This window comes from Mesorhizobium sp. M0522 (genome assembly GCF_040321085.1).
Taxonomy (GTDB): domain Bacteria; phylum Pseudomonadota; class Alphaproteobacteria; order Rhizobiales; family Rhizobiaceae; genus Mesorhizobium.
In genome coordinates this window covers 1-85,068 of the sequence record NZ_JAMYQW010000032.1, presented here as the reverse complement: position 1 = coordinate 85,068, position 85,068 = coordinate 1, and the positions used below count along the sequence as shown (strand labels likewise).

Genomic DNA, 85,068 nt, shown 5'->3' with positions numbered 1-85,068 from the left:
ACTTCATGCTCGGAGGCCGATGGCCGTCCGTCACCCCTGATCGATTAAAGCCTCACCGACGCTGCCAACGAAGCTCACGCCTCAACCCCGCGCCCCTCCCGCGAGCGGGTTCGTTCACTGGCGCAACGTGCTCGTCTGGCAGATGAGACGAACGGCAACTTCCCGCCCATCTCGGCCATTGGCGGCAGCCTGCTGATTGAGTTTTGACCCTAAGGCGCTTTTTGGGACGTGGCCGGTCTCGAAGCAGGTCAGGTACCGAGTTCTTCGACTTCCTCGACGAGTTGCGGACGCTGGTGCAGATAACGCGTCGCCTTGCGCTTGGCGATGATATCGGCCCAGACGCGTTCCACTTGTGAGGCGGCCAACCCCGCCGCCTGCCCCACCACTTCGGCCGCCATGCCGTTGTTGAGACCGTAAAGGCAAATATCCATACGGTCATATGGAAGCGAGAAATAGAACTCCTCCTGTGTCTGCGCCAGCGAGTAGGTATCGGTGGTCGGCGGCCGGTTCCGGATTTCCTCCGGAACACCGAGATGGGGCGCCAGCGCATAGACCTGCGTTTTATAGAGGTGGGCGATCGGCTTCACGTCCGCGGCGCCGTCACCGTTCTTCACGAAGAATCCCTGATCATATTCCAGCCGGTTCGGTGTTCCAAGAACGGCGAAGTTCAGACGATCAGCATGATAGTATTCGATCTGCTTGCGGGTGCGCTGCTTCATATTGGTAGCGGCGACGACGCCGAGATAGACAGGCAACGGCATTCTCAGTTTCGTCTGCTTGCCTTCGGGATCCTGCACCACCAGCGACGAGATATTATAGCCTTGGCCCTCGAGCGCGTTCGCGATCACGATCTTCGAGGCCCAGCCTTCGCCGTATTCCGGGACCAATTCGCGGATGAAGGCGTCGCGGCGCTGGTAGCAGCCCATCGCGCGCAAGGCCGGCCCGATATCCTCCGTCACAGCCTCGACACCAAAAGTTTCGGCGACGAGGCGGCCGAGCCGCAGGCTTTCGGGATCAGAATCGCTTTCCGGCATGAACAGGCAAAGCACATTCCGCGGACCGACGGCACGTGCGGCCAACGCGACCGACACGCTCGAATCGATCCCGCCCGAAAGACCGAGCACAAGGCCCCGCTTGCGGAGCTCGCGCAACTGCTGGCGCAAGGCCGTTACGATACGGTCCGTTTCAGCGGCTGGGTCGATCGCCAGAGCCTTCGCCACAAAGGTCCGCGCATCCTCGGTCGGGCGAACATTCATTGCGCGGCCTCCATCATCTCTGCCGCAAGCCGACGGCTGACCTTGCCGGTATCGGTCTTCGGCAGCTCGCGGCGAAACTCGACGATCTTGGGCACCATGAAGTCCTCAAGATGACGTGCACAGTGACGAACGACATCTTTTTCGCCAAGCGCTGGGTCGGACCGTACGACACATGCGCCGATCGCATGCCCAAGCACAGGATCCGGCACGCCGAAGACAACCGCTTCCGCGATGCCCGGATGAGCGTGAAGCACGGCTTCCACTTCCTTGGGCGCCACCTTCTCTCCCCGTGTCTTTATGATGTCGTCCTTGCGGCCGACGAAATAGAGAAAGCCGTCCTCATCGGCCCTGAACAGATCGCCGGTGTAGAGAACCTTCTCCCAAGGGTTCGGGCCTGGGCGCAGGGTTTGTTCCGTCGCAGCTTCGTTTCGCCAATAACCCTGCATGACGTGCGGCCCGCGAATGACCAATTCACCTGCTATGCCCGGCGGCACTCGTTGCCCGTGGTCGTCGACGATAAAGGCTTCGGTGTTTGGAATGGCTATTCCGACCGACCCCGGCCGGCGGTCGAGCTCCTCGGGCGGCAGATAGGTGCAGCGCTTGCATTCCGTCAGGCCATACATCGAATAGAGCCTGACTCCGGGAAAAAGGAACCGCAAGCGTTCTATGTGAGCCGTCGGCAAGGCAGCCGCCGTGTTGGAAATATAGCGAAGGCTGGGCAGGAAGCCCGGCGCCAGATCACGCATCTGCAGGATCATCGCTGCCATCGTGGGCACGAGCGGAAGCCCGGTGACGCCTTCCTGGCGGATGCGTTCAAAGACCGCCTGGGGAAAAGCGAAGGACTTCTCGAGCACGAGCGTGGCGCCGAGCCTGACAGCCATCAGCAACTGATAGAGGCCGTAGTCGAAAGCGAGGGGCAGAACATTCAAGATGATGTCGTCGGGCGAGTTGCGCAGATAAGTGATGATGGAGCCCGCCGCCGCGTCGCAATTGCGGTGCGTCATCATCACGCCCTTGGGCCGGCCGGTCGAGCCCGAGGTGTAGATCAACATCGCAAGATCGACGTCAACGCCGCGGTGGTCAATCTCCCTGGCTTGGAGCGTCAAGCAATCCGCCAGGGATGTGGCCCCTGCCGGGCATTGGTTATCGGCAGCAACGGTGGAGGCCACGAAGATGCCGGTCTTGCCGGAGGACGTCTTGCCGGACGATCCGCACGCCTCGGCGACCACGGGCATCAGTTTTGCTTGCGTGAGGATCGCAGCTGCGTCGCAATCGGCGATGATGTAGGCCAGCTTTTCGGCCTTGGTGGATGCATTGATCGGACTGAAAGTCGCGCCTGCTTTAAGAACTGCGAAAATCGAAACCGCAGCCTCCCAGCAATTGTCCATGAAGATCAGGACCCGGTCGTCGCGACTGACGCCATTCATGAAAAGGGCGGCGGCCAGACGGCTCGAAAGATCGTCCAGCTCTTCATAGCACAGCCTTTTGTGCTCGGTGATCAATGCCGTTTTGGCTGGATGGGCAGCGGCCTTCGCCGTCAGAAAATGTTCGATCCGCACGGACCCTCCTCGCCGATGGCGCCTACGCTGCCAGCGCTTCTGCCTTTGCCTTGATGAAGGCTGAGATGCGGTCAATCGAATCCAGATTGGCCGGTACGATGTCGGCATCGACCATCGCTATGCCGAAATCATCCTCTATGAATGCCACGAGCTCCAACACGGCCGTCGAGTCGATGATGCCGTTCTCGATCAGTGATACGGAGTCTGCAAGCTCGTAGGACGTGTCCCCGAACAGGAAGTTGTCGACGATAAAGGTTTTGACCTTGTCCTTGATTGCTACCATGATTTTTCATTCCCTCGATTTCTCAGGCCGCTCGTGCTGCACCGACCTTTTCGCCAGTGAAAATCTTCTGCCACAGTTGCGTCGACAAAATGCCGACGAAAGCCGCATTGTCGCGGAATCCGGACGCTGGCTGCAAGCGGCATTTCTCGTGCAGGTTCGCCACCGCCTTGGCGTTGAATAGTCCTCCGGCGGCGATGCTCGCCTCGCTCAGTGAGTCGCGTACGTAGTCCAGTTCTCCCGCTCCAACGAAGGAGCGGGCTTCCGGTGCCCGGTAAGGCTGTTTGGTGCGCTCGCGGATGGCCGTCGGAAGCAGGTGCTTGGCAGCTTGGCGCAATATGTGTTTTTCCCCCAGTCCCTTCAGCTTCATCTCCGGCGGAAGTCTGGCCGCAAACTCTACCAAGCGATGGTCAAGGAAGGGGAAACGCCCTTCGATACCGTGCGCCATGGCCATGCGATCGCCCTGGCTGGAGAGGATGTAGCCTGGCAGGAGAAAGCGGGTTTCGAGATATTGCGCCTGATGCAGCGGATGCCACCGGGAAAATGCCTCAGGCAACCGGCTGGCCAGGTCCTCGGCTGCGTCATACCCCTTCAATGTCGCGCGCAGGTCACCGGAAAAGAACATCTTCGCGGCTGATGTGGTCTTGAAACGCGGCCGATGCGAGAACAGCGGATCGTCCAGGGCAGCGCTGCCGGTTCCGAAGAACGCAGCCAGGTACTCCACGGACTGCTGTTGCAGGCCCGGCAGATAGGGATAAAGCTTGCGGAACAGTTGTGGCCTTATGCGCGATGCCGGCTGTCGCGCGCAGAAACGGCGAACCCGCGCTTCCTTGAAGACATCATAACCGGCAAAGACCTCGTCGGCGCCTTCGCCTGTCAGCACCACTTTCAAACCGGCCTGGCGAACGAGGCCAGACAATTGATAGAGGGGGGCCGGGGCGGTGCGGATGATCGGCCGCTCGGTAAAGCGGATCACTTCGGGAAACACACCGGCGATATCGCCGGCACGGCAGGCGATGGTTCGATGCTGCGTGCTAATTGCCGACGCCATTTCGGTCTGGAAGGCGCTTTCGTCATGCTCGGTGCTGTCGAACGTCACGGAAAATGTCTGCAGCTTAAGAGGAGTCATGCCGGCCGCGAGTGCCGAAACGAGGGATGAATCGAGCCCGCCCGAAAGGTAAGAACCGACCGGCACGTCGGCGCGCATGCGAAGCCTCACCGCGTCGGTCAACAGGGCCTGCAGTTCCTCGGCCGCGTCGTCCTCATTGGTGATCTTCGATGGCGTATCCGGATACGGGTAGTCTAGGTGCCAATATGGTTTGACCGTGACTTGCCCCTGTGTCGCGATCATCACGCTTGCCGGCTCCAGCTCGTGGATGTTGCGGAAAGCCGTGCGTGGAGCGATCGGCGCCCACAGCGTAAAGATCTGGTCGAGTGCAATCGGATCGATTTCGGCCGAGACGCCGGGTACCTTCAGCAGGGCCTTTATCTCCGACGCAAAGTAGAGCACCCCGTCCTTGCTGGTGTAGAACAGCGGCCGAACACCCATGCGGTCTCTTGCAAGCACCATCCGCCGCCGCCGGTTATCCCAAATCGCGAAGGCGAAATCACCGTTCAGGAGCGACAGGCAGTCTTCGCCCATCTCGTCATACAGCTGCAGGAGAACTTCGGTATCGCTCGACGTGCGAAAGCGTCGGCCCTTGGCCAGCAGCCCTTCGCGCAATTCCACGTAGTTGAAGATCTCGCCGTTGAACGCAATCGTCAAATTGCCGGTTTCGTCGGACATCGGCTGCTGGCCATCACCAATTCCAATCACCGACAGCCGCGCATGCCCAAGTCCAGCCTCGGGCGCTACGAATTTCCCTTGTTCATCCGGCCCGCGATGGGCGATCGCAGACGTCATGCGCGCAAGCAAAGCTTCCGCATCCCGGACTGAACCGAAATAGCCCCCGAATCCGCACATCCACACAGCTCATACTGAACAGCAAGCCACGAAACATAGCGGTCATAAGCGCCTCAAAGGTTAATCGGATACTTTTCAGCGAGCATGTGGTTAACAGGATGTTAGGACAAAATGATGTTTTTGCGGACCGACTTGCGCCCCACTCCAGGTGTCACGCTTGAGGGCGTCACGGCGAGCGATGCAAATCACTGCTTCGAGTACGGCCGGTACCAGTCAACAAACTTCTTCAGCCCGTCCTCTATCGAAACGCTAGGCCTGAAGCCGAAATTCCGCTCCAGCGCGGTCATGTCGGCGTAAGTCTTCTCGACGTCGCTCGCCTGCATCGGCTCGTTGTGGCGGATTGCCTTGACCTCGAGCAGCCTTTCCAGAATGTCGATGAAGTCGCCCAGACGCACCGGCCGGTTGTTGCCGACATTGTAGAGCCTGTTCGGCGGAACGTCAGCCGCCGGCGGCTTGTCGAGCACGGCGACAACCGCCTTCACAACGTCGTCTATGTAGGTGAAATCGCGCCACATTTCGCCATTGTTGAAGACCCGGATCGGCTTGCCCTCGAGCATCGCCTGGGTGAACATCCAATAGGCCATGTCGGGACGGCCCCAGGGACCGTAGACCGTGAAAAACCGCAGGCCGGTCTGCGGTATGCCGAACAGATGGGCGTAGGTGTGGCTCATCAACTCATCGGTTTTCTTGGTGGCAGCGTAAAGCGAAACGGGCTTGTCGACCTGATCGGCTTCGCTGAACGGCACGCTGCGGTTGCCGCCATACACCGAACTCGACGAGGCATAGACCAGATGCTCGAATGCCGGTTCGGCGCGACAGAATTCGAGCACTTCGAGGTGGCCCATGACATTGGAGCGGATATAGAGCCGCGGATTGTCGAGTGAGTGGCGCACGCCCGCCTGCGCGGCAAGGTGCACGATCCTAACGATCCCTTGCCCGGCCAAAGCGGCTGCAAGCGCGCCCTGTTCGGCAATATCGATCTGGTGGAACGAAAAATCCTTATGGGGCAGAAGGCGGGCAAGCCGCCCCTTTTTGAGCGCCAGGTCGTAATAGTCGTTCATGTTGTCGACGCCGACGACCGCTTCTCCCCGGTCGAGCAGATGGTGGCAAACGTGGCTGCCAATGAACCCCGCGGCTCCGGTGACAAGTATAGGCAACAAGCTTCTCCACGCGCATAGCCGGGCCGGTATCTGGAGCGGCAGATCCGGCCCATTTTGTCGTGCTATAGTCGAAAGCCGAGGTGGAGACTACCATTAAGCTGATGCGTCAGCTTGCCTCGCGCATGGCTTCGGCCGCCTGCAGGTCAACCGACACCAGTTGGCTGACGCCTTGCTCGGCCATGGTCACCCCAAACAGCCGGTCCATGCGCGCCATGGTGATCGGGTTGTGTGTGATGATGACGAAGCGCGTTTCGGTGGTTGCGGCCATTTCGTCCATCAGATTGCAGAAACGCTCGACATTGTGGTCGTCGAGCGGCGCGTCGACTTCGTCGAGCACGCAGATCGGCGCCGGGTTGGTCAGGAACACGGCGAAGATCAGCGACATCGCGGTCAATGCCTGCTCGCCGCCGGACAGCAGCGTCATCGTCTGCGGCTTCTTACCGGGCGGTCGCGCCAGGATCTCAAGCCCTGCTTCGAGCGGATCGTCGGACTCGATCAATTGCAGCTCGGCGGTGCCGCCGCCGAACAGGTGCGAAAACAGCCGTTGAAAATGGCCGTTGACCACCTCGAAGGCGGCGAGCAGCCGCTCGCGGCCTTCACGGTTCAGGCTATGGATCGCCTGCCGCAGCTTCCGGATCGCCTCGATGATGTCGTCGCGCTCGGAGACGATGGTCTCCAGCCGGTCCGACAGTTCCTTCTGCTCTTCCTCGGCGCGCAGATTGACGGCACCGAGCCGTTCGCGTTCGACCTTCAGCCGGTCGAGCTGACGCTCGATCTCGGCCATTTCGGGCATCGGGCTGTCGGGTTCGAGGCCGGTGTGGCGGATCACCAGATGCGGCGGCGTGTTCAGCGTTTCCTGGATGCGCGCCTCGACTTCTAGCCGACGCTCGTCGGCGGCGGTCAGCCGCTCTTCGGCGCGAACGCGGGATTCGCGCGCCTCGGCCAGCGACTGGATGGCAGCAGTCGCAGCCTTGTCCAGCTCGGACTGCCGGTTCTCCGCTTCCTGCAAGCGGTCGCCCGCTGCCTTGCGCAGGCTTTCGGCCTCCGCGAGCTGCGACAGCAAGGCACGCCGCTTGGCGTCGATCTCGTGGGGGGCGTCGGCCAGTTGCTCGCGCTCGGCCTCGGCCTCTGCTTTGCGTTCGCTGAGCGCCGCGATCTGCGTCGAGGCGTTTTCGGCGCGCTCGACCCAGTTGCGCCGTTCAACGCCGATGGCGTCGAGCCGGCGCGCACGTGCCTCGGCTTCCCGCCTCAGGCCCTCGTGAACGGCACGCGCATCGGCAAGGGCGGCGCGGTCGCGGGCGACGTTGGCGGCCGACTGCTCGAGCTGCAATTGCAGATCGCCGAGATCGGGCGCGTCCTGCAGCAGCATTTCCGCCTCGACGAATGCCGCCGCCGTTTCCTCATGGCTGTCGACAATGCGTGCGCGCGCCTCGTCAAGTGCTGCACGCCGGCTCGACAGCTCGCCGCCGGCTTTTTCGGCCTCGGCCAGCGTATTGCGGGCAGCGTCGAGCCCGTGCTGGGCGTCGCGCCCGGCCTGTCGGGCGTTGCGTTCGGCCTCGCTCGCCTGGGCAAGCGCCTGTTCGGCCTGGGCAAGGGCTTGTTCAGCTTCGCGCAGGGTGCGCGTGGCATGGACTGCTTCGGCATCGAGCTCGGCCAGCCGGTTTTTCTGCGCCAGCCGCTGCGCGGCGGCGGTCGGGGCATCGGCGCTGGCGGTGAAGCCGTCCCAACGCCAGAGCGCGCCTTCGCGGCTGACCAGCCGTTGACCGGGAGCAAGCAGCGTCTGCAGCCGTCTTCCGTCGGCGGCTTCGACAATGCCGATCTGGGCCAGCCTGCGGGCCAGCTGTGCCGGCGCACGCACAACGCTGGCGAGGCTCCTTATGCCTTCGGGCAATGCGGCGTCGGCAGGCTGGATTTCGCTCTGGCCCCAATGCACCGGCGCACTGCGGTCGAGCGGCACGTCGAGATCTTCGCCAAGCGCGGCACCCAGCGCCGTCTCGTAGCCGCGCTCGACGCTGATCTGCTCCAGCACCGAGGGAAATAGATCGCCGCTGGCGGCGTTGAGGATCTTGGCCAGCGTGCGGGCCTCGGTTTCGATCCGCGCCAGCTCGGCCTTTGCGTCCTGAACCGGTGGGCGGGCAGCATTTTCGCCTGCACGCGCCTCGGCGACCGCCTGTTCGGCGGCAATGGCGGCTGCCTCAGCCTCTTCGAGCAGCGTCAGCGCCTGATCGACCAGCAGCCGCTTCTCGGCGGGATCGGGCAGGCCGGCGACCCTGGAGACGATCTCCGACAGTTCGCGGTCGACATCGGCAAGCTGGCGGGCAAAGCGGTCGCGGCGCTCAGCGGTGTCGCGCAGCGTCCGTTCGATCTGGTTGCGCGAGGCGGCAGCCTCCGCCCGTTCGGCGGTCAGCGCGGCGAGCCTGGCCTCGCTCGAGGCAAGCGTCGATGCCGCCTGCTCGAAAGCCGCGCGGGTGCTGGCCTCGCGCTCGGCGGCGCCGGCGTTTTCGGCGTTGAGCGCGGCTTCTTCGGCGGCGAGGCGTTCGAGGATATCCGCATTGTCGCGGACCATGCGCTCCTCGCGGGCAAGGTCGCCATCGAGCTGTTGCAGTCGGCGGTCGAGCTCAGCCTGGCGGGCGCGGATGCGGCCTGCCTCTTCCTCGATCTGCGCCTTGGCGATCGATAGACGCTGGAAGGCGGCGGCGGCAGCGGCTTCCGCATCGCGCAGGTCCGGCAGCCGGTGGGCGTTGATGCCTTGTTCCCTGGCGGCAGCCATCTGGGCGGCGGCACGGTCGCCGACCAGCGCGGTGGCAATCGCCAGCGCCGAACGCGCTTCGCCTTCCTGCGTCTTGGCCAGCGTCCAGCGCAGATGCAGCAGCGTCGCTTCGGCCTTGCGGATGTCGGCCGACAGGTTCTTGAAGCGCGAGGCCTGGCGGGCCTGGCGTTTCAGGCTTTCGATCTGACCCTCCAGCTCGCCGACGACGTCGTCCAGCCTTTCGAGGTTCTGTTCCGCCGCCTTCAGCCGCAGCTCGGCTTCGTGGCGCCGTGTGTGCAAGCCGGAAATGCCGGCCGCCTCCTCCAGCAGCGCGCGGCGCGCCTGCGGCTTTGCCTGGATCAGCTCGCCGATGCGGCCCTGGCCGACCATCGAGGGCGAGCGGGCGCCGGTCGACTGGTCAGCGAACAGCAGCTGAACGTCCTTGGCGCGAGCCTCCTTGCCGTTGATGCGGTAGAGCGAGCCGGCCTCGCGCTCGATGCGGCGCGAGACCTGCAATTCGTCGGCGTCGTTGAAGGCGGACGGCGCGGTGCGGTCGCTATTGTCGAGGAACAGCGTGACTTCGGCGGTGTTGCGGGCCGGACGCGTTCCCGAGCCGGAAAAGATGACGTCGTCCATGCCGGACGCACGCATATTCTTGTAGGAGCTTTCGCCCATGACCCAGCGCAGCGCCTCGACCAGGTTCGACTTGCCGCAGCCGTTCGGCCCGACGATGCCGGTCAGACCGCGTTCGATGACGAACTCGCCGGGTTCGACGAAGGATTTGAAGCCGAGGAGGCGAAGGCGCGAGAACTTCATTCGCGCCGGCCCATAGCCAAGTTTCGCAAAACTGTGCCGCGGTTTTGCAAGGAGAACCCGCGGCAAGACAAAGAAGTGCGCACGCCGAAGCTACGCCGCTTCGGCGCTGCCGAAACGTCAGAGCAGAGGGTCGATGATGGCCGACATTTCCGCAATCGACATCGCCCCTTTGTAGGTCTTTCCGTTGATGAAAAAGGTCGGTGTGGAATCGACCTTGAATTCGTCGGCGCCGCGCTTCTGGACGGATCTCACATCGTCCAGAAGTTTCTGGTCCGTCAAGCAGGCCTCGAAGGACTCCTGTGTAAAACCGGCAAGCTTGGCGATTTGCAGCAGTGCGTCCTTGGTATTGTTCACACCAACCCAGTTCGCCTGCTGCCTGAACAGCACGTCGACCATCGGGAAATAATTGTCCTTGGAGCAGCGCGCCAGCATGAAACCGGCCTCGGCGCTGGGATCGAACGGAAACTCGCGCAGTATGTAACGGGCCTTGCCGGTGTCGATATATTTCGTCTTCAGCTCCGGAAAAGTGGTCTCGGCGAAATGCGCGCAATGCGGGCAGGTCATCGATGCATATTCGACGATAGTGACCTTTGCATCGTCCTTGCCGAGCTGCATGTCGGGCAATGCGCCGGGCTTCAGCAGTGCCGCCATGTCGACCGTGCCCTGAGCCTCCGGCGCCGCCGCGGCGGCCGGAGCGGCCGGCTTCGCAGGTTCCGGAGCCGCAGGCTTCACATCCTGCGCCTCGGCTTTCTCGCCCGAGTCGCTGCAGGCGGCAAGCAGCGCCACCGCTGGTATTGCGGCCAGCGAAGTCAAAAGGTTTCTGCGGGACAAGGAACGGATCATACGAATCACCTGGCAATAGTTGGATTTTGCAATGCAAAGTCTACAAAAAGCGAGAGTTGGCGCGAATTAAGGCATTACCGCCCCTATTCCAATCGCCAAATCCGGGCATACCATCACGATAGCGCGAGATCACGGTTTCTTTTGACCGAGAATGGTGGCGCCAAGCCGCTCCAGCGAGGCGCGCAGCCCGCCGTCCTCGATCAAACCAACGGTGCCCGACAGCTTCGCTTTCTCGGCCGCAGTCAGCGGCCGCAAACTGGGTTTCGGCTTGTCCTTGCCCGCCATTACCGGCTTCTGCACGATCCTGATCCGACCGATCGCATTGAAACCGAGGAAGGCATTGACCCGGTTGATGATCTCGCCGGTCTCGTGCTGCAGATGCAGCGCCGCCACACCCTCGCAGGCAATCACCAGCACCGCCGGTTCGAAAGGATCGTCCTCGTGCATGCGGCGCGGCCACTGGATCTTTTCCGGGCGCGAGCGGCCGGCAAGTCGCGGCCCGGCAATTTCTTCCCATGACTGGACCAGTCCGACCGACATACCGGCCCGCTTGCGCAGCACTGGGTCGAGGATCTCGGTTGCGAGATCGCTCACCGGAACGGGATTGCCGAAGGGCCTTTTCCCTGCCATGTGCGTTCTCCAGCTTCAGCACCAATGGATTAGGGCCGACCCACGATCAATGGCACTGCACGACCAGACCCGCAAGGCCGTATCCGGAGACAATGTCGAGATCGCCTCCCGGCTGCTTGGCTGGTACGACGCGCATCACCGCGACCTGCCCTGGCGCGTTTCGCCGCGCGCGCTGGCGGGCGGGGCGCGACCCGATCCCTATCTGGTCTGGCTTTCCGAGGTGATGCTGCAGCAAACCACGGTCGAGGCGGTAAAATCCTATTTCCGGGCGTTCGCAGAGAAATGGCCAACGGTCCAGGCGCTGGCGGCGGCACCGACCGAAGACGTCATGAAGGCCTGGGCCGGGCTCGGCTATTATTCCCGCGCCCGTAACCTCAAAGCCTGTGCCGATCTCGTCGCGCGGCAAGGCGGCCGCTTTCCGGACAGCGAGTCCGGCTTGAAGGAACTGCCCGGCATCGGCGCCTATACGGCGGCGGCGATCGCAGCGATCGCCTTCGACCGACCAGCCGCGGTCGTCGACGGCAATGTCGAACGGGTCGTCTCACGGCTGTTTTCGATCGCCACGCCGCTGGGCGAAGCCAAGGGCGAGATACGCGGCCAGGTCGAACGCATGGTTCCCCCGACAAGGCCCGGCGACTTCGCGCAGGCGATGATGGACCTGGGCGCGACGATCTGCACGCCGCGCCGGCCCCGCTGCATGCTGTGCCCCGTTCGCGAGGACTGCAGCGCCACGATCTCGGGCGACCCCGAACGCTTTCCGGTCCGCCTGCCCAAGGCCGAAAGACCCTTACGCCGCGGTGCCGCCTTCGTTGCCGTCAGGGGCGACGGCGCCATCCTTCTGCGCAAGCGCGCGGACAAAGGCCTGCTCGGCGGCATGACTGAGGTGCCGACGACCGGCTGGACGGCGCGCATCGACGGCGCCACCACGGAAGCGGCGGCCCCGCTCCCCGGCAACTGGCGGCAGGCCGGACGCATCGGCCATATCTTCACCCATTTTGCGCTTGAACTCGACGTGTTCAAGGCGGAGACCGACAGTGCCGCCCCGGTCGGGCATTTCTGGTCGCTGGCCCATGAAATTTCCGGGGAAGCGCTGCCGAGCGTCATGAAAAAGGTAATCGAAGCGGCGATACCGGGCGCGACGAAAAAGCAGCGGCCGCGTTGAAAGAGAGAAGAATGACTGAAATCCGCCACATCGTTTTCGACATCGGCAAAGTGCTGATCCACTATGATCCGGACCTGCCCTTCAGTCGCTTGATCCCCGATCCCGACGAACGGAAATGGTTCTTCGACAATGTCTGCACGCATGATTGGAACATCGAGCAGGATCGCGGCCGCAGTTGGGAAGAGGCCGAAGCGCTGGCGATCGCGCAATATCCCGAGCACGCCGAAAATATCCGCAATTTCCGCCGGCACTGGCACGAGATGGTGCCTCACGCCTATGAGGACAGCGTCGCCATCATGATCGGCCTGATCGACAGCGGCCATGACGTGACGATGCTCACCAATTTCGCTGCGGATACGCTCGCCGAGGCCCGCGAGCGCTTCGATTTCCTCAATCGGCCGCGCGGCGTCACCGTTTCCGGCGACATCCGCCAGATCAAGCCGGATCGCGCCATCTATGACCACCACGTCGCCGCGTTCAGCCTCGAACCGTCAGCGACGCTGTTCATCGACGACAGCCAGAAGAACGTCGACGGCGCCAAGGCGGCCGGCTGGCAATCGGTGCTGTTCACCGACGCCCAGACGCTTAAGGCAGACCTTGAGCGGCTTGGGATCAAGGTGTGATTTGAATTCACTTCGGAAGACTGATTGAGACGTCGCTTTAACGCGATTTGCCGAAAGTTCAGGGGCTTCAGGCCCCTGCCCGTTCCATGCCCAGGCGCGCGATGCGGCGAAGCTCGTCGATCGGGGTCAGGCCGCCGCTGCGCTCATAATGCCAGAAGGTCCATCCGTTGCAGGCGTCCAGCCCCTGCACCTCGGCGCCGATCTTGTGGATCGACCCGGCACTGTCGCCGATCGCCAGCGTGCCGTCGGCGCGCACTTTTGCCGCCCAGCGCTTCTTGGCGTCGTAGAGCGTGGCGCCTGGCGCCACCAAGCCATTGTCGAGAAGCGTGACGAATGCGACGCGCGGCTCAGCCCGCTTGCCGGTCAGTACCGTCAAATTGGCGCCTTCCAGCGGCCGGACCGCATCGATACGTTCCATGGCGGCATCGATATAGGTTTGTTCGCGCTCGATGCCGACGAAGTGGCGGCCAAGCCGCTTGGCCACAGCCCCGGTGGTTCCTGAACCGAAGAACGGGTCGAGCACGATGTCGCCCGGCCTGGTCGATGCCGTCATGACGCGGGCAAGCAACGCTTCCGGCTTCTGCGTCGGATGCAATTTGTCACCATTGTCGTTCTTCAGGCGCTCGCCGCCGGTGCAGATCGGAAACAGCCAGTCCGAGCGCATCTGGACGTCGTCGTTCGATGCCTTCAGCGCCTCGTAATTGAAAGTGTAGCCCTTGCCCTTCTGGTCGCGCGATGCCCAGATCATCGTCTCATGCGCGTTCTGGAAACGGCGGCCACGGAAATTGGGCATTGGATTGGTCTTGCGCCAGACGACGTCGTTGAGGATCCAGAAGCCCAGGTCCTGCATCTTTGCCCCGACCCTGAAAATATTGTGGTAGGAGCCGATAACCCAGATCGTGCCGTTGGGCTTCAACACACGGCGCGCCGCCAGCAGCCAGGCCCGGGTGAAGGCGTCGTAGGCCTCAAAACTGTCGAACTGGTCCCAATGGTCGTCGACGGCATCGACCTTGGATTGGTCGGGCCGGTGCAGATCGCCATCGAGCTGCAAATTATAGGGCGGATCGGCGAAGATCACGTCGATCGACTTTTCCGGCAGCCGTTCGAGCGCGGCGACGCAGTCGCCCTTCAGGATCGTATCCAGCCACTCGGATTGCTGGGGAGCATCGGAAAGCTCGTCGAGAAGACGCACGGCAGACATTGTGACACCCAAGGCACGCGTTACTGTTTACTGTCCGTTATGGTTACCGATCAGCGTAAATATTCAGTGAAGCAGCCCGCCGAATTTGCGAAGCCCGGCCTGTTGGTGTATGCCGCGCCGCCTGAGCCGTTTGGACCAAAGGGCCCCTCGGCATTCCCCTCATCCCGCTTTCCGGATCACCATGCCCCAGCCAGACCTTGTCATCTTCGATTGCGACGGCGTGCTCGTCGATTCCGAAATCATCGCCGCGCGGATCGATGCCGAGCTGTTGACCTCGGCCGGCTACGAGATATCGGCCGAGGAGATTTCCGAGGTCTATGCCGGGTTGACTTTCAAGGACATCATGATGCGGGTCGAGGAAAAGTCCCGGATCCCGTTCCAGGCCTCGCTGATCGACAAGGAGGAACAGCTGGTCGATCGTCGGCTGCGCAGCGACGTGCGTGCCATCGACGGGGCGCACGAGGCTGTCGCCGCGGTAGCAGTGCCGCGCTGCGTCTGTTCGAATTCGCGTTCGGAGCGAATCGAATTCATGCTGGAGAAGGTGCAGCTTTTGCCGTTCTTTGCCGGCCGTATCTTTTCCTCGCTGGAAACCCCGACCGGGAAATCCAAGCCGGCTCCGGACGTGTTTCGGTTCGCCGCGGAAAAGCTCAAGGCCGATCCTGCGAACACCTTTGTCATCGAGGATTCGGTGCATGGCGTCACCGGCGCCAAGACGGCGGGAATGCGCGTCATCGGCTTCACCGGCGCGGCGCACAGCTATCCAGGCCACGCCGATGCGCTGACCGAGGCCGGCGCGGAAACGGTCATCCGCCGCTGGGCGGAACTGAAAAGCGTGATCGCCGCGCTGTCGGAATGGTCGGCGGACGCCTGAGAGGCCGCCTCCAACCGCCGTGGCGCGAATGCAGCGGCTTAGTTGGTCGCGGCGGCTTTCTTCTTCCTCGGCTTGTCTGTCGCTACTTTCGGAGCGCCCTCGTCATACCCGGCATATGCCTGGTAGTCCTTCGCCGTCGGCTCCGGAACGACGACGTTGGAATCGGTGAAGACGAACTGCGTGGCACTCGAAGGATCGGTAACCTGGACCTGATAGGAGTGAAGCTGCGAATAGAGAACTTCGGTGCCGTGCATCACCGCGATGCGGATCGGCATGGTGATGGTGCCGGGGGTGAACATCGGGCCAGGCACGACCTTGCCGGCGACGGCTATCTTCATCGACAAGGAGCTGTTGGCGCGGCTGCAGTCGCGGGTCACATCGGTGATCGAAGCCTGATAGATGATCTTGGCGGAATCGTCCGGCTGATCGGCGCCTGCCGCGTCCGCTGCCGGCTGGGCGGCTTCCTCGGCGGCAACATCGGTTTTTTTCTTCGGCTTCGGACCGCTCTTGGCGTAGGTATTGAAGAAGGCAGTGCCGTCACGCAACGTCACTTTCGGGCAATAGGCCTGCAGCTGGCTGGAAAGCACCTTGGGATCGGGTGGCGGTGGCGGTGTCGCATCCTTTTTGCCGAAGCCGAGAATTCCATTGTCGCTCGATTGGCAACCTGCGGCGGCAAGCATAAAGCCGGCGAGCGCCAGACCCGCGACAAAACGACCGTTGAATGAATGAAACGCCATGAACTGCACTTCCCTCTCGCAAAGCCGGTGACGTATATCAACCGCGCGGCAAAAATGCGACTGAGCCTGCGCAGAAATCCACCACCTCGCGGCGGGCGAAAATTCCCGGCAGCAATGGAAACGTGACGATGCAATATGTGAGTACCCGCGGGGAAGCGCCCGCGCTTGGATTTTCCGACGCGGTGCTGGCCGGACTGGCGCGCGACGGCGGGCTCTACCTGCCGAGCGCCTGGCCGCATTTTTCCGCAGCCGAGATCCGCGCCATGCGCGGCCTTGCCTATCCCGATCTTGCCATCCGTGTGCTGTCGCCGTTCCTCGGCGGCGAGATCGCGGCGCCGGTGTTCGAACGGCTGGTGCGCGAAGCCTATGCGACGTTCCGCCATGAGGCCGTCTGCCCGCTGGTGCAGACCGGGCCCAACAGCTTCGTGCTCGAGCTGTTCCACGGCCCGACGCTCGCGTTCAAGGACGTGGCGATGCAGCTTCTTGCGCGGCTGATGGACCATGTGCTGGCCGAGCGCGACCAGCGCGCCACCATTGTCGGTGCCACCTCCGGCGACACCGGAGGGGCAGCCATCGATGCCTTTGCCGGGCGCAACCGCACCGACATCTTCGTGCTTTTCCCGCACGGCCGCGTCTCGCCGGTACAGCAGCGGCAGATGACGACCTCGACCGCCGCAAACGTCCATGCGTTGGCGATCGAAGGCAATTTCGACGACTGCCAGGGCCTGGTAAAGGACATGTTTAACGACCACGGTTTTCGCGACCGGGTATCGCTGTCCGGCGTCAACTCGATCAACTGGGCCCGCATCATGGCCCAGATCGTCTATTATTTCTCCTCCGCGCTGTCGCTCGGCGCGCCCGACAGGCCGGTTTCCTTCACCGTGCCGACCGGCAATTTCGGCGACATCTTCGCCGGCTATGCCGCCAAGAAGATGGGGCTGCCGATCGAACGGCTGATCATCGCCACCAACGACAACGATATTCTGGCGCGCACGCTGGCGACCGGCGAATACCGCATGAAGGGGGTCTTTTCGACCACGTCGCCCTCGATGGACATCCAGGTGTCTTCGAACTTCGAACGCTTGCTGTTCGAAGCGTCCGGCCGCGATGCCTCGACCGTGCGGCGCTACATGAACGGGCTCAAGCAGTCCGGCGCCTTCACCATCGGCGAAATCGCCAAGATCCGCTCCGAATTCGACGCCGGCCGCGCCACCATGGACGAGGTCGCCGCCACCATCCGCACCACACTTGCGGCGAGCGGCTATCTGCTCGACCCGCATACGGCCGCGGCCGTGCATGTGGCCGCCGGCAAGGCTGCGGGTGAGGTGCCGATGGTGGTGCTGGGCACTGCGCACCCGGCAAAGTTTCCCGCCGCCGTCGAAGCCGCCAGCGGCGTGTCGCCTGCCCTGCCTGCATGGCTAGGCGGGTTGATGAGCGCCGAGGAAAAATACACGGTACTTCCATCCGACCTGAAAATGGTGGAAGATTATCTCGGCCGCCACACGCGGGCGGCGCGTTAGGGAGTAATTGCCATATGGGTGTTGAGGTAAGCCGTCTGTCGAACGGCCTGACAGTCGCCACCGAAACCCTTCCAAGCCTCGAATCTGTTGCCCTTGGCGCCTGGGTCAAGTCGGGCGCACGCAACGAGCGTGACGAAGAGCACGGAATGGCGCACTTGCTCGAGCACATGGCTTTCAAGGGCACCAGGCGGCGAAGCGCCTTCGAGATTGCCTCGGAGATCGAGGACGTCGGCGGCGAGATCAATGCCGCCACCAGCGTCGAGACGACCTCCTATTATGCAAGGGTTCTGAGCGACGACGTGCCGCTGGCCGTCGATATCCTTTCCGACATCCTGCAGGAATCCGAATTCGATCCGCAGGAGTTGGAACGAGAGCAGCATGTGATTCTGCAGGAGATCGGCGCCGCGCACGATACGCCCGACGACGTCGTTTTCGATCACTTTACCGAGACCGCCTTCCGCCACCAGACTATCGGCCGCTCGATTCTTGGCACGCCGGAAACCGTCAAATCCTTCACTTCGAAGCAGCTGCACGACTTCATCGAACGACAGTACGGCGCCGAGAACATGGTGATGGTGGCGGCCGGCGATATCAAGCACGACGATTTCGTGCGGGAGGTCGAAAAGCGTCTCGGCAACTTCCGCGGCAAGGCCGACGGCACCATCCCGCAATATGCGCAGTACGTCGGCGGCGATTTTCGCGAGGACCGCGACCTGATGGACGCCCAGATCGTGCTGGGTTTCGAGGGCCGCGCCTATCACGTCCGCGATTTCTATGCCTCCCAGGTCCTGTCGATGATCCTGGGCGGCGGCATGTCGTCGCGACTTTTCCAGGAAGTCCGCGAAAAACGCGGCCTGTGCTATTCGGTCTATGCCTTCCATTGGGGTTTTTCCGACACCGGCGTCTTCGGGGTCCATGCGGCGACCGGACAAAGCGATATTGCCGAGCTGGTGCCTGTGATCATCGACGAGCTGCAAAAGGCCGGCGAAAACATCCTGCAGGAGGAGCTTGACCGGGCGCGTGCCCAATACCGCGCCGGGCTGATCATGTCGGCCGAGAGCCCGGCCAGCCGCGCCTCGCAGATCGCCAGGCAGTTGCTTCTGTTCGGCAGGCCGATCGCCAAGGAAGAGCTGATGGAGCGCCTGGCGGCGTTGACTGTCGAGCGGCTGACGGATCTGTCGTCCCGGCTTTTTTCGACCAAGCCGACGCTTACAGCCGTCGGGCCGGTGGGTACGCTCGCACCCTATGAGGCGATCCTCGATTCGCTTTCGGGCACGCAGACCACTGCCCGTAAGCTTGCCGTCTAAGCCTATTCGAGCGTCGTGTTCGCGCTCCCTTTCTTTCGCCGCGACCTGCCGGCACTGAAGGGCGAGCTTGTCACGCTGCGCGTACCGCTGACCAACGACTATCGCGAGTGGTCGGTGCTGCGCAGTGAAAGCCGCGCTTTTCTTGAGCCGTGGGAGCCGCGATGGACCCCTGACGAACTCGACCGCACGGCGTGGCGGCATCGTATCGGGCGCTACCGCGAGGACTACGCGCAGGGGACGGCGATCGCCTTCTTCATCTTCGAGAAAAGCAGCGGCAAGCTGGCCGGCGGTATCACCCTCGGCAATATCCGCCACGGGGTCGCCCAAAGCGGCCATATCGGCTACTGGATCGGCGAGCGCTTCAGCGGACGCGGCCTGATGACCGATGCCGTCAAAGTGGTGACGCGTTTCGCCTTCGAAACGCTGCGATTGCACCGGATCGAAGCTGCCTGTATCCCCGATAACGCCCGGTCGATCCGCGTGCTTGAAAAAGCCGGATTCCGGCGCGAAGGACTGCTACGATCCTATCTCAGGATCAACGGCATCTGGCAGGACCATTACCTATACGCCCGAATCGCGGACGATCCGCCGGGCGTTGGAACAAAGGGCTGATTTTGACGAATTTTCTGCGCAACGGGTCGCTGCTTGCCTTTATGCTGGCGGCAATCGTCACGCTCTGCGCGGCGTCCTCGGCCTTTGCCGTAGAACCGATCAAGATCGCCCGCGACGACGTTGCGCTCGATCTTTCGGGGGCCGTCTTGATCTACCGGAACCAGGGCGAGAATTTTCAGGTGTCGACCGCGCCAGGCCCGGACGGCATCGTGCGGCGCATCGAGGTCGAGGCAAATGATGCGCGCTCGACCGGTGACTGGGCGGTGTTCGCGCTCGCTAATACCACCGACCAGCAGCTCGACAGGCTGATTGTCGCACCGCATTTCCGGCTGGTGAATTCCGGCCTGTTCTGGCCGGATCTCGGCTCGACCCGTATCGCTGCGATCACGCCCAGCGAAGGCTTTGCGCTCGACCGTCAGACCAGCCCCGACGCCGACGTGTTCCGGGTGACGTTGAACCCGGGAACGGTGATTACCTTCATCGCCGAGCTCGCCTCGCCCAAGCTGCCGCAGGTCTATCTGTGGGACCCTGAATCCTACAAGGATTCGGTCAATTCCTACACGCTGTTTCGTGGCATCGTCATCGGCATTGCCGGCCTGCTGGCGCTGTTCCTGACCATTCTTTTCGTCGTCAAGGGGACCTCGATGTTCCCGGCAACGGCGGCCCTAGCGTGGGCGGTGCTTGCCTATATCTGCGTCGATTTCGGCTTTCTCAACAAGATCATAGAAATCTCACCGGGCAATGAGCAGATGTGGCGCGCCGGAACGGAGGTGGCGCTTGCGGCGACCTTCGTGGTGTTCCTGTTTGCCTATCTCAACCTCAACCGGTGGCACGGCCATTTCAGCTACGGCGCACTGGTCTGGATCCTCGGGCTGGTGCTGATCGCCGGTGTCGCCATCATCGATCCGGCGGTTGCCGCCGGCATTGCCAGGCTGTCCTTCGCCGCCACCGCGCTGACCGGGCTCGGCCTGATCATCTTCCTCGGTATCCGCGGTTACGACCGCGCGATCATGCTGGTGCCCAGTTGGGTGATGGTTCTGCTCTGGCTATGCGGATCGTGGATGGCAATCACCGGCATGCTGGACAACGATATCGCCCAGCCGGCGCTGGGCGGTGGGCTGATCCTCATCATCCTGCTGATCGGCTTCACCGTGATGCAGCACGCTTTTGCCGGCGGCGCGCTGCATCAGGGCCTGTTCTCCGATCTCGAGCGGCAGGCGCTGGCGGTTGCCGGATCTGGCGATACTGTGTGGGACTGGGACGTGCTGCGCGACCGCGTCGTCACTCGTCCCGACGTCAGCATTCAGCTCGGTCTTGCCCCCAACAGCCTCGGCGGCCCTGCCCGCAACTGGCTGCCGGTGCTGCATGCCGACGACCGCGACACGTTTCGCACGACACTCGACGTGGTGCTCGAGCACCGGCGCGGCCGGGTGTCGCAAAACTTCCGCCTGCGCGGCGCCGACGGGCACTATCACTGGTTTTCATTGCGCGCCCGGCCGGTGATCGGCTCGGACGGCGAGGTCATCCGCTGCGTCGGCACCATGGTCGACGTGACGGAGCAGAAGAAATCCGAGGAACGGCTGCTGCACGACGCCGTGCACGACAATCTGACCGGCCTGCCCAACCGCGAGCTGTTCATGAACCGGCTGGAGGCGATCATTTCGATTGCCCGCACCGAAGAGAAGGTGCGCCCGACCGTCTTCGTCATCGACATAGACCGGTTCAAGCAGGTCAATGACGGGCTCGGCATCTCGGCCGGCGATACCATCCTTTTGACTATCGCGCGGCGGCTGCACCGACTGCTCAAGCCGAAGGATTCGCTGTCGCGCTTTGCCGGCGACCAGTTCGCGCTGATGCTTTTGTCGGAGCAGGATCCGGCCCGCATCGCGGGCATTGCCGATGCCATCAAGCACGCCATCAACAACCCGATCACCTTCGCCAAGCGCGAGATCGTGCTGACGGCCTCGATCGGGCTGATCACCTGGACCGCCACGCAGACCTCGGCCGAGGACATGGTCAAGGATGCCGAGCTTGCCATGCATCAGGCCAAGCGCTTCGGCGGCGACCGGATCGAGCCATTCCGTCCCGCCTTCCGCACCGTCGGCACCGACCGGCTGCAGTTCGAGTCCGATCTGCGCCGCGCCATCGAACGACGCGAATTCACGCTTGCCTACCAGCCGATCGTGCGGCTGGAGGACGGCAGCGTCGCAGGCTTCGAAGCGCTGCTGCGCTGGGACCATCCGCGTCGCGGCATGATCCCGCCGGCGGATTTCATTCCGGTCGCCGAAAACTGCGGCCTGATCGTGCAGCTTGGCCTGTTTGCCATGCAACAGGCTGCCGAAGACCTGGCGGGATGGCAAAAGCAGATCGGCGATGCGCCGCTGTCGGTCTCGGTCAATTTGTCCAGCCGTCAGCTCATCCGCCGCGACCTGGTCAGCGACGTCCGCTCGGTGATCGCACGGGCCAATCTGAAACCGCGCTGCTTCCGGCTTGAACTCACCGAATCGCTGGTGATGGACAATCCCGAGCAGACCGCCCATGTGCTGACCAAGCTGAAGCAGCTTGGCATCGGCCTGTCGCTGGATGATTTCGGCACCGGCTATTCATCGCTGGCCTATCTGACGCGCTTTCCGTTCGACACCATCAAGATCGACAAGAGCTTCGTCGACGACGCGACGCCGAAACGCGCGGTGCTGCTCAAATCAATGGTCAACATGGCACATGAGCTCGGCCTGTCGGTCGTTGCCGAAGGCATTTCGGACGAGAGCGATGCGCTGGAGTTGCGGCAGATGGGCTGCGAATACGTGCAGAGCTTCATGTTCGGCGCGCCGATGCCGGGCGACCAGGTGCTGAAGACGCTGAAGGAACAGTATCCGTTGACCCAAGCGTGACAAGTTTCAGGACGTAATGAGTTCAGGCGTGACCGGCAGCTAGGCTGAGATGCGCGAGATCGATGCCGATCGAGGCGAGGATCCGGTCATATTTGCGATCGATGTCGGCGTCGAACAGAAGCTCGGCACTTGCCGGGCAAGTCAGCCAGCCATTCTCGACGATCTCGTTTTCAAGCTGGCCCGCACCCCAGCCGGCATAGCCGAGCGCCATCAGAGCCCGCCGGGGTCCGCGGCCGGAGGAGATGGCGCGCAATATGTCGACGGTCGCGGTCAGACAGACATCGTCGGACACGGCGAGCGAGGATTCCACCCGGTAGTCGCCCGAATGCAGAACGAAGCCGCGGCTACGATCCACCGGTCCGCCATTGCGCACGACGAAGTCGCGCGCCGGCGGCGGCAGGCGAATTGCCTCCAGCTCGTTCATGATGCCGAGTTGCACGAGCAGGTCCGGAAACAGCATCTGCTGCGTCTGGTTGATGATCAGCCCCATCGCGCCTTCGTCGCTGTGCGCGCAAATGTAGATGACGGAGCGCGTGAAGCGGTCGTCCTTCATGCCGGGCATGGCAATCAGGAACTGGTCGTCGAGAAAGCCGGGTCCTGCGGCCGTCCTTTTATGGCGCAACAAATCCATGGCCACAGCGTAACGCGTTTCCGGGGCGTCGAAAAGATGGGCGGCGCCCGATTTGATCAGGCTCGTAAATCGAAGGTCACGCAAATATGATGCCGGCGGCGTCATGAAATCATTGTGCCGCCATCAACGGACGATCAAATCACCGGCATGCAAAGCTTGAAAATCCTGCTGCTTAGCGTGGCCATTGGATCGGCGACCGGCCTCCCCGCCTCAGCCTCCTCATCGGCCTGGTACAATAGCGAAGGCGGCAGGGTGCGGCTGGTGACGAGCGGCAAGGCCGATGAGGCCGGGCGTCTCCAGGGCGTCCTCGACATTGCGCTGAAGCCCGGCTGGAAGACCTATTGGCGCGATCCGGGCGATGCGGGCGTGCCGCCACAGATCGACGTCTCGGCCAGCACCAACATTGCCGACGCGACGCTTTCGTTTCCGCCGCCGCAGCGCCACGATGACGGTTATGGCAAATGGGCCGGCTACAACCACCCGGTTTCGTTGCCGGTGACGTTCACGCTTGCCGCGCCCGGCCAGCCGGCCGTCATCGATGCGGACATCTTCCTCGGCATTTGCGAAACTATCTGCATCCCGGTGCAGACAAGGCTGACCGTCGATCCCGGCGCCGATCCGGACAACGCCGAGGACGCGGCACTGGTCAAGGCAGGCCTTGCCACCCTGCCCGCCACGGCAACGCCCGATTTCGGCATAAACGTACTGCCGGGCGACCACGAAACGCTGATTGTCGAAGCGAGCTTTCCGGGCAGCCCCGAGGGCGCCGACTTCTTCGTTGCCGGCGAACGCGACTACATGTTCGGTGCCCCGGCACGCAGCGAAAAGGATGGCAAGCTGATCTTTACTGTGCCGATCCTCGACAGGCCGTCGACAACGCCAACCGATGGCGGCCTGCACTACACACTGACAAGTGCCGCTGGCGCGGTCGAAGGCCTGCTGCCTTTTCCGTGATGCCAACGTCTGGACGGTTGCCGGGCGCGCTTTAGTTCGCTATCGCAAGGACACTCCCTTTCCATTCTCAAGCGAGGACCATCATGATGATCTCCGTTGGCGATAAACTGCCCGATGCGACCTTCAAGACAATGACCGCCGACGGTGCAAGGCCGATCACGACGGGCGAGATATTCTCAGGAAAGAAGGTCGTGCTGTTTGGCGTTCCAGGCGCCTTCACGCCGACCTGCAGCAACAATCATCTGCCGGGCTACCTGGATAATTACGACGCCATCCTGGCGCGCGGCGTCGACACTATCGCCGTCGTCTCGGTCAACGATGTTCACGTCATGGGGGCCTGGGCCCGCTTCAGCGGCGGTGAAGGCAAAATCCTTTATCTTGCCGATGGCAATGGCGATTTCGCCAAATCGGTCGGTCTCGACGCCGACCTCTCCGGCGGCGGCATGGGGCTGCGCTCGAGGCGTTTTTCGATGATCGTCGATGACGGCAAGGTCACCGCGCTCAATGTCGAGACAAAGCCCGGCGTCGACGAATCCGGCGCTGCTCACATTCTCGGACAGCTTTCCGTCCTGGCGACAGCATAGGCCAGGGACGGCAAAGGGCGCCTTCGAGCGCTCAACGTCCAAAGGACGCTGACTTTTGCATCGGCGCATGATCCTTCCGAAAGCCGACCCGGTTTTCGGGGCCATGTGTCGGCCCTTCGGGACTGCTTGCTTTTGGGGACCTCGATTATGTCCGACATCTTGTGGCGCAGCGTCGCGATCGGCATCGGCGCAACCGCGCTTATGGATGTCTGGGCGATTTTCCTGAACAAGGCCTTTGCCCAACCGCGACCGAACTGGGGGCTGGTCGGCCGCTGGGTCTGGCATCTCAGGGAAGGCAAGGTCTTCCATGACGACATTGGCGAGGCCTCGCCCTACGCGCATGAATCAGTACTTGGCTGGGCCTTTCATTATGCTGTCGGCATTGTCTACGGCGTCATGCTGGTCGTGCTGGCCGGAACGGCCTGGCTCACCGCGCCGACCTTTCTGCCGGCTTTTATGCTCGGCATCGTCACTGTCGGCGCCGGGTGGTTTCTGCTGGCGCCCGGCATGGGCGCCGGCTGGGCCGCTTCGAGGCGCCCCAATCCCATGCAGGTCCGCGCCCTCAATCTTGTGTCGCATACGGTGTTTGCCATCGGACTGTTCGGCACCGCCCTTCTGATCCGCTGACACGCCAGTTCAACCGGATCAATAACTCTGGGTCGAGCGCCGAACCTTCTTGGCCGCCGATTGCCTGGACTGGGTGCCTTCCTTCGGCGGCACGGACGCGAGCACGGGTTTCGCCGACTTCGTCTTGAATGGCGCCATGCCGAGCCGCGCCAATTCGTCGGCGCGCTCGTTCTCGGGATGGCCGGCATGGCCCTTGACCCAATGCCAGGTGACCTGATGGCGGTTACGCGCCGCGTCGAGCTGCTGCCACAGCTCGGCATTCTTCACCGGCTGCCGGGCGGCGGTCTTCCAGCCGTTGCGTTTCCAGCCATCAATCCAGCCGAAAATGCCGTCCTTGACGTAGTTGCTGTCGGTATAAAGGTCGACGACGCAAGGCTCCTTGAGCGCATTGAGCGCCGAGATGGCCGCCAACAACTCCATGCGGTTGTTGGTGGTCAGAGCCTCGCCACCATGGAGCTCCTTGATTGCGCCGTTGAAGCGCAGGATTGCGCCCCAGCCGCCAGGCCCGGGATTGCCCGAACAGGCACCATCGGTGAAGATTTCAACGCGCTTGGTCATGTCAGTCCATATTCGGAAGGAGAGTTGATCGCCCGGTGGAAGCGCATCCGGCGGATATACTCGGTCGGGTCGCGTTTCATCACCAGCCCGCCGTCCGGGACCGTCAGCCAGTCGTAGAGCCGGGTCAGCATGAAGCGCAGCGCAGAGCCGCGCGCCAGCATCGGCAGCGCAGCTTTCTCTTCACTGCTCAACGGCCGCACGCTTTGGTAGCCGGCAAGCAGCACCGTGCCCTTGGTCAGATTGAAGGAAAAGTCCTTCTCGAAGCACCAGGCGTTCAGGCACGTGGCAACGTCATAGGCGTAGAGGTCGTTGCAGGCGAAATAGAAGTCGATCAGCCCGGACAGTTTCTCGCCGAGGAAGAACACATTGTCCGGGAAAAGATCGGCATGGATGATGCCTTGCGGCAGACCGTTCGGCCAGTTCCGCTCGAAATCGGCGAAATCGGCATCGACCTCGGCCGCCAGTCCCGGCTCGACCTCGTCGGCGCGGGCGCGGGCGGCATTCCACAGCTTGCGCCAGCCATCGATGGCAAGGGCGTTGGGGCGGGTCATCGGAAAATCCGCGCCGGCGAGATGCAGTGCCGCCAGCGCCTTGCCGACCTCGCCGCAATGCGCAGCCGTCGGCCGCCTCAGCGACAGGCCTTCGAGAAAGGTGATGATGACCGCCGGCCGGCCGGCAAGTGTTCCGATCACACCACCATCATGTGCGGTGACCGGGAGCGGGCACGAAATGCCCTTTCTGGCGAGGTGGGCCATAAGGCCGAGAAAGAACGGCAGGTCAGCCTTGTCGACGCGCTTCTCGTAAAGCGTCAGTATGTAGGAGCCGCTGCTGGTGTGCAGCAGAAAATTCGAGTTTTCGGTGCCTTCGGCGATGCCCTTGTAGGACAAGAGGTCGCCGACCGGATAGTTCCTGAGGAATGCGCCGAGCTCGCCCTCGTTGACGTCGGTGTAGACCGCCATCGTTGCTACGCGGCCCCGTTGACGAAGGCCATGTCGGCAGCCGTCAGTTCGACATCGCGCAACACCCGCATCACCGGAAAGTCCTCCGTCTCCGTCGCCGTCACGGCCAGCTCGATGGTCACGTCGAAGCGCTGCCTGAACGCATCGACGATCTCGTCGACGATGATCTCCGGCGCCGAGGCGCCCGCCGACAGGCCGAGCGTCGAAATGCCGGCAATCTCATCCCACGGAATTTCGGAGGCGCGCTGCACGAGAAGCGACATCGAGGCGCCGGCGCGCTCGGCCACTTCGACCAGGCGCCGCGAGTTGGAGGAGTTAGGTGCGCCGACAACCAGGAAGAGATCGGCGCCGGCCGCTGTTTCCTTGACCGCTTCCTGGCGATTGGTGGTGGCATAACAGATCGATTCCGCCGCCGGCGCGTGCAGCTCGGGAAAACGCTGCTGCAGGGCGCGGATGATACCGGCGGTGTCCTCGACCGACAGCGTCGTCTGGGTGACGAAGCCGAGCGCTTGCGGGTCTGCAGGCACGAAGCTTGCGGCGTCGGCCTCGGTCTCGATCAGAGTGACCGCGCCGTCCGGCAACTGGCCCATTGTGCCGATGACCTCCGGATGCCCGGCATGGCCGATCAAGAGCACGTGGCGGCCAAGCCGCTGATGGCGCATCGCCTGCTTATGGACTTTCGAGACCAGCGGGCAAGTCGCGTCGAGATAGAACAGGTTGCGGGACTGGGCGTCGGCCGGCACCGATTTCGGCACGCCATGCGCCGAAAAGACGACCGGGCTCTGGCGATGCTCGGGCGGGATCTCGGAGAGCTCCTCGATGAACACCGCGCCGAGGCTTTGCAGCCCTTCGACGACGTAGCGGTTGTGCACGATCTCGTGGCGGACATAGACCGGCGCGCCGTATTTCTTCAGCGCCAGCACGACGATCTGGATGGCACGGTCAACGCCCGCACAGAAACCGCGGGGCTGGCAGAGCCGGATGGTCAGCGGCGGCTTTGTGTGAAGCATGATTGCATCTTACGCTGATTGTAGGCCGGTTGATCGGACTATGACTTCTGAGCTCAAGGCGGGAAATGAGGTGCGCGGCCCTGCCCTGTCAAGGGTAGTGGCGGCGATCATTGGTCTTTCGCCGGGCGGCGGAGCCAGGAGATCAGGACGCCGGCAAGGGCGGCGGCAAGGCCGTACCAGGTTATCGCATATTGCAGATGGCTGTTCGGCAGGTCGATGACGGTGACACCGCCAACCGGCAGCCCGCCGGGGTTGGGGGTGGCGTTCGCATCGATGAAGATCGGCACCAGCGCCGCACCTGTCGGCAGGCCGGCGCTCGAGGCCATCGCGTCACGATCTTTCCAGTAGAAGATATTCTTCTGCGGATCGTTGTCGGGAAGCATCATCGAGGGCTTGGCCGGCAGCGGGTTGCGGGCGAGCCCCGTCACCGTCACTTTGCCCGTTACCTGTCCCTGCGGCCGCTTGGCTGGATCCTTGAAATCGTAAGGCACGAAGCCGCGGTTGATCAGCACGAAACGGCCATCGTCGAGCCGTAGCGGCGTGAAGACGTCGAAACCGGACTGGCCTTCCCAGGTGGCGAGGAAATGCCGCTCGTCTTGATGCAGGAAAGTGCCGGTCACTATCACCGGCGTGTAGTCCACGTCGCCGGCGGCAGCAAACCGCTTTTCGAGCTCGGCCAATGGCACAGGCGCCGAATGCGTGCGCTGGTCTATCGTCTGGAGAAGGCCCTCTTTCCAGTGCAGGCGCTGAACCTGCCAGGTGCCGAGCGCCAGCAGGATCAAAAACACGACGATACCCAGGCCGAGTGCCAATGCGCGCTTCGGCCGCGACCGGCCGGCCACCGAACCGGATGCCTCGCTCATTCGCCGCGGTCCAGCCGGCCCTCGGCCGCCTTGTTGCGGTATTGCAGCGTCAGCAGCACGCCCTTGATCAGCCGGAGCGCCGCCAGGCAAAGCACCAGCGTCAGCGGAATCCACAGCAGCAGATGCAGCCAGAGCGGCGGATTGAGCGTCACCTCCATCCACAACGCCAGGCCAACGACGATAAAGCCGATGATTAGGATAACGAACACCGCCGGCCCGTCGCCGGCATCGGCGAAGGAATAATCGAGGCCGCAATTGGAGCAGCGATCACCGACCGTGAGGAACCCGGAGAACAGCTTGCCCTCGCCACAGCGGGGGCAGCGGCCATGCAGGCCGGCCGAGATCGGATCGATTGGTGGCCAGATCGCCTTGTCGTCGCTCATGAGGTCATCCTAGGAGCATTTGCCGCAAAAGATAAGGCGGCCACGTCGCCGCAGCCGCCTTGTCGATTTCCTGAGACCCCAATTCCTCGGGCCTCAATTTCCTGAGGCGAATGTCAGTGTGGTTCGATCATCGCACCGTTCGACGCCCAGACGTAGATCGAGGCAAACAGGAACAGCCACACCACGTCGACGAAGTGCCAATACCAGGCGGCGGCCTCGAAGCCGAAATGCTGCTTGGGCGTGAAGTCGCCCTTCATGGCGCGGATCAGGCAGACCAGCAGGAAGATCGTGCCGATGATGACGTGGAAACCATGGAAGCCGGTCGCCATGAAGAAGGTGGCGCCGTAGATGGAATCCCTGAAGCCGAACGGCGCATGCATGTACTCGTAGGCCTGCACCATGGTGAACAGCATGCCGAGGCCGACGGTCAGCACCAAGCCATTGATCAGGCCCTTGCGGTCGCCGTGGATGAGCGAGTGGTGCGCCCAGGTCACCGTGGTACCCGACAGAAGCAGGATGACGGTGTTGTAGAGCGGCAGATGGAAGGGGTCGAGAACTTCGAGGCCCTTGGGTGGCCAGACGCCGCCGGTGAAGGCGGTACGGGCGTATTGATGGACCTCGCCCGGAAACAGGCTGGCGTCGAAGAAGGCCCAGAACCAGGCGACGAAGAACATCACCTCGGAGGCGATGAACATGATCATGCCGTAGCGCAGATGCAGCGACACGACACGGGTGTGGTGTCCCTCATGCGCCTCCTTGATCGTATCCGACCACCAGGCGAACATCGTGTAGATGACGATCAGCAGGCCGATGAAGAACAACCATGGATTAGCGATGTTGAAACCGAAGATCGGGAAATCGCCGCCCTTGAGATATTGCATGTAACAGACGCCGCCGAACGCGGTCACCAGCGCCCCGACGGAGCCCAGGAAAGGCCACGGGCTCGGGTCGACGAGGTGGTAGTCATGTTGTGGTTTTGCGTGTGCGTCTGCCATATCAACCCCCGAGGCTTGCTTCGGTATCTGAAATCTTGTTGCGGCGGCCGTCGGCCGGCACCGATGATGCGACCGGCTTGGTCTTGTCGACCGGGAACATCGTGTAGGACAGGGTAATCGTCCTCAAATCCTTCAGTTCCGGCGCGTTGACGATATCGGGATCGACATAGAACACGACCGGCATGTCCAGTGTCTCCCCCGGCTTCAGTGTCGTGTCGGTGAAGCAGAAACACTCGACCTTGTTGAAGTAAGGTCCGGCCAGTTCAGGCTGTACATTGAAGGTGGCGCGTCCGGTAATGGGCCGGCTGAATTTGTTCGTCGCGCTGAAATGCGCTTCGGCGGTCTCGCCGATCTTGATGGTGATCGAGCGGGCGACCGGCTGGAATTGCCAGGGAACGCCGGCGGTGTTGGCGTCGAAGCGGATGGTGATGTCGCGATCGAGCACCCGATCGGCATATTGCTGGGTCGCCCGTTTGACGGTACCGCCGTAGCCTGTCGCCTGGCAGAACATCGCGTAGAGCGGTACCGCGGCGTAGGCCATGCCGATCATGCCGCCGAAGAACGCGATGCAGACGCCGGCGACGACGCGGTTCGTATTCTTCTTCTTAGGATCGGTGACTGTTTGCCTGGTCATTGTGAGCTCACATCGAGCCGGGGAAACTGTGACCAAATTTCACGATGGTCGCGACGTAGAATATGACGACCAGCGCCGCCAGCGCGAAACCGATTGCGGCCGAGCGATTGCGGCGGGCCTTCTGCTGACGTTCGGTCAGCGTGACCAGTTCAAGCTTCTTTTCGATCATGCTCATGCTCCACCGATGGTCAGCGCGCGCGCGACGACGCAATCGCCAAGGTAGGCGGCGAAGATGGCGAAGAGATAGAGCAGCGAATAGCCGAACAAGGCCTTGGCCGGCTTCATCGCCCGGTCGTCATCGGCCATTTGCAGCACCTTCCACGCATACCAGACGAAGCCGGCGCCGAGCAGCAATGCAACGATGCCATAGGCCGGCGTGGTGAACCCGAGAACCCAGGGCAGCACGCCAACCGGCGCGAGGACCAGCGCATAGGCAAAGATCTGGCGTCTGGTCGAGGCCTGGCCGGCGACATTCGGCATCATCGGAATGCCTGCCTTCGCATAGTCCTCCGACTTGAAGAGCGCGAGCGCCCAGAAATGTGGCGGCGTCCACAGGAAGATGACCAGGAACAGCACCAAGCTTTCGAGGCTGACCGATCCGGTTACCGCCGCCCAGCCTATGACCGGCGGAATGGCACCGGCAGCCCCGCCGATGACGATGTTCTGAGGCGTCCAGCGCTTTAGCCACATCGTATAGATGACGGCATAGAAAAAGATGGTGAAGGCCAGAAGCGACGCTGCCAACCAGTTGACCAGCACGCCGAGCGTCATCACCGACAGAACCGACAGCACCAACCCGAAACTCAATGCCTCGCCTGGCCGGATGCGGCCGGCCGGCACGGGACGGCCGGCGGTGCGCGTCATCACCGCATCGATGTCTGCGTCGTACCACATGTTGAGCGCACCGGACGCGCCGGCGCCAATGGCAATAGCCAGGATCGCGATCACCGCCAGCAGCGGATTGATGGTCACCGGGGCGGCGACCATGCCGACAAACGCAGTGAACACCACCAACGACATGACGCGCGGCTTCAGCAGGGCGAAGAAATCGCCCGCCGTCGCTTCCGACATGCGGAAGCCCGGCTCGTCAATCAGTCTGTCTTCGGCAAGGGCCATGCGTACTTAAAGTCCATCATTCCGTTGGCCAAAACCGCCGGCCGGCCGGCGGTTCCGTATTAAGGAGGCAACCGCCTACTTGATCTTCGGCAACTGTTCCCACTGGTGGAACGGCGGCGGCGAAGGCAGCTGCCATTCCAGCGTGGTCGCACCCTCGCCCCAAGGATTGGCGCCGGCGACCCGCTTCTTCTGGAACGCCTCGAAGACGCCGAACAGGAAGATGACGACGCCGACAGCCGAGATGTACGAGCCGTAGGACGACACCATATTCCAGCCGGCGAAGGCATCCGGATAGTCGATATAGCGACGCGGCATACCGGAAAGGCCGAGGAAGTGCTGCGGGAAAAAGACCAGGTTGACGCCGACGAAAGTGACCCAGAAGTGGGTGTTGGCGATCACCGGCGAATACATGTAGCCGGTCATCTTCGGGAACCAGTAGTACCAGCCGGCGAAGATCGCGAAGACCGCGCCCAGCGACAGCACGTAGTGGAAGTGCGCGACCACGAAATAGGTGTCGTGCAGCGGGCGGTCGAGGCCGGCATTGGCCAGCTGCACACCGGTGACGCCGCCAACAGTGAACAGGAAGATGAAGCCGATCGCCCACAGCATCGGGGTCTTGAGCGAAATCGACCCGCCCCACATAGTGGCGATCCAGGAGAAGATCTTCACACCCGTCGGCACCGCGATGACCATGGTGGCGAAGACGAAATAGCGCTGGGTGTCGAGCGATAGGCCCGTCGTGTACATGTGGTGGGCCCAGACGATGAAGCCCACCGCGCCGATGGCAACCATCGCATAGGCCATGCCGAGATAGCCAAACACCGGCTTCCTCGAAAAGGTCGAGATGATATGGCTGATGATACCGAAACCCGGCAGGATCAGAATGTAGACCTCCGGATGGCCGAAGAACCAGAACAGGTGCTGGAACAGGATCGGATCGCCGCCGCCGTCCGGGGCGAAGAAGGTGGTGCCGAAATTGCGGTCGGTCAAAAGCATGGTGATGCCGCCGGCCAGCACCGGCAACGACAGCAGCAGCAGGAAGGCGGTAATCAGCACCGACCAGGCGAAAAGCGGCATCTTGTGCATGGTCATGCCGGGCGCGCGCATGTTGAAGATGGTGGTGATGAAGTTGATGGCGCCAAGAATCGAGGAGGCGCCGGCGATGTGGATTGACAGGATCGCCAGATCCATGGCTGGTCCAGGCTGGCCCGATGTCGACAGCGGCGGGTAAAGCGTCCAGCCGCCGCCGACGCCGTAGGCGCCGGGCGCACTCGGGACGAAGGCCGAGAAAATCAGCAGGATAAAAGCCGGCGGCAGCAGCCAGAACGAGACGTTGTTCATGCGCGGGAAGGCCATATCCGGCGCGCCGATCATGATCGGCACCATCCAGTTGGCAAAGCCGCCGATCAGCGCCGGCATCACCATGAAGAAGATCATGATCAGCGCATGCGCGGTGGTGAAAGCATTGTACATGCTCTTGCCCCCGTCGATGGCGGCGTCGCCGTTCATGCCGTAGACCATCTGCGCCAGGCCAGTGAAGATCTGGATGCCCGGCTCCTGCAATTCCATGCGCATGACGACCGACAAGGCGCCACCGATGCAGCCCGCCATGATCGCGAAGATCAGATAAAGCGTACCGATGTCCTTGTGGTTGGTCGAATACACCCACCGGACCCAGCCATGATACGGCTTGTGGTCGTGGTCGTCGTGAGCTGCAGCGTTCGCCATGGTCGGCTCCGTTCCCTGAATCTTTTCTGGTCGCGGCATCAATTGCCGGCGGCCGCTACCTTGTTCGTGCCATCGACCTCGGCCATCAGCGCTTTGTTGGCGCCGGGAAGGTCGGTCTTGGCTGCCGCCAGCCAGGTCTTGTATTGTGCATCGGAGACGACGCGAATGGCGATCGGCATGAAGGCGTGGTCCTTGCCGCAGAGTTCCGAGCACTGGCCGTAATAGAGGCCTTCCTTGTCGGCCTTGAACCAGACCTCGTTGATGCGGCCCGGCACCGCATCGGTCTTGATGCCGAAGGACGGCATGGCAAAGGCGTGAATGACGTCGGTCGCCGTCACCAGCACCCGGGTCATGGTGTTGACCGGCACCACCATCTCATTGTCGACGGCGAGCAGGCGCGGATACGCGGCGCGATCTTCCTTGCCGGCAGCAGCCCTGTCGGCATCCTGAAGGATCGCGGAATTAAAGGAAAGCGTGTTGTCGACCTGGTATTCGTAGTCCCAGTTCCACTGATTGCCGGTCGCCTTGACGGTCAGCTTGGCTTCTTCCGGCGGCGTGTATTGCGCGGTCAGCAGCTGGAACGAGGGAATGGCGAGACAGAGCAGGATGACCACGGGACCGACAGTCCAGATGACCTCGATCAGCGTGTTGTGGCTGGTGCGCGACGGCGTCGGGTTGACGCTCGCCCGGAACCGCAAAATGCAGTAGGCAATCAGGAAAAGCACCAAGGCGGTGATCACAATGATGAACGCGAACGAGTAGTTCCCGAACCACTCGATCTGCCGCATAATGTCGGTCGCCGGAGGCTGAAAACTGGTTTCCCAAGGTTGGGGCTGGGCTGCATGAGCGGATGCAGCGGCAAACAACGTGGCGGCGGCACTAGCTACGATTTTGGCGGTTGCCAGGAATTTTCTCATCGCCCTCGTCATCTCCCAGTTCCTCGCGATCGGACCGCAAGAATGTCGAACAATGCCGGGACGGGAATCCCGGACAATTCAAGGCTGGTTCAAACCATACTCTATTTGCCTCCGCAAGAAAGGAGCGCCGGAACCCGTGCGGCATTTTTGCGCGCAAGCGCGGCTGTGGCTTCGTGCGGTGACTGCTTGCCGCGAATCACCAGAGCGGCATCCGGGTAGAATGAGCCGCGCGGCGTGCGGAGCCGTCGCAATTAGGGCGAAATTGGCACTGAAAAGCGCATTGTCGCCTGTGTCGGGGCAGATCGCCGGGGTCTCGTCCTTTACTTGGGTTTAGTGCGGCTTAAAGTGCCGTGATTCGCAATGGAGCCGTCATGAACCCTTGGCTTTCGAGAACCTTGGCGAAGGTCATCTTTGTTGCCGCCGCAATAGCCTTGTCCGGCGCCGGCCTGGCCAATGCCGCGCAGCCAAGCGGCACGGTGAAGTCGACGCATGGGGCGTGGTCGATCATCTGCGATACGCCGGCCGGTGCTACATCCGAACAATGCGTGATGATGCAGAACGTCGTCGCCGAGGACCGCCCGGAAATGGGGCTTTCCGTCGTCGTGCTGCGCACAGCCGACAACAAGGCCGAAATCCTGCGTGTGCTGGCGCCGCTCGGCGTGCTGTTGCCCAACGGCCTCGGCCTCAATGTCGACGGCAAGGATATCGGCCGCGCCTATTTCGTGCGCTGTTTCCAGGACGGCTGCTATGCCGAGGTCATCCTGGAAAAGCCGCTGCTCGACACGCTGAAGACCGGTACGTCGGCGACCTTCATCGTCTTCCAGACGCCGGAAGAGGGCATCGGCATTCCCGTCGACCTCAAGGGTTTCGCCGACGGCTTCGCCGCCCTGCCTTGAGACTGGGTCTTGTAGCACGATCCAGTGATGTTGACCGGCCGGGTCACGGCAAATCTCATTTCAGATTGTCTGTGAGGGCCTTCGCGCCTACATCGTGGGAAACAATCCTCCTGCGAATGGACCTGCCATGAACAGCCTGATCGGCCAATTTGACATTTCCGACGATCGCATCAAGCAAATCGTTGCCGAGACTATTAACGGCGCCGACGACGGCGAACTGTTTCTCGAATATAGCGAAAGCGAATCGCTGATGTTCGACAATGGCAAGCTGAAGACCGCGAATTTCAACACCGACCAGGGTTTCGGCCTGCGCGCCGTCGCCGGCGAAGCCAGCGGCTACGCCCATTCCAGCGATCTCTCCGAAGCCTCGCTGCTGCGCGCCGCCGATGCCGTTTCGACGGTGAAGAGCGGCTATTCCGGTACGCTTGCCGCAGCGCCTGCCCGCACCAACCGCCATCTCTACGGCGACGGAAACCCTATCCCCTCACCTTCCTTCGAAGCCAAGGCCAAGCTGCTTCAGGAAATCGATGCATGGCTGCGGGCCGAGGATCCGCGCGTCAGGCAGGTGACGGCGTCGCTCGCCGCCTCCTGGCAGCATGTCGAGATCGTGCGCGCCGACGGCCAGATGGTGCGCGACATCCGTCCGCTGGTCAGGATCAACGTGTCGGTGGTGGTCGGCGGCGGCGACCGCCAGGAGAGCGGCTCCTACGGCATGGGAGGCCGCAAGGATTTTGGTGAATTCCTGATCGAGGACAGCTGGCGGCACGCGGCCAAGGAGGCATTGCGGCAAGCGCTGGTCAATCTCGAAGCGGTTCCAGCACCTGCCGGCACTTTCGACATCGTGCTGTCGAGCGGCTGGCCGGGCGTCATGTTGCACGAGGCGGTCGGCCACGGGCTGGAAGGCGATTTCAACCGCAAGAAGACGTCGGCCTTCGCCGGCCTGCTTGGCCAGCAGGTGGCAGCGAAAGGCGTCACCGTCGTTGATGACGGCACCCTGCCCGAGCGGCGTGGCTCGCTTACCGTCGACGATGAGGGCACGCCATCGGCCCATAACGTGCTGATCGACGATGGCAAGCTGGTCGGCTACATGCAGGACCGCCAGAACGCCCGGTTGATGGGCATGAAAGCCACGGGCAACGGACGACGCCAAGGTTACGCGCACGAGCCTATGCCGCGCATGACCAACACCTACATGACAGCAGGCGACATGGAGCCGGACGAGATCATCGCCTCGGTCAAGAACGGCATCTATGCCGTGTCGTTCGGTGGCGGCCAGGTCGACATCACTTCGGGCAAGTTCGTGTTCGGCTGCACCGAAGCCTACATGATCGAGAACGGCAAGGTGACGCAACCGATCAAGGGCGCCATGCTGATCGGCAACGGGCCGGATGCCATGCATCGTGTGGCGATGATCGGCAACGACATTAAGCTCGACACCGGCATCGGCATGTGCGGCAAGGCCGGACAGGGCGTGCCGGTCGGCGTCGGCCAGCCGCATCTCAGGATGAACCAGATGACAGTCGGCGGCACCAGGGTTTGATGGAGTTGACGTCGAATTATCGCCGCTCCGGAACAACCAATCCCCGCCGCCCACTGCCTTGTCATCGCTTTAAGTAGGAGTAGCTTGCGCCTTGAATTTGCCGAGAGCTTCGACTATCTTACATTCGTCTTACACCTAAGGACGTGCCGAGATGGCTGCCGCAGAGAAGCTCGTAACTACGGTCTCGACCAAGGGACAGGTCATCCTGCCCAGCGCGATCCGGAAACGGAGGGAATGGCATGCCGGCACACGCCTTCTGGTCGAGGATACCCCGGAGGGCGTGCTACTGAAGCCTGCGCCAGTCTTCGCCGAGACGCGGCCAGAGGACGTGTTTGGATCGCTGCGGTATAGCGGCAGGCCGAAGACGTTGGAAGAAATGGACGCGGGCGTGCTCGCCGAAGCGCGGCGGCGCCATGCTCGCAATTGATACCAACCTGATCGTCCGCTACCTGACGGGCGATCACCCGTCGCAGTCTTCCCGCGCCCGGGCGCTGATCGATAGCCAGCCGGTCTTTGTCGCCGTCACGGTGATGCTGGAAGTCGAATGGGTGTTGCGCAGCGCCTACGGTTTTGCGCCTCTTGAAATCGCCCGTACGCTACGGGTGTTTAGCGGGCTTCCCACGGTAGAGGTGGAAGACGGGGCGGTCGTGTCGTCCGCGCTCGACCTCTCGGAACAGGGGTTGGATTTCGCTGATGCGCTGCATCTGGGCAAGTCCGCTCACTGCGCTGGCTTCGCGACTTTTGACCGCAAGTTCGTCAGGGCCGCGAAGGCGGCCGGATACGAACGCGTGCAAGAAGCATAGCAGCTCACAGCGGCCCAGCGCGGCACAAAAGCGCGCCACAGGGTCAGCCTGGTTTCAGGCATAGATGCCGGAGCGGACTGCCTCCAGATAGGCAAGCACCTTGTCCGTCTTGCCTTCGCGAACCAGATCGTAGGCGGTCTTTCCGGCCCAACCGGGGATCGGCTGATGCTTGAACCAGATCGCCGCACGATGTTCATCACCGGCCATCTCGCCGGCCATCGCCAGGATACGGACGATGGGACTCAATGCGGCGTCGACCATGCGCGCACCGGGCTTGGCGGCAAGCGTGTTGCGCGCGAGACCGGTCAGCCCCGCCAGTTCTGTCATATTGACCCCTAGCAGTTCAGCGACCCGCCTTGGCGAGAGAAACGGCGCCCGCTCCTCGCCGAAGCGCGATGCCGAAATTCGAAGGCTGCGGTGCTCATGGCAATTTCCTGGCACAGTTTGAACGACGTGCGCTAAAAATGTGCTTTTTTGGTGCGCGTTTCAGGCCCTGGCTGCTAGCGCCTTCGTCTCGGCTTCTCCAACAGCGCCACGGCCTCGACATGCGGCGACCACAGGAACTGGTCGATCGGCGTCACGCTCTTCAGGGCGTAGCCGCCGTCCATGAGGATGCGTAGGTCCCGCGCCAGCGTTACCGGATTGCAAGACACCGCGGCGACGAGCGGCACGTCGGAGCGCGCGATCTGCTTCGACTGGTCCTCGGCGCCGGCGCGAGGCGGGTCGAAGACAACGCCGTCAAAGGCATTCAACTCCTTGAATGTCAGCGGCCTCCGGAACAGGTCGCGACGTTCGCCGGTCACCCGCTTCAGGCCGCTGGCGAAACGGAATGCCCGGTCGAGCGCCGCGAGTGCTGCCGCATCGCCTTCCACCGCATGAACCTCCGATCTTGCGGCCAGGCGCAGCGCGAAGCTGCCGCAGCCGGCGAAGAGATCGGCGACCTTTTTGGCGCGCGCGAAATGCTGGCCGACAATGTTGGCCATCGCCTGTTCGGCAGCCTCGGTCGCCTGCAGGAAAGCGCCCGGAGGCACTGCGACGGCGACGCCGCCAAACAGGACGACCGGTTTGTTTGGTTCGATAATGACCTCGCCGTCGACCGACAGTCTGGCTAGCCCCTCGGCGATGACGAAGTTGGAGGCGACGCGGCGCTGGTTCTCGCCGAGCTTGCCGGAATCGTGAACCGCGACATCGAGGCCGGAACCGGTCACCGTCACCGCCATGTGGAACGATTTGGTCGTGGTGCAGATCAGTCCGGCAAGCATCCTCAAACGGTCGAGCGCAGCGACGATCTGCGGCAGCGAGATCGGGCATTCCTCGATCGAGATGATCTCGGATGACAGCGCGCGAACGAAGCCGAACTGCATTCCCACCTCGCTCCGCCGGGCGGTGAAGACGACACGGCGGCGCGTGTGCGGCGCGCACGGCACCAGCGCCCCGAGATCGCAAGCGATGCCCTTGCTCTTCAGCGCATGCACGACCTTTTCGCGCTTCCACCGGTGATAGGCTTCAGTCTCGAGATGCTGGACGGCGCAGCCGCCGCACGCGCCGAAATGCCGGCACGGCGGATCGACCCGCAACGGCGAAGCCTGAAGGACCGACATCAAGGTGGCGCGATCTTTCTCCCGCGCGGCGGTGACGACCTCTCCCGGCAGCGCGAACGGAATGAAAACCTCGCCGGTTTCCGTCTCGGCGATGCCGTCGCCCTGCGAGCCCAACCTTGCGATCGTGAAACGGGTGCTCATCGCTTCTGGGTCTCGACGTCCTTGATGCCGCCGAGCAGGAACTCGCGGTTGCCGTCGCCGCCCTCTATCGGTGACAGATAAAGCCCCAGCGAGCGCCAGCCGGGAATGGCATCGAGCCAGTCCTGCATCAGGCCGGCAATGCGCGCCGCATCATAGGGGTCCTTCAGCAGGCCGCCCTTGCCGATCGCCTCGCGGCCGGCCTCGAATTGCGGCTTGACCAGAAACACAGCTTTTGCGCCATTCCTGGCCAAGGCAAGCGCCGGCGGCAGCGCCAGTTTCAGCGATATGAAGCTGACATCCGAGACGATGAAATCCGGCACACGGCCGCCGAGATCGGCGGCCGACAGTTCGCGCGCATTCAGGCCTTCAATTACCGTCACGCGCGGATCGCCGGCGATGTTGGAGTGCATCTGGCCGTGCCCCACATCGATCGCCGTGACATGCGCCGCGCCGCGTTCGAGCAGCACCTGCGTGAAGCCGCCGGTCGAGGCGCCGACATCGAGCGCTTCGCTGCCGGTGGGGTCGAGGGCGAAATGGTCGAGACCAGCCTTCAGCTTCAGTGCAGCGCGCGACACGTAACCTTGCGCCGGATCGTCAACGACGATGTTGCACTCAGGCAGAACGGCCTGGCCCGGCTTGAGGGCGACGATGCCATCGACCGTCACGGTGCCGCGCTCGACCGCGTCGCGGGCACGCGAGCGGCTGGCAAACAGGCCGCGCTGGACGAGCAATTCGTCGAGCCGCTGGCGTATGCTGGCTGGCGGAAGGGAAGTCATCGGCCTTCATGGCGAAAGCCAACGATGATGGCAAGGAGATTGGCGATCAGACAAGGCATAGTTGGAAAGGCGGTGAACGCATCAAGCCACTGCGCTGTTTGTCGAACCTCGCACGAGACCCGAAGCAATGCTAAGAAAGAGATGCCGTTTAGCCGTCGAAACGTGGAGGAGGAACATGCTGACGGGAACCTGCCACTGCGGGGCAGCCCACTGGACCCTGGAGGGCGATCCCGGTTCGATCACTGCCTGCAGTTGCACACTTTGCCGTCGCTACGGCACGCTCTGGGCTTACGACTATGTCGACGAACGCATCCGCCTTGCCGGGCCCGTAAGCGCCTATCGGCGCGTCGGAAAGGCTCATCCTTCGCTTGAGATTCTCTTCTGCCCAACCTGCGCTTGCGTCCTGGCCTGGCGCGGTTTGCATCCCGATGCGGCTGGGCGCTACCGCGTCGCCGTCAATGTGAGGCTTGCGCCGCCCGAGGCCGTCGCCGATCTCCCGATCGACCATTTCGATGGTCTCGATACATTCGAGGATTTGCCGAGAGATGGTCGCTGTGTGCGCGACATGTGGTTCTAGTTTCTAGAGTCTCTTCGGGATCGTGCTTTAGAATATGGTCCGCGAAGCCCGCCGTTCGACGGCCGGCGTCAGACCGTCGCTGCTGTCGCCGGACACCTGCGTGTGCGGCCGGTCAGCGGAACTGGACGCCTTCGGCAAGGTATCTGGCACGACGACGAATTGCGGCGCCTGCTTGTAGGAAAAGCCGCCACGGATTTCGCCGATCTTGCCGGCGACGATGCCCATCACCGCCTTTTCGAGTTTGCGGTCGTAGCGCGTTTCGGCTGTAGCCGACAAGACGAAGATGGCCGCAAGCGCGATGCCGCCCAAAAGCGATCTCATTGGTCTGCTTTCCGCTGCCTGGTTGCCTTCTAGCAGGGCGGCGTTGAAAAACGGCCAAAGGACACGGTAAGCAGATCACCAAACGGCAGCGTAAACAGCATCTTACGACCGTCCGCCGGCAATTTTATTCAAGCAGTTGAGAATTTGATTCAGACTGGCATCTTGCAGCCAAGTTGAATCGCGTCGGCGTCGCGGGAATGCGTCTAAAAGCTAGGCGCGCTGGGCCTGCGCGGTATGCCCCAGCGCCACGAACACGGTGCGCACGATGCCGGCGCTGTCCAGCCCGGCATCGGCATACATCTTTTCCGGCTTGGCATGGTCGACAAATGTGTCGGGCAGCACCAGCGGGCGCACCTTCAAGCCGCTCTCCAGCAGCCCTTCATGGGCCAGGAACTGCAGCACATGGCTGGCGAAGCCGCCGACCGCGCCCTCTTCCACCGTCACCAGTATCTCGTGTGAACGGGCCAGCCGCCGGATCAGGTCCTCGTCGAGCGGCTTGGCAAAACGGGCATCGGCGACCGTGGTCGAAAGCCCGGCCGCGCCAAGCTCCTCGGCTGCGGCCAGGCAATCCTGCAGCCTGGTGCCGAAGGAAAGCAGCGCAACCTTAGTGCCTTCCCTGACGATCCGGCCCTTGCCGATCTCCAATACCGAGCCACGTTGCGGCATCTCGACGCCAACGCCGTTGCCGCGCGGGTAGCGGAACGCGATCGGGCCGTCATCGTAGCTTGCGGCGGTGCGTACCATGTGGCGCAGCTCGGCCTCATCGGCCGCGGCCATGACGACGAAACCGGGCAGCGTCGCCAGGAAGGTCGTGTCGAAGGCGCCGCAATGGGTGGCACCATCGGCGCCGACGAAGCCGGCGCGGTCGATCGGAAAGCGCACCGGCAAATTCTGGATCGCCACGTCGTGGACGACCTGATCGTAGGCGCGCTGCAGGAAGGTCGAGTAGATCGCCGCGAAAGGCTTGAAGCCTTCCGTGGCAAGGCCGGCGGCGAAGGTCACCGCATGTTGCTCGGCGATGCCGACATCGAAGGTCCTCGCCGGAAACGCTTCGCCGAACAGATCAAGCCCGGTGCCGTTCGGCATGGCGGCGGTGATAGCGACGATGCGGTCGTCCTCTCGGGCCTCCTGGATCAGGCTTTCGGCAAACACCTTGGTGTAGCTCGGCGCATTGGCGGGCGCCTTGGCCTGGGCGCCAGTGATGACGTCGAATTTGTTGACGCCATGATATTTGTCGGCCGCCGCCTCGGCCGGGGCGTAGCCCTTGCCCTTCTGGGTCACGACATGGATCAGCACCGGGCCGTCGGCATTGTCGCGGACGTTCTTCAGCACCGGGATCAGGTGCTCGAGGTTGTGACCGTCGATCGGGCCGATGTGGTAGAACCCCATTTCCTCGAACAACGTGCCGCCGGTGACGTAACCGCGCGCATGCTCGACCGCTCGCTTGATGGCGCGATCGGCGCGCTCGCCGAGATACGACGTCAGCTTCTTGCCGAAATCGCGCAAGCCCAGATAGGTCTTGCCCGACGCCAGACGGGCCAGATAGGCGCTCATTGCGCCGGTCGGCGGAGCGATCGACATATCGTTGTCGTTCAAGATGACGATCAGCCGGGCATCGAGTGCGCCGGCATTGTTCATCGCCTCATAGGCCATGCCGGCCGACATGGCGCCGTCGCCGATGACGGCAATGACATTGTTGCGGCCATCGGACAGATCGCGCGCCATCGCCATGCCGAGGCCGGCTGAAATCGAGGTCGAGGAGTGGGCTGCGCCGAACGGATCGTATTCGCTCTCGACGCGACGCGTGAAGCCGGACAGGCCGCCCTCCTGGCGCAGCGTGCGGATGCGATCGCGGCGGCCGGTCAGGATCTTGTGCGGATAGGCCTGGTGGCCGACGTCCCAGATCAGCCGGTCGTCCGGCGTGTTGAAGACGTAGTGCAGCGCGACGGTCAACTCGACCACGCCAAGGCCGGCGCCGAGATGGCCGCCGGTGTGGGAAACGACGTCGATCAGTTCGGCGCGAAGCTCTGACGCCAGCTGCGGCAGGTCGCCTTCGGCAAGCGTGCGCAAATCGGCTGGGACGCGGACCTTGTCGAGAAGCGGCGTATCGGGCTTTGCGTTCACTGTTTGCGAGCCTGGTCAGATTTTCTGTTCATCGTGAAATATGCCGCTGGCCGGCGAATGTAAATGTGGCGGTAACGCGCATCAGCTTTCGGGCAGCGGGATGAACTCTTGCTCGTCTCCAGGAACGATATCGAAGCGGCCCGTCTTCCATTCTTCTTTCGCCTGCTCGATGCGTTCCTTTGAGGACGATACGAAATTCCACCAGATATAACGTTTCGAACCGAGCGAAGCGCCGCCAAAAAGCATGAAATGGGCGCCGCGTTCCGATGAGACAACGATCTCATCGCCGGGCCGGAAAACCAGCAGCCGCTCGGCCGGGAAGCGGTCACCGGATATCGAAACCTGGCCTTCCAGCGTATAGATGGCGCGCTCCTCGGCATCGGCCGGGATTTTCACGCTGGCACCCGGCGCCAGCCTGAGATCGGCATAAAGCGTGTCCGAAGCGGTGGCGACCGGGGAGCGCAGTCCGGAAAACGCACCGATGATCACACGGCCGCTAACCCCCTCCGCATCGATTTCGGGCAGGCGCAGGGCCGGGGTGTTCTCGAAGACCGGCGCGACTTCTTCCTTGCCGTCCGGCAGCGCCAGCCATGTCTGCAGGCCGGAAACCGACATCGGCGCGCCGCGGAGTTCTTCCGGCGTCCGCTCCGAATGGACGATGCCACGGCCGGCGGTCATCAAATTCACGTCCCCGGGCTGGATTACCATCTCGGTGCCGAGCGAATCGCGGTGCCTGATCTTGCCATCGAACAGGTAAGTCACCGTAGACAGGCCGATATGTGGGTGCGGACGCACGTCCAGCGCCTGGCCCGCTCGCAGAACGGCTGGACCCATGCGGTCGAAGAAGATGAAGGGTCCGACCAGCCGGCGCCTGGCCGTCGGCAAGGCGCGGCGAACCTGAAATCCGCCAATATCTTTGGCGTTCGGAATGACCATCAGCTCGATCTGATCGCTGGCGAAGGCATCGCCCATCTGCGGATCGTTTCCGGGAAAGAAGCTCACGCGGTCCCCTCAGGCGAAGCGAAGTGCAGATTTGGCCTTCGCCTTGGCCGCCACCTCTTCGCGATTGCGCGGGTGCTGCGTCGTCTCGAGGCTGTCGAGCAATTCGCGCGCCGAGGCGGCAATGGCCTCGACGGCATGGTCGAACGCATGCTGGTTCTGTTTCGACGGCCGCGTCGTTCCGCTCAGCTTGCGGACAAACTGAAGCGCGGCATCGCGGACCTCGTCATTGGTTGCCGGCGGATCGAAATTGAACAGGGTTTTGATGTTTCTGCACATCGTTCGCAATCTCCTCTCGTCCTGGAGCCGTTTCAAACGGGATGAGTTTTATCCTCAATCGTGATGATGTCCAAAGCCGGTAAGCAAAATTGTCGTTCGAGGCCGCGCCTCAATCCGCGTCCAACGGCTCTGTCCCCGCCGGCTTGCCGTCACGCGACAGCCTGATTTTCTCGACCTTGTCCTCGGCCGCCTTCAGCAGCCGGTCGCAATGCGCCTTCAGCGCCTCGCCGCGCTCGTAGATGCGGATCGACTGGTCGAGCGGAACGTCGCCGCGCTCCAGATCGTCGACGATCCTCTCCAGCGCCTCGAGCGCCTGCTCGAAGCTCATCGCCTTGACATCTTCGTTGGTCTCACCAGCCATCGTCTATCCCTTCATCAGCCGCCCGACATGGGCGGCGACTGAAAATGCCAATCCCTGCAGATCGTAGCCGCCCTCGAGCACGCTGACGAGCCGGTTGCGGCTATGGCGCCCGGCTCGTTCGAGCAACTGGCCGGTCGCCCAGTCGAAATCATCCTCAGTCAGGTTGATCTCGGCCAGCGGATCGCGGTGGTGGGCATCGAAACCGGCGGAGATGATGATGAGGTCGGGCGCAAAATTGTCGAGCGCCGGCAGGATGCGCGACAGAAAGGCGTCGCGGAAACTATCGCTGCCGCTCTGCGGCGCCAGCGGCGCGTTGACGATGTTGCCGGCGCCGGTTTCGCTCACGGCCCCGGTTCCCGGGTAAAGCGGCATCTGGTGTGTCGAGCAATAGAGCACCGATGGATCGTCCCAGAAAATGTCCTGCGTGCCGTTGCCGTGATGCACATCCCAGTCGACGACGGCGACGCGGTCGGCGCCATGGTTCTTCTGCGCGTAGCGTGCCGCGATCGCGGCGGTGTTGAACAGGCAAAAACCCATGGAGGTGGTCTTTTCGGCATGATGGCCGGGCGGCCGTGCGGCGACGAAGACGTTTTCGGCACGGTCGGTGAAGACGTCGTCGACCGCGGCGTTGGCTGCGCCGATCGCGGTCACGGCCGCCTGCCAGCTCTTTGGGCTGGCGGTGGTATCGGCGTCGATACGGGCGATGCCGGTGTCCGGTATCGCTGCGCGGACACGTTCGACGAATTCGGGCGGATGCGCGTAGAGGATGGTTGCCTCGTCGCCTTCGGGCGCCTGGACGCGATCGAGCGCCGCGAAGGCCTCGTCGTCAAGCACACGCTCTATGGCGCGCAAACGGTCCGGCCGCTCCGGATGACCGGGCGGTGTTATGTGCTCGAGGAAAATCGGGTGGGTGTAAAGTCTCGTGACCATGCCCCGATATAGGCGCGCCTCGCCGCTTTGGCCATGTTTTCGCGCGCTGGTGAGGCGATGTTCAACAGGGTTTAGGCAACCGGCGTCGGCTGAGCCCACCGCGAGCCGCCTGGGATCTGCGAAAAGAATGACCTCAGGCCGGTGATCGGTCAATCTGGAGCTGCTTCGCTGACGATCGATCAGGCTGAGGCAGCCTGCCGGTGCGATTGAGCAGCCCTTCCAGAAGAACCTTGAACGCCTTCACTGCCTTCTTCGACGTCGCTTCGGGATCGTTCGAAGTTGCGATCCACTGCGCCGCATGCAACGAGGCGCCGCTGACCAGCCTTGCCGCGGCTTCGGGATCGACGGCGAGAATTGTCCCCTCGTCGCTCAGTCTTTGCAGGCTCTCTGTCATCGAGCGGATGCATGTGCTCTGGCTTGGCCATTGCGATGGATCGCCGAGCACCGCCGGCCCGTCACGAAGCACGATACGCTGGATCTCCGGCTCCAGCGCCATCTCGATATAGGCGGTGCATTCGTCGACAAAGCCCTGCCAGAGATTGTCCGGCTTGGCCGAAACGACCTTCAGCCGGGCCGACATTTCGGCGTCGATCTCGGCGATAACCGCCTGGAGCAGGCCCTTCTTGTCGCCGAAGTGATGATAGAGCGCACCGCGCGTCAGCCCGGCCGATGCCGTGAAATCGTCCATCGAGGCTTCGGCATAGCCGAGCGTGCCGAAGGCCTGGCGCGCCGCCCCGATCAGCTTGGCGCGGGTTTCGGCAATCATCTCCTTGCGTGGTCTATGCATGCTCTGGCCCTATTAACATACGTCTCGTATGCCAATTGACATACGCCGCGTATGATCTATTTAGACTCATACGCCACGTATGTAATCGCCGAACCGGCCGTTGTCGAGGAACCAGACCATGCAAAATCCCTACTCCCAGATCTTTCGCGCGCCGGGCGCCAAGGGCTTTGCCGCCGCCGGCTTCGTTGCCCGGCTGCCGATGGCCATGGCTCCGATCGGGATCGTCGCGATGCTGTCGCAGACCGATGGCGAATACTGGCTGGCCGGTGCCGTCTCCGCGACATATGCGCTGGCCAACGCTTTCGTCGCCCCGCAGGTATCGCGACTGGTGGACCGCCTCGGCCAGACGCGGATTGTGGTGCCGACCACTGTGATTTCCACGCTCGCTTTCGCGATCCTGATTGCGGCGGCCAATCAGCATTGGCCGATATGGACGCTATTCGTCTCGGCGCTGCTCGCCGCCGTCATGCCCAGCATCCCGGCAATGGTGCGCGCACGCTGGACCGAGATTTTTCGCAACCGCCCCGAGCTGAACACGGCGTTCGCCTTCGAGTCGGCGGCGGACGAACTGGTGTACATAGCCGGCGCATCGCTGTCGGTCGGACTGAGCGTCGCGCTTTTCCCGGAAGCGGGAGTGCTCGCGAGCACATTGTTCCTCGCCTTCGGTTCGACGGCCTTCATCCTGCAGCGCTCGACCGAACCGCGAGCCCGACCGGTGGAACATGATTCAGGCGGCTCGGCAATCCGCCTGCGGCCGGTCCAGATCATCACCTTGGCCCTGATCTTCATCGGCGCGACCTTCGCCACCACGGAGGTGAGCACCGTGGCGATCACCAAGGAGCTTGCCCAGCCGGGCGCCGCCAGCTTCGTCATCGGCGTCTACGCGCTCGGATCGTTCGTCGTCGGCATCATCATCGGCGCCCTGAACCTGAAACTGCCGCTGCAGATTCAGCTTGCCATCGCAATCGCCATCATTGCGCTTACCACGCTGCCGCTGCTCGTCGCCGACACCGTGCCGCTGCTGGCACTGGCCGTCTTCGTCAGCGGCGTGGCAATCTCGCCGACCTTCATCACGGCATTCGGCCTGATCGAGCGGCGCGTGCCCGAGGCGGTGCTGACCGAGGGCGTGACCTGGGTGATGACCGGCATCGGCATTGGCATGGCGCTCGGCTCGTTCGCCGCCGGCTGGGTGGTGGACGCTTTCGGCGCGCAGAACGGGTTCTGGGTATCGGTGGCATCGGGCACAATCGCGCTGGTCATCGTGCTCGCCGGCCAGCGCAGCCTTGCCGCGCCGGGCTGCGACATGGCTGCATGCGACGCAGCCGCGGTCGCTGCGGAATAGTTTCCGGTGCGTCCGGCCCGAGCCGGGCCGGACGCATACCAGCACCGTGAGAATGGCCTAAAGAATCTCGGTCTTGGCGATGTGGATGCCAAAACCTTCGAGGCCGACATAATGGCGCTCGCGCGAGGCGATCAGATTGATCGAGGAAATGCCGAGATCCTTGAGGATTTGCGCGCCGAGGCCGATCTCGCGCCATTCGTTCTCGCGCCGGCGCGCCTCTTCATGGTCCTCGCGGTCGCCGGCAGCCGGCCGCTTGCGCTCCTGATGGGCGACGCCGACCGAGCCTTCGCGCAGATAGACGATGACGCCGCGTTGGCGCTCGCCCATTGCCTTCATGATGGCGTCCAGCCTGTGGCTGGTGCCGAAGACGTCGCTGACCACGTCCTCGGAATGAAGGCGCACCGGCACCTCGACGCCGTCGCGGATATCGCCGAAGACGACCGCCACGTGATGCATGGAGTCCCAGGGCAGCGTGTAGGTGAAGACCTGTGCCTTGCCGCCCGGCGTCTCGATGTCGGAACAGGCGACGCGCTCGACCAGCGTTTCCTTGCGTTGCCGGTAGCCGATAAGGTCGGCAACCGAGATCTGCTTCAACCCGTGCTTTTCGGCGAACGCCTGCACCTGCGGGCCACGCATGACGGTGCCGTCATCATTGACCAGCTCGGAAATGACGCCGACCGGCGGCAGGCCGGCGAGCTTGCAGAGGTCGACAGCGGCTTCGGTATGGCCCGAACGCATCAGCACGCCGCCTTCACGCGCGATCAGCGGAAAGATGTGGCCGGGGCGGACGAAATCGGAGGCGCCGACATTGCCGTTGGCCAGATTGCGCACCGTCAGCGTGCGGTCGTCGGCCGAAATGCCGGTCGTGGTGCCGTGCTTGAAGTCGACGCTGACGGTAAAGGCGGTGGTGTGGGCCGAATCATTGTCGGCCACCATCGGCGACAGGTTGAGCCGCTTTGCTTCCTCGCGCGGCATCGGCGTGCAGACGATGCCTGACGTGTTGCGGACGATGAACGCCATCTTTTCCGGCGTGCAATGGACGGCGGCGACGATCAGATCGCCCTCGTTCTCGCGGCCGTCATCGTCCATAACGACGACGATCTCGCCGCGCTCGAAGGCGCGCAGGGCTTCAACGATCTTCTTCTGGTCGTAAGGCATAAGTGCTCGCTTCGCTCGCAGGGAATAGGGGAGTAGGGCAGTACGGGAGTAGGGGAAAGGAAAAAATGCTGTTGTGGGAGTTGCGTAACCTACTCCCCTACTCCCCTCCCGTTTGTCCCCGATGACGCAGATAATGATCGGCAATGGCGCAGGCAACCATCGCCTCGCCGATCGGTACGGCGCGGATGCCGACGCATGGATCGTGCCGGCCCTTGGTCATGATCTCGACGTCGTTACCGTCCTTGTCGATCGACTTTCGCGGCGTCAGGATCGACGAGGTCGGCTTGACGGCGAAACGCGCGACGATCGCCTGGCCGGTCGAGATGCCGCCGAGGATACCGCCGGCATTGTTGGATAGGAAGACCGGCTTGCCGTCATTGCCCATGCGCATCTCATCGGCATTCTCCTCGCCGGTGATGCGGGCGGCCTCGAAACCGTTGCCGATCTCGACGCCCTTGACGGCGTTGATCGACATCAGGCCGGCGGCGATGTCCTGGTCGAGCTTGGCATAGATCGGCGCGCCAAGCCCCGCCGGAACGCCGTCGGCGACGATCTCGATGACCGCACCGACCGAGGAGCCCGCCTTGCGGATGCCGTCCAGATATTTGGTGAAGACGGCGACGGACGCCGGATCAGGCGTGAAGAACGGGTTTTCAGCGTCGCCGACGAAATTCCAGTTCCAATTGGCGCGATCGATCGATTTATCGCCCATCGACACCAGCGCGCCGCGCACCACCATGCCGGGCACGACCTTGCGGGCAAGCGCTCCGGCCGCCACCCGCGCCGCCGTCTCACGCGCCGAGGAGCGGCCGCCGCCGCGGTAATCGCGCAGGCCGTATTTGACCTCGTAAGTGTAATCGGCATGGCCCGGCCGGAACTGACGGGCTATGTCGCCATAATCCTTGGAGCGCTGGTCGACATTCTCGATCAGCATCGACACCGGCGTGCCGGTGGTGATCATCGTCTCGCCGTCCTCATCGAGAATGAAGCCGGACAGGACCTTGACCTCGTCAGGTTCGCGACGCTGCGTCACAAAACGTGACTGGCCGGGGCGGCGCTTGTCGAGTTCGGCCTGGATCTCGTCGCGGCTGAAGCGGATGCCGGGCGGACAGCCGTCGACGACGCAGCCCAGCGCCGGCCCGTGGCTTTCGCCCCAGGTGGTGACGCGGAAAAGATGGCCGAACGTGTTGTGCGACATGGAACCAGCCCTGCCAGCGTCGGAGCCGGCTCAGCGCATGACCCCGAAAATCGGAGCGATTTTCGGAAAGGATCATGCACAAAATCAAAAGTGCTACAGCGTCCTTGCGCGTCCAGGAGGACGCGCGGCGCTGTCGCCTGCCTTCTATTGGCGTTTTCCACAGTGGTCAAACTGTGATCCCGCGGATTTAGTTTTGACACATTCGATTGGTTTCTGCTCAGTTCCGTTCCGTTGGACCGAGCCGCTGTACCGGCAATGATTAAAGAGGACGATGATGCGTATCCTGATTGGCGCTGTTGCCGCCACGCTGTTGATTTCCACCGCCGCCTTCGCCGGCCAGACCGAAGGCCTGATCAAGAAGGTCGACAAGGATGCGCTGACGCTGACGCTGGACGACGGCAAATCCTACAAGCTGAACGCCGAAACCGACCTCGATGCGCTGAAGCCAGGCATGGACATCGTCCTCGCCTACGACGTGACGAATGGCGAGAACGTCGTCACCGACATGGAACTGCCGGACACCGGATCGACGGAATAGGGCGCGTCGATATTCAGCTGAGGCCGGCCCGACCTGATCTCAACATAGGCTACGTCATCGGTCTCAAAGCCACTCCAGGCGCCGGCCGTCCAGCCTGAGCACGCGGTCCTGCGGCACTTCCATGCTGACCGCATCTTGTTCGGACATTCCCAGTACCAAGCGGAACATTACGCGCATGATGCCACCATGGGTTACGCAGACCGTCTGGCGATCGAGCGCGTCGAACCACGGCTTCACCCGTTCGAGCAGCATCTGGTAGCTTTCGGCGCCCTCGCCGGGCGGCTGGAAATTCCATTTATCGAGGCGGCGGCGCCTGGTCGAACCGGGATTGTTCGCCTCGAGCTCGGCAAAGGTGAAACCCTGCCAGTCGCCAAAGCTCAATTCCACGAGCAGCGGCTCGGTACGATAGGCGTGCGGATCGAGCTTCATCGCCGCGCGCAGGCGCTCCATCGTCTCGCGCGTGCGCCGCATCGGGCTGGCGACAAAGTCGAAATCTTCGGGCTTGTCGATGAGTTCGGCCAGTCTGCGCCCGTTGCGGCTAGCCTGCTCGCGGCCAAGCTCGTTGAGGTCGGTATCGGCCTGCCCCTGCAGCCGGGCCTCGGCGTTCCACGCCGTCTGGCCGTGGCGCACGATATAGACGAGCGGGTACATCAGGTCTTCCGGAAGAGGTCAGGCGGTGGCGTCAGTCCTTGACCGTCGAAATATCCGGCGCGTCGACCGCCTTCATGCCGACGACATGATAGCCGGAATCGACATGATGGATCTCGCCGGTGACGCCGCGCGAAAGGTCGGATAGGAAATAGACGCCGGAATCGCCAACCTCCTCCTGCGTGACCGTCTGCTTCAACGGCGAATTGTATTCGTTCCATTTCAGGATATAGCGGAAATCGCCGATGCCAGATGCGGCAAGCGTCTTGATCGGGCCGGCGGAGATCGCGTTGACACGGATCTTCTTGGCGCCGAGATCGACGGCCAGATAGCGCACGCTGGCTTCGAGTGCCGCCTTGGCGACACCCATGACGTTGTAGTGCGGCATCACCTTTTCCGCGCCGTAATAGGTCAGCGTCAGCAGCGAGCCGCCGTCGGTCATCAGCGCCTCGGCACGTTTGGCGATGGTCGTGAAGGAATAGACCGAAATATCCATTGTGCGCAGGAAATTGTCGCGCGTCGTCTCGACATAGCGGCCGGTCAGTTCGTCCTTGTCGGAAAAGGCGATTGCGTGGACGAGGAAATCGAGCTTGCCACCCCAGTGCTTGCTGACATTTTCGAACACCGCATCGAGGCTGGCCGGGTCGGTCACATCACAATGGCCGGCGACATGCGCGCCCAGTTCCGCCGCGAGCGGCTCGACGCGTTTCTTGAACGCCTCGCCCTGATAGGTCAGCGCGATCTCGGCGCCATGGTCGACACAGGCCTTGGCGATGCCGTAAGCGATCGAGCGATTGTTGGCGATGCCAAGGATAAGGCCGCGCTTGCCGGCCATAAGGCCCCGTCCACCCGCCATCTCAGCGCTCTCCGCAAGGTTCTCTACTTTGTGGAGTGCCTATCGCACAGCCACAGTGCCCCTTCAAGCGTTCAAAGCGGACAGTTCGGGGGACAAAGCCGCTGGTCTACAGAGCCGCGCGTCGTTTGGACGCGCAAAGGACGCTGTAGCGCCTTGACCTTGCAGTCGTGAGCCAGTGGAAAAATCCGACGCTAGTATCGGTGTCACGGCGGAAGATGACCCTTTGGCGGAAGTTTCGTTGGCCAGCGGCCGAAGTCACGCTCATGACCCAACTCCGACAATGGAACCGCTTACATCGAACGACCGCTTGATGTCGCTACCGAGTCCTTCCGTCACAGCAGAAATCCCGTCTCGAATCCTTTGCCACGTGTAGGTTTGACCTCCGGAAGCCGAGAATTACAGATAGACTTATATTAGTGAATGATATATTAGATACGGGGACGCGAGGGGCCGCTAGTGTACTCGGATGGCCGTCCTTTCCTTAGATTGATTGGGCCATTCGCGATTGAGAGCGCGGATGGCGCGGACGTCACGCCGCATGGCAGACGGTCTAAAGCGCTCTTGGCCATGCTCGCCCTGGCACCCAAAGGTACGCGGAGCCGAAAATGGCTGCAAAGCAAGCTCTGGAGCACTCGCGGCGAGGAGCAGGGTGCAGCAAGCTTGCGGCAGGAACTGTCCGAGGTTCGGAAGTCGCTCCGCAGCGCCGGCCTTGATCTAATCTCGACCGATCGTGATGTGGTTCGACTCGACGTCGCTTCGATCGGCATCGATTTGAACGATCCGCCCGAAGGCTCTGCCACGCGTGATCTGCTTGAGGGCCTCGATATTCGCGATCCAGAGTTCGAGGATTGGCTTCGTGAGCAAAGAAGCCAATGGCCCCGGCCTCGCACAGTGCCAGCAAACGTCTCTCCTGTTGCCGCGGCAGATCAGTTGTCCGGACAGCGAAGCGCCTCACTTCTGAATTCGTCGCGGCTATGCTTGGGCCTGGTTCGCGATGCCAGGTGGACGGAGGGCTCCGCTAACAGGGCCGTCAGCGACCTTGTCCTGGATCTGGTGGTTCGATCGATCCTGAATTTCGAAGTGGTCGACGTCGTGGATTTTCAAGCGCAGGGACCGCTGACCCAAGCGCCTGACACAGCGCTACCAGACTGGCTGTTGCAAACCAGGGCAACGGTGGTGGGTGACAGAGTGGGCCTGACATTTGCATTAATTGCGCCCGGTGACAGCCGGCTCTTGTGGTCGCATACGGATTTTCTCGAGCCGGCCGACCTGACTGGCCCGGCGAGCCTGAAGCTGATGTCGTTGGTCAATCAGATCGTGTTTTCGATCCTCGAATTCGTTCTCGATCCTAAGTCCATCCGCGACGAGCCCCGACACCGGGCGTCTCGGCTTGCATTGACAGCGCTGCGACAGGTATTCCGCATGCGCGATACGGACCTGGATTCGGCGGAGCGCATGCTCGCCGAAGCATATGAGCTCGACCCGCGTAGCACGTATCTGGGGTGGCAGCTGTTTGTGTTTGTCACCCGCTTAGGCGAGAGACGGGTCGGCCGCTCGGGCACCTTTCACGATCAGGTTCGGGAATGCGCCAGTCGCGCCGTCGAAGTGGCCCCCTTCAATCCTATCACCCTGGCGTTGGCCGCTCATGCCCATTCGTTCGTCTTTCGTGAATACGCACAGGCACTGGAACTCGCCGATCGAGCGATAGCCGCTAACCCGCTACAAGCCATTTGCTGGGACATGCGTGCCTTGACGCTCGGCTATCTCGGCGAAGTGAAGCGTGGCTATGAGGATGCGATGCGCGCACGTGCACTGGGCGGGCCTCCCCTGTATCGTTACTGCATCGATACCACGTGCTGCATCTTGGCAACTCTGAACGGGCGCTTCGAGGAGGGGATACGTCACGGCGAGCGTGTCCTTGCGCAGCAACCCACATACCTACCCGCTTTGAGATACTCGGCTGCCTGCCACGGGCATTTGGGGCAGACTGTGGAGGCAGTTCGAACTATCGAACGCTTGCGCGCCTGGGAGCCGGATTTCTCGCTCGAGCTGCTTTCGGAGGAGAATTATCCAATTGCAGGCGTACTCGGAGTTTCGGTTATCAAGAGCGGGTTGTCGCGAATAACGCTGCCAAGGTACGCACCCTAGCGCTGCGCACCGCAGGCGTTACGTCGAGGCTCCGACCACCAGTTGGCGCGGATCAAATTTAGAAGCTTTAGTTGAGGGGTGGACATGATGTCGACAATTGATCTTAATAACAAGTTGTTTAACGCCCGCTTCTTAGTAAGTGGATCGGCCATAAGGCAATATCCGCTGATATTGGGTGACGCAAAACCTGAAAAATCTCTTGAGGAATACATCAAAAATAGAGGCGGCGAAAAACTGCATCCTTTCGTGTCTATGATGACCAAGAGCAGCGTTCTGTCGATTCAAGAAGAGCAGATCGTGATAACGATTTCTGATGACCCTGTGGAGGGTGCCATGCGCCTTTCGCCAGCCTTCTTGGCGGGGCCGAGCGCAGGTCGAGGTCGAGGCAGGGGCAGAGGACGCGGACGAGGACGGGGACGCGGCAGAGGGCAAACGGCTTTCGAAACTGGCGAGGAGGCTTTGCCGGCGTGGCACGACAAGCGTGCCTTGCACGGGATCGGACTAAGCGTCGCCAACAAATATCTCGGCGCGATCTGGGAGGACATTCTTATCGATCCCCCGCCCGGACCTTCAGAGAGCCTCAGGGAGACAGAAGCGCTTATCGATCTGCAGAAGAGGAGGGAAGGTGACCCGCTGCGGCGCGAGGAGATCGTCCGCCAGGCATCGTTCGGGATTTTGGACTACACGGCACCGCTCGGAATAGACACTCTCGCGGGCTTCGAGGGGACATGCGCATTGATTGTTGCGATCCTCGAACTCACGGAGGAGATCGGGCTCAACTACAAAGATCGATTCAATCGGCCACGGCCCAACATCATTGAGCCGAGGCTGCGGCCGGCGCTTCCGGTTCCTTCGCACGCTTCCTACCCGTCCAACCATTCATTTCAGTCATTTGCAGTGGCGAACGTTCTGCAACGGATGCTGCCCGAGCACGCCGGCGTAACCGCGCTTTATGAGCGCGCCCGCCGGGTGGCCGAGAACAGGGAATGGGCCGGGCTGCACTACGCCAGCGACACCGATGCCGGCGAGGAACTGGCTGCGCGCATTTCTCCGTACTTGGTGGACGCGATGGATGAAACGATCCGACGCGCCCAGAGCGAATGGTAGGTGGGTGCCATGATGGACGACATCAAGAAGGGCGAAGGCCATCTTTGTTATGATTGGTATCACTACCTGTGGCACCTGATCGCAATCGGCGCCTTACGCGATCGTCCGCGCATCCCTGAAGCGCGGTTGCCGCACGAGGCCGCATACCTGCTGGAGGCCGACGCCTGGGATTTGTTGGGTACTGACAAGCCCGGTTACGGCGAGGTCATTGCCCAGATCGATACGGGGGTGAACTCAAGCCATCCCAATCTCGAGCCTCGTATCCTTTCTGCGGTCAGCTTCGCCGCTCACCCTTTCGGGTTGAGTTACGTCACACCCAAGCAGCAACCGCTCGTCTTGCGAGGGCCGGAAAGAAAGCAGAGCAAGAGCTTTGTGGGCGACGATACCTGGGCGTGGGCGGCAGGCCTGATCAAATCGAGGAACAATGCGCAGGAAGTCGAGGTTCAGAAATCGCTGCTTCGAGCACTGAAAGATGGGCGCGGCGTAATTCAGGAGACTGCTGAGACCTCGCGTATGCGCTACTCAGCGCACGGGACCGCCTGCGCTGGGCTGATGGTCGGCGCCCCTGCGGCCCCGCCCGCGAAGTTGAGGCAATTTAGCAACGGTGAAGGCGCAATACCTTATTGGGGGGTCGCCCCAGGCGCTGAACTCCTGCCGATCGAGATTTCAGCACGGCCCGACGCAGCGCAGCTCATTCTGGCGTTCCTCTATGCCCGCGACCAGAAGGTTTCAGTCATACACTTTCCCCGGGAAGTACCCGATCCATGGCGAGCGCACCGTTCCTATCCTGGATATGGCGACAGCAGATATACTTCGGTCGAACAGGCAAAGCCAATTTGGGATTATTTCGAGACGCTTTTCGAGGCGATCAGCGAGGAAATCCCCATCATCTGCGCAGCCGGCAACGATGGCTACGACCATCTGATTTACCCGGCGAGCAAGGCCGGCGAAAGCAATGGCGTGGTTGCGGTGGCGGCCGCCACTTATCTGGCGAGACGTTCAGCATATTCCAACTACAGCGGCGATCCGACCGACAATTCCGTCACCATTTCCGCGCCGTCCGACGACCAGGAGGTGTGTACGCGCTGCCAAATACGACTGGACCGTGAGTCGCTGCGTTCACGTGACCACAATTTCGAGATCTACGAGAAGCTCCCCCAGGTTGAATACGCGCCGCAGGGCGTGCTCACCACCGACATCCCGGGCCACCACGGCTATTCCGGCGGACAGCTGGAAGGGATCCAGCCGCCGCGCGTCGAAAGCAGAGACCGCGCCGGGCTCTACACAGTATTTGGCGGAACATCTGCAGCCTCGGCCATCGTCGCGGGAGCAGCCGCTTTGTTGCAGTCGAAACATCGCTCCACCGGTAGGCCGCTCAGCGGCATAGAGGTTAAGGCGAAGATGACCCAGTCAGGCGCAAAGGAGGTTTCATGGCCTTGGCTTGAAAAAGCTGACGTTCCGATTCTACCGGACAGCCCTAATTGCGAGAGAAGGGTGCCTTCGTTCGATCAGCAGTTTGGAGCGGGGCTGCTTGACCTCCGTAAGTTGCTGAGCTGAGGGTCCCGCCGAATTTTGACTAAAAGGTCGGCTGCAAGCCGCCAAAGCCGGGCCCGAATGGATTTCTGACGTAATTCTGACGTGCCCGCCACGGCGGGCTTACGATCCGCCTACGCCGTCCAGTCATATTCGAGCGACATTTGAAACCGCTCGGGGGCCGGACTCCAATGCATCCGATCACTGCCTATACGAATCCACAGACTGACCGCGTGCTCCCGTCATTCGGCATGGGTGAAACGAAATTCCAGCGTGCCATCGCCACGATCATGTTTACCGACGTGGAGGACTCGACCGGCTTGGCGAGCGCGCTTGGCCTGGTCGAAACCACGCGGTTCATGATCGAGCACTTCACGTTGACCCGCCAGGTCGTGGTGGCCAATGGGGGGATCGTTCAAAACTTTACAGGCGACGGCGTGCTAGCTCTCTGGCTGGGGAGCCAAATGACGCCCAGCGAAACGGCGCTAAAGGCGCTGGCCGCCGTCGCGGAACTGGTACCGGAAATCTCGCTCGGCAACGCTTGGAAGCGTTCAATGGGCTCCCTCTCGCGCCGCATCAGGATCGGCTTACACTCCGGCGAGGTGATGTTCGTCAACGATCGCCAGTGGGATTTCTCTTTTCTGGTCGGCTCGGAGGTAAATTTCGCCCGCCACGTCGAGCAGGCTGGCAAGAGGGAGAATGGTGCAGGCGTCGATGCGCTGGTGATGGTCAGCGGTGCGACCCTCCACCTTGCTGGCCTGGCGACTGCATCGATCGACCCCTACAAGCTTGTGCGGCTAACCCCCGCCGAACTGGCTCATCGCCAGTCGGTCGACTGGCGTCGACCGTGTTCGCGAAGCGGAACTATGGCGCGTGCAAATGTCGGCCTTTGAGGCGTTAGCTGACGTTGAACCTACTTCGGCCAAATGGCGGCTCCTGGCGCTGGTTGCTCGCTTGCTGTCGCTAATCGACGGCATGAAACCACTCGCGCCCGCTTTTCACACACGGCATTAAGCGCTGGCCTTTCGACCGTCAGGCCTTTCGACGGCGCATCAGCGCCTCGAGCTCGGCGTCGCCGCCTTCCGGCAGCATCAGCCGCACGTGTGCGTAGAGGTCGCCGTGACCGCCGGCCTTTTCCGGCAGACCCCTGCCCTTCAGCCGCAGAACCTTGTCCGAGCTCGACCAAGGGGGGACATTGACCGCAATCCTGCCGGTCGGAGTTTCGACCGCCACCTTGGCGCCATGCACCGCATCGGCCAGTTCCACCGGCAGGTCGACATGCAGGTCGCGGCCCTCGACGCGGTAGCGCGGGTGCCGGCGGAAACGGATTTTAACCAGCGCATCGCCCGGCTGCCCCGGTCCTTGCTCACCCTGGCCTTTCAACCGGATGGTCTGACCGTCCTCGACATAGGCCGGCAACTTGACCGCCATCTTGCGGCCGTCGGGGAACATCGCCGTCACCTTCTCGGCGGTGGCGGCTTCCTCGATGGTGACGTCCAGCGTCACGTTGAGATCTGCGGCCGTCGGCGCCTGACGGCGGCCGCCGGTGCCGGCGCCGCGCTGCTGGGTGAAAGCATCGCCGAAGATCTGGCTGAAGATGTCGCTGTTGCCGTCGAACGGATCGCCGCCGGGACGGCCCGTGCGGAATTCGAAATGCGCGCCGCCCGGCCCTTGCTGCCGGCGGAAACCGGCGAAAGGATCGGCGCCGCCAGCCGCGCCTTCGAAACCCTGGAAACGCTGTTTGCCATCGGCGTCGATCTCGCCGCGATCGAATGCCGCCCGGTTCTTCTCGTCGCCGACGATCTCGTAAGCCTGGTTGGCGGCGGCAAAACGGTCCTTCGCCTTGGGATCATCCGGATTCTGGTCCGGATGATACTTCTTGGCGAGCTTCCGGTATGCGGATTTTATGTCCTTGGCCGATGCGTTCTTGGCAACGCCCAGCACCTCATAGGGGTCGCGCATGCTTACTGCCCTGGAGAAGGAGTGAGTCCATAATCGCCTCCTATATGCGCTCGCATAGGAAGGAATTCCAGTGGCTTACCACCATGTCGCCGGCGGAAAATCAGAGCGTCTTGAAGTCCTGCATGCGCCAGATGCTGCCGCCGGCCAGGCATATTTCGCCTTTGAACAGCGCGACGCCGTCGAAGCTTTCGCGCGACGCGGTGAAGCGGCGACATGTCTCGCCGTTAGCCCTGAACTCTGCGAGCTCGGTGATGGAGCCGCGCGAGCCGGTGTCGGCATTCGCCCAGGGAACGGCCTGCCCAGCCAGTTGCTCCACGTCGGCGGAGGACACGGCGTTGCGGATCGTGGCCTGATCGGAGGCGCGGTCCTGATCGAGCGGCGTGACTGAGGCCGGCGTGCTCGATGTCAGCACCGAACGGTCGACCTCCGCCTGCTCCAGGCTGAAGCCGCCGCCGCCACACGCGGCAAGCGGCAGGATGATTATCACGATCATGGCTTTGGCGCTGGCCGAAGCGATAACGCTCCATTGCCCACTGTCAAAAGCTTGCGCGATACGCGACAATCGGCAATCTCCCCAGCCGGCGACAAATTTGGGAAAACTATGAGCGAAACCGGGTTAACAAGCGGTGACTTTACCGAGGCGGCAGAGCCGTTCCGGCTCTTTGCGGCGTGGCTCGACGACGCGACGAAGAGCGAGATCAACGACCCCAACAGCGTGGCGCTGGCGACCGTTGATGCCGAAGGCATGCCGAATGTGCGTATGGTGCTGCTTAAGGGGTTCGATGAGGGCGGCTTTGTCTTCTACACGAACTTCGAGAGTGCCAAGGGCCGTGAGATTCTTGGCAGCATGAAAGCGGCGATGTGCTTCCACTGGAAATCGCTGCGCCGGCAGGTGCGAGCGCGCGGCCCGGTGGAGATCGTCACCGACGCCGAAGCCGACGCCTATTACGTGACGCGTCCGCGCGGCAGCCGCATCGGCGCCTGGGCCTCCAAACAGTCGCGGCCGCTGGAGAGCCGCTTCGCGCTGGAAAAGGCGGTCGCCGAATACACGGCGCGCCATGCGATCGGCGACATCCCGCGGCCAAAACACTGGTCAGGCTTCCGCATCGTGCCGCAGACCATCGAGTTCTGGCACGACCGTCCGTTCCGGCTGCACGACCGTGTCGTGTTTTCGCGCAACGCCGAGGGCGGTTGGGACAAGGTGAGGCTTTATCCGTAGGGCACGACGGTGGAGCGCCGATCTCCCCCACAAGGGGGGAGATCGGCAGCTTCCGCACCGGCGCCCATTTTTTTCAGCCCTTCTTCCTGGTCATGAAGGCGGCCAAGGCCGGGCCGCTTCTGCCGGATTGCCAATTCCCACGATCACGATCTCGTGTGCGTGAAACGTTCCAGCTTGCCGGAACGAACCAGGAAAGGGCTCAACGCGCCGCTGGCGCAAATTCAGGAGGAAGCAATGCATTCACTCAGGTTGGTCACGATGGCCGGTCTTGCCTGCCTTTTCGCTTCGCAGGCCTTTGCGGAGGACGCGATGGGGACAATGACGGTGATGAAGGGTGGGGAGGTCATGGCGATCATGCCCGATGGGCATATGGGCACCATGATGCCCGACGCGAAGATGAGCGCCGAAATGATGAAAATGGCGAAACCGATCAAGCATTGCATGATGTTGATGACCGACGCCAAAGGCAAGACATTCATGATCGACACGTCTTCGGCAAAGGCCCAGGCCGAATGTAAAAAAATGGCGATGTGACTAAGAGATCATGGCAAGAAAACCCGCCGGTTGCTGCCGGCGGGTCCACGATGCGAGACAAGGCCAGAAGGTCTAGGCCTTCTTCCTGGTCATGAAGGCCGTCAAGGCTGCGCGGGCCTCGTCGGATTTGAGCCGCTCGCGGAAATGCTGGCTTTCCTGGCCGATGCGCTCGACAAGGGCTTCGCGCGAGCCGCGCATCAGGTCGCGCGCGATCTTCAGCGCTTGCGGCGGCTTGGCGGCGATCTGGCCCGCCGCCGCCAATACCGATGCTTCGAGTTCCCTCTCCTCGACCACCTCGTAGATCAGCCCGGCGGCCTTCGCCCTCTCGGCCGAAAAGCCCTCGCCGAGGCCAAGCAGCGCGAAGGCGCCTTGGCGGCCGAGGATCTGCGGCGCGAGCAGGCTCGAACCGGCCTCCGGCACAAGGCCGAGATCGACGAAGGGCGTCCGGAATATTGTGCGCGGCGTGGCGAAGGTCAGGTCGCAATGCAGGTTGAGCGTGGTGCCGATACCGACCGCAATGCCGTCGACGCCGGAAACCATCGGCTTTTCCACCTTGGCCAGCGCCATCAGGAAATCCCAGACCTCGGTACCGCCTTCGCCGCCCGAGGCGAAGACCATGAAATCGGCAAGGTCGTTACCGGACGAGAAGGCACCGGGCATGCCGAGAAAGACATGGACGCGGATCGCCGGATCCGCGTCGCCGCCGGCAAGAGCCGCCGACATCGTCGCGTACATGGCGCGGGTCAGGGCGTTCTTCTTGTCCGGACGGTTGATGCGGATGATCTGGATGGCGCCCTGGCGTTCGACGAGGATGTGGTCTGTCACGGATTGGTCCTTTGTGAATTTCGGGCCTTTGTGAATATCGGCGCGTGCGAACGTCAGGCTGAAATCAGCGCCTTGCCGGCAACGGCAAGGCTGTCGGCGCCGCCGATGACGCGCTCCTTGAGCGCGCCCACTTCGCCAAGCAGGTTCTCGGCGAAGAACCGGCAAAGCGCGATGCGGCTTTGGTCGGCAAGCGCGCCGCGCGCCAGATAGGCGCCGCCCGCGGCAAGCGAGATCAGCCTGAGATAAGGTGTGGCGCCGGCCAGCGCCTCGTCCGAACGGCCTTCGGCCTGCAGGTCTTGCAGGAAACGGGTTGCCTGGGAGAGCTCGTCGAGCGCCTGGTCGAGGCGATCGGCGGTGCGGCCGAAGCCTTCAAGGTTCGACGCTCGCGCCGCATCGGCGACGGCCTTGAGTTCGGCGATGTAGCCATGCACATGCCGACCGCCGCCGAGCGGCAGCTTGCGCGTCACCAGATCGATCGCCTGGATGCCATTGGTGCCTTCGTAAATGGGCGCGATGCGCGCGTCGCGATAAAGTGCTGCGGCGCCTGTCTCCTCGATGAACCCCATGCCGCCATGCACCTGCAGCCCAAGCGAGGCGACCTCGACGCCGACATCGGTCGAAAAGGCCTTGGCCAGCGGCGTCAACAGATTGGCGCGCTCCTGCCAGTGCTTTGCATCTTCGCTCTGTGACGCGAGATCGATGGCGTGGGCGCAGGAATAGCAGATGGCACGGGCAATCTGGGTCAGCGCCTTCATCGTCAGAAGACTGCGCTGGATGTCGGGGTGATGCACGATCGGCGCCATGCCGGCACCGCGATAGCTCGCCGCTTTGCCTTGCCGGCGGTCGTTGGCATAGGCGAGCGCCTTCTGCGTCGCGGCCTCGGCGACCGCGACGCCCTGCATGCCGACGGCAAGGCGCGCATTGTTCATCATGGTGAACATGCAGGCGAGGCCCTTGTTCTCCTCGCCGACCAGCCAGCCGATCGCGCCGGGCCTGCTGCCTTCGAAGCCATCGCCATAAATCATCGTGCAGGTCGGCGAAGCGTGGATGCCCAGTTTGTGCTCCAGCCCGGAGCAGAAGACGTCGTTGCGCCTGCCCAGCGCGCCATCGTCTCCGACGAGGAATTTCGGCACCAGGAACAAAGACAGGCCGCGCGTACCGGCCGGCGCGTCCGGCAGCCGCGCCAGCACCAGATGGATGATGTTGTCCGTGAAATCGTGCTCGCCATAGGTGATGAATATCTTTTGCCCGAAGATGCGGTAGGTGCCGTCGCCGGCCGGTTCGGCGCGGGTTCGCAAGGCATTCAGGTCCGATCCTGCCTGCGGCTCGGTCAGGTTCATGGTGCCCATCCATTCGCCGGAGACCAGTTTTTCCAGATATTTGGCCTTGAGCGCCTGCGAGCCATGCTTGTCGAGTGCTTCGACCGCGGCCATGGTCAGCGTCGGGGCGATGCCGAACGCCATCGAGGCGGAGTTCCACATTTCGAGCGCGGCGACGCCGAGCATGGCCGGCAGCGCCTGGCCGCCATACGCTTCCGGCGCGGAAAGCGCATTCCAGCCGCCGCCGATCCAGCGGGGATAAAGTTCCTTCCAGCCGGGCGGGGTAGTGACGGCAGCGCCGTTGAGCACCGCGCCGTGCTGGTCGCCGACCGTGTAGAGCGGCGCCACCTCCTCGCTGGCGAAGCGGCCGGCCTCGGCCAGAATGGCGTCGACAAGGTCCTCGCCGAGTTCGCCAAAGGTGCCGGCATCGAGCGCCGGCTTCAAGCCGGCGACATGTTTCAGGGTGAAGGCGATTTCCTCGACCGGTGCCCGATACATGGCGCTCGCTCCTCCTTAGTCCGGCCCTCTCCAGTCTGGCCCTCCCCAGTCTGGCAGGTCTACTTAAGACCTGTGCCGATGCAAAATCATCTGCTTTCGGAGTTCCCTGTCCATCTTCTTTTTACGTAAACGTCAAACTTTGTCACGCGGATTTTGCAATTGCTGGCTCGTATGCAAAATTACTTAGAGCCGCGCATCAGGGATGACGATAATGCCAAACCAACAGACCCGCACCGCCCGTCTCGAAGCCCGTATTTCGCCGGATATGCTGGACGTGGTGAAACGTGCCGCCGAAATCCAGGGCCGCAGCGTCAGCGACTTCGTGGTCGCCGCCGCTCAAGAGGCGGCGCAGCGTACTATCGAGAACACCACTATCATGCGTATTTCCGTCGAGGATCAGCGCGCCATGATGGAGGCGATTCTCAATCCGCCCGAGCCCAATGAAGCACTGCGCAAAACCGCCGACGCCCACAAACGGCTTGTCGTCGAATCCCGGTGAATTTCACCATCATCATCGAACCGCTCGGCGGATCGCATGATCGCAAGGCGTTCAGCTGCGGGGTGTCGGCGCTCGACCGCTATATACGGGAGCAAGCCAGCCAGGATGTCGAACGCCGAGTCGGCAACTGCTTCGTTGCCGTGGATCGCGATGTCGGCGCGATCGCCGGATATTACACTTTGGCGGCGTCGAGCATACCGATCGCGTCCTTGCCTGACGAACAGACAAAACATCTGCCACGCTACCCGGTTCTGCCCGCGATATTGGTCGGCAGGCTGGCCGTCGATGCCCGATACCAGCGGCGGCGGGTCGGGTCGGCGCTGATCGTGGATGCGCTACGACGTAGCGTTAGCGCTGCCCCAGCAGCCTTCCCGTTGATTGTCGATGCCAAGGGTGACCAGGCGGTCGCGTATTATCGCAGGCATGGCTTCACCTCGTTTCAGAGCCGCCCGCTATCACTGTTCCTGCCCATAGCAACAGCGTTGAAGCTATTTGGCTGACAATCGCAACCATCGCCTTGCTCTTGAGGAGCACCAAGGATCGCTTCGCCAGCGCTCCAACTCGCCCACTCGGCACCCGAAGCATTTCCTTAACCATGGCGGTTCAGGATTTGGCTTTGGCCAGCAAGGATGTGCTGTTTGAAAACGCCGGCGCGCCCCCTTGTCCGCTCAGCGCTTCTCCTCGTCGCGGCCGCGATGACCCTGGCGCTGACGCCGGCAAAGGCCTCGGATTTCTCCGAACCTTGGAAGGATGCCGACCGGGCGCTGGTCGTCGACGCCTACGAATACAATTCCATCGACTGGACCCGGCTAGCCGCCGACAAGCGTCTTGTCGGCTTCATCAACAAGGCATCCGACGGAATGCCGCCACCATATTTCTGTTTCGGCGACGAGACCGAGACGCGGCTGTGCAAGACGCTTTGGAAGCGCCATGCCATGGCACAGGAACTGTTCCAGACGCGCAAGGTGGTGGCCAAGGCGCTGGGCCTGAAATGGGGTGCCTATCATCTCGCCCGCCCCGGCAACCCCGTGGGACAGGCCAATAATTTCATCAATTTCGTGAAACCCGGGCCGGATGACCTGCTTGCCCTCGACATCGAGGACGATGACCCCACCCAATGGATGTCGCTCGAGGATGTCGAGGAATTCGTGCGCCATGTGCATCGTCGGGTTGGCCGCTTTCCAGTGCTCTACACCAACGGCACGACAGCCAGGCATATCGCCGACAACAAGTATAAATACCCGCTCCTGTCCCGGCTGCCGCTGTGGTATGCGCGCTACAAGCCAGACATCGGCGTGCATTTTCCGATGGGCAACTGGCAGGGTTATGCGCTCTGGCAGTTTTCGGCGCGAGCAAACTGCGGCCGGTTCCGCTGCCCTTACAGGGTCGCGGGCACACCCAACGATATCGACGTCAGCGTCGCGCCGATGAACGCCACGGAATTGCGCGCGCAGTGGCCGTTCGGCGGCCTGATCGACGTGCAGCCGGATTATCTCACCTCGATACCGGTGCCGCTCTCACGCGAGGCGGGGCTCGCCGGCGGCACCATCACTTACGCCAGCGTGACGCCAGCAAGCTTCGAGGAGATGGTCGCGGTATTCAGGGCGCGCCTGGCCAGGTTCAGCAGCGGCTTTCAAATGCCTGCGGCGAAGGCGGCGCCGGGCCTTCCGCGCGGGATTGCCGAATATGTCGCCTGGACGCGAAACGAAAAGCGTGCGGCATCGGTGCCAGGATTTGTCTCCACCGCCGACGCGGTCAGCAGCGTCTCGACTGAATTCGACCACGGCTTGCGCTGAGGCCGAAGGCCGCCCGAAGCATCAGTTCGCCTGCTCGCGCGCCACCGCCAGCCAGCCAATGTCGCGGCGGCAAAAGCCTTGCGGCCAGTCGATCCGGTCGAGCGCGGCGTAGGCCTTCTTCTGCGCCTCGCCGACGGTGCTGCCGGTCGCCGTGATGTTGAGCACGCGGCCGCCATTGGCGACGAGTGCGCCGCCGTTGATGGCGGTGCCGGCGTGAAAGATCTCGACGCCGTCGCCTGCCGCCGCCTCGACGCCGCGGATGACCGAGCCCTTTTCAGGCGTGCCGGGATAGCCCCTGGCTGCCATCACCACGGTGAGCGCCGCCTCATCGCGCCAGCGCACCGAAGTATGCGCCAGCTGGCCGTCGGCGGCGGCGTTGAGCAGGACGAGCAGATCGTCCTTCAGCCGCATCATCAGCACCTGGCATTCCGGGTCGCCGAAACGGGTATTGTATTCGATCAGCTTCGGCCCGCTGTCAGTGATCATCAGCCCGGCGAACAGCACGCCGGAAAACGGCGCGCCTGTTTCAGCCATGCCGCGCATGGTCGGCTCGACGATCTCGCGCATCGTTCGGTCGATCATTTCCGGCGTCATCACCGGCGCCGGCGAATAGGCGCCCATGCCGCCGGTGTTGGGGCCGGTGTCGCCGTCACTGAGGCGCTTGTGGTCCTGCGCGGTACCGAAGGGCAGCGCCGTGGTGCCGTCGCACAGGCAGAAGAAGCTTGCTTCTTCACCGACGAGAAACTCCTCGACCACCACTTCCGCCCCGGCCTGGCCGAAGGAGCCGTCGAAACAGGCCTCGAGCGCGGCCAGCGCCTCGTCAAGCGTCATGGCGACGGTGACGCCCTTGCCGGCAGCGAGGCCGTCGGCCTTGATGACGATCGGCGCACCCGTCTTCTCGACATAGGTCCTGGCCGAAGCCAGATCGTCGAAGCGGCCATAGGCGGCGGTCGGGATGCCATATCTGGCGCAGAGGTCCTTGGTGAAACCTTTCGAGCCTTCCAGCCGTGCCGCTGCCTTTGACGGTCCGAAGACGCGGATGCCCTCGGCGCGCAGGTCGTCGGCAATGCCGGCGACCAGCGGCCCTTCCGGCCCGACCACGACGAGGCCTATTTGATTCTCGCGGCAGAACCGGGCCACCGCCGTGTGATCGGCAGTATCGAGCCTCACCAGTTCGGCTTCGTGGCCGATGCCCGGATTGCCGGGCGCCGCGTAGAGTTTGGTCAGCAGCGGCGACGCCGCGATCTTCCAGGCCAGCGCATGCTCTCGTCCGCCAGAGCCGATCAGCAAAACACGCATGCCCAGATTCCTCGTCATTCCAAGACCAGGACTGCGCTATTGCGCCGCGCGCGACGGGTCAAGACATTTGGCTGCCGAAGCGCCGATTGCGCGTGGCGAGCGTGCGGGGCTGCTTGACGCTTGACGGCATTCGCCTCTGCTGCCACTCCAGCAAAATGGAAACCCTCCAGTCGAAAGCGGCCCAGGGCCGCGTCGCCGATGCGCCGAGCGGCCACTGGGTCTATCGCGTGCTGCCGCGGCGGTTGTGGCCCTATGCGCAGCTTGCCCGGTGGGACCGGCCGATCGGCTGGCAATTGCTGCTGTGGCCATGCTGGTGGTCGGCTGCGCTTGCCGCGAGCGCCTATCCGCGTCCGACGGACCCGCTTCTCTCTCTGCTGCCGTCGCCTTGGTATCTGCTGCTGTTTTTTCTTGGCGCGTTCGCCATGCGCGGCGCCGGCTGCACCTACAATGATTTGGTCGACGAGGACATCGACAACCAGGTGGAACGCACGCGCTCGCGGCCGCTGCCGGCCGGCAAGGTCACGCGCCGGCAGGCTTGGATGTTTGTTGTCGTGCAGGCACTGGTCGGCCTTGCCGTGCTTTTGCAGTTCAACAGCTTCGCCGTCTTGCTCGGCATCGGTTCGCTGGTCATCGTCGCCGTCTACCCGTTCATGAAGCGGTACACCAATTGGCCGCAACTCGTTCTAGGCCTTGCCTTTTCCTGGGGAGCGCTGATGGGATGGGCGGTCGAGTTCGGCGATCTCGATGGGCCGGCAATCATGCTTTATATCGGCTCGATCCTGTGGGTGATCGGCTACGACACGATCTATGCGCATCAGGACAAGGAAGACGACGCCATCGTCGGCGTGCGCTCGACGGCGCGCCTGTTCGGCGACAACACCAAGGCCTGGCTGGCCGGGCTTTATGGCGGAGCGCTGGTTTGCTTCGCCATTGCCTTCGCCTCGGCGCAGGCACCGGTGCCTGCACTGGCCGGGCTGATCGCCGCCGGCGCGCATATGGCGCGGCAGATCGCCGTGCTCGACATCGACGACCCGGACCAGTGCCTGAGGCTGTTCAGATCGAACAACCAGGTCGGCTGGCTGATCTTCCTCGGCCTGATCGGCGGCGCGGGCTGGGTGGCGCTGAAGCCGCTGGTTTAAGAGCCAGCGGTATCGATTCGGCAGCTGCGGAATCGACCTTTCTCCAACTGCTTATGCCGCCCCTCATCGCCCTGCCGGGCACTTCTCCCCGTATAGTGACGGGGAGAAGCACGCCTTCGCAACGGATTTCGCCAATCTCAAGCGTTTGCAGAAAGAGTGCCGAAATTGCGGCCAGTGTCCCTTCTCACCGTCACTATACGGGGAGAAGGTGGCGGCAGCCGGATGAGGGGCAGCGCCAACTTGCAAGCTGATTTCAATCTACTCCCGCGAAATAAGCTCCTCGCCGCCGATGACCAGCCTGAGGCCGAGGTCGCCGGCGCGGCGGCGGGCGAGAAAGCGCGGGCGGCGCATGGTCGAGACGCGACCCTTGCGGCGGTCCTGCGCCGGCAGCGCCTTGATGGCGGCGCCGAGCGATTCCTCCAGCGTGCGGGCAATGCCGTCGGCCTCGATCAGCAGCATCGGCAGGCGGTAGGCGTCGGCCCAGGCGCGCCAGTCGGCGGCGACGTCGTCGAGATCGTCGGCGACCAGCAGCGGCACCGACAGCGTCGGGTCATTGTGCAGAAGCTCAAGCGTCACTGTGACATTGCCATCCGGATCCTCCATGGCGCGGGCGGCGACGCCGCGAAACGCGTTGGCGGGCAGAGCGATGATCGCCGGCACGCCGCTCATCTCCAGCGTGCGGCGGATAACCGCGCCGCGCTGGTCGATGGTGAAGGTGACGTCGCCATAGTCGTCGCGCGTGGCGTAGCTCACCACTTGCGGCAGGCGGAATGGGTCGAGGCGCATATTGCGCCCGGCCCAGACTGGCTTCAGTCCAGTGTTCATATCGTGCCTTTCCTGTTTCTCCTGAGAGCCGGTGTTTCCGGTTCTCCGGGCCGGTTTTCCCAGCCTCGTTTGTGGAGAAACATTAGCGCGGGCTTCTTATCCTCGCGCTTAAGAAAGTCGGTTAAATTTTGCTGATCCGGGGCGGATGGTTATCGGAATGCCAACCGGCGCAGGCCGGCGAAAGGATCAGATAACCTTACCCGGATTCATGATGCCGGCCGGATCGAAGGCGGCCTTCACCCTGCGCATCAGCTCGATCGCCATCGGCGGCGCCGTCGCGATCAATTCGTCCCGCTTCAACTGGCCGATGCCGTGCTCGGCCGAGATCGAGCCATGAAACGCGCGCACGACGTCGTGCACGGCCTTGTTCATGACGTGGTAAAGGCCGAGAAACGCCTCGTCATCGCCGTCGGCCGGCCGGGAGATGTTATAGTGCAGGTTCCCGTCGCCCATGTGGCCGAAGCAGACGACGCGCGCGCCGGGACTGACCGATTGCACGGCGACGGCGGCCTTTTCAATGAAGGGCGGGATTGACGCCACCGGCACCGAGACGTCGTGCTTGATCGAGGCACCTTCCGGTTTCTGCGCCTCGGGCAGCACCTCGCGGAAATTCCAGAACGCATCGCCCTGGGCCATGCTTGCCGCGATCACCGCATCGCCGACGATGCCTTGCTCGAGGCCTGCCTCCAGCACCTCCTCGATCAGCGCCCTTGCGTCGTCGGCCGAACGGCCCGACGAGATCTGCATCAGCACATACCACGGCCAATCGCCGGCAAGCGGCCGCACCACGCCTTGTGCGTGGGCAAGCGTGAAGTCGTAGGGCCTCTGGCCGATCAGCTCGAAGGCGGTGAGCGCTGCCCCTGCACGGTCCATCGCCAGGCTGAACAGCGACAATGCCGCCTCCGGCGATGACAGGCCGGCAAACGCCACCTCGCGCCCCTTGGGCTTGGGGAACAGCTTGAGCACGGCGGCGGTAATGATGCCGAGCGTACCCTCGGCGCCGACGAACAGGTTCTTCAGATCGTAACCGGTATTGTCCTTTTTCAGCTTGCGCAGATCGTCGAACACTTCGCCGGTCGGCAGCACCACTTCGACGCCGAGGCAGAGCTCGCGCGCATTGCCGTAGGCAAGCACGCCGGTGCCGCCGGCGTTGGACGAGAGATTGCCGCCGACCTGGCAGGAGCCTTGCGCGGCAAGCGACAGCGGAAACAGCCGGTCGGCGGCATCGGCCGCTTCCTGCAGCGTCTGCAGGATGACGCCGGTTTCGACCGTCACCGTGTTGGACAGCGTATCGATCTCGCGGATGCGGTTCAGCCGCGACAGCGACAGCACGATCTCGCGGCCGGATGCGTCCGGCACCTGCGCGCCGACCAGCCCGGTGTTGCCGCTTTGCGGCACAATGGGCGTGCCAGTTTCGGTCGCCAGCCGCATGATGCTGCTGACCTCCTCGACGCTCCCCGGCCTCAGCACCAAAGCCGTCCTGCCGTGCCAAAGTCCGCGCCGCTCGGTGAGGTAAGGCGCGATGTCCTGCTGGTCGCGCAGCGCATATTTGTCGCCGACGATTGCCGCAAAGCGCGCGACGACGGCGGGGTCGAGATCGGGGGAAATGTCGTTCATGGGTGGAAACTATGGTGCTGAATCCATCTTGTCACGCGGGGCGATCTTGTCACGCGGGGCGGCGGCGCGCGAAAGCCGGTCATTGATCGCCTCGCCCAGCCCGTCGAACGGGATCGGCTCGACGGCGATGGTTTTGGCGCCACTGCCATCGAGATCCTGCAGATGGGCGAAGAGATTGCTTGCCGCCTCGCGCAGGTCGCCGGTCTCCGACAAGTTGCGCAGGGCGGCTGCATCGCGCCAGCCTTCGGCACGGCGGCGGCCGAAGGCCAGCAAGGCTTCGCCCGGTGCGACCTCCGCAGCATTGAGCCGCACTGCCGCACCTGGGGCATAGTGCGAGGCGAGCATGCCGGGCGCCTCGATGCCCGAAGCGCCGCGCAGCAACTTTGTCCCGGCCACCGCTTCGATCTCTTCGGCGGCAATGCCGCCCGGCCGCAGCAGCCGCAGCTTTCCAGCTTCGACCTTGACAATGGTCGATTCCAGCCCGACCGGCGTCGCGCCGCCATCGACCACAAGCTTGATCCGGGGACCGAGATCGGCGGCCACGGCCTCGGCCGTCGTGGCGCTGATCCTGCCCGAGGAATTGGCGCTTGGCGCCGCCAGCGCGCGGCCGAACCTGGCGATCAGCTCGCCGCCAAAGCCTTTCGGCATGCGCAGCGCGATCGTTTCCAGACCGGCGGTGACCAGCGGATGAATGCCGTTGCCGGGCCGTTGCGGCAGCACCAGCGTCAGCGGCCCCGGCCAGAATGCCTGCGCCAATCTTTCCGACAGCGGATCGAACATCGCGATGCGCTCGGCCATCGCCGGGTCGGCTATATGGGCGATCAGCGGGTTGAAGCGAGGGCGGCCCTTGGCTTCGAAGATACGAGCCACGGCAACGCCATTGGTCGCGTCGCCGGCCAGCCCATAGACGGTCTCGGTCGGGATGGCGACGACATCGCCGCTCTCGAGCAGCGCCAACGCCCTTTCCATCGCCTCGCCGACGGCACGAATTTCAGCCACTGTCGTCACCTCACGGATGCGGGTGCCTAATACGCTGACGCCGACGGAGCAAGTCCGGGCGTAGGCGAATCGCAAATCACTAAAATGCTCTGTTTCCCCGCAAGCCGGCATCAACTGCCCTCGGCTACGGTGCCGTCTTGTTGGGCAAGGGGAATTATCATGCTTTCGATGCGTATCCTTGGAGCGCTTGGTCTGGCGTTTATGGCCGGCACGGCACAGGCCTCGTCGCTCGTTTTTCTCGGGCAAACGACGGCGACGCCTTCGGTTGTAAGTGCCGGCGCGCTCGAACGGGCGAAAACACCGTCGATCGACGCGCTCGGCGAGAAGCTGCCTGACGTCAATGAAAACGTCACCGATGAAAAGGTCGCGGCAATCCCGAGCCAGCCGAGTCATGGCTTCGACGGAAGTCCGATGATCATTCGCGGCGGTATCGTCGGCGATGCCTTTGCAACGCCCGCGCCCAAAGCCGCGCCGGCCAATTCTGCCGCGCCCGCCGCGGACAGCAAAGCCGACCCAAAGGTCGCCAGCAAAACCCCTGAGGCAGCTGCGCAGCAGCCTGCGCCGCTAGCAGCTCCCGACCAGCCGAAATAGCGCCACAAGCGATGATTTTTTCCCAGACGTCAGCCGGCTATCTTGGAGAAATCGGCGACCCGGTCGGTCGCCGCGCGGATGCGGGCGAGCAATGCCAGGCGATTGGCGCGCACCGCCTGGTCCTCATCGTTTACGAGGACTTTCTCAAAGAATGAATCAACCGGCTCGCGCAACACGCTAAGCGCCAGCATGGCGGCGGAAAAGTCTTCGTTTTGAATTGCTTCGCCGGCTTGCCTCTCGGCCTGATTCACCGCCGCGAACAAGGTTTTTTCGGCGTCCTCCCGGAACAGAGCCGGCTCAACGCTGCTTGCAATCGCCGTCGCCTTCTTCTCCTCGGCAGCCACGATGTTGGCCGCGCGCTTGGTGCCGGCAAGCAGGTTCCTGCCGTCCTCGCTGTCGAGGAAGGAGCCAAGCGCTTCGACGCGGCGGACGATTTGAAGGAGATCGTCGTTGGACGATTGGCCGATCTCCCCCCTTGAGGGGGAGATGCCCGGCAGGGCAGAGGGGGGCGCGACAGAATGAGACGCCGGCGGGACAGCGCCCCCCGCTGTCGCCTTCGGCGACATCTCCCCCTCTAGGGGGGAGATTGGGCGCGAGCCCGCCGCCAGTACGGCGTCGATGAGATCATGCCGCGCGCCCTGATCGCGGAGATAGACTTTTAGGCGATCGTGGAAGAAGGCGAGGAGGTCGCGGGCGCGATCAATCTCCCAATCCTGAGGCGGTACATCGGCGTCGCTAAACATCAGTTGAGAGGCGCGTTCGGATAGGCTGGTCAGTTGGCTCAACAAGCCTTTTCCGGACAGTTCTTCCATTGCTCGCATGGGTGCAAGCCGAGCCTCGGCTTTGCCGGCCTCCTTTTGAAGCAGTTGCGCCATTAGATGACGCCCTGAACGGATAAACTGCATAGCAATCTCCAATCGGACCTCATTCTCGACCAAGATTCTGATCACTCCCAGTGCTGCACGACGCAGCGCAAACGGGTCCTTCGATCCGGTGGGCTTTTCATCAATGGCCCAAAACCCGACCAGCGTATCAAGCTTGTCAGCAAGCGCCACGGCCACCGACACCGGATCGGTCGGCACGCGATCGGACGGGCCCTGCGGCTTGTAGTGCTCCTCGATGGCGGCGGCGACTGATGGATGCTCGCCCTGCAGCAGCGCGTATTTGCGGCCCATGGCGCCTTGCAGTTCCGGGAACTCGCCGACCACCTCGGTGGTGAGGTCGGCCTTGGCGAGCACGGCGGCGCGGCGCGCGAGCGCGATAATCTCCCCCCTCGAGGGGGAGATGTCGCCGAAGGCGACAGAGGGGGTCGGCACGTCCTGATGCGGCTTCCTATTTTGGACAGAGGACGCCGGCGCTTCACGCGAAGCGACCCCCTCTGGCCTGCCGGCCATCTCCCCCTCAAGGGGGGAGATTGCGCGCGCCACGATTGGTGCTAGTTCTTCGGCCAACCTGGCAATCCGCTCCACCCGCTCGCCTTGCGTGCCGAGCTTGGCATGAAACGTTACATTGAGGTGGTCGAGGCGGGCCATGCGCTGGTCGAGTGGCTTGTTGAGGTCGAGTCCGAACTTTTGCGCCGATGCCTGCAGCTGGTCGAGATCCGGCAGGTCGCCCTGGTCGGTCTTCCAGAAATAGAGCGCGTCGGACAGGCGCGCGCGCACCACCTTGCCGTTGCCATGGGCGATCTCCTTGCCGCCATCCTTGGCCTCGATATTGGCGGTCAGGATGAAGCGGTTGGAGAGCGGCGATTGGCTGATCTCCCCCCTTGAGGGGGAGATGGCCGGTAGGCCAGAGGGGGTCGGCACGACCTGACGCGACTCCCTATCGCGGACAGGGGATGCCGCCGATCCACGCGAGGCGACCCCCTCTGTCGCCTTCGGCGACATCTCCCCCTCGAGGGGGGAGATTTGGCGCGTCGTCACGAAACACTTCTGGTTGGCGCGGATGGTGAGCCGGATCACCTCGGCCGGAATGGCCAGAAAATCCTGCTCGAATTCGCCCATCAGCACGACGGGCCATTCGACCAGGCCCGACACTTCCTCCAGCAGCCCCTCGTCCTCGACGAGGTCGAGCCCGCTGGCGAAGGCGAGGTTCCTGGCATCGGCAAGAATGATCTCCTTGCGTCTGTCGGCATCGAGCACGACCTTGGCCGCCTCAAGCTTGGCGACATAATCGTCAAAGCGGCGCACCGTGATGGTGCCCGGCGCATGAAAACGGTGACCGTAAGTGACGTTGCCGGAGCGGATGCCGTCGATCTCGAAATCGACGACCACCGGCTCCTCGGTTTCGGGGCCGAAGGTGCACAGGATCGATTGCAGCGGCCGCACCCAGCGCAGCGAGCCGGGCTTGGCCGAAGCCGGCCCCCAGCGCATCGATTTCGGCCAGGGGAAATTGCGGATGATGCCCGGCACCAGCTCGGCGATGATCTGCTCCGCCGGCCTGCCCGGCCTGGAAATATGGGCGACGTAGAAGTCGCCCTTCTTCGGATCGGAATGAACATGCGCCTCGGCAATCGAGGCAAGGCCGGCCTTGCGCAGAAAACCTTGCACCGCCTGCTCGGGGGCCTTGGTCGAGGGCCCCTTGATCTCCTCGCTGATGTCCTTCGAGCGGGCGGTCAGGCCGCGGATGTCGAGCGCCAACCGGCGCGGCGTCCAATATTCGCGCGCCGCCTCATAGGTCAGCCCGGCTTCGACCAGACCGTCGGTCAACAGCTTTCGGAGGTCGCCGGCCGCCTTGCGCTGCATGCGAGCGGGGATTTCCTCGGAACGAAGTTCTAGAAGCAGGTCAGGCATTGAAAGAGCTCACGCGACAAGAAACAGCCGCCGCTTCGCGGCGTCCTCCCCCATCGAGGCGAAGGTAAGCGGGGCATAGCAACTCGGTCGGCTGCTGTCACCCTTCCCAGCAAGATCGGGCCTGCGCGATCGGAACATCTAACGGCGAATTCCGAAAAAATTCAGCCGCCTGTCGGACACACGCCGGTCCGCCCGTCCTTGGATCAAAGATTTCCATGAACCGAACGCAGCGCTGAAGCGACCAACGCTCAGGCAGAGAGCTATTGGCTGAACGAGCATGAAAACGGCATCGACATTCCTGAAGATCCTCGCGCTCAGCGCCTGTTTTACAGCGCAGGTGCACGGCACGTTCTCGATGCCCGGCGTCAGGCAAGCGCTGCGGACAATAGCCGGTGCAAGCGGCCAAGGCACGTTGCCAATCAGTGCCCCTGCCGAAACCGCCTGGAGCTAAGCGGCCATTCCGCCCGCCTGCGTCAGCAGAAACGCCTCGCCGCAGGCCTTGGCCAGATTGCGCACCCGCAAAATATAACTCTGGCGCTCGGTGACCGAAATGACGCCGCGTGCGTCGAGCAGATTGAAGACGTGGCTGGCCTTGATGCACTGGTCGTAGGCTGGGAAGACCATGCGGTGATATCCCTCCCCCTTGAGCGGAAGGTGGCCAGACAAGGTCTGGCCGGGAGGGGTCGCTCGTGCAGTGCTCGACGCCTGGCCTGCGGTGCCTTCCGAGGCGACCCCCTCTGCCCGCTTCGCGGGCATCTCCCCCTCAAGGGGGGAGATGGGCGCGCCGGCTTCGAGCAGCGCCTTGCACTCGGCTTCGGCGTCCTCGAAATGGCGCAGCAGCATCGCGGTGTTGGCAAATTCGAAATTGTGGCGCGAATATTCCTGCTCGGCCTGCAGGAAGACGTCGCCATAGGTCACCTTGTCGGCGCCTTCGCGGCCGTTGAAGTTGAGGTCGTAGACATTGTCGACGCCCTGCACATACATGGCCAGCCGTTCCAGCCCGTAAGTGAGCTCGCCCGCCACCGGTGCGCATTCGATGCCGCAGACCTGCTGGAAATAGGTGAACTGCGACACCTCCATGCCGTCGCACCAACACTCCCAGCCCAGCCCCCAGGCGCCCAGCGTCGGGCTTTCCCAGTCGTCCTCGACGAAGCGGATGTCATGCAGCAGCGGATCGATTCCGATCGCGGCCAGCGAGCCGAGATAAAGCTCCTGCAGATTGGGCGGATTGGGCTTCAGGATCACCTGGTATTGGTAATAGTGCTGCAGCCGGTTCGGGTTCTCGCCATAGCGGCCGTCCTTGGGGCGGCGCGAGGGCTGGACATAGGCCGCGTTCCAGCGTTTTGGGCCGAGCGCGCGCAATGTCGTTGCCGGATGGAAGGTGCCGGCGCCGACTTCCATGTCGTAAGGCTGGAGGACGACGCAGCCATAGTCCGCCCAGTAATTATGCAAGGTCAGGATCAGCCCCTGGAACGAGCGGCTGGGGTGCATGTGGGCAGGGATATCAACGGTCACGGCGGCCTCCGGCGGGAAAGGCGGGATGCCGGCACGTCCTAGATGCCTGGCCAGCAAGCGTCAAGGCAGAGGGGGTCAGGCCTTTGAAGGTGTTCCCTTCTCCCCTTGTGGGAGAAGGTGGCCGAGCGAAGCTCGGTCGGATGAGGGGTGTTCCAGCTTGGCACCGACGGCAATCCGTCCGACACCCCTCAACCGTCTCGGCGCTGCGCGCCGATCCACCTTCTCCCACAAGGGGAGAAGGAAAGAAGGGTCAGCCCTTCGGCTCGGGCGCCGGCACGGGCTTTACGTTCGGGGTTTCCTGCGCCGTGTTGGATTCGATCGGCGGCAGGCCCTTCATCAGCTTTTGCTGCAAGGCGGCAAGCACATCCGGGTCCGGCTTCAGGTCGCGGGCCTGGTTCCATTGGAAGGTGGCTTCCAGCTTGCGGCCAACGCGCCAGTAGACGTCGCCGAGGTGATCGTTGAGCACCGGATCCTCCGGCTTCAACGAAACGGCGCGTTCCATTTCGCGCACCGCGTCGTCGAACTGGCCCAGGCGGTAATAGGCCCAGCCCAGCGAATCGACGATGTAGCCGTCGCTCGGCCTCAGGTCGACGGCCTTCTGGATCATCGCGAGGCCTTCCTTGAGGTTCATGTTCTTGTCGACCCAGGAATAGCCGAGATAGTTCAGAACCTGCGGCTGGTCGGGGTAGAGCTCCAGCGCCTTGCGGAAATTCGGCTCGGCCTTCGGCCATTCCTTCAGCCGCTCATAGGCGATGCCGCGCTGGTAGAAGATGTTCCAGTTGGCGGCGGTCGGCGTCTTCAGCACCTCGACCGCCTTGTCGTAAAGATTGGCGGCGGAGCGGAAATCCTCCTTCGAGGAATAGACGCCGCCGAGCGCCAGATAGGCGCGCATGTCGTCTGGATGCGCATCGACGATGGCCTTGAGGTGAGTGATCGCCTCGTCGTTGCGGTCGAGATCGGCAAGGTTGAGGCCAAGCTGCAGGTCCGAAAGCTCCTTCAGCGGCGAGCCGGCGGGAATGCGGCGATAGAGCGCGATGGCACCCTCGCCGTCCTTCAACTGCTCGGCAACGGCGGCAAGCTGAACGAGCGCCGCGTCGTTGTCGGGCCGTAGCGCCAGGGCATATTGCAGATAAAGCCGCACGAACGGCTCGCCGCCGCCGCGGTTGAGCGCGGTGGCGAGATCGAGCAGGATTTCCGAGGCGCCGTCCGACGGACCGGCAACGAAGGGCTCGATCTTTTCGCCCTTGTTGATCTTGTCGCGAAGGGCCGCAATCTCGACCTTGCCGGGCGCAAACGCCTCGGCCTTGTCGAGCACCGACAGCGCCTTGGCCTTGTCGCCTTTGCGGGCGAGGAAAGAGGCGTAGGCCTGCGCGTTGCGCATCCATGTTTCGGGGGCCGCACCGCCGGCGGCCGTGTCCTGCACGGTGGCGGTGTAGAGCGCATCCGCCCTGTCGGGCAGGCCGGAGGCGTCGGCAATCAAGGCACGGTGGAAGGACTTGAACAGGCTGAACCAGTCGGGGCCTTGCAGCTTGTCGATGGAAGCCATGGCCTCGCCGGCGTCACCCGCACCCTGCTTGGCCCAGCCGGTCATGACGCCGGAGATCAGCCGGTCGAGATCGGATTCGAGCGACAGCTTGAGCCAGTATTCGGCCTTGGAGAAATCCTTCTTGTGGAAGGAATCGATGGCCAGCGCCAGGCGCGAGAAGCGCTCGACATCGGGAACCGCCTTGAGCTTGTCGGCATAGACCAGGGATTCGTCGAAGCGCCCCTGCGCGATCAGCGACAGCATCAGGCTCTGCTGCAGTCCCGTATCGTTCGGATCGAACGCAAGCGCCTGCTTGTAATAGGAAATGGCGCTGTCGAGGTCGTTGTCGCCGTCGGCAATCCTGGCGGCAAGATAGGCCCCCGAGAAGGATGTGATCCTGACCGGCTCGGCAGTCTGTTTGGCATGCGCCGGCAAAGCCGAGATCGCCATGCCCGTCGCGATTGCCAGCCCCGTCAGCCAGCGCGCATATCCTTGCCGCATCATATCCCTTTCAGCCAAACGCCATCTCCGCGTCAGCGGGATCGCCGTAGATCTTTACAGGTAAAGCATGGCCTTTTTGGGGTCGTGCTTCAACCCGGCCCGAATTCACAATCGGGTCAAGCAATTAATAAACCATGCCGAAAGGGCCTGAACTGCGACCCTTGACCGCGTGGCGTCCGCTTTGGCGGTGCCTGCGCGGTGCTATTTCCCGACGCCGTAAGCGATCCATAAGCGCCAGCGGTTGAAAGCTTCCGCCATGCAACTTTGCGTGGCAGGATGAGATTTCAATTCTTGCTTCGCCAGCCATGGGGGCGCCGATGCTGGAAGTGCCGCGCGACGAAGAAGCCTTCGCCATCGTCGATCGTATCTACGAAGCAGCGTTCGCCGCCGAGCTGTGGCCGAATGCATTGGAGGCAACCAGTGCGATCTCGCGCTCGGCGGGCGGTGCGATCTTCATGATCAACGACCATTTGCCGCTTCGCGCCATTGGCAATGCGCATCTCCAGCCGCTGCTCGACGAGTTCATGGCTGGAGACAACTGGAACTTATCCGAGGGCGTGCAGCGAACCTGCAGCACCCAGCCCGCAGGTTTTGTGCGGATCGACGATCTCATGACCGGCGAAGAGATAGAGCGCGATCCGGTTGATGCACGCGCAAGAAGGTTCGGCGTCACATCGCCTGTCTTCACGTCGATTTCCATGCCCAGCGGAGAGCTTGTACTGCTCGCCTTCCCGCGCTGGCTGAAGGACGAGAAGCATGATCAGGCCGCGATCGAGCTGCTGAACGGGCTGCGGCCGCATTTTGCGCGGGCCGGCCTTGTCGCCGGACGGCTCGGTCTGGAGCGGGCCAAGACCGCCGTGTCCATTCTGAGCGAAATCGGGCTGCCGGCGGCGGTCATGAGCGGATCGGGCCGCGTGCTGACGGCCAACCCCCTTCTGGAAGACATGGCTGACGTGTTCGTTGCCTTGGCCCATGGGGGCATGGCACTTGCGGATGGACCGGCAAACGCGCTTTTCCAACAGGCCGTTGCGCACAACCAGGACAACCGCGTCGTGCGGTCCATCCCGGTTCCGGCCAGGAAGGGGCGGCCGGCCCTGATCGTCCACCTTTTGCCGCTGCGCGGCGCCGCGCATGACATTTTTTCGGGCGCCGATATTCTCGTCGCGGCAACCGTCGTCGGCATCGGCGCGACCGGCCCCTCGCCCAGCATTCTTTCCGGCCTGTTCGACCTGACGCCGGCGGAAGCCCGGCTCGCCACCGCGCTTGCTTCGGGCCGTTCCGTGCAGGAAGCGGCCATTGAAATCGGCATCGCCGTCAAATCGGCCCGTACCTATCTCGAACGTATCCATCGAAAAACCGGAACCAACCGCCAAAGCCAACTGATGGCCTTGCTGAAAAGCGCGAGGCCATTCCCGTGATCGCGGTCAGCCGACCGGTTCTGATGTTGCAAGACTGCAACAGCCAGGACTGGAACCGCTGCAAAAACAGGGATTTTTCGATGAACTGTAGGCATTTTCCGACTGTCCGAAGCGCGCCGGTTCCATGCAGTCTCTGATCCATTGATGACAGACTTTGGAAACGCGCTCGGCGCGGCCGGCGAAAAGGGGATTGATTGCGATGCAGGCTTATGCGCGAAAGAGCATTGGACGAATGTCGGCCATCTGCGTGCCCGTCGCCGGGAGCGTAGTCGTCACGGCAGCCCTCTGCCTGGCCTTTGCTCCGACACCGGCAAGCGCCTTTGTATGCGAGGAGGTAGGCGGTGGCGGTGACGGCGCTACAGCTCCAGCGCTAGGCATGGCGTGCGGCTCCGCCGCCCACGCCGATGGCATCTTGGCTACTGCGGTCGGAGTTACTGCCCGTTCTTATGGACAGTCCAGCACCGCTGTTGGCGTGGGGGCACAGGCCGGCTATATCGTCAACCATGATAATCCAGGTACAACGGCGATCGGCGCCCATGCTGAGGCTGGCGCGGGAGGCCCGAACCAGGCCGGTGCCACTGCGCTTGGCACCAACGCCAAGGCGAATGCGGAGAATGCCATAGCGCTCGGCAATCACGCAGAGGCCAACTTTTCCGACTCAGTCGCCATAGGCCAGGGTGTGACCACGACACGCGCCAATCAGGTGGCTATCGGCAACAGCAGCGCCACCTACACGCTCGCGGGCGTCAGCAGTCAGGCCAGCAAGGACGCACAGAGCGGAACAAAGTACCTGGTGACGTCCGACGCGGCAGGCAATCTGGCGACGGCCTCCGTCAACATCGATGAGATCGAAGGGCTGGTCGACGACGTTGCAGCCCACACCACCCAGATCGCGGCGCTCAACACCACGGTAAGCGGTCACACGGCACAGCTCGCCGATCACGAGACCCGTATCACCGACAACACCAACATGCTCAACCTGCACACCGCGCAGATCTTCAGCCTCGACAGCCGCACCACGATCAACGAGACCAACATCGCCTTGCTCGACGGCCGTGTCGGTGCGCTGGAGGGCGGCTTGCAGGATCTTGGCGAGCAGGTCAGCGAAAACCGCTCGGAAGCCCGCGCCGGAACAGCGCTTGCCCTGGCGACGGCGGGACTGCGTTACGACGACAGGCCCGGCAAACTGTCGCTGGCCGGCGGCTTTGGGCATTTCAAGGGCCAGTCGGGCCTGGCGCTCGGTTTCGGCTATAGCACGAGCCTGGATTTCCGCCTCAACGCCGCCGTGTCGGCCTCGACAAACCGCGGCGATGTCGGCGTCAGCGTCGGCGCATCGTGGACACTCAACTGATGCAGCCCGCATGAGCCCAATGCTGCCGGGATCGGTTCGATCGGCAGGCGGAATGTTGCTGGCAGCCTTCGCGCTGGCGACGGCCGTTCCGCTGCTTGTCCCGCCTGCCCTGGCGCAAACGTCGAAAAGCCAGAAATCCGCCAAGCCGCAAACGCCGAAGCCGGCCAATATCGACCGCAACGGCGTGCTGATCCTGGTGCGCACCTCGGTGCTGGCGCTCGACCAGGCCAACAAAACCGGCAATTATACGGTGCTGCGCGATCTTGGCGCGCCGGGCTTCCAGGCCAACAATGCCGCCAAGCTTGCCGAGATCTTCGCCGGCCACCGCAATGACGGCATCGACCTCGGCGGCGTCGCGGTGCTGGAGCCGCAATTGACGCTGCTGCCGCAGATCGAGCCCAACGGCATGCTGCATATGGCCGGTTTCTTTCCCTCGGTGCCGATGCAGGTCAATTTCGAGCTTCTGTTCGCGCCGGTCGAGCGCCAATGGAAGGTGTTCGGCATCTCGGTTGCGCTCGGCAAGGCTGGCCCGGAAGCGCCGGCAACGGAGCCGGAACCACCAAAGCCTGTCGCCACCGAAATACCCGACCCGCCGACGCCGGAGGTCAATCCCAGAAGGGCCGCCGAACAAGCCGGCAAATGAGGCGTCACGGCCCCGAACCTCAGGGCGCTTGCGAAAGGCTTGCGTCGAGCGCCTGCATGGCGACGGTGACAAGATCGTGCAGCCGCTTTTTCGGCACACCGTCGCGTGCTTGCACCGAAAGGCCGTGCATCAGCGTGGCGTAATAGTCACCCAGCGTCTCGCCGTCGGTATCCGGCTTCAATTCGCCATCGCGCACGGCCTTTTTCAATCGCTCGACGATCGATGCGGTACGCGCCAGCCGATGCTCCGCCAGCCATTGCAGCACGGCGTCATTTTCGACGGCGCAATTGGTGGCGGCCGTCACCACCATGCAGCCCTGCGGCCGCCCCGGCCTCGTATAAATTTCTACGGCGTCGCGAAGCATGCGCTCGATGACGCGCCGGACATTTGGTTCTTCCTGCAGCGCGCGCGTGGCAAAGCCGCCCTCATTGGCCTCGTAAAGCGCCACCGCTTCGCGAAACAGATCCTCCTTCGAGCCGAAGGCGGCATAGATGCGCGCCGATGCGAGACCAAGCGCCGATACGAGATCGGCCATCGAGGTGCCCTCGTAGCCGCGCCTCCAGAAAGCGTCCCGGGCTTTCTCCAGCGCCTGGTCGCGGTCGAACTCCCTTGGCCTTCCCGCCATTGCGACCTCCAATTTTTGTCGATCAACAAATAATCCGCTTGACTTCGGATTGCAAATCTCAATTCTTTGTCGATCATTAAATAATTGTCGACAAGGAGTCCGGCATGAGTTCACTCGATCAAGGCGCGCCGCTCGGGGCGATAACGCAGGGAGCAAGCAGGGCGAAACATGGCGCAACGCTGGCGCTCCTCGCCTTCGCGCAGCTCATCATCTCGCTCGACCTCAACATCGTCTTCGTGGCGCTGCCGGAGATCGGCGCCGGCCTCGGATTTTCAGGCCAGACCCTGCAGTGGGTTGTCAGTGCCTACACCGTGTTCACCGGCGGCTTCCTGCTGTTCGGCGGCCGGGCCGCCGACCTGATCGGCCAGCGCCGCGTTTTCATCTTCGCGCTCTGGCTCTACGCGCTCTCATCTCTGGTCGGCGGCCTCGCCTGGTCGCCGGAAATCATCATCGCGGCCCGCGCCGTACAAGGCATCGGCGCCGCGTTCCTGTTTCCGGCGACGTTGTCGCTGATCAACCGCCTGTTCGCCGAAGGGCCGGAACGCAACCGGGCGCTCGCCGTCTGGGGCGGCGCGGGCGCCAGCGGCCTGACGCTCGGTTCGCTTGCCGGCGGGTTTCTGACCAGCGCCTTCGGCTGGCCGTCGGTCTTCTACGTCAACGTGCTGCTGGCCGGGATCGCCATCGTCGCGGCTTTCGCCATCATCCCGCGCGATCGCAAGCGGCACGAGCAGCGCAGCTTCGATCTGCCGGGCGCACTGACCGTCACTGCCGGCGCGACGCTGCTTGTCTTCACACTGGTTCAGGGGCCCGGATATGGCTGGGGCTCTGGCGCAATCATCGCCAGCGCGCTGCTGGCGGCATTGTTTCTGATCGCCTTCACCGTGATCGAGGCCAACAGCGCCGACCCGCTGATGCCGCTGCGCCTGTTCCACAACCGCAGCCTTGTCGCCGGCATGACGATAACCTTCCTCTACATGGCCACTTTCGGCGCGCTGCCCTACTTCCTCACCGTGCTGCTGCAGAACGTGCACGGCTTCACTGCCTTGCAGACGGGCCTCGCCTTTCTCGTTCCGTCGGTCGCCATCGCCACCGGCACGCAAGCCGGCGAGCGTCTGGCAACGCGCTTTTCGACGCGCAGCACCGTGGTCGGCGGCATGATCGTCGGCGCGGTCGGCACAGCATTGATGGTATCAGGCGCGACTGCCGACAGCAGCTATCTGGCCCTCGTACCTGGCCTGATCGTCTCCGGCGTCGGACAAGGCATCGTCTGGACCGCAATGTGGATTGCCGCCGCTTCCGGCGTTGCCCATGACCAGCAAGGCGTCGCCTCGGGGATGGCTTCGACGACGCTCAATGTCGGCAACGCCATCGGCATGGCCGTGCTGATTGCGATTGCGAACAGCCAAATCGGCGAATTGTCCGGCAATGCGTTGAAAATTGCCGTCGCCGACGGCATCCAGGTCGCCTTCTGGCTCGCGGCGGCGGGCATCGTCGTTAGCCTGCTGGCAGCAATGGTGCTTCCGGCAAAGGCGCGATGAGAACAGGCGGCGTCCCGGCCTCGCTCCGCGAAGCCTGTCAATTCACCCGGCTGATGCAGAAATCGATGACGTCGATCAGCGCCGATTTCTGCGGCGTCGCCTCGCGCGGCGCCAGCGCGTCGCGGGCGATCTCGCCGAAATGGCGGGCGCGCCCGATGGTGTCTGCAATTGCGCCGTGGCGGAGCATCAGGCCGATGGCCTTCTCCAGCCCGGCATCGTCGGCGGCATTGTCCTCGATGGCGCGTTTCCAGAAGCTGCGCTCGGCCTTGGTGCCGCGCCGATAGGCGAGGATCACCGGCAGCGTGACCTTGCCCTCGCGGAAATCGTCGCCGACATTCTTGCCGAGGTCCTTGCTGGTGCCGCCGTAATCCAGCGCGTCATCGATCAGCTGGAAGGCAAGGCCGAGATTCATGCCGTAGGAGCGGAGTGCTGCGCGATCATTGCGCGTCGCCTGAGCGATGACCGGGCCGACCTCGGCGGCGGCCGAAAACAGCGCCGCGGTCTTGGCCTGGATCACCGCGAAATGCTCATCCTCGGTGGTCTCGAGGTTTTTTGCGGCAGCGAGCTGCATCACCTCGCCTTCGGCGATGACCGAGGCCGCGCTCGACAGGATATCGAGCGCTTCAAGCGAGCCGACATCGACCATCATGCGAAAGGCTTGGCCGAGCAGGAAATCACCGACCAGAACACTGGCCTGGTTGCCCCAGATCATACGCGCCGTCTTCTTGCCGCGCCGCATGCCGCTTTCGTCGACGACGTCGTCGTGGAGAAGTGTCGCGGTATGCATGAATTCGACCGATGTGGCGAGCTTGACATGGCCGTCGCCGGAATAGCCGAACATCTGGGCGGCGGCGAGCGTCAGCATCGGCCGCAGCCGTTTGCCGCCCGACGAGATCAGATGGTTGGCTATCTCCGGAATCATCTCGACATCGGAGCCGGCCTTCGACAGGATCAATTTGTTGACGCGCCCCATGTCGGCCGCGGTCAGGTCGATGAGGTCCTTTATCGAGGCGGCTTCGCGCTTCCCGTTTTCAAGGTTGAGAACGACACCCACGGCAAAACTCCCAACCTCGATATGCACGACGGCAACATGGTCCCTGGACAGACTCTAGGGTGTCACCCACCGGCGCGGCAAGAGGCGAATTGGCGCGTGTCGTAAGCAGATGAGTTGTCCGGGTTAGGTAGCAGACGAGTTGTCCGGTTTGATCTTCAGCGAACGGAGGCTGGGGATGAGAC

The 85,068-nt window shown here is 63.0% G+C and carries 82 protein-coding genes; 33 read left to right on the top strand and 49 right to left on the bottom strand.

The annotated features are described in order from the left end of the window. Nucleotides 1-248 precede the first annotated feature (248 nt). The 8 genes from nadE to NKI58_RS27080 all read right to left on the bottom strand — a co-directional run bounded on the left by nadE (nucleotide 249) and on the right by NKI58_RS27080 (nucleotide 11,256). Nucleotides 249-1,256, bottom strand: coding sequence for an NAD(+) synthase (nadE, locus tag NKI58_RS27115; protein WP_352708219.1), 1,008 nt, complete (start codon nucleotides 1,254-1,256; stop codon nucleotides 249-251). Next, on the bottom strand, nucleotides 1,253-2,815 hold the full coding sequence (locus NKI58_RS27110) for a class I adenylate-forming enzyme family protein (RefSeq protein ID WP_352788270.1): 1,563 nt from the start codon (nucleotides 2,813-2,815) through the stop codon (nucleotides 1,253-1,255). The genes nadE and NKI58_RS27110 overlap by 4 nt, the downstream gene beginning before the upstream one ends. 22 nt (nucleotides 2,816-2,837) lie before the next feature. Beyond that, on the bottom strand, nucleotides 2,838-3,101 hold the full coding sequence (locus NKI58_RS27105) for an acyl carrier protein (RefSeq protein ID WP_352449958.1): 264 nt from the start codon (nucleotides 3,099-3,101) through the stop codon (nucleotides 2,838-2,840). Between the two features lie 19 nt (nucleotides 3,102-3,120). Further along, nucleotides 3,121-5,058 (bottom strand): asparagine synthase (glutamine-hydrolyzing), encoded by a 1,938-nt coding sequence (gene asnB, locus NKI58_RS27100; RefSeq protein WP_352788272.1) that lies wholly within the window; start codon nucleotides 5,056-5,058, stop codon nucleotides 3,121-3,123. Between the two features lie 185 nt (nucleotides 5,059-5,243). Further along, complete coding sequence (locus NKI58_RS27095; RefSeq protein WP_352455763.1) at nucleotides 5,244-6,215, bottom strand: NAD-dependent epimerase/dehydratase family protein; 972 nt, start codon at nucleotides 6,213-6,215, stop codon at nucleotides 5,244-5,246. 109 nt (nucleotides 6,216-6,324) lie between these two features. Further along, nucleotides 6,325-9,783: a chromosome segregation protein SMC gene (gene smc, locus NKI58_RS27090; protein WP_352578593.1), complete on the bottom strand. Its 3,459-nt coding sequence runs from the start codon at nucleotides 9,781-9,783 to the stop codon at nucleotides 6,325-6,327. 117 nt (nucleotides 9,784-9,900) lie between these two features. Beyond that, nucleotides 9,901-10,626 (bottom strand): DsbA family protein, encoded by a 726-nt coding sequence (locus NKI58_RS27085; RefSeq protein WP_023674158.1) that lies wholly within the window; start codon nucleotides 10,624-10,626, stop codon nucleotides 9,901-9,903. 129 nt (nucleotides 10,627-10,755) lie between these two features. Continuing rightward, complete coding sequence (locus NKI58_RS27080) at nucleotides 10,756-11,256, bottom strand: DUF721 domain-containing protein (protein WP_352578594.1); 501 nt, start codon at nucleotides 11,254-11,256, stop codon at nucleotides 10,756-10,758. A 49-nt stretch (nucleotides 11,257-11,305) separates the two neighbouring features. On the opposite strand from NKI58_RS27080, the gene mutY reads away from it, so the two are divergent. Together mutY and NKI58_RS27070 are read left to right on the top strand one after the other, a co-directional pair. Then, nucleotides 11,306-12,418, top strand: coding sequence for an A/G-specific adenine glycosylase (gene mutY / locus NKI58_RS27075; protein WP_352578595.1), 1,113 nt, complete (start codon nucleotides 11,306-11,308; stop codon nucleotides 12,416-12,418). Nucleotides 12,419-12,429: 11 nt separating this feature from the next. Further along, nucleotides 12,430-13,041 carry an HAD family hydrolase gene (locus NKI58_RS27070; RefSeq protein WP_352788280.1) on the top strand — a complete coding sequence of 204 codons (612 nt, stop codon included), beginning with the start codon at nucleotides 12,430-12,432 and terminating at the stop codon, nucleotides 13,039-13,041. A 67-nt stretch (nucleotides 13,042-13,108) separates the two neighbouring features. On the opposite strand, the gene NKI58_RS27065 is transcribed toward NKI58_RS27070, so the two are convergent. Continuing rightward, complete coding sequence (locus NKI58_RS27065) at nucleotides 13,109-14,242, bottom strand: site-specific DNA-methyltransferase (protein WP_023674154.1); 1,134 nt, start codon at nucleotides 14,240-14,242, stop codon at nucleotides 13,109-13,111. Nucleotides 14,243-14,423: 181 nt separating this feature from the next. On the opposite strand from NKI58_RS27065, the gene NKI58_RS27060 reads away from it, so the two are divergent. Next, a complete protein-coding gene (locus NKI58_RS27060; RefSeq protein ID WP_023674153.1) occupies nucleotides 14,424-15,113 on the top strand; it encodes an HAD family hydrolase in 690 nt (229 codons plus the stop codon). Between the two features lie 38 nt (nucleotides 15,114-15,151). Here NKI58_RS27060 and NKI58_RS27055 read toward each other — a convergent pair whose 3' ends face one another. Next, nucleotides 15,152-15,850 (bottom strand): hypothetical protein, encoded by a 699-nt coding sequence (locus NKI58_RS27055; protein ID WP_352578598.1) that lies wholly within the window; start codon nucleotides 15,848-15,850, stop codon nucleotides 15,152-15,154. A gap of 128 nt (nucleotides 15,851-15,978) precedes the next feature. On the opposite strand from NKI58_RS27055, the gene thrC reads away from it, so the two are divergent. The 4 genes from thrC to NKI58_RS27035 are packed head-to-tail and all read left to right on the top strand — an operon-like array spanning nucleotide 15,979 to nucleotide 22,180. Then, nucleotides 15,979-17,370: a threonine synthase gene (gene thrC / locus NKI58_RS27050; RefSeq protein ID WP_352578599.1), complete on the top strand. Its 1,392-nt coding sequence runs from the start codon at nucleotides 15,979-15,981 to the stop codon at nucleotides 17,368-17,370. A 14-nt stretch (nucleotides 17,371-17,384) separates the two neighbouring features. Continuing rightward, nucleotides 17,385-18,677, top strand: coding sequence for a M16 family metallopeptidase (locus NKI58_RS27045; protein WP_352788285.1), 1,293 nt, complete (start codon nucleotides 17,385-17,387; stop codon nucleotides 18,675-18,677). Between the two features lie 15 nt (nucleotides 18,678-18,692). After that, the gene (locus NKI58_RS27040) at nucleotides 18,693-19,289 is read left to right on the top strand and encodes a GNAT family N-acetyltransferase (RefSeq protein ID WP_352449873.1); all 597 of its coding nucleotides are present in this window, start codon (nucleotides 18,693-18,695) and stop codon (nucleotides 19,287-19,289) included. A 2-nt stretch (nucleotides 19,290-19,291) separates the two neighbouring features. Beyond that, nucleotides 19,292-22,180, top strand: coding sequence for an EAL domain-containing protein (locus tag NKI58_RS27035; RefSeq protein WP_352449874.1), 2,889 nt, complete (start codon nucleotides 19,292-19,294; stop codon nucleotides 22,178-22,180). A 22-nt stretch (nucleotides 22,181-22,202) separates the two neighbouring features. Here NKI58_RS27035 and NKI58_RS27030 read toward each other — a convergent pair whose 3' ends face one another. After that, nucleotides 22,203-22,811, bottom strand: a complete 609-nt coding sequence (locus tag NKI58_RS27030; protein WP_031211061.1) for a YqgE/AlgH family protein — start codon at nucleotides 22,809-22,811, stop codon at nucleotides 22,203-22,205. Between the two features lie 147 nt (nucleotides 22,812-22,958). Between NKI58_RS27030 and NKI58_RS27025 the strand changes: the two genes are divergently transcribed. The 3 genes from NKI58_RS27025 to NKI58_RS27015 all read left to right on the top strand — a co-directional run bounded on the left by NKI58_RS27025 (nucleotide 22,959) and on the right by NKI58_RS27015 (nucleotide 24,976). Next, nucleotides 22,959-23,765, top strand: coding sequence for a protein-disulfide reductase DsbD domain-containing protein (locus NKI58_RS27025; RefSeq protein ID WP_352622960.1), 807 nt, complete (start codon nucleotides 22,959-22,961; stop codon nucleotides 23,763-23,765). 83 nt (nucleotides 23,766-23,848) lie between these two features. Beyond that, complete coding sequence (locus tag NKI58_RS27020; RefSeq protein ID WP_352853961.1) at nucleotides 23,849-24,349, top strand: peroxiredoxin; 501 nt, start codon at nucleotides 23,849-23,851, stop codon at nucleotides 24,347-24,349. Between the two features lie 147 nt (nucleotides 24,350-24,496). Then, the gene (locus NKI58_RS27015; protein ID WP_352622962.1) at nucleotides 24,497-24,976 is read left to right on the top strand and encodes a DUF2938 domain-containing protein; all 480 of its coding nucleotides are present in this window, start codon (nucleotides 24,497-24,499) and stop codon (nucleotides 24,974-24,976) included. A gap of 18 nt (nucleotides 24,977-24,994) precedes the next feature. On the opposite strand, the gene rnhA is transcribed toward NKI58_RS27015, so the two are convergent. The 11 genes from rnhA to coxB all read right to left on the bottom strand — a co-directional run bounded on the left by rnhA (nucleotide 24,995) and on the right by coxB (nucleotide 34,139). Beyond that, nucleotides 24,995-25,534, bottom strand: coding sequence for a ribonuclease HI (gene rnhA / locus NKI58_RS27010; protein ID WP_352476676.1), 540 nt, complete (start codon nucleotides 25,532-25,534; stop codon nucleotides 24,995-24,997). Beyond that, on the bottom strand, nucleotides 25,531-26,493 hold the full coding sequence (locus NKI58_RS27005) for a homoserine kinase (RefSeq protein WP_352622963.1): 963 nt from the start codon (nucleotides 26,491-26,493) through the stop codon (nucleotides 25,531-25,533). Before NKI58_RS27005 ends, rnhA begins: the two co-directional genes overlap by 4 nt. A gap of 5 nt (nucleotides 26,494-26,498) precedes the next feature. Then, nucleotides 26,499-27,503 (bottom strand): 4-hydroxy-3-methylbut-2-enyl diphosphate reductase, encoded by a 1,005-nt coding sequence (gene ispH, locus NKI58_RS27000; protein ID WP_352476675.1) that lies wholly within the window; start codon nucleotides 27,501-27,503, stop codon nucleotides 26,499-26,501. Nucleotides 27,504-27,610: 107 nt separating this feature from the next. Beyond that, nucleotides 27,611-28,366, bottom strand: a complete 756-nt coding sequence (locus NKI58_RS26995) for an SURF1 family protein (protein WP_352622964.1) — start codon at nucleotides 28,364-28,366, stop codon at nucleotides 27,611-27,613. Next, complete coding sequence (locus NKI58_RS26990; protein ID WP_352621654.1) at nucleotides 28,363-28,749, bottom strand: DUF983 domain-containing protein; 387 nt, start codon at nucleotides 28,747-28,749, stop codon at nucleotides 28,363-28,365. The genes NKI58_RS26995 and NKI58_RS26990 overlap by 4 nt, the downstream gene beginning before the upstream one ends. Nucleotides 28,750-28,862: 113 nt before the next feature. Continuing rightward, nucleotides 28,863-29,744 carry a cytochrome c oxidase subunit 3 gene (locus NKI58_RS26985; protein ID WP_352578608.1) on the bottom strand — a complete coding sequence of 294 codons (882 nt, stop codon included), beginning with the start codon at nucleotides 29,742-29,744 and terminating at the stop codon, nucleotides 28,863-28,865. 1 nt (nucleotide 29,745) lies between these two features. Then, nucleotides 29,746-30,378, bottom strand: coding sequence for a cytochrome c oxidase assembly protein (locus NKI58_RS26980; protein WP_352622965.1), 633 nt, complete (start codon nucleotides 30,376-30,378; stop codon nucleotides 29,746-29,748). 7 nt (nucleotides 30,379-30,385) lie between these two features. Then, nucleotides 30,386-30,553, bottom strand: coding sequence for a cytochrome c oxidase system small membrane protein (locus NKI58_RS26975; RefSeq protein ID WP_502894815.1), 168 nt, complete (start codon nucleotides 30,551-30,553; stop codon nucleotides 30,386-30,388). Continuing rightward, entirely contained in the window at nucleotides 30,550-31,494 is a 945-nt protein-coding gene (locus NKI58_RS26970; protein WP_352622966.1) for a heme o synthase, read from the bottom strand. The genes NKI58_RS26975 and NKI58_RS26970 overlap by 4 nt, the downstream gene beginning before the upstream one ends. Before the next feature lie 75 nt (nucleotides 31,495-31,569). Then, a complete protein-coding gene (gene ctaD / locus NKI58_RS26965; RefSeq protein WP_352622967.1) occupies nucleotides 31,570-33,222 on the bottom strand; it encodes a cytochrome c oxidase subunit I in 1,653 nt (550 codons plus the stop codon). Between the two features lie 38 nt (nucleotides 33,223-33,260). Further along, the gene (coxB, locus tag NKI58_RS26960) at nucleotides 33,261-34,139 is read right to left on the bottom strand and encodes a cytochrome c oxidase subunit II (RefSeq protein ID WP_352489615.1); all 879 of its coding nucleotides are present in this window, start codon (nucleotides 34,137-34,139) and stop codon (nucleotides 33,261-33,263) included. Between the two features lie 371 nt (nucleotides 34,140-34,510). On the opposite strand from coxB, the gene NKI58_RS26955 reads away from it, so the two are divergent. From NKI58_RS26955 to NKI58_RS26940, 4 genes are all read left to right on the top strand, one after another. Further along, nucleotides 34,511-35,035, top strand: coding sequence for an invasion associated locus B family protein (locus NKI58_RS26955; RefSeq protein WP_023674131.1), 525 nt, complete (start codon nucleotides 34,511-34,513; stop codon nucleotides 35,033-35,035). A 127-nt stretch (nucleotides 35,036-35,162) separates the two neighbouring features. Then, nucleotides 35,163-36,575, top strand: coding sequence for a metalloprotease TldD (gene tldD, locus NKI58_RS26950; protein WP_352622969.1), 1,413 nt, complete (start codon nucleotides 35,163-35,165; stop codon nucleotides 36,573-36,575). A gap of 151 nt (nucleotides 36,576-36,726) precedes the next feature. Then, complete coding sequence (locus tag NKI58_RS26945; protein WP_023674129.1) at nucleotides 36,727-37,002, top strand: AbrB/MazE/SpoVT family DNA-binding domain-containing protein; 276 nt, start codon at nucleotides 36,727-36,729, stop codon at nucleotides 37,000-37,002. Continuing rightward, nucleotides 36,989-37,378, top strand: coding sequence for a type II toxin-antitoxin system VapC family toxin (locus NKI58_RS26940; protein WP_023674128.1), 390 nt, complete (start codon nucleotides 36,989-36,991; stop codon nucleotides 37,376-37,378). The genes NKI58_RS26945 and NKI58_RS26940 overlap by 14 nt, the downstream gene beginning before the upstream one ends. Nucleotides 37,379-37,432: 54 nt before the next feature. On the opposite strand, the gene NKI58_RS26935 is transcribed toward NKI58_RS26940, so the two are convergent. From NKI58_RS26935 to NKI58_RS26925, 3 genes are read right to left on the bottom strand one after another with little or no spacing between them, the layout of a single operon-like run. Further along, nucleotides 37,433-37,819 (bottom strand): antitoxin Xre/MbcA/ParS toxin-binding domain-containing protein, encoded by a 387-nt coding sequence (locus NKI58_RS26935; protein ID WP_352622970.1) that lies wholly within the window; start codon nucleotides 37,817-37,819, stop codon nucleotides 37,433-37,435. A gap of 59 nt (nucleotides 37,820-37,878) precedes the next feature. Further along, on the bottom strand, nucleotides 37,879-39,120 hold the full coding sequence (locus tag NKI58_RS26930; protein WP_352622971.1) for a class I SAM-dependent RNA methyltransferase: 1,242 nt from the start codon (nucleotides 39,118-39,120) through the stop codon (nucleotides 37,879-37,881). Continuing rightward, nucleotides 39,117-39,896, bottom strand: coding sequence for a TlyA family RNA methyltransferase (locus NKI58_RS26925; protein WP_352622972.1), 780 nt, complete (start codon nucleotides 39,894-39,896; stop codon nucleotides 39,117-39,119). The genes NKI58_RS26930 and NKI58_RS26925 overlap by 4 nt, the downstream gene beginning before the upstream one ends. Nucleotides 39,897-40,071: 175 nt before the next feature. Here NKI58_RS26925 and NKI58_RS26920 point away from each other — a divergent pair, with 175 nt between their 5' ends. Beyond that, the gene (locus NKI58_RS26920; RefSeq protein ID WP_352622973.1) at nucleotides 40,072-40,473 is read left to right on the top strand and encodes a GFA family protein; all 402 of its coding nucleotides are present in this window, start codon (nucleotides 40,072-40,074) and stop codon (nucleotides 40,471-40,473) included. Nucleotides 40,474-40,500: 27 nt separating this feature from the next. Here NKI58_RS26920 and NKI58_RS26915 read toward each other — a convergent pair whose 3' ends face one another. The 7 genes from NKI58_RS26915 to NKI58_RS26885 form a co-directional block, all read right to left on the bottom strand. Beyond that, nucleotides 40,501-40,794 carry a hypothetical protein gene (locus tag NKI58_RS26915; protein WP_352593347.1) on the bottom strand — a complete coding sequence of 98 codons (294 nt, stop codon included), beginning with the start codon at nucleotides 40,792-40,794 and terminating at the stop codon, nucleotides 40,501-40,503. Nucleotides 40,795-41,004: 210 nt separating this feature from the next. Further along, on the bottom strand, nucleotides 41,005-42,918 hold the full coding sequence (gene dxs / locus NKI58_RS26910; RefSeq protein ID WP_352593344.1) for a 1-deoxy-D-xylulose-5-phosphate synthase: 1,914 nt from the start codon (nucleotides 42,916-42,918) through the stop codon (nucleotides 41,005-41,007). A gap of 81 nt (nucleotides 42,919-42,999) precedes the next feature. After that, on the bottom strand, nucleotides 43,000-43,920 hold the full coding sequence (locus NKI58_RS26905) for a pirin family protein (RefSeq protein WP_352593341.1): 921 nt from the start codon (nucleotides 43,918-43,920) through the stop codon (nucleotides 43,000-43,002). Nucleotides 43,921-43,929: 9 nt separating this feature from the next. Further along, nucleotides 43,930-44,196, bottom strand: coding sequence for a DUF2277 domain-containing protein (locus tag NKI58_RS26900; protein ID WP_023716908.1), 267 nt, complete (start codon nucleotides 44,194-44,196; stop codon nucleotides 43,930-43,932). Between the two features lie 109 nt (nucleotides 44,197-44,305). After that, nucleotides 44,306-44,557 carry an exodeoxyribonuclease VII small subunit gene (locus NKI58_RS26895; protein ID WP_352593338.1) on the bottom strand — a complete coding sequence of 84 codons (252 nt, stop codon included), beginning with the start codon at nucleotides 44,555-44,557 and terminating at the stop codon, nucleotides 44,306-44,308. Nucleotides 44,558-44,560: 3 nt separating this feature from the next. Further along, complete coding sequence (locus tag NKI58_RS26890; RefSeq protein ID WP_352456880.1) at nucleotides 44,561-45,487, bottom strand: histone deacetylase family protein; 927 nt, start codon at nucleotides 45,485-45,487, stop codon at nucleotides 44,561-44,563. Between the two features lie 133 nt (nucleotides 45,488-45,620). Continuing rightward, the gene (locus NKI58_RS26885; protein WP_352788305.1) at nucleotides 45,621-46,274 is read right to left on the bottom strand and encodes a TetR/AcrR family transcriptional regulator; all 654 of its coding nucleotides are present in this window, start codon (nucleotides 46,272-46,274) and stop codon (nucleotides 45,621-45,623) included. A gap of 118 nt (nucleotides 46,275-46,392) precedes the next feature. On the opposite strand from NKI58_RS26885, the gene NKI58_RS26880 reads away from it, so the two are divergent. After that, a complete protein-coding gene (locus NKI58_RS26880) occupies nucleotides 46,393-47,616 on the top strand; it encodes an MFS transporter (RefSeq protein ID WP_352788308.1) in 1,224 nt (407 codons plus the stop codon). A 57-nt stretch (nucleotides 47,617-47,673) separates the two neighbouring features. On the opposite strand, the gene ribB is transcribed toward NKI58_RS26880, so the two are convergent. Together ribB and aroC are read right to left on the bottom strand one after the other, a co-directional pair. Beyond that, entirely contained in the window at nucleotides 47,674-48,774 is a 1,101-nt protein-coding gene (gene ribB, locus NKI58_RS26875) for a 3,4-dihydroxy-2-butanone-4-phosphate synthase (protein ID WP_352449900.1), read from the bottom strand. Between the two features lie 97 nt (nucleotides 48,775-48,871). After that, nucleotides 48,872-49,972, bottom strand: coding sequence for a chorismate synthase (gene aroC, locus NKI58_RS26870; protein WP_352788311.1), 1,101 nt, complete (start codon nucleotides 49,970-49,972; stop codon nucleotides 48,872-48,874). Between the two features lie 274 nt (nucleotides 49,973-50,246). Between aroC and NKI58_RS26865 the strand changes: the two genes are divergently transcribed. After that, nucleotides 50,247-50,510 carry a DUF1344 domain-containing protein gene (locus NKI58_RS26865; protein ID WP_023716902.1) on the top strand — a complete coding sequence of 88 codons (264 nt, stop codon included), beginning with the start codon at nucleotides 50,247-50,249 and terminating at the stop codon, nucleotides 50,508-50,510. Between the two features lie 63 nt (nucleotides 50,511-50,573). Here NKI58_RS26865 and NKI58_RS26860 read toward each other — a convergent pair whose 3' ends face one another. Together NKI58_RS26860 and fabI are read right to left on the bottom strand one after the other, a co-directional pair. After that, nucleotides 50,574-51,161 carry a histidine phosphatase family protein gene (locus tag NKI58_RS26860; RefSeq protein ID WP_352456876.1) on the bottom strand — a complete coding sequence of 196 codons (588 nt, stop codon included), beginning with the start codon at nucleotides 51,159-51,161 and terminating at the stop codon, nucleotides 50,574-50,576. A gap of 31 nt (nucleotides 51,162-51,192) precedes the next feature. Beyond that, on the bottom strand, nucleotides 51,193-52,014 hold the full coding sequence (fabI, locus tag NKI58_RS26855; RefSeq protein ID WP_352449903.1) for an enoyl-ACP reductase FabI: 822 nt from the start codon (nucleotides 52,012-52,014) through the stop codon (nucleotides 51,193-51,195). 567 nt (nucleotides 52,015-52,581) lie between these two features. Between fabI and NKI58_RS26850 the strand changes: the two genes are divergently transcribed. The 4 genes from NKI58_RS26850 to NKI58_RS26835 all read left to right on the top strand — a co-directional run bounded on the left by NKI58_RS26850 (nucleotide 52,582) and on the right by NKI58_RS26835 (nucleotide 57,695). Then, nucleotides 52,582-54,162, top strand: coding sequence for a hypothetical protein (locus tag NKI58_RS26850; protein ID WP_352578623.1), 1,581 nt, complete (start codon nucleotides 52,582-52,584; stop codon nucleotides 54,160-54,162). An 87-nt stretch (nucleotides 54,163-54,249) separates the two neighbouring features. Next, nucleotides 54,250-55,269, top strand: a complete 1,020-nt coding sequence (locus NKI58_RS26845) for a phosphatase PAP2 family protein (protein ID WP_352827319.1) — start codon at nucleotides 54,250-54,252, stop codon at nucleotides 55,267-55,269. 9 nt (nucleotides 55,270-55,278) lie between these two features. Next, on the top strand, nucleotides 55,279-56,826 hold the full coding sequence (locus NKI58_RS26840) for a S8 family serine peptidase (RefSeq protein ID WP_352853958.1): 1,548 nt from the start codon (nucleotides 55,279-55,281) through the stop codon (nucleotides 56,824-56,826). 167 nt (nucleotides 56,827-56,993) lie between these two features. Further along, nucleotides 56,994-57,695 (top strand): adenylate/guanylate cyclase domain-containing protein, encoded by a 702-nt coding sequence (locus NKI58_RS26835; RefSeq protein ID WP_352449907.1) that lies wholly within the window; start codon nucleotides 56,994-56,996, stop codon nucleotides 57,693-57,695. Between the two features lie 139 nt (nucleotides 57,696-57,834). On the opposite strand, the gene NKI58_RS26830 is transcribed toward NKI58_RS26835, so the two are convergent. After that, the gene (locus tag NKI58_RS26830) at nucleotides 57,835-58,764 is read right to left on the bottom strand and encodes a DnaJ C-terminal domain-containing protein (protein ID WP_352578626.1); all 930 of its coding nucleotides are present in this window, start codon (nucleotides 58,762-58,764) and stop codon (nucleotides 57,835-57,837) included. A 100-nt stretch (nucleotides 58,765-58,864) separates the two neighbouring features. Then, the gene (locus NKI58_RS26825; RefSeq protein ID WP_352788317.1) at nucleotides 58,865-59,326 is read right to left on the bottom strand and encodes an RT0821/Lpp0805 family surface protein; all 462 of its coding nucleotides are present in this window, start codon (nucleotides 59,324-59,326) and stop codon (nucleotides 58,865-58,867) included. A gap of 39 nt (nucleotides 59,327-59,365) precedes the next feature. Between NKI58_RS26825 and pdxH the strand changes: the two genes are divergently transcribed. Together pdxH and NKI58_RS26815 are read left to right on the top strand one after the other, a co-directional pair. Continuing rightward, entirely contained in the window at nucleotides 59,366-59,983 is a 618-nt protein-coding gene (gene pdxH / locus NKI58_RS26820) for a pyridoxamine 5'-phosphate oxidase (protein WP_023674101.1), read from the top strand. A gap of 258 nt (nucleotides 59,984-60,241) precedes the next feature. Next, complete coding sequence (locus NKI58_RS26815) at nucleotides 60,242-60,517, top strand: hypothetical protein (RefSeq protein ID WP_023674100.1); 276 nt, start codon at nucleotides 60,242-60,244, stop codon at nucleotides 60,515-60,517. Between the two features lie 72 nt (nucleotides 60,518-60,589). On the opposite strand, the gene NKI58_RS26810 is transcribed toward NKI58_RS26815, so the two are convergent. Further along, entirely contained in the window at nucleotides 60,590-61,342 is a 753-nt protein-coding gene (locus NKI58_RS26810; RefSeq protein WP_352724076.1) for a crotonase/enoyl-CoA hydratase family protein, read from the bottom strand. Nucleotides 61,343-61,395: 53 nt separating this feature from the next. After that, a complete protein-coding gene (locus NKI58_RS26805; protein WP_352788320.1) occupies nucleotides 61,396-63,159 on the bottom strand; it encodes an acyl-CoA dehydrogenase family protein in 1,764 nt (587 codons plus the stop codon). 211 nt (nucleotides 63,160-63,370) lie between these two features. On the opposite strand from NKI58_RS26805, the gene NKI58_RS26800 reads away from it, so the two are divergent. The 3 genes from NKI58_RS26800 to NKI58_RS26790 all read left to right on the top strand — a co-directional run bounded on the left by NKI58_RS26800 (nucleotide 63,371) and on the right by NKI58_RS26790 (nucleotide 65,454). Further along, entirely contained in the window at nucleotides 63,371-63,658 is a 288-nt protein-coding gene (locus NKI58_RS26800; RefSeq protein WP_352593287.1) for a type II toxin-antitoxin system TacA family antitoxin, read from the top strand. Beyond that, entirely contained in the window at nucleotides 63,655-64,158 is a 504-nt protein-coding gene (locus NKI58_RS26795) for a GNAT family N-acetyltransferase (protein ID WP_352788323.1), read from the top strand. The genes NKI58_RS26800 and NKI58_RS26795 overlap by 4 nt, the downstream gene beginning before the upstream one ends. Nucleotides 64,159-64,353: 195 nt before the next feature. Further along, complete coding sequence (locus tag NKI58_RS26790; protein WP_352853964.1) at nucleotides 64,354-65,454, top strand: glycoside hydrolase family 25 protein; 1,101 nt, start codon at nucleotides 64,354-64,356, stop codon at nucleotides 65,452-65,454. A gap of 21 nt (nucleotides 65,455-65,475) precedes the next feature. Here NKI58_RS26790 and purD read toward each other — a convergent pair whose 3' ends face one another. Next, nucleotides 65,476-66,753: a phosphoribosylamine--glycine ligase gene (gene purD / locus NKI58_RS26785; RefSeq protein ID WP_352853956.1), complete on the bottom strand. Its 1,278-nt coding sequence runs from the start codon at nucleotides 66,751-66,753 to the stop codon at nucleotides 65,476-65,478. A gap of 155 nt (nucleotides 66,754-66,908) precedes the next feature. Between purD and ubiA the strand changes: the two genes are divergently transcribed. Then, nucleotides 66,909-67,892, top strand: coding sequence for a 4-hydroxybenzoate octaprenyltransferase (gene ubiA, locus NKI58_RS26780; protein WP_352593279.1), 984 nt, complete (start codon nucleotides 66,909-66,911; stop codon nucleotides 67,890-67,892). 258 nt (nucleotides 67,893-68,150) lie between these two features. Here the strand turns inward: ubiA and NKI58_RS26775 are convergent, their stop codons facing one another. The 3 genes from NKI58_RS26775 to NKI58_RS26765 form a co-directional block, all read right to left on the bottom strand. Then, nucleotides 68,151-68,717, bottom strand: a complete 567-nt coding sequence (locus NKI58_RS26775) for a DUF6101 family protein (RefSeq protein WP_352593276.1) — start codon at nucleotides 68,715-68,717, stop codon at nucleotides 68,151-68,153. 186 nt (nucleotides 68,718-68,903) lie between these two features. Further along, on the bottom strand, nucleotides 68,904-70,334 hold the full coding sequence (locus NKI58_RS26770; RefSeq protein WP_352593273.1) for an FAD-binding oxidoreductase: 1,431 nt from the start codon (nucleotides 70,332-70,334) through the stop codon (nucleotides 68,904-68,906). Nucleotides 70,335-70,343: 9 nt separating this feature from the next. Continuing rightward, nucleotides 70,344-71,333, bottom strand: a complete 990-nt coding sequence (locus tag NKI58_RS26765; RefSeq protein ID WP_352593270.1) for an L-threonylcarbamoyladenylate synthase — start codon at nucleotides 71,331-71,333, stop codon at nucleotides 70,344-70,346. 159 nt (nucleotides 71,334-71,492) lie between these two features. Here NKI58_RS26765 and NKI58_RS26760 point away from each other — a divergent pair, with 159 nt between their 5' ends. Next, nucleotides 71,493-71,924, top strand: coding sequence for a hypothetical protein (locus NKI58_RS26760; RefSeq protein WP_352593267.1), 432 nt, complete (start codon nucleotides 71,493-71,495; stop codon nucleotides 71,922-71,924). Nucleotides 71,925-71,953: 29 nt separating this feature from the next. Here the strand turns inward: NKI58_RS26760 and NKI58_RS26755 are convergent, their stop codons facing one another. Next, nucleotides 71,954-74,716 carry a glycine--tRNA ligase subunit beta gene (locus NKI58_RS26755; protein WP_352784163.1) on the bottom strand — a complete coding sequence of 921 codons (2,763 nt, stop codon included), beginning with the start codon at nucleotides 74,714-74,716 and terminating at the stop codon, nucleotides 71,954-71,956. Between the two features lie 277 nt (nucleotides 74,717-74,993). Here NKI58_RS26755 and NKI58_RS26750 point away from each other — a divergent pair, with 277 nt between their 5' ends. Continuing rightward, nucleotides 74,994-75,167, top strand: a complete 174-nt coding sequence (locus NKI58_RS26750; RefSeq protein WP_352593262.1) for a hypothetical protein — start codon at nucleotides 74,994-74,996, stop codon at nucleotides 75,165-75,167. On the opposite strand, the gene NKI58_RS26740 is transcribed toward NKI58_RS26750, so the two are convergent. Together NKI58_RS26740 and NKI58_RS26735 are read right to left on the bottom strand one after the other, a co-directional pair. After that, entirely contained in the window at nucleotides 75,164-76,207 is a 1,044-nt protein-coding gene (locus tag NKI58_RS26740) for a glycine--tRNA ligase subunit alpha (protein WP_502897021.1), read from the bottom strand. The two genes, NKI58_RS26750 and NKI58_RS26740, sit on opposite strands and share 4 nt — an antisense overlap. 274 nt (nucleotides 76,208-76,481) lie before the next feature. Continuing rightward, nucleotides 76,482-78,257 (bottom strand): tetratricopeptide repeat protein, encoded by a 1,776-nt coding sequence (locus tag NKI58_RS26735; protein ID WP_352790152.1) that lies wholly within the window; start codon nucleotides 78,255-78,257, stop codon nucleotides 76,482-76,484. A 317-nt stretch (nucleotides 78,258-78,574) separates the two neighbouring features. Between NKI58_RS26735 and NKI58_RS26730 the strand changes: the two genes are divergently transcribed. The 3 genes from NKI58_RS26730 (at nucleotide 78,575) to NKI58_RS26720 (ending at nucleotide 81,669) form a co-directional block, all read left to right on the top strand. Then, on the top strand, nucleotides 78,575-79,675 hold the full coding sequence (locus NKI58_RS26730) for a helix-turn-helix transcriptional regulator (RefSeq protein ID WP_352790138.1): 1,101 nt from the start codon (nucleotides 78,575-78,577) through the stop codon (nucleotides 79,673-79,675). A gap of 472 nt (nucleotides 79,676-80,147) precedes the next feature. Next, nucleotides 80,148-81,026: a YadA-like family protein gene (locus NKI58_RS26725; RefSeq protein ID WP_352825443.1), complete on the top strand. Its 879-nt coding sequence runs from the start codon at nucleotides 80,148-80,150 to the stop codon at nucleotides 81,024-81,026. A gap of 52 nt (nucleotides 81,027-81,078) precedes the next feature. Continuing rightward, nucleotides 81,079-81,669: a hypothetical protein gene (locus NKI58_RS26720; RefSeq protein WP_352790143.1), complete on the top strand. Its 591-nt coding sequence runs from the start codon at nucleotides 81,079-81,081 to the stop codon at nucleotides 81,667-81,669. Between the two features lie 19 nt (nucleotides 81,670-81,688). Here the strand turns inward: NKI58_RS26720 and NKI58_RS26715 are convergent, their stop codons facing one another. Further along, the gene (locus NKI58_RS26715; protein WP_352790145.1) at nucleotides 81,689-82,294 is read right to left on the bottom strand and encodes a TetR/AcrR family transcriptional regulator; all 606 of its coding nucleotides are present in this window, start codon (nucleotides 82,292-82,294) and stop codon (nucleotides 81,689-81,691) included. A gap of 104 nt (nucleotides 82,295-82,398) precedes the next feature. On the opposite strand from NKI58_RS26715, the gene NKI58_RS26710 reads away from it, so the two are divergent. Beyond that, nucleotides 82,399-83,832, top strand: coding sequence for an MFS transporter (locus NKI58_RS26710; RefSeq protein WP_352790147.1), 1,434 nt, complete (start codon nucleotides 82,399-82,401; stop codon nucleotides 83,830-83,832). A 37-nt stretch (nucleotides 83,833-83,869) separates the two neighbouring features. Here the strand turns inward: NKI58_RS26710 and NKI58_RS26705 are convergent, their stop codons facing one another. Further along, nucleotides 83,870-84,886: a polyprenyl synthetase family protein gene (locus tag NKI58_RS26705; protein WP_352853954.1), complete on the bottom strand. Its 1,017-nt coding sequence runs from the start codon at nucleotides 84,884-84,886 to the stop codon at nucleotides 83,870-83,872. Nucleotides 84,887-85,068 lie beyond the last annotated feature (182 nt).

Coding starts and splice junctions, on each gene's coding strand:
- NKI58_RS26980 (WP_352622965.1), bottom strand. CDS start 30,378: ATGACCAGGCAAACAGTCACCGATCCTAAGAAGAAGAATACGAACCGC.
- NKI58_RS26720 (WP_352790143.1), top strand. CDS start 81,079: ATGTTGCTGGCAGCCTTCGCGCTGGCGACGGCCGTTCCGCTGCTTGTC.
- NKI58_RS26760 (WP_352593267.1), top strand. CDS start 71,493: ATGCTTTCGATGCGTATCCTTGGAGCGCTTGGTCTGGCGTTTATGGCC.
- ispH (WP_352476675.1), bottom strand. CDS start 27,503: ATGCTTCACACAAAGCCGCCGCTGACCATCCGGCTCTGCCAGCCCCGC.
- NKI58_RS26715 (WP_352790145.1), bottom strand. CDS start 82,294: ATGGCGGGAAGGCCAAGGGAGTTCGACCGCGACCAGGCGCTGGAGAAA.
- aroC (WP_352788311.1), bottom strand. CDS start 49,972: ATGTCGCACAACACGTTCGGCCATCTTTTCCGCGTCACCACCTGGGGC.
- NKI58_RS26915 (WP_352593347.1), bottom strand. CDS start 40,794: ATGAGATCGCTTTTGGGCGGCATCGCGCTTGCGGCCATCTTCGTCTTG.
- NKI58_RS26985 (WP_352578608.1), bottom strand. CDS start 29,744: ATGGCAGACGCACACGCAAAACCACAACATGACTACCACCTCGTCGAC.
- NKI58_RS26830 (WP_352578626.1), bottom strand. CDS start 58,764: ATGCGCGACCCCTATGAGGTGCTGGGCGTTGCCAAGAACGCATCGGCC.
- NKI58_RS27020 (WP_352853961.1), top strand. CDS start 23,849: ATGATGATCTCCGTTGGCGATAAACTGCCCGATGCGACCTTCAAGACA.
- NKI58_RS26940 (WP_023674128.1), top strand. CDS start 36,989: ATGCTCGCAATTGATACCAACCTGATCGTCCGCTACCTGACGGGCGAT.
- NKI58_RS26900 (WP_023716908.1), bottom strand. CDS start 44,196: ATGTGCAGAAACATCAAAACCCTGTTCAATTTCGATCCGCCGGCAACC.
- NKI58_RS26955 (WP_023674131.1), top strand. CDS start 34,511: ATGAACCCTTGGCTTTCGAGAACCTTGGCGAAGGTCATCTTTGTTGCC.
- NKI58_RS27005 (WP_352622963.1), bottom strand. CDS start 26,493: ATGGCGGTCTACACCGACGTCAACGAGGGCGAGCTCGGCGCATTCCTC.
- NKI58_RS26770 (WP_352593273.1), bottom strand. CDS start 70,334: ATGAACGACATTTCCCCCGATCTCGACCCCGCCGTCGTCGCGCGCTTT.
- tldD (WP_352622969.1), top strand. CDS start 35,163: ATGAACAGCCTGATCGGCCAATTTGACATTTCCGACGATCGCATCAAG.
- NKI58_RS26710 (WP_352790147.1), top strand. CDS start 82,399: ATGAGTTCACTCGATCAAGGCGCGCCGCTCGGGGCGATAACGCAGGGA.
- ribB (WP_352449900.1), bottom strand. CDS start 48,774: ATGCCTTACGACCAGAAGAAGATCGTTGAAGCCCTGCGCGCCTTCGAG.
- NKI58_RS26990 (WP_352621654.1), bottom strand. CDS start 28,749: ATGAGCGACGACAAGGCGATCTGGCCACCAATCGATCCGATCTCGGCC.
- NKI58_RS26740 (WP_502897021.1), bottom strand. CDS start 76,207: ATGCACCCCAGCCGCTCGTTCCAGGGGCTGATCCTGACCTTGCATAAT.
- purD (WP_352853956.1), bottom strand. CDS start 66,753: ATGCGTGTTTTGCTGATCGGCTCTGGCGGACGAGAGCATGCGCTGGCC.
- NKI58_RS26730 (WP_352790138.1), top strand. CDS start 78,575: ATGCTGGAAGTGCCGCGCGACGAAGAAGCCTTCGCCATCGTCGATCGT.
- NKI58_RS26880 (WP_352788308.1), top strand. CDS start 46,393: ATGCAAAATCCCTACTCCCAGATCTTTCGCGCGCCGGGCGCCAAGGGC.
- NKI58_RS27015 (WP_352622962.1), top strand. CDS start 24,497: ATGTCCGACATCTTGTGGCGCAGCGTCGCGATCGGCATCGGCGCAACC.
- NKI58_RS27045 (WP_352788285.1), top strand. CDS start 17,385: ATGGGTGTTGAGGTAAGCCGTCTGTCGAACGGCCTGACAGTCGCCACC.
- NKI58_RS26975 (WP_502894815.1), bottom strand. CDS start 30,553: ATGAGCATGATCGAAAAGAAGCTTGAACTGGTCACGCTGACCGAACGT.
- NKI58_RS26885 (WP_352788305.1), bottom strand. CDS start 46,274: ATGCATAGACCACGCAAGGAGATGATTGCCGAAACCCGCGCCAAGCTG.
- asnB (WP_352788272.1), bottom strand. CDS start 5,058: ATGTGCGGATTCGGGGGCTATTTCGGTTCAGTCCGGGATGCGGAAGCT.
- NKI58_RS26775 (WP_352593276.1), bottom strand. CDS start 68,717: ATGAACACTGGACTGAAGCCAGTCTGGGCCGGGCGCAATATGCGCCTC.
- NKI58_RS26835 (WP_352449907.1), top strand. CDS start 56,994: ATGCATCCGATCACTGCCTATACGAATCCACAGACTGACCGCGTGCTC.
- fabI (WP_352449903.1), bottom strand. CDS start 52,014: ATGGCGGGTGGACGGGGCCTTATGGCCGGCAAGCGCGGCCTTATCCTT.
- NKI58_RS26735 (WP_352790152.1), bottom strand. CDS start 78,257: ATGCGGCAAGGATATGCGCGCTGGCTGACGGGGCTGGCAATCGCGACG.
- NKI58_RS27025 (WP_352622960.1), top strand. CDS start 22,959: ATGCAAAGCTTGAAAATCCTGCTGCTTAGCGTGGCCATTGGATCGGCG.
- NKI58_RS27065 (WP_023674154.1), bottom strand. CDS start 14,242: ATGTCTGCCGTGCGTCTTCTCGACGAGCTTTCCGATGCTCCCCAGCAA.
- nadE (WP_352708219.1), bottom strand. CDS start 1,256: ATGAATGTTCGCCCGACCGAGGATGCGCGGACCTTTGTGGCGAAGGCT.
- NKI58_RS27055 (WP_352578598.1), bottom strand. CDS start 15,850: ATGGCGTTTCATTCATTCAACGGTCGTTTTGTCGCGGGTCTGGCGCTC.
- NKI58_RS26755 (WP_352784163.1), bottom strand. CDS start 74,716: ATGCCTGACCTGCTTCTAGAACTTCGTTCCGAGGAAATCCCCGCTCGC.
- NKI58_RS26920 (WP_352622973.1), top strand. CDS start 40,072: ATGCTGACGGGAACCTGCCACTGCGGGGCAGCCCACTGGACCCTGGAG.
- NKI58_RS27070 (WP_352788280.1), top strand. CDS start 12,430: ATGACTGAAATCCGCCACATCGTTTTCGACATCGGCAAAGTGCTGATC.
- coxB (WP_352489615.1), bottom strand. CDS start 34,139: ATGAGAAAATTCCTGGCAACCGCCAAAATCGTAGCTAGTGCCGCCGCC.
- NKI58_RS26860 (WP_352456876.1), bottom strand. CDS start 51,161: ATGTACCCGCTCGTCTATATCGTGCGCCACGGCCAGACGGCGTGGAAC.
- NKI58_RS26805 (WP_352788320.1), bottom strand. CDS start 63,159: ATGTATCGGGCACCGGTCGAGGAAATCGCCTTCACCCTGAAACATGTC.
- pdxH (WP_023674101.1), top strand. CDS start 59,366: ATGAGCGAAACCGGGTTAACAAGCGGTGACTTTACCGAGGCGGCAGAG.
- NKI58_RS27030 (WP_031211061.1), bottom strand. CDS start 22,811: ATGGATTTGTTGCGCCATAAAAGGACGGCCGCAGGACCCGGCTTTCTC.
- NKI58_RS26925 (WP_352622972.1), bottom strand. CDS start 39,896: ATGACTTCCCTTCCGCCAGCCAGCATACGCCAGCGGCTCGACGAATTG.
- rnhA (WP_352476676.1), bottom strand. CDS start 25,534: ATGACCAAGCGCGTTGAAATCTTCACCGATGGTGCCTGTTCGGGCAAT.
- NKI58_RS26750 (WP_352593262.1), top strand. CDS start 74,994: ATGAAAACGGCATCGACATTCCTGAAGATCCTCGCGCTCAGCGCCTGT.
- NKI58_RS26790 (WP_352853964.1), top strand. CDS start 64,354: ATGACCCTGGCGCTGACGCCGGCAAAGGCCTCGGATTTCTCCGAACCT.
- NKI58_RS26800 (WP_352593287.1), top strand. CDS start 63,371: ATGCCAAACCAACAGACCCGCACCGCCCGTCTCGAAGCCCGTATTTCG.
- NKI58_RS27060 (WP_023674153.1), top strand. CDS start 14,424: ATGCCCCAGCCAGACCTTGTCATCTTCGATTGCGACGGCGTGCTCGTC.
- NKI58_RS26895 (WP_352593338.1), bottom strand. CDS start 44,557: ATGGCTGGTGAGACCAACGAAGATGTCAAGGCGATGAGCTTCGAGCAG.
- NKI58_RS26970 (WP_352622966.1), bottom strand. CDS start 31,494: ATGGCCCTTGCCGAAGACAGACTGATTGACGAGCCGGGCTTCCGCATG.
- NKI58_RS26815 (WP_023674100.1), top strand. CDS start 60,242: ATGGCCGGTCTTGCCTGCCTTTTCGCTTCGCAGGCCTTTGCGGAGGAC.
- ubiA (WP_352593279.1), top strand. CDS start 66,909: ATGGAAACCCTCCAGTCGAAAGCGGCCCAGGGCCGCGTCGCCGATGCG.
- NKI58_RS26865 (WP_023716902.1), top strand. CDS start 50,247: ATGCGTATCCTGATTGGCGCTGTTGCCGCCACGCTGTTGATTTCCACC.
- thrC (WP_352578599.1), top strand. CDS start 15,979: ATGCAATATGTGAGTACCCGCGGGGAAGCGCCCGCGCTTGGATTTTCC.
- NKI58_RS26890 (WP_352456880.1), bottom strand. CDS start 45,487: ATGGTCACGAGACTTTACACCCACCCGATTTTCCTCGAGCACATAACA.
- ctaD (WP_352622967.1), bottom strand. CDS start 33,222: ATGGCGAACGCTGCAGCTCACGACGACCACGACCACAAGCCGTATCAT.
- NKI58_RS26945 (WP_023674129.1), top strand. CDS start 36,727: ATGGCTGCCGCAGAGAAGCTCGTAACTACGGTCTCGACCAAGGGACAG.
- NKI58_RS27085 (WP_023674158.1), bottom strand. CDS start 10,626: ATGATCCGTTCCTTGTCCCGCAGAAACCTTTTGACTTCGCTGGCCGCA.
- NKI58_RS26850 (WP_352578623.1), top strand. CDS start 52,582: ATGCTCGCCCTGGCACCCAAAGGTACGCGGAGCCGAAAATGGCTGCAA.
- NKI58_RS26845 (WP_352827319.1), top strand. CDS start 54,250: ATGTCGACAATTGATCTTAATAACAAGTTGTTTAACGCCCGCTTCTTA.
- mutY (WP_352578595.1), top strand. CDS start 11,306: ATGGCACTGCACGACCAGACCCGCAAGGCCGTATCCGGAGACAATGTC.
- smc (WP_352578593.1), bottom strand. CDS start 9,783: ATGAAGTTCTCGCGCCTTCGCCTCCTCGGCTTCAAATCCTTCGTCGAA.
- NKI58_RS27080 (WP_352578594.1), bottom strand. CDS start 11,256: ATGGCAGGGAAAAGGCCCTTCGGCAATCCCGTTCCGGTGAGCGATCTC.
- NKI58_RS26840 (WP_352853958.1), top strand. CDS start 55,279: ATGATGGACGACATCAAGAAGGGCGAAGGCCATCTTTGTTATGATTGG.
- NKI58_RS26930 (WP_352622971.1), bottom strand. CDS start 39,120: ATGAGCACCCGTTTCACGATCGCAAGGTTGGGCTCGCAGGGCGACGGC.
- NKI58_RS26995 (WP_352622964.1), bottom strand. CDS start 28,366: ATGAGCGAGGCATCCGGTTCGGTGGCCGGCCGGTCGCGGCCGAAGCGC.